We start from the raw sequence: 114,005 nt of genomic DNA, 5'->3' as shown, positions 1-114,005 counted from the left end.
CAGTTCGAGGAACTGGCCGAGCGGGTCGTCGGAGATCCGGTCCCACGGGAACGACGTCGCCTGCGGGCCGATGAGCCGCACCTGGTCCAGGGCGTCCTGCCAGCGTTCGAGGCGGATCAGGACGTACGTGAGGAGGTTGCGCACCTCGGCCGGGTACGGGTCGCCCGGCTCGTACGACGCGGAGAGCCCGATCGCGCGGTCCGCGGCGGCGTCCAGGCGCTCGCGCGGGACGGAGGAGCCGGGGCCGGTGAGGTACGCGAGGGCGGCGCGGGCCGGCAGGGCGTGGATCAGGGAGCCGGGGAGCGCGCCCTCGGCGGCCTGCTCGGCGAACGCGAAGCACTCGCGGTGCGAGCCGTACCAGGCGGCGGAGAGGTACTGCACGGCCGAGGTGTGGCAGCCGTAGTGGTGCGAGGCGCGGCCCGTGGCCTGCAGCCACAGGGCGTCGAAGACGGCCCGGGAGGCATGGGTGCCGCGCGCGTGGTCCAGCGCGAGGCGCCAGGGGACCGGGTCGCGGGGGTGGCCCTCGGCGGCGGCGCTGATCAACGGGGCGGCGTCGCGCAGGAGTTCCGCGTACGCGGGTGACTCCCAGGCGCGGGCGAGGGCCAGCTCGGCCTTGACCAGGAGGGCGTCCGGGTCGTGCGGGCGGTCGTCCAGCCAGGCCTCGAACCAGTCGGGGCGGTGGCGGGCGAACGTGGCGAGGCGGCGCGTGTAGAGGTCGCGGTTCTCCCAGGCGGCCTCCTCGCGCGTGGCCGCGAGCAGCGCGGCCGCCGGGCCGTAGTCGTCACGGCCCGCGGCGACCAGGGCGGGGGACAGGCGGGAGTCGGGGGCGTCGAGCAGCACCTCGTCGTCGCCGGGCAGTCCTTCGGCGAGGTGCTTCGTGTGCTTCAGCATGCGGGCGGTGCTGATGAGGGCGTGGATCAGGGCCATGGTGCGGGGGAAGACTGGTGGGCTCCGCGGATGGTTGCCGCGCTGTTGATAACGGTTTCGTTCGGGTGAGGTGAGGTGAGGTGAGGGTGCAGGTGGCGCGGCGGAGCGGGGCGGGTGGGGCGGCCGCCGCAGGGGCTAGCCCCTGCGCAGCAGCCGTGACGCCCCCGCCGCCACCGTCGTCGCCAGGATCCAGCCCAGGATGATCAAGGTGGCCGCGAGCCACTGCCACAGGCCCGTGATGCGGAAGTAGCCGTCCTGGCCGAGGGCGATGACCGGGAGGATCAGGTCGAGGGTGTAGAGGACCGGGTTGTACTGCGGGCCCTCGCCCGCCTTCATCGTCGACGGTTCGTAGTGCGAGAAGGCCCAGCCGCCCAGCGCCCACAGGACCGCCATCCACAGGGCAGCGCGCCCGGGCCGGTAGCCGTACGCCACCGTCCAGTCCTGGACGTATCCCCAGAGCTTGCCCGCGACCGGCAGTGTCTGGCGGCGGCGGCGCTGCTTGGCGAGCAGCACCTCGCGGGCCTCCGAGTCCTCGCCGGTGTTGCGCAGGACCGAGGCGAGTCGTTCGTACGGCTCCGGGTTGTACTCGGGCGTGGCCGCCTCCACCCAGTCCAGGCGGTCGGGCAGCGGGAACTTGTCGACCGGGATGAGGTTCTCGTACGCGAAACCGTTCATCTCCAGATGCCCCGGACCCGGCCAGCTCTCCGCGCGGTCGCGCAGGCTCGTGACCTTCGCGCCGGAGAGCACCACCTTGCCGCCCTGCGGCCGCGCGCCGAGGAAGCGCAGCTCGGAGGTCTGGACGCGGCGCAGCGACACCTGGTGGTCGTCGCCCATGACCAGCTCGGCGCTGTTGAGGTCGATCGCGTCGGTGAACCGTCCGTCGTCGAGCCGGATCCCGCCGCGGCACTCGAAGTTCTGTACGCGGGTGCCGCGCGCCGGGGTCGCCCCGGCCATGAGCACCGGGTCCGAGATGGCCGCCGGGGTCAGATACAGGCTGCGCTCGACGGTCAGCTGCGGCGCGTTGAACGCGTACTTGCCCGCTTCGTTGAGGAGCCTGCTGCCGCGCAGGCTCAGCGAGACGCCCACCTTCGCGCCGCGCATCCGGAACTCCCCGTACGACTCGATCAGTTCGGCCTGGAGGTCCTGGCCGACCGCGAGCCCGTCCGCGTTGATCGTCCGCCCGCGCCGGTCATGGTGCACCACGGCCTGGCTGAGCAGCAGGTCCGTGCCGATCTGCGCGTCCGAGAGGCGGATGCCGCGGTGGATGTGGCAGCGCGGCAGATGCAGATCGCCCTCGGTGTGCAGACGGGCGGCCTCCACGCGCGGGATCGAGCAGTTGGAGAGCCGCAGGGTGGTGAAGCGGCTCTCGGGGAGCGAGACCTCCTTCTCGAAGCGGCAGTTCTTCATCTCGACGTACGGCGTGACGGTGCCGCCCGCGACGTCGAGATAGCCGGTGATGCGGACGCCCGTGAGCTTGATCGCGGCGACCCGTCCGTAGCGCGCCGGCGGTCCCGCGAGCATCAGCATGCAGACGACCCGGGCCCGCACGCTGCGGTGCTCGCCCCAGTGGTGCACCCCGTGCGGATCGTCGGTCTCCGGATCGCCGGACGACAGGTCGTACCGCGTGCCGTTCTGGAACGCCTGCCACATCCCGACCTCGGCCGGTGTCAGGTCGTCCGGCATCTCCGTCGTCACGTTGGTACGTCCCCTCCCCGTCCTGGTACGGCCGCCGCGCACTCGTACACCTGTGTCACCCGTACCGGTGTGATGCCCGGCCTGTGACCGCCTGAACGCTAGTGGTGAGGGAGATCCGAGGTGATCTGTATCGGCCACGGGGCCGCTGTGGCACGCTGTGCCCCGCGATACGTGAGGGGGACTCGGCGTGGGTGAGGGAATACGGGAGCCGCGGACGGTGAGCGGCGGGCCGTGGACGGTGAGCGGTGGGCCGTGGATCATGGCCAATGAGCTGCTGGCCTTCCTGATCGAACTGGCGGCCCTCGGGGCGCTGTGCTGGTGGGGCTTCGCGACCGGGGACCACCTTGCGGTCCGGCTGCTGCTCGGGCTCGGCACCCCGGCGCTCGCGGTCCTGCTGTGGTCGCAGTTCGCGGCCCCGCGCGCCAAGCGGCGCCCCGGGCTCGCGGGCGTGCTCCTGGTGAAGGCGCTGGTCCTGGGCGGTGGCGCCGCCGCGCTGTACGGGGTGGGGCACCCGGTCGCGGCCGTGGTCGCGGCGGTCGTGGTCGTCGGGAACACGGCGGTGGCGGAGGTGTCCCGCCGAAGCGGCGGTGCTCACGCAAGCTAGCCAGAGCGTTCCCGCCCACGCGCCGGACATCCCGTATCAGCCAGTGGATACGGGCGACGGTGGCGCGGGACGGTCTGAGAGAATTGGCCACGTGATCTCTCGAATCGACCTGCGCGGCGAGGCCCTCCCCGAGGGTGCCGCCCTGCGCTCCCTGCTGCCCCGTGCCGACTTCGACGTCGCGGCCGCCCTGGACAAGGTGCGTCCGATCTGCGAGGACGTGCATCATCGGGGCGACGAGGCGCTGGTCGAGTACGCGGAGAAGTTCGACGGCGTGAAACTGACGAACGTACGGGTTCCGGCCGAAGCCCTGCAGAAGGCGCTCGCCGAGCTCGACCCGCAGGTCAGGGCCGCGCTGGAGGAGTCGATCCGGCGGGCGCGCCTCGTGCACCGCGAGCAGCGCCGCAGCACGCACACCACGCAGGTGGTGCCCGGCGGCAGCGTGACCGAGAAGTGGGTTCCGGTCGAGCGCGTCGGGCTGTACGCGCCGGGCGGCCGGTCCGTGTACCCCTCGTCCGTGATCATGAACGTGGTGCCCGCGCAGGAGGCCGGTGTCGAGTCGATCGCGCTCGCCTCGCCCGCGCAGGCCGAGTTCGACGGCCTTCCGCACCCCACGATCCTCGCGGCCTGTGCGCTGCTCGGCGTCGACGAGGTGTACGCGGCCGGCGGCGCCACCGCCGTGGCGATGTTCGCGTACGGCACCGCGTCCTGCCCGCCCGCGAACATGGTGACCGGACCCGGCAACATCTGGGTCGCGGCCGCCAAGCGCTACTTCACGGGGAAGATCGGGATCGACGCGGAGGCGGGTCCGACGGAGATCGCCGTCCTCGCCGACGACACCGCCGACCCGGCGCACGTCGCCTCCGACCTGATCAGCCAGGCCGAGCACGACCCGCTGGCCGCCGCCGTCCTCGTCACGGACAGCGAGGCGCTCGCCGAGGCCGTGGAGCGCGAGCTGGAGCCGCAGGTCGCCGCCAGCAAGCACATCGAGGACCGCATCGTCCCCGCACTCAAGGGCGAGCAGTCCGCGATCGTGCTCGTGGACAATCTGGAGGACGGCCTGAAGGTCGTCGACGCGTACGGCGCCGAGCACCTGGAGATCCAGACCGCCGACGCCACGGCCTGGGCCGACCGCGTCAAGAACGCCGGCGCGATCTTCGTGGGCCCCTGGGCCCCCGTTTCGCTCGGCGACTACGCGGCCGGGTCCAACCACGTCCTGCCCACCGGCGGCTGCGCCTGCCACTCCTCGGGCCTGAGCGTGCAGTCGTTCCTGCGCGGCATCCACATCGTCGACTACACGCAGGACGCCCTCGCCGATGTCGCCCACCACGTGGTGACGCTCGCGGAGGCCGAGGATCTGCCGGCGCACGGCGCGGCGATCAAGGCGAGGTTCGGCTGGAAGGTGCCCGGCAAGTGAGCACGATCGGTATCGACGATCTCCCCATCCGGGACGAACTGAAGGGCAAGTCCCCTTACGGCGCCCCCCAGTTGGACGTCCCCGTCCGCCTGAACACCAACGAGAACCCGTACCCGCTGCCCGAGCCCCTCGTGCGGCGGATCGCCGAGCGCGTCACCGAAGCGGCCAGGAACCTCAACCGCTACCCCGACCGTGACGCGATCGAGCTGCGCACCGAGCTGGCCCGCTACCTCACCCGCACGACCGGCTACGAGGTCGCCACGGCCGACGTCTGGGCGGCCAACGGGTCCAACGAGGTCATCCAGCAGCTGCTGCAGACCTTCGGCGGCCCCGGCCGCAGCGCCATCGGCTTCGAACCCTCGTACTCGATGCACGGGCTCATCTCCCGCGGCACCGGCACGGCCTGGATCTCCGGGCCGCGCAACGAGGACTTCACCATCGACGTCGAGGCCGCGGTCAAGGCCATCGCCGAGAACGCGCCGGACGTCACCTTCATCACCTCGCCCAACAACCCGACGGGCACGGCGGTCGAGGCCGGCACGGTGCTCGCGCTGTACGAGGCCGCGCAGGCCGCGAAGCCGTCGCTGGTCGTCGTGGACGAGGCGTACATCGAGTTCAGCCACGGCGACTCGCTCCTGAAGCTGATCGAGGGACGGCCGAATCTGGTCGTCTCGCGCACCATGTCCAAGGCCTTCGGCGCCGCGGGCCTGCGCCTGGGCTATCTCGCCGCGCACCCCGCGGTCGTGGACGCGGTGCAGCTCGTCCGCCTTCCGTACCACCTGTCGGCCGTCACCCAGGCCACCGCGCTCGCGGCCCTGGAGCACACCGACACGCTGCTCGCGTACGTGGAGCAGCTGAAGCAGGAGCGCGACCGGCTCGTCACCGAGCTGCTCGCGCTCGGCTACGACGTCACCCCGTCCGACGCGAACTTCGTGCAGTTCGGACGGTTCGAAGGCGAGGGCGGCGCCCACGCCGTGTGGCAGCAGATCCTCGACCGGGGCGTCCTGGTCCGGGACAACGGCGTACCGGGCTGGCTGCGGGTGACCGCGGGCACGCCCGAGGAGAACGACGCGTTCCTCGACGCGGTACGAGACCTCAAGAAGGAGCAGGAGCAGAGCGCATGAGCCGCATCGGGCGTGTTGAGCGCACCACCAAGGAGACCTCCGTCGTCGTCGAGATCGATCTCGACGGCCACGGAAAGGTCGATGTGTCGACCGGGGTCGGTTTCTACGACCACATGCTCGACCAGCTCGGCCGGCACGGCCTGTTCGACCTCACGGTGAAGACCGAGGGCGACCTCCACATCGACTCGCACCACACCATCGAGGACACCGCCCTCGCCCTCGGCGCCGCCTTCAAGCAGGCGCTCGGCGACAAGGTCGGCATCTACCGCTTCGGCAACTGCACCGTCCCGCTGGACGAGTCGCTCGCCCAGGTGACCGTCGACCTGTCGGGCCGCCCCTACCTCGTGCACACCGAGCCCGAGAACATGGCGCCCATGATCGGGGCGTACGACACGACCATGACCCGGCACATCCTGGAGTCCTTCGTCGCCCAGGCGCAGATCGCCCTGCACGTGCACGTCCCGTACGGGCGCAACGCCCACCACATCGTCGAGTGCCAGTTCAAGGCGCTTGCCCGCGCGCTGCGGTACGCCTCCGAGCGTGACCCGCGCGCGGCCGGCATCCTCCCGTCGACCAAGGGCGCACTGTGACCGGCCTGAACACCATCCTGATCTTCGTCGGCCTGTTCCTCGCCGGCGGTGCCTACTCGTTCAGCAAGCAGAAGATGCCCAAGGGCGTCATCGTGCTGCTCGCCCTCGGCTCCGTGATGTGCCTCCTCGCGGGCGTCCTGCGGATTCAGGGGATCTGGGAATGACAGCGAACGGGTCCAAGAAGGTAGTCGTCTTCGACTACGGCTTCGGCAACGTCCGTTCCGCCGAGCGGGCCCTCGCCCGCGTCGGCGCGGACGTCGAGATCACCCGCGACTTCGACAAGGCGATGAACGCGGACGGGCTGCTCGTGCCCGGCGTCGGCGCGTTCGAGGCCTGCATGAAGGGCCTCAGGGAGGCCCGCGGCGACTGGATCGTGGGCCGCCGCCTGTCCGGCGGCCGTCCCGTGATGGGCATCTGCGTCGGCATGCAGATCCTCTTCGAGCGCGGCATCGAGCACGGCGTCGAGACCGAGGGCCTCGACGAGTGGCCCGGCACGGTCGGCCCGCTCAAGGCCGACGTGGTCCCGCACATGGGCTGGAACACGGTGCAGGCCCCGTCCGGGTCCCGGCTGTTCGCCGGTCTGGACGCGGACGCCCGCTACTACTTCGTGCACTCGTACGCGGTCCACGACTGGACCCTCGAAGTCACCAACCCCAGCATCGCCGCCCCGCTCGTCACCTGGTCCACGCACGGCGAGCCGTTCGTGGCCGCCGTCGAGAACAGCGCGCTGTGGGCCACCCAGTTCCACCCCGAGAAGTCCGGCGACGCCGGTGCGCAGCTCCTGACCAACTGGATCGGAACCCTCTGATGACCAGCGCGAACAAGCTCGAACTCCTCCCCGCCGTCGATGTACGCGACGGCCAGGCCGTCCGCCTCGTCCACGGCGAGTCCGGCAGCGAGACCTCGTACGGCTCCCCGCTCGAAGCCGCCCTGGCGTGGCAGCGGGCCGGCGCCGAGTGGCTGCATCTCGTGGACCTGGACGCCGCGTTCGGCACCGGCGACAACCGCGCCCTGATCGCCGAGGTCGCCGGCGCGATGGACATCAAGGTCGAGCTCTCCGGCGGCATCCGCGACGACGCCTCCCTGGAGGCCGCGCTCGCCACCGGCTGCACCCGCGTCAACCTGGGCACCGCGGCCCTGGAGACCCCCGAGTGGGTCGCCAAGGTCATCGCCTCGCACGGCGACAAGATCGCGGTCGGCCTCGACGTCCGCGGCACGACGCTGCGCGGCCGCGGCTGGACCCGCGACGGCGGCGACCTGTACGAGACCCTGGAGCGCCTCAACTCCGAGGGCTGCGCGCGGTACGTCGTCACCGACATCGCGAAGGACGGCACGCTGCAGGGCCCCAACCTGGAGCTCCTTCGCAACGTATGCGCGGCCACGGACCGTCCGGTCGTCGCCTCCGGCGGTGTCTCCTCGCTCGACGACCTGCGGGCCATCGCCACGCTCGTCCCGCTCGGCGTCGAGGGCTCGATCGTCGGCAAGGCGCTCTACGCCAAGCAGTTCACGCTGGAAGAGGCCCTGGAGGCTGTGTCCGTATGACGGGCGTGGAGCGGGTGCAGAGCGGCAGCCCCTGGGAGGACGTCTTCGGCTTCGCGCGTGCCGTGGCCGCCGGTGACCGGGTGGTCGTCGGCGGCACGACCTCGTTCCGCGGCATGGTCCTGCACGGCGAGGGCGATCCGTACGAGCAGGCGCGGGTCGCGATCTCCAACGCCTTGGAGGCGCTCGGGGAGTTCGGGCTCGACGCCTCGCACGTCATCCGCACCCGCATGCTGCTCACCCACGCGCGCGATGCCGAGGACGTGGGCCGGGCGCACAAGGAGTTCTTCGACTCCGTGCGACCGGTCACGACGCTCGCCGTCGTCGCCGGATTCGTCGACCCGCGCATCCTGGTCGAGATCGAACTCGAAGCCTTCCGAGGAGAGACAAGCTCATGACGCTGGCCGTCCGTGTGATCCCCTGCCTGGACGTCGACAACGGCCGGGTCGTCAAGGGTGTCAACTTCCAGAACCTGCGCGACGCGGGCGACCCCGTCGAGATGGCCAAGATCTACGACGCCGAAGGCGCCGACGAGCTGACCTTCCTCGACATCACCGCCTCGTCCGGCAACCGCGAGACCACGTACGACGTGGTGCGCCGCACCGCCGAGCAGGTCTTCATCCCGCTCACGGTCGGCGGCGGCGTCCGCACGGCCGAGGACGTGGACAAACTGCTGCGCGCGGGCGCGGACAAGGTGGGCGTGAACACGGCCGCCATCGCCCGCCCCGAGCTGATCCGTGAGATCGCCGAGCGCTTCGGGCGCCAGGTGCTCGTCCTCTCGGTCGACGCGCGGCGCACGGCGTCGGGTTCGTTCGAGGTCACGACGCACGGCGGCCGCCGCTCCGCCGGCATCGACGCCGTCGAATGGGCCCATCAGGCGGCCGAGTTGGGCGCGGGCGAGATCCTTCTCAACTCGATGGACGCGGACGGGACGAAGGACGGCTACGACCTCACGATGATCGAGGCCGTACGCAAGCACGTCACCGTGCCCGTGATCGCCTCGGGCGGCGCGGGCAAGGTGGAGGACTTCGCCCCGGCGGTGGCGGCGGGCGCGGACGCCGTACTGGCCGCGTCCGTCTTCCACTTCGGGGATCTGCGGATCGGGGACGTGAAGGGCGCCCTTCGGGGGGCCGGGTACCCCGTGCGCTGAGCAGGTGGGGCGGGCTGCGGCTGCTCACGGTCATGTGAGTCGGAAATCGCTTGCCCCACACCTCAATTGGACGAGACCATTTCCGTCCGTGACCTCTGACGCGTCCCGGCAAGTGAAAACGTCCCCGCACTCCGCGCCCACGGCTCCGCCGCCCGGGAAGGCGGCTCATCGCGATCCCAATGTGCTGCGCTGGCTGAGCGCCTACACCGCCTCCATGGTCGGCGACAGCGTGTACTTCCTCGCCCTCGGCTGGGGCGCCGCCCAGGTCGGCGGGCCCACGCAGGTGGGTGTGGTGATGGCCGTCGGGGCCGTGCCCCGGGCCCTGTTGATGCTCGGCGGGGGAGTGATCGCCGACCGCTTCGGGCCGCGGAAGGTGCTCATCGGGTCGGACGCGGTCCGCTGCCTCCTGATCCTCGCCGCCGCGGCCGCGCTCTGGCTGACCGCGCCGGGCCTCTGGCTCCTCATCACGGTCGCGCTGCTCTTCGGCGTCGTGGACGCCCTGTTCATGCCCGCGGTCGGTGCGCTGCCCGCGCGGATCACCGGGCAGGGCGAACTGATGCGGCTGCTCGGCTTCAAGGCCTTCGTGGACCGTGTCGGCAGGCTGGCCGGTCCGCCCGTGGCCGGGTTCGCCCTCGGGGTGGGCGGCCCGGAGGCGGCCTTCGCCGCGGCGGGCGCGTTGTTCGCGTTGTCACTGGTGCTCCTGGTCGCCGTACGGATCGCGCCCCTGCGCCCGGACGACGAAGCCGGCGGCGGTGGCGTTCAACGGGCAAGCGCATGGCGGGAGTTGCGGGACGGTCTCGGCTACGTGCGGCGGCATCCCGTGGTCGGACCGCTCGTGCTGTCCGGGTGCATCAGCCAGGTCGGGATCGGCCCGCCGCTCACCGTGGGCATCGTGGTGCTCGGCGAGCAGAAGGGCTGGAGTCCCGCCGGGGTCGGCTTCGTGCTCGGGGCGATGGCCCTCGGTGCGGGCGTCAGCACCCTGGCGCTCGCCGTCGCCGGACGCTTCCCGCGCGCCGGACTCTGGGCGACCGTGACCCTCCTCGTGGCATCCGCCGCGATCGGTGCCATCGGCCTCATGCCCACCGTCGGCGGCGCCGCGGGCATGGCCTTGGCGGCCGGTCTCGTGAGCGGGATGTGCGGCTCGCTCTCCTCGACCCTGATCCAGGCCAACACCGACCCGGGCTATCTGGGCCGGGTCTCCTCGGTGATGGCGTTCACGGCGGTGGGCGTCACCCCGCTGTTCTTTCCCGTGGTCGGCTGGGCCGCCGGGGTCTGGGGCGCGGGGGCCGTCTTCGTCGTGGGCGGCTCGGTCAGCATGGCCGCTTCGCTGCTGCCGCTGTTCGCCCGTGAGGTGTGGCGGGCGGAGCTGCCCGGGAGCCGGCGCCGTGGCTCCGTATCCGTGTCGGCGGCCGGGGGAGATGCGCAGGAATAATTGCGCAAGATTAGTTGCGCAACTTTTCTTTCCTATCTACCTTGGAGGCATGGCAGAGAAGAAGGCACGGCAGATCACGGACGTCGAGACGCTCAAGGCGCTCGGCCACCCGCTGCGGATGAAGCTCTTCCGCGCGGTGTACGCGGCGCGGACCGCGACCGCCTCGCAGCTCTCGGCGACTGTCGACGAGGCGGTCTCGCTCGTCAGCTACCACCTGCGCAAGCTCGCCGAGCACGGCCTCATCGAGGAGGCCGAACCGCAGAGCGGCGACGGCCGCGAGCGCTGGTGGAAGCCGGCCGCGCAGTCGCTGCGGATCAGCGACGAGGACTTCATCGACGACCCGGGGAAGGCGGCCGCGCACCGGTCGGTCACCCGGCTCTTCCACGATCAGCGGGGCGAGCTGTACGCGCAGTACGTGGAGGCGAAGGCCGCCTGGGGCGCCGAGTGGCGCCAGGCCGCCTTCGACTCCGAGTACCTGCCGCGGCTGACCGCACCCGAACTGCGCGCGTTGAGCGATGAGTTGGACGCCGTGCTGCGCAAGTACGACGGGATCAGCCGCGCCGCCGACGACAGCGGCGAGACCGAGGGCCGCGAGCAGATCGCGGTCCACCTCTACGGCTTCCCCTTCCGCCCGTGAGCGCCATAGCCGCGGGTGCCGACCGCACAGCCGCGGGTGCCGACCGCCCCGCCCACCGCGACCCCAACGTCCTGCGCTGGCTGGGGGCCTACGGGTCCTCGATGATCGGCGACTCCGTCTACTTCATCGCCCTGTCCTGGGCGGCCGCCCGCTCGGGCAGCGCCGCGCAGGCCGGGCTCGTCCTCGCGATCAGCGCCGTCCCGCGCGCCCTGCTCATGCTGTACGGGGGTGTGATCGCCGACCGGCTCGGGCCGCGCCGTGTCGTGATCGCCTCGGACGCCGTGCGCTTCGCGGTGATCCTCGTCGCCGCCGGACTCCTGGTGACGGCACACCCCGGCATCTGGCTGCTCGCCGTGATCGCGCTGGTCTTCGGCGCGGTGGACGCGGTGTTCATGCCCGCGGTCGGCGCCCTGCCGCCCCGTATCACCGGACCGGCCCAACTCGCCCGCGTCCAGGGCCTGCGCGGCCTCGCCGGCCGGATCGCCCTGGTCACCGGCGGCCCGCTCGGCGGGTTCGCGGTGGCGGTGGGCGGCTCGGCCGCCGCGTTCGCCGTCGCGGCCGCGCTGTTCGGTGTGTCGCTGGTGCTGCTGATCGCCGTACGGGTGCGGAAGCTGACGCCGGACGACGGGACCGGCGTGGAGGGGGCGGGGCCGCAGAAGGGGCAGCTGCGGGCCGGGCTGCGCTACATCCGCAGGCACCGCGTGCTGTTCCCCCTGATCATCGCGATGGGGGTCACGGAACTGGGGTTCTCCGGGCCGGCCAACATCGGGCTCGTGCTCCTCGCGGAGGAGCGCGGGTGGGGCGCGTCGGGGATGGGTCTGGCGATCTCCGCGTTCGGAGTCGGCGCCGGTGCGGCGTCCCTGCTGCTCGCGGTGCGCGGGCGGCTGCCGCGGGCCGGGCTGCTGCGTTCGGTGGGGGAGATCTTCGGCGCCGTGGCGCTCGCGGCCATCGCGTTCGCGCCCTCGGCGCCGGTCGCCGCGGTCGCGTGCCTCTTCGTGGGACTGCTCGGCGGCATGTGCGGCGCACTGAGCGGTGCGCTCGTGCAGACCCAGTCCGATCCCGCGTACATCGGCCGCGTCACATCGGTGTACATGTTGCTCGCCCTCGGGATCGCGCCCCTGTGCTACCCGGTGGTCGGTGCCGCCATCGGGGTCTGGGGCACCCGGCCCGTCTTCGTGGCGAGTGCCTGTCTGATCCTGGTCGGATCGGCGATCGGCCTCTCGTCGAAGGCGCTCCGGAAGGCGGAGCTGCCCGACGCGAGCGGCGCACCGGCCGCGGGCTCCTCGCCTGCACCCGGCACCCCCGCGGCGGACGCCGGCGCGAACGCGCAGGCCGAGCCCCGGCAGCCTCTCGTTGCGCCCTGAACACCGGTGATTTCGCCGATGCACCCGGTCCGGTTCCACGGCGACAGTGGCGCCTGTCACTGACCCAGGTGGCGTCGTACGGAAACGGGCACGGCCCGCGGTCAGGGCCGCCGAGCCGCCTGCTCCGTACGGCTCGGCCTTCCACGAGAGGACCCCTCCGTCGTGCAGCAAGTCACCAAGGAGAGCCGCACCGGCCGCACCACGCCCCTCGCCTCCGCCCCCACACCACGTACCGCCCGCCCCCGCGCGCTGCGCGCCGCGGTCGCCGCGCTCCTGGCCGCCGGCGCCCTGCTGACCACGCAGACCGTCACGGCCCACGGCGCCAACAATCCGTACGAGCGCGGCCCGGCCCCCACCGAGTCCAGCATCGAGGCGGCCCGCGGCCCGTACGCCGTCTCGCAGACCTCCGTGTCCTCGCTGAGCGCCTCCGGGTTCGGCGGCGGCACCATCTACTACCCGACCACCACGAGCGACGGCACGTTCGGCGCCGTGGTCATCTCCCCGGGCTTCACCGCGTACGAGTCCTCCATCGCCTGGCTCGGGCCCCGCCTCGCCTCCCAGGGCTTCGTGGTGTTCACCATCGACACCCTCACCACCCTCGACCAGCCCGACAGCCGCGGCCGCCAACTCCTGGCCGCACTCGACCACTTGACCCAGCGCAGCACCGTGCGCAGCCGCGTCGACGCGAGCCGGCTCGGCGTCATGGGGCACTCGATGGGCGGCGGCGGCACCCTGGAGGCCGCCAAGAGCCGGCCCTCGCTCCAGGCGGCGATCCCCCTCACCGGCTGGAACACCGACAAGAGCTGGCCCGAGATCCAGACACCCACACTCGTGATCGGCGCCGACGGCGACACGATCGCCCCGGTGGCCACGCACTCCGAGCCGTTCTACGAGAGCCTGCCCGGCTCGCTCGACAAGGCCTATCTGGAGCTCAACGGCGCGAGCCACTTCACGCCCAACACGTCGAACACCACCATCGCGAAGTACAGCATTTCCTGGCTGAAGCGCTTCATCGACAACGACACCCGCTACGAACAGTTCCTGTGCCCGTTGCCGCGGCCGAGCCTGACCATCGAGGAGTACCGGGGCACCTGCCCCCACTCGGGCTGACCCGGCGTGGACGGCGGGGTTCCGAAGGGGGTTACGCGGCAGTAGCGTGCAGCGGGTGACCCCTGCGGACCGGTCGGAACCCGTGGACCCGCTGTACGGCAGAGGCCGTGAACTGGCCTGGTGTGCACAGGAGTTGGTGCAGCTCCGGGCCGGCCGCGGAGGTGCCCGCGTCCTCACCTCGGAACCCGGGCTCGGGCGTACGGCACTGCTGCGGAACCTCGCCGCGACGTTCACCGGCGGGCGGGCGTACTACGCCCCCGCCGTCCCGCCGCACCGACCCGGCGAGGACCTGTCCGGACTCCTCTACGGCGGGCTCCCGGCCGCCCCTTTGCGCACCGCCTTGCTGCGGGCGGCAGAGGGGCGGCCGCTGCTTGTCTGCGTGGACGACCTGCACCTGTGGCCGCAGGGCCCGCGGCAGGCCCTGTGTGCCCTGGCCGTGTCGCTCGCCGCCGCCCCGGCCCCGCTCGCCCTGATCCTGTCCGTGGCCGCCCACCGCGCAGCCGCCACGGTGCCCGAGGGCCTGCCCGTGCTGCGCCTGCACCCGCTGGACGACGACGCGGCGCACACATACCTGGACCGGCTCACCGCCGGACGGCAGGTGCCGGGACAGGTACGCGCCCGCCTGGTGAGCGCTGCGGACGGAAACCCTCTGGCGCTGCAGGAGCTGGCGGCGGGACTCGCGACGGACGACGGCCGCGATGTCGACGCCTGCGCGCCGCAGACTGCCGACGGCCGGGACGTCGAGACCTGTGCACCCCGGACCGCCGACAGCGCTGCGGCGACGCACGCGACGGACCTCTCGAACCCTCCGGTCCCGCCCATGCGCCCACCGAGCCTCACCCGCGCGGCCCGCGCCCTGCGCCTCGTCGCCGCGGCCGAGCGGGCCCGGCTCGCGGGACGGTCCGCACAAGCGGCCCGGCTGCTCGGGCCCGTACGCCGGCTCGTGCTGCCCGACGAGGTGACCGGGCAGGCCGAACTCGTCCACGGACTCCTGGAGTCGGGCGAAGGCCCGGTGGCCGACGCGCGCGCCTCGCTGCTCCTCGCCGCCCGGCTGCTCGCCCCGTACGACCCGCGGCAGGCCCTGCGCGCCCGGCTCGCCGCGGCCGAGGCCTCCTGGGCGATGGGGGACGCCGTCGCGTACCGGGAGGCGCTGGTCCCGATGGCCGACAGCGCGGGCGGGCCTGGCGGAGACGACCCCTTGGGTACGTATCTGCGCGGTATGGACGCCGTACTGAGTGGGGATGTCCGGGAGTTCGAGGCCGGGCGCGGCACGCTGCGCGACGTCGTCGCGGCCGTCCGGGAGACGGGCGCGGACGCGGGGGACATGGAGGACACCGACCTGCTGCTGTGCGCGGGAGCCGCCGCCCTCGTCGTCGGGGACCTGCAGGCCGCGTGCCGGCTCGGCAGCCGGGCCCTGGCCGTGGCCCGGGCCCGCGGCCGGCTCACCGCGGTGCCGAAGGCCCTGGAGCAGCTCGCCTACGGGGAGTTGCGCGCAGGGCGGCACGCGCGCGCCCGTGCTCACGCCGAGGAAGGCGTGCGCTGCGCCCGCCGCGCCGGACGGCGCAACGACCTGGCGCACCACCACGCGATCCTCGCCCTTGTCGCCTCCCTCGACCAGGACGCCCGTACGGTCGACGGCTACGCGGCAGCTGCCGAGGAGACCGCCGTACGCCACGGCCTCGTCCAGACCGAGACGCTCGCCCAGTGGGCCAGGGCCCGCGCCGACCTGGCCCGCGGCCGCCCGCAGGAGGCGGCGGCCCGGCTGCATCCGCTGCTCGCGCAAGGCCGGGCCCGCGGGCATTTCGCCGTACGGATGCTCGCCGTCCCCTGCTTCGTCGAGGCCTCCGTGCTCGCCGGACGGTCCGCCGAAGTCGACGACGTGGTGGAGGAGTTCGCGCGGTGGGCGGGGTCCGGACACGACCCGCAGGCGCCCGCCCAGCTCCTGCGCTGCCGGGCGCTCCTGCGCGCCGACGGCGATCCGGAGCAGACGGCCGCTCACTACACCGAGGCCCTCGCCCGGCACGACGTCATTGACGGGGCCTTCGAACGGGCCCGTACCGCGCTCCTGTACGGGAAGTGGCTGCGCCGCGCGCGCAGGCCCGCGAAGGCGCGCGACGCGCTGCGGGACGCACTGATCGCCTTCGAGCGGTGCGGCGCCGGTGCCTGGGCCGCCCAGGCCGCCGCCGAACTCCGGGCCACCGGGGAGGCCGCGGCCCCTCACCTGCCCGAAACCCTCGACGGGTTGACCCCGCAACAGCTGAGGATCGCCCGCCTCGTCGCCGAGGGAGCCACCAACCGGGAGGTCGCACGCCACCTGTCGGTCAGTCCGCGCACCGTCGACCATCACCTGCGCAACGTCTTCGCGGCCCTCGGCGTCCGCTCCCGTGTGGAACTCGCACGCGCGGTGGCACGGGCCGACGGCGCGCGGACGGACGCGTGAGCCGGGGGAGCGTCCCAGGGGTGGCGAGGCAAGAAAGTGTCGGCCGACGCGAATCCTTTCCGCACCCGCCCGCCTCTCATCCCCGTACCGGCCGAACGGGCCGGACCGGACCGAAGGAGAGGTACGGAATGACCATGGCCCTCATCGTGATCGGAGCCCTGCTGGTGAGCGCATGCACCTGGCATCTCGTGCGGCGTTACCGGAGCCGGCGGTGAAGCCGCGCTTCCGCTGGCCCGACGAGCGGCTGATCCGGGCCGCCCAGGACGGCGATCTGCCCGCGCTCACCACCGTCGTGCTGGAATCGCAGCCCCACGTCCGCAAGTTCGCCCGCACGCTCTGCGCCTCGCCGCAGGACGCGGAGGACGCCGCGCAGGAGGCGCTGATCATCCTCTACCGGAAGATCGGCACCCTGCGGGCCACGGGCGCGCTCGCCTCGTGGATGTTCCGGATCGTGCGCAACGAGTGCCTGCGGCAGCTGCGTACGCTCACCGCACCGGACCGCGCGCAGCGGCCCGCACCGGAACCCGTACCGGAGTTCTCGGCGGAGGAGGAGGTCCTGCACCGCCTGGAGGCCGAGCGGATCGCGGCCGCGGTGCGCGCGCTGCCGCGCGAGCAGCGGCAGGTCCTCGTCCTGCGGGACGTGCAGGGGCTGCCGGGGAAGACCGTGGCCCAAACGCTCGGACTGAGCACGGCGGCCATGAAATCCCGCCTGCACCGGGCGCGCGCGACCCTCAGACACAGCTTGGAGAACGGAGACGTCCAGCCGTGAACCCGCCCAGCACACTCACCGAGCCCGAGCCCAAGCCCGCACCCCCGCGCGACTACGCGAGCAAGTCCGTCCCGCGCCACCTCGCCCGCGGCGCCGTGGGCCTCGGCCTGATCGTCGGCTCGATCGCGCTGGTGCCGGTGGCCGGACCCGTCGCCCTGCTGGGCGCCCTGCCCGCGCTCGTCGCGTTCCGCGGCTGCCCCACCTGCTGGGCGGTCGGACTCGTGCAGACCGTGTCGCGGGGGCGGCTGCGGCGCCGGTGCGAGGACGGCGTCTGCACGCTCACGCGCTGACGCGTGCCCCGGGCGCTCAGAGCCCCAGCTGCTTGGCGCCCTGCAGCCGCTCGATCGCTTCCTTGTCGCCCTCGACCTCGACCTTCGCCGAGTCCTGCCGCCCGAACACGAACATCGTCAGCTCACCCGGCTCGCCGGTGACCGTGACGACCGGGGTGCCCCGGTGGGCGACGACCGTCTGTCCGTCGGGGCGGCGCAGGACCATGCCGACGGGGGCCTTGCGGCCCAGGACACGGGCCGACTTCTCCAGGCGGGACCAGAGCGTGTTCGCGAAGACCGCGTCGAGCGTGCGCGGCGACCAGTCCTCCTGGGCGCGGCGCACGTCCTCGGCGTGGACGTAGAACTCGACGGCGTTCGCCGCCTCGTCGATCTGCTTGAGGGAGTACGGCGAGAAACGCGGCGGACCCGTACGGATGAGCTGGATCAGCTCCTCGTACGGCTTCGCCGTGAACTCCGCCATGACCTTCTCCAGGCGGTTCTGCAGCGCCTTGATGAGGATGCCGCCCGCCGCGTCCGCGCGCCGCTCGCGCACCACGACGTGGGCGGCGAGATCCCGGGTCTGCCACCCCTCGCACAGGGTGGGCGCCTCGGGGCCCGCGGCCTCCAACAGGTCGGCGAGGAGCAGCCGTTCACGCTTGGCATGGGTCGACATGGTGGCCAGGGTACGTCCGCCCCGGCCCCACTGCCATGGGACGCGGCCCTGCCCGCGGCCCCGTACAGGGCCCCGGGCGGCCCGCGTACGACCGCCGTCCGCGACCCGGACACCGGCCCGGGAGCTCACCCCGATCGCGCACAATGTCCCCATGACCAGCTCGCCCCCGCCCAGCAGCCTCGCCCCCGAGATCGCCGCCCGCCTCAAGCGCAGCCCCGACGGGCTCGTCCCGGCGATCGCCCAGCAGTACGACACCGGTGAGGTGCTGATGCTGGGCTGGATGGACGACGAGGCGCTGCACCGCACGCTGACCACGGGGCGCTGCACCTACTGGTCGCGCAGCCGCCAGGAGTACTGGGTCAAGGGCGACACGTCCGGTCACTTCCAGTACGTGAAGGAGGTCGCGCTCGACTGCGACGCCGACACGCTCCTGGTGAAGGTCGACCAGATCGGCCCCGCCTGCCACACCGGCACCCGCACCTGCTTCGACTCCGGCGCGCTCCCGGTCACGCAGCCCTGATCCCCGTACCGAAGCACGCACCGAAGCACGTACCGCCCGACGTACAGCCGACTGGTTAAGGTCACCGCCCATGGACCTAGAGACGTTCCGCAAGCTCGCCACCGACCGCCGGGTGATCCCGGTCAGCCGCCGCCTCCTCGCGGACGGCGACACCCCGGTCGGGCTCTACCGCAAGCTCGCCGCCGAACGCCCCGGCACCTTCCTCCTGGAGTCCGCCGAGAACGGCCGCTCATGGTCGCGGTACTCCTTCATCGGCGTCCGCAGCGCCGCGACCCTCACCGAGCGCGAAGGCCGTACGCACTGGCTGGGCACCCCGCCCGTCGGCGTGCCCACCGGCGGCGACCCGCTGCAGGCGCTGCGCGCCACCGTCGAGGCGCTGCACACGCCGAACGACATCGCGGGCGCCGAGGGCCTGCCGCATCTGTCCGGCGGCATGGTCGGCTACCTCGGCTACGACATCGTGCGCCGGCTGGAGAAGATCGGGCCCGGTGAGCGCGACGACCTGAAGCTGCCCGAGCTGACGATGATGCTCGCGAGCGATCTCGCGGTCCTCGACCACTGGGACGGCAGCGTCGTCCTCATCGCCAACGCCATCAACCACAACGACCTCGACACGGGCGTCGACGAGGCCTACGCGGACGCCGTCGCCCGCCTCGACGCGATGGAGGCCGACCTCTCGCGCGCGGTCGCCCAGCCGCCCGCCGTCCTGCCGCCCTCCGAACTCCCGCAGTTCGACGCGCCGTTGTGGGGGGGCGAGCAGTACCAGGACGCCGTCGAGGACATCAAGGAGCGGATCCGCGCGGGCGAGGCCTTCCAGGTCGTGCCCTCGCAGCGCTTCCAGACCGCCTGCACGGCCAGTGCGCTGGACGTCTACCGCGTGCTGCGCGCCACCAACCCGTCCCCGTACATGTACCTGTTCCGGTTCTCCGGCGCGGACGGCGAGGGCTTCGACGTCGTGGGCTCCTCCCCGGAGGCCCTCGTCAAGATCGAGGACGGCCGTGCGATGGTCCACCCCATCGCCGGCACGCGGCCGCGCGGCGCAACCCCGCAGGAGGACCAGGCGCTCGCCGACGAACTGCTCGCCGACGCCAAGGAGCGCGCCGAGCACCTCATGCTGGTGGACCTCGGGCGCAACGACCTCGGACGGGTCTGCTCGCCCGGCACCGTCGAGGTCGTGGACTTCATGTCCATCGAGCGCTACTCGCACGTGATGCACATCGTCTCGACGGTCACCGGCGAGGTCGCCGAGGGCCGCAGCGCCTTCGACGTGCTCACCGCCTGCTTCCCCGCGGGCACCCTCTCGGGCGCCCCCAAGCCGCGCGCGATGCAGATCATCGACGAGCTGGAGCCGAGCCGCCGCGGCCTGTACGGCGGCTGCGTCGGCTACCTCGACTTCGCCGGCGACTCGGACACGGCCATCGCCATCCGTACCGCCCTGATCCGCGACGGCGTGGCATACGTGCAGGCCGGCGCCGGTGTCGTCGCGGATTCGGACCCCGTCGCCGAGGACACGGAGTGCCGGAACAAGGCGGCGGCGGTGCTCCGCGCGGTCCACACGGCCAACCGCCTGAACGGTGCGGCGGCCGGTGAGGGATAGTGGAGCTGTGACTGCAGTACCGAAGGCCCGTACCTCACCGGACTCCGAGGCCAGGACGCCCGGCGGCCGCCGAAGCCTGGCCGCCGCCCTGCTGCTCGGCGCGCTCGGCGCGACCGTCGCCCTGATCGCCTCCCGCCAGTCCTGGGCGGAGGGCGAGGCGCAGACCGTCGGCGGCGCGCTGCACCAGAGCGTCAGCGGCAGCGATGTGACCGGGGTCCCCGCGGCCCTCGCCATAGTCGGTCTGGCCGCGCTCGTCGCCGTGTTCGCCGTACGCCGCTCCGGCCGCGTCCTCGTCTCGCTGCTGCTCGCCCTGAGCGGCGCGGGCATCGTGGCGGCCGGGCTGCTCGGCGCCTCGGACACCGCGGCCCTCGACGAGAAGGCCGCCGGCGTCACCGGTGACGCCGGCGCGCAGATCGCCGCCGTCACCCACAGCGCCTGGCCGTACGTGGCCTGCGCGGGCGGAGTGCTGCTGCTGCTCGCGGGCCTGCTCGCGCTGCGCTTCGGCTCCCGCTGGCCCGCGATGGGCGGACGCTACGAGCGGGGCTCAGGGCCCCGCACCCGCAAGCAGACCGTCGACCCGGACCGCCCCGAGGACCTCTGGAAGGCCCTCGACCGCGGCGAGGACCCGACCGGCTAGCGACCGGCCGGCGACCTGCCGCCGACCGTACGACACGCGGCTCGCCGCCGTACGACACCGATCCCGGGCCCGCGCGCAGTGCACGCCCTGCCATGCGCGACAATGGAGCCAAGCGTTCGAGAATCCGCGGACCAACCGGCGGGGCGAAGAAACAAGGAGCACGTCATGGCCCATGACCACGGACACACCCCGGCTGCCTGGGTCGGTTCGATCATCGCGTTCGTCGGCTTCTGCGTGGCCGGCGTCTTCATGGTGGCGAGCAGCCCGGTCGGCTTCTGGGCCGGCATGATCATCATCGCGGCCGGCGGTGTCATCGGCGGTGCCATGCGCGCCGCGGGCATGGGCCAGAAGCCCAAGCGTCAGATCCTCGTCAGCGAGGGCTGAGCCTCTTCTTTGTACGCCGGTGGGGCGGGACCTGTACGACGGGTCCCGCCCCACCGGCGTACCACCGGCCGGGCGGGACGCGTCGTGCCGGGGCAGAATGCGGGAGTGACCGCAGAACGCACCGCGCCGCCGGGCCCGCAGGAGTGGACCCCGCAGGCCCCCGCCCGCCGTCCGGCCTCGCGTGCCCGCCGGATGCTGCTGCCGCTCGGCACGCTCGGCGCCACCGCGGCGGCCGTCGCGTACGTCGGCGCCGTCGACCCGAACGAGGCGGGGCACTACCCCACCTGCCCGCTCCTGGCCGCGACCGGTCTGTACTGCCCCGGCTGCGGCGGCCTGCGCTGCGTCCACGCCCTCGTGCACGGCGACGTGACGGGAGCGCTCGGCGCGAACGTCATGGCCGTCATCGCCTTCGCGATCGCCGCGTCCGTGTTCGTCCTGTGGGTGCGGCGCGCGTGGAACGGCGGACCCACGGGCTTCACGGTCCGCTCGTCGTACGCATGGGCCTTCGGCGCACTGCTCGCCGTGTTCACCGTCGTACGCAACCTGCCGTTCGGGGCGTTTCTGCATCCGTGACACGGCGGCGCGGCCGGGCACGCGGTGTCCAGCCACTGGGACCGGCGTCAACCGGATGCGGAGCCTTCGCTCTCCTGCGGATACCATCGTTGTGAGCCTCGGAACAGTGCACGGACCTGTGCACGGTCGGACCGGGGCATCACCCAGGACTATGGAAGGGGACCACTCGCGTGAGTGTGCTCGACGAGATCATCGAAGGCGTCCGTGAGGACCTTGCCGAACGGCAGGCGCGCGTCAGCCTCGAAGAGCTCAAGGAGCGTGCGGCGAAGGCCCCCCAGGCCAAGGACGGCGTCGCGGCCCTGCGCGGCGACAGCGTCAAGGTGATCTGCGAGGTGAAGCGCTCCAGCCCCTCGAAGGGCGCGCTCGCCGCCATCGCGGACCCGGCCGGGCTCGCCGCCGACTACGAGGCGGGCGGCGCCGCCGTGATCTCCGTGCTCACCGAGGAGCGCCGTTTCGGCGGCTCGCTCGCGGACCTGGAGGCCGTCCGCGCCAAGGTGGACATCCCGGTCCTGCGCAAGGACTTCATCGTCACCTCGTACCAGCTCTGGGAGGCCCGTGCGTACGGCGCCGACCTGGTGCTCCTCATCGTCGCGGCCCTCGACCAGGAGGCCCTCGTCTCGCTGATCGAGCGTGCCGAGTCCATCGGGCTCACGCCGCTCGTCGAGGTGCACGACGAGGACGAGGTGGAGCGCGCGGTCGAGGCCGGCGCGAAGATCATCGGGGTCAATGCGCGCGACCTGAAGACCCTCAAGGTCGACCGCGGCACCTTCTCGCGCGTCGCCCCCGAGATCCCGGGCCACATCGTCACGATCGCCGAGTCCGGTGTCCGCGGTCCGCACGACCTGATCGCGTACGCCAACGACGGCGCCGACGCCGTGCTCGTCGGCGAGTCCCTCGTCACCGGCAAGGACCCGCGGGCCGCCGTCGTCGACCTGGTCGCCGCGGGCGCCCACCCGGCCCTGCGCCACGGACGGGGCTGACCCTCCACCATGCCCATTGCCCGACGCCTCGCACCCGGCTGCCGCCCCCGCGGCTGCCGGGCGCCCGCGCGTCGTGTGCACGGGCGTCGGGTGCGGTACGTGATCGGGGCGGAGCCCGGGCAGATCAACGGGATGCGATGGCGCGGGCGGACTCACCGCCCGTAGCCGACAGCGGGTGCCCTTCGGGGTGGCCGTGCGGTCGGGCGTTCCCCCGTACCCTGACCATCGCAAACCCGACATCAGGGACGCAGCGCGTCCCGACGTAGGAGCATCTCGTCATGCCCAACGACAGCAGTTCAGCTCGCGACCACAGCGAGTTCTTCGTACCGGAGCCGGACGGCCAAGTCCCCACCCCCGAGGGCTATTTCGGGAAGTTCGGCGGCAAGTTCATCCCCGAGGCGCTGGTCGCCGCCGTGGACGAAGTGGCCGTCGAGTTCGAGAAGGCCAAGCAGGACCCCGAGTTCGCCCGCGAGCTCAGTGAACTGCTCGTCAACTACACGGGCCGCCCCAGCGCCCTCACCGAGGTGCCGCGGTTCGCGCGGCACGCGGGCGGCGGGCGGGTCTTCCTCAAGCGCGAGGACCTCAACCACACCGGCTCGCACAAGATCAACAACGTGCTCGGTCAGGCTCTGCTCACCAAGCGCATGGGCAAGCCCAAGGTGATCGCCGAGACGGGCGCGGGCCAGCACGGCGTCGCGACCGCCACCGCGTGCGCCCTGTTCGGCCTCGAATGCACCATCTACATGGGCGAGATCGACACACAGCGCCAGGCGCTGAACGTCGCGCGCATGCGGATGCTCGGCGCCGAGGTCATCGCCGTGAAGTCCGGATCCAGGACTCTGAAGGACGCGGTCAACGAGGCCTTCCGCGCCTGGGTCGCCAACGTCGAGGACACCCACTACCTGTTCGGTACGGCCGCGGGCCCGCACCCCTTCCCGGCGATGGTGCGCGACTTCCAGCGCATCATCGGCGTCGAGGCCCGCCGCCAGATCCTGGAGCGCGCGGGCCGCCTGCCCGACGCGGCCATCGCCTGCGTCGGCGGCGGTTCCAACGCGATCGGTCTCTTCCACGCCTTCCTCGACGACACCGACGTACGCCTCGTCGGCTGCGAGGCCGGCGGGCACGGCGTCGAGAGCGGTGAGCACGCGGCCACGCTGACCGCGGGCGACCCCGGCATCCTGCACGGTTCGCGCAGCTACGTGATCCAGGACGAGGAAGGCCAGATCATCGAGCCCTACTCGATCTCCGCCGGGCTCGACTACCCGGGCGTCGGCGCCGAGCACGCGTACCTCAAGGACAGCGGACGCGCCGACTACATCCCGGTCACCGACGACGAGGCGATGCAGGCGCTGCGCCTCCTCTCGCAGACCGAGGGCATCATCCCGGCCATCGAGAGCGCGCACGCGCTGGCCGGAGCACTCAAGGTCGGCCAGGAACTCGGCGAGGACGGCCTGATGGTCGTCAACCTCTCCGGGCGCGGCGACAAGGACATGGACACGGCGGCCCGCTACTTCGGGTACTACGACGAGACGGCGGGGGACGCGAAGTGAGCGGGAACATCGAACTGCTTGGCACCACCCTCGCCGCGGCGCGCGCCGAGAACCGGTCGGCGCTCATCGCGTACCTGCCGGCGGGCTTCCCGTCCGTCGACGGCGGGATCGACGCCGTGAAGGCCGCCTTCGACGGCGGCGCGGACGTCGTCGAGGTCGGGCTTCCCTACAGCGACCCGGTCCTCGACGGGCCGGTCATCCAGACCGCCGACGACATCGCGCTGAAGGCAGGTCTGAAGATCGCCGACGTGATGCGCACGGTCCGCGAGGCGTACGAGGCCACCGGCAAGCCCGTCCTCGTCATGACCTATTGGAACCCGATCGACCGCTACGGCGTCGAGCGCTTCACCGCCGAGCTCGCCGAGGCGGGCGGCGCGGGCTGCATCCTGCCCGACCTGCCCGTCCAGGAGTCCGCGCTGTGGAGGGAGCACGCCGCCAAGCACGACCTGGCGACGGTCTTCGTGGTCGCGCCAAGCAGCAAGGACGCGCGCCTGAAGGAGATCACCGCGGCGGGCTCCGGCTTCGTGTACGCGGCCTCGCTGATGGGCGTCACCGGCACGCGGGAGTCCGTGGGCGAGGCGGCCGAGGACCTCGTACGCCGTACGAAGGCCACCACCGAGCTGCCCGTCTGCGTCGGCCTGGGTGTCTCCAACGCCGGACAGGCCGCGGAAGTCGCCCAGTTCGCGGACGGTGTCATCGTCGGCTCGGCCTTCGTCAAGCTGATGCTCGACGCGGCGGACGAGGCCGCGGGAGTCGAGGCGGTACGCCGGCTCGCCGGTGAGCTGGCGCAGGGCGTACGCGCGCCGCGGGGCTGACCGCAGAGGGCACTCATCCGAACGGGTGGACCTGGACCGGGGAGGCACGCTCGTGCCTCCCCGGTTCGTTTGCGGACTGTGAGTGAGAAGAACCGTGAGGGAAAGCGTGCCGCCCGCGACCGGCTGGCACAGGAGCGGGAACAGCAGAAGGCCCGCGACAGGCGCCGACGCGCGCTGATCGTCAGCAGTGCCGTGGTAGGAGTCCTCGGCCTGGCCGCCATCGCCGGAGTGATCGCGGCCAACTCCGGGGACGGGGACAAGAAGGACGCGTCGGGCCCCGCCGCCCCGCCCACCGGGGCGACCGGCAAGGACAAGCTGACGATCCCGGTCGGCGAGGACAGCGCCAAGTCCACCCTCACCATCTGGGAGGACTTCCGCTGTCCGGCCTGTGCCTCCTTCGAGACGCAGTACAGCCCGACGATCCACGAGCTCACCGACAAGGGGCAGCTCAAGGTCGAGTACCGCCTGGCGACGATCATCGACGGCAACATGGGCGGCACGGGCTCGGTGAACGCGGCGAACGCCGCGGCCTGCGCCCAGGACGCCGGGAAGTTCGTGGAGTACCACGATGTGCTCTACAAGAACCAGCCGCCGGAAACGGACGACGCTTTCGGCAAGGACAGCCGCCTCCTGGAGCTCGCCGAGGAGGTCGACGGCCTGGACACCGCCGCCTTCAAGAAGTGCGTCGAGGACGGCGAGCACGTGAGCTGGGTGAACAAGTCCAACGACGCCTTCCGCGCCGGGAACTTCACGGGCACGCCGACGGTCCTGCTCGACGGCAAGAACATCTTCGCGGACCAGAACAACCCGCTGACGCCCGAGAAACTGAAGCAGCAGGTCGAGGCGGCGGCGAAGTAGCGGCTCCTGACGGATGTGCGGTGATCGGCCCGGTTGCGGCGGTCTGTTATCAGGCCGTTAGACCGGGCTGATTGCCGTGCGGGGGACCCGGCAGGGTAGCGTCGGTCCCGCCATGGAAATCCTTGCATCGATCCCCAGCCCGTCGAAGGGCGAAATCGACCTCTTCGGCCTTCCTCTGCGCGGTTACGCCTTCGCCATCATCATCGGTGTGTTCGTCGCCGTATGGATCGGCGGCAAGCGCTGGGTCGCCCGCGGCGGCAAGCCCGGCACGGTGGCCGACATCGCCGTGTGGGCCGTGCCCTTCGGCCTCGTCGGCGGCCGCCTCTACCACGTGATCACCGACAACGACCTCTACTTCGGTGAGGGTCGCAACTGGGTGGACGCGTTCAAGATCTGGGAGGGCGGCCTCGGTATCTGGGGCGCCATCGCCCTCGGCGCCCTCGGCGCGTGGATCGGCTGCCGGCGCCGCGGCATCCCGCTGCCCGCGTGGGCCGACGCCGTCGCCCCGGGCATCGCCCTCGCCCAGGCCATCGGCCGCTGGGGCAACTGGTTCAACCAGGAGCTGTACGGGCGTGCCACCGATCTGCCGTGGGCGCTGGAGATCACCCGGTCCGACGGCGGACGGGTGCCGGGCGAATACCACCCGACGTTCCTCTACGAGTCCCTGTGGTGCATCGGCGTCGCGCTCCTCGTCATCTGGGCGGACCGCCGCTTCAAGCTCGGCCACGGGCGGGCGTTCGCGCTGTACGTCGCGGCGTACTGTGTCGGCCGCGCCTGGATCGAGTACATGCGCGTCGACGACGTCCAGTTGAACGATGTGCTGGGTCTGCGGTTCAACGTGTGGACGTCGATCGTGGTCTTCGTCCTCGCCGTCGCCTACATCGTGATCTCCGCCCGGGTGCGTCCGGGGCGTGAGGAAGTGGTGGAGCCGGACCGTGACGGGGGCGCCGCCGAGAGCGACTCCGACTCCGATGCCGATGCCGATGCCGATGCCGATTCCGCTACGGACGCGGACGCGGACAAGGTCGAACTGTCCAAGAAGGACTCCGACGCCGACGGTGCCACCGATGGTGATTCCGACGGTGACTCCGGTGCGGAGGTCAAGGACGAGGCCGGGTCGGCCAAGGGCTGAGTGCCCACAGCTTTGCGAGGGCCCCCGAACCAACCGGTTCGTGGGCCCTCGGCTTTTCAGCCCAGCGTGCGCGCCCGGGCGACGACCTCCGCCGGCGCCTTCGCCACCGAGCCCGTGGTGAACGGCGGCTCGGGGTCGTACTCCGTGTAGAGCTGGATCGCCTGGGCCGTCAGCTCGTCCGTCAGCAGCGCGGAGAGCTGCAGCGCCATGTCGATCCCGGAGGAGACACCGGCCGAAGTGATCACCCGGTCGTGGCGTACGACGCGCTCGGTGCTGTAGACGGCCCCGTACGCCTCGAGATCCGCCACCGCGTCCCAGTGGGTCGTGGCGGGCAGCCCGTCGAGCAGGCCCGCCGCGCCGAGCACCAGGGAGCCCGTGCAGACCGAGGTGGTGAAGCGGGTCGTGGCGTGCATGCGGCGGACCCAGGCGACGAAGTCCGCGTCGTCCACCATCGCGAGGAAGCTGCCGCCGCCCGGGATCAGCAGGACGTCGCACCGCTCCACGTCCGAGTACCGCGTGGCCACGTGCACCGGCAGCGAGCCCAGCACGTCCTGCACCAGGCCCGGTTGCTCGGTCACGAAGCGGACGGTGGCACCCGGCAGGTAGCCGAGCATCTCGTACGGTCCGATGGCGTCGAGGGGCTCGAAACGGTCGAAGAGCGGGATCACTATGTCCATGCGGCGCAGCGTAGCCAGTGCCGCCGGGTCGGCTAGGCGGAGTCCGGGCGCCCCTTCGCAACCAGTTCGACCACCACCTCGTCGTCCTCCTGTGCCCCCGTCGCCGTGAAGCCCAAGGACTCGTACAGGCGGGCCGCCGCGGTGTTCTCGGGGGCGTAGGACAGGCGCGTCGTGTAGTGGCCCGGGAGCGTGGCGAGCCAGGGCAGGAGGGTGCGCATGGTCGTGCGGGCCAGGCCCCTGCCCTGTTCCGTGGCGTCCACGAGCAGACCGCCGATCCAGTGCGAGCCGTCCTCGTCGCGCGCCCACATGACGTGCCCCACCACCGTGTCGTCCGCGCGCACCGCCAGCGAGTGCCAGTCGTCCTCCAGCGTGGACAGCAGGAGGTAGCGGGCCGCGAGGGCGGGCGCCCAGTCGCGCTGGGAGTCGTGGGGTGCGATATCGGCGACGGCCCGCCAGTTCTCGGCGGTCACCCCGTGCAGGGTGACGAGGCGGCCGACGGAGTCCGTGAGGTTCTCGGAGATCATCGGCGCAGCGTAAGGGGAGGGGGCGGGGGCGGAAAGCGAATATGGGTTACGCGGGTGTGCGGTGGGACAGGGCCAGGGTGCGTTCCGCGGCTGCGATCACCGCCGCGTCCACGAACCGGCCGTCCGGGAGGGCCAGGGCGCCGGTGTCGGTGGGGGCTGCCTCGACGATCTGCCGGGCTGCCGTGACTTCGGCCGGTGTGGGGAGGTAGGCCGCCTCGATCACCGGGAGCTGGCGGGGGTGGATGGCCGCGCGGCCCAGGAAGCCGAGGGAGCGGCCGTGGGCGCAGGAGGCCGCGAGGGTGTCCAGGTCGTGGATGTCGGGGTGGACGGACTGCGGCGGCGAGGGCAGGTGCGCGGCGCGGGCCGCGCAGACGACACGGCTGCGGGACCAGTCGAGCGCCGAGTCCAGTGTGACGCCGAGGTCGGCCCGCAGATCCGCCTCGCCCAGGGAGATGCCCCGCAGGCAGGCGTGCGCTGTCGCGATCGAGTAGGCCCGCTCGATGCCCGCCGCGGATTCGAGCAGGGCGAACAGCGGGGGAGCGTCGGCCAGTTCGGCGACCTTGGCGATCTGGTCGGGTGAGGTCACCTTCGGCAGCCGCAGCCCGCTGAGGCCGGGGCGGCCCGCGAGGGCCTCGATGTCGAGGGCGGACAGCGGGCCGTTGAGGGAATTGATCCGTACGTGGACCGGCACGGACAGGCGCTCGGTGAGCAGCTCCGCGGTTGCCGCGCGCGCGTACGCCTTGCGGTCCCGCGCCACCGCGTCCTCCAGGTCCACGATCACCACGTCGGCGCCCGCGCGCAGGGCCTTGGCGACGCGTTCGGGGCGGTCCCCGGGAACGTAGAGCCAGGTCAGCGGGATCTTCGGGCCCGTGGGCTGTGCGCTCATACGGCGCCCTCCGTGCGCAGCGCCTCGATCTCCGGTGCGGACAGGCCGAGTTCGGCGAGCACCTCGTCGGTGTCGGCGCCGTGCGCGCGGCCCGCCCAGCGGATGGCGCCCGGGGTGTCGGAGAGGCGGAAGAGGATGTTCTGCATACGGAGTGGGCCGAGGTCCGGGTCGTCGATGGTCGTGAGCGTGTCGAGGGCCGCGTACTGCGGGTCGGCCATGACGTCCCGTACGTCCTGGATGGGGGCGATGGCGGCCTGCGCCTGCTCGAACGCCGCGATGACCTCGGCGCGGGAACGGGCGGCGATCCAGCCGCCGACCGCCTCGTCGAGGACGTCCGCGTGCGCCGCGCGGCCCGCGCCCGTCGCGAACCACGGCTCGTCGATCAGCTCGGGGCGGCCGACCAGCCGCAGGACCCGCTCCGCGATCGACTGCGCCGAGGTCGACACGGCGACCCAACTGCCGTCCGCCGTCCGGTACGTGTTGCGCGGCGCGTTGTTCGTCGAGCGGTTGCCGGTGCGCGGCTGGACGTGGCCCAGCTGGTCGTACCAGAGGGGCTGCGGGCCGAGGACCGTGAGGATCGGCTCGATGATCGCCATGTCCACGACCTGCCCACGCCCCGTGCGCTGCCGCCCGGCCAGGGCCGTCATCACCGCGTACGCCGTGGCGAGGCCCGCGATCGAGTCCGCGAGGCCGAAGGGCGGGAGCGTCGGCGGGCCGTCGGGCTCTCCCGTGATGGCCGCGAAACCGCTCATCGCCTCCGCGAGCGTCCCGAAGCCGGGCCGGTGCGCGTACGGCCCGAACTGCCCGAATCCCGTGACGCGCGCGAGGACCAGCCGCTCGTTCGCCGCGCTCAACTCCTCGTAACCCAGGCCCCACTTCTCCAGCGTGCCCGGACGGAAGTTCTCGATGACGACGTCCGCGGTGGCGGCGAGCTTGAGGAGCGTCTCGCGGCCGCCCTTCGTGGAGAGGTCGAGCGTGACGGTGCGCTTGCCGCGGCCCAGCAGCTTCCACCACAGCCCGATGCCCTCCTTGGAGGGCCCGTGGCCCCGCGAGGGGTCGGGCTTGCGGGGATGCTCGACCTTGATCACCTCGGCCCCGAAGTCACCGAGCATCGTGGCGGCGAGCGGGCCCGCGAAGAGCGTGGCGAGATCGAGGACACGCAGGCCGGTGAGCGGGGGCGGGGAGGTGGGCGAGGACGAAGGCGGGGAGGTGGGCGAGGACGAAGGCGGGGAGGAGGGCGAAGGTGAGGACGAGGGTGCGGAGGGCATGAACTCCTCTTACGTACGAGGGTGGTTACGGGTGGACGGCGGCGTCGATCTCGGCGCGCGCCGGCATCGAGGCCGAGGCGCCCGGCCGGCCCACGGACAGCGCCGCGGCGGCGGAGGCCCAGGCCAGCGCGTCCGGCATCGCGCGCCTCTCGCCGAGCGCGACCGCCAGCGCGCCCACGAAGGTGTCGCCCGCGGCCGTGGTGTCCACGGCCTTGACCCGCGGTGCGGGCACGGTGAGCCGGGTGCCGGAGCGGTCGGCGTACAGGCTGCCCGCAGCGCCGAGCGTGATCACCAGCTCGGGGACCTGGGCGAGCAGCGCCTCGGCCGCCTCGTACGGGTCGGTGTGCCCGGTGAGGGTCGCGGCCTCGTGCTCGTTGGGCACCAACAGGTCGGTGGCGGCGAGGAGTCCGGGTGGCAGCGGCTGGGCGGGGGCCGGGGTGAGGATCGTCCGTACGCCGTGGGAGCGGGCCGTCTGCGCGCCCGCCAGTACACCGGCGAGGGGGATCTCCAGCTGGAGCAGCAGGGTCTGCGAGGCCTCGATGGCCTCACCGTCACCGGGGGCGAGCGCGGTCACGGTGGCGTTGGCGCCGGGGACGACCACGATCGCGTTGCCGCCCTCGTCGTCCACCACGATGTGCGCGGTGCCGCTCGCGCCCTCCACCGTGCGCAGCCGGCCGGTGTCGACGCCCGATTCGCCGAGCGCGCCCCGCAGCCGTACGCCGAAGTCATCGGCGCCGACGGCCCCGATCATCGTGACGTCCCCGCCCGCGCGGGCCGCGGCGATGGCCTGGTTGGCGCCCTTGCCGCCGGGGACCGTACGGAACTCCCGTCCCGTGACGGTCTCTCCGCGGTCCGGCGCCTTGGCCACGTACGCGACGAGATCCATGTTCGTGGAGCCGAGTACGGCGATACGGGGCGTGGCTCTCATGATCGTTCGGCCTCCCGGAGGGTGAGCTGGGCGAGCGTGTCGAAGCCCGTGCCGTCGAATCCGGCGACGGTGGTGGAGAGATGGTTGCGCAGCGGTGCGGTCCAGTGCGCGGGGATCCGGTCCGGGCGGCCCGCGATCAGGCCCGCGACCGAACCGGCCGTGGCGCCGTTGGAGTCGGTGTCCCAGCCCGCGCTCACGGCGCGCGTGATGGAGTGCGTGAAGTCGCCGTCGGCGTGCGTGAGGGCCGCTGTGATCGCCGCGGTGTTGGGGATGACGTGGACCCAGTGGTGGGCGGCGTGGACGCGGTGGAGTTCGTCGACCACATCGTCGAAGTCGGCTGTGGTCGCGGCGAGCCGGCGGGCGTGGGTGATGGCTCGATGGAGCTGCGCATCCGGGGGTACGGCGGTGAGGCCGGCCTCGATCGACCGGTGGACGTCGGCGCCGGTGGCGGCTTCGGAGAGGACGGCCGCGATGAACTCGGCGCCGTGGATGCCGTTGCCCGTGTGGGTCAGCCGTGCGTCCCTGCGGGCCTGTTCGGCGGCCCTCAGCGGTTGCCCCGGGTTCGTCCAGCCGTGGACGTCGGCGCGGATCAGGGCGCCGATCCACTCGCGGAACGGGTTGCGGTGGCGGGCGGTGTGCGGGGGCTCGATGCCGTCGAGGAGGTTGCGGTAGGCGACGCGTTCGGCGGTGAAGGTGCGGCCGGCGGGGAGTTCGTCCAGCCAGAGCTTGGCCACGTCGGTGGTGGTGAAGCTCTTTCCGTGGCGCTGGAGGAGGCGGAGGTTGAGGAGGGGGTAGTTGAGGTCGTCGTCCTCCGGCATGCCGGTGATGTTTTCGGCGAGGGAGGTCTTTGCGCTGCGTTTGTTCCAGGGGTACGTGTGGAGTAGGTCCTGGGGGACGCCTTGTTCGGTGAACCAGGTTCGGATGGGCCAGTTGTCGGCGGCCCGGGCCAGTTTTCGGATGCCTTCGAGGGGGAGTTTCTCGACCGGCTTGCCGAGGAGGCAGCCGGCGGCTCTGCCGAGCCAGGAGGCGTGGAGGCGGTGCAGGTGGGTGGGTGGGTTCTTGGCCTCCCCCACCCCGCCCCTTCCCGAAACCTGGGGCTGCGCCCCCGGACCCCCGGATCCGAACTTCGTCCGGATGGCCTCACACGCCGGCCGGGCTGAGAGTGGTGGGGGTGTGCGGCTCAACTCTGCGAGTTCCTGCATGAGCTGGATCGCCACGGTGCGCAACTCCGGGGCGGGTGAGTTCGACGCCCCCGCCCGCTCCGGTGCCGGATGCCCCCCCGCCGCCCGCCAGCGCGACTCCACCGCCGAGACGTCGTGCCCCTCCAGCGCCAGCTGCCGCAGCTCGTGGCCGATCAGGTCCTCCGGCTGGACCCAGGTGAGGCGCAACGGGGCGGTGGTCACGCCGGGCCCGTCAGGGATGCGAACGTCGTTTCGTGGGCGCGTCTGCGGGCCACGTCGCGCATGAAGATCTCGCGGGTCACCTCCGTGAGCGCGCGCGCTGGAGTCGACAAGTCGATGCGGCTGGCCTCCGCGACCGTCTTGGACCACTCCGGGGGGATCTCCGCGCCCAGCGCGCCCGCGAGCGCGCCGCTCATCGTGGCGATCGAGTCGCAGTCGCGGCCGTAGTTGACCGAGCCGAGTACCGTGCGGCGGTAGTCGCCCGCGCCGATCAGGAGCATGCCGAGGGCGATGGGGAGCTCCTCGATGGAGTGCAGGCGCGAGGGGCGGCGGGCGCCGAGTGAGGGGGAGCGGTACTCGGGGCCGACCGTGTCGAAGGGCTCGACCGCCGCGCGGAGCGGCGCGAGGGCCGGTTCGAAGGAGTCGTACGAGGCGGCCGCGGTGCAGACCGCCTCGATGGCCGCGCGGGTGCCGTCCTTCGCCAGGGAGAGACAGGTCTCGACGACCGAGGCGGGCGTTGCGCCGGGGGTGCACGCCGCGGCCACCGCCGCCGCGAAGACTCCCGCCGCCTCGCGCCCGTACGAGGACTGGTGCGCGCCCGCGACGTCCAGGGCCTCGGCGTAAGCACCGGCGGGGTGACCGGCGTTGACCAGGCCGACCGGTGCCATGTACATCGCCGCGCCGCAGTTGACGATGTTGCCCGAACCCGCCTCGCGGGGGTCCACATGGCCGTAGTGGACCCGGGTGACAAGCCACTTCTCGGCGAGGAAGACCCGCTGCAGGGGGAGCGCCTCGGCCTCCAGCTCCGGGATCCAGCGCGGTGTGCCGATGAGGTCGGGGACCAGGTGCTCGGCCACGGAGTACGCGTCGAGGTGGTCGCGCACCCTCTCGTACACCCGGATCAGGGCGTGCGTCAGCAAGGTGTCGTCCGTGATGTGGCCGTCGCCCTTGTGGTACGGAGCGAGCGGGCGGGCCGTGCGCCAGTCCTCGAACCAGGGGCCGACGACGCCGTGGATCCGTCCGCCGTGCCGCTCCAGGATCTGCTCGGGGCTGTACCCCTCGACCGGCCCGCCGAGGGCGTCGCCGACCGCGGCGCCGGTCAGGGCGCGGGCGATGCGGTCGTCCAGGAGGACCCCTGCTGTGTCTGTCATGGGTGAATTGTCCACCCGGGGGCGTCAGTTACCGGTCTGGAGCGAGCAGTTCGGCGAGTTGGGCGGCGAGCGCCACCAGATCGGTGCCCGCCAGGCGGGGGAGTGCGCAGCCGGAGAGGGTGCGGCACGCGGAGCGCCACGAGTCGGGGACGCCCGCGGCCCCTTCGTACGCACCGGCTAGCGCGCCGGCGAGGGCCGGTGCCGAGTCCGCGACCCGGGACAGACAGGCCGCGGCCGGTACCGCACCGGCCAGCGAACCGCGGGCCGCGGTGGTCAGGGCGAGGGCCACGGGGACGGTCTCGGCCGCCGCGATCCCGTAGCTGTAGACGTGGTCCACGATCTGGTGCTCCAGGACGGGGATGAGCGAGAAGGCGTCCTCCGCGTCGCGGGCGAGCTTCACCGCGTGCCGGCCGTTGCGGCCGATCTCCGTCTCCTCCGGGAGCTGGTCGAGGGCCGCGTCCACGGCCGCCGCGATGTCCCGGCCGCCGAGCAGCGCGGCGCTCGCCGCCGCCATGGCGCGGGCGCCGTGCACACCGTCGCCGTCCTGCGTGTAGCGGGCGTCGAACTCGGCGAGGTCCGCGGCCCGTTGGGGATCGCCGGGGTGGATCACGGCCAGGACACAGCCCCGTACACAGGCCGCGTCGTCGAAGTAGTGCGGATTGTCGTGGCCGGTCGCGGGCGGGCGCAGACCGCCCGCGAGATTGCCCAGACCGGCCCGTACGGAGATACGCGCCCGCAGCGGCACGACCGCCGACTCGACCTCGGGGGCGCGCAGTTCGGCCTCCGCGATCTGCGCGGCGAGGGTCTGCCAGGAGTGGTCCACCGCGGCCCGCACCCGCAGGGCGGGCTCGCCCGCGGCCGCGGACTTGAGCAGGGACACGGCGGTGAACGCGGCCCACTCGGCGTCGTCGGACGGGCCCAGCTGCAGCGGTTCGGGCGGCTGGTTGAGCGCGATGGGCACGGGGAGCGTGGTCGTCGCGTTCTGCTCGGCGAACGTATCGAGCTCGCGGGTGAGGCGGCGGGTCCACTCGGGCATCCGCGCCGCGCGGTGGCGGGCGGCGGGCCAGCCTGCGGCGTCCCCGGCGGCCAGCCCGAGGAGGAGGCCCTCGATGCGGGAGCGAGTGGGGGCGGGTGCCTCCGTCCGGGAGGAGTGCGGGGTCATCCGGTCACCTCTTTGCCGGTCGGCGACGGTGTGTGCACGTCCACGGGTAAGTCCATGCCCACGTCCATGCCCACGTCCCTGCCCACGTCCCTGTGCACGTCCACGTCCTCGTCGTCCGGGGTCAGCAGATCCGCGACGTCGAGGACGTGGTGGCCCGCCATCGACGGCAGACAGCTGCCGCGGACCGGGCCGATCGCCTCGGCCCAGGGCGCGGGGATGGCCGCCTCGCCCTGGAGCGCACCGGCCAGGGCGCCCGCGAGCGCCGCCGTCGTATCGGCGTCGCGGCCCATGTTCACGGCCATCAGGACGGCGCTGCGGAAGTCGCCGCGGGCCGCCGCGAAGGCGCCGAAGGCGAGGCCGACCGCCTCCGGGGCGAGGTCGGTCCACGGGTAGCCGCCGATGACGACCGCGCTGCGGACCGCGCGTTCGCCCGCGGGGGCCGCGATGACCGCGCGGCGCAGCGAGCGGGCCGTCCAGGAGTCCATGGGGATGACGGAGAGCGCGGCGCCGATGACACCTGCCGGGCCCGCGCCGCCCATCGCGGCCGCGACCCCGGCGGCGACGGCCTGTCCGCCGAAGATGCCCTCGCCGTCGTGGCTGACCGAGCCGTCGATCGCGACGAGCCGCGCGGCCTGTGCCGGGTCGCCCGCCGCGAACACCCCGAACGGCGCCGCGCGCATGGCGAGGCCGTCGCTCCAGGCGTGGCGGTGCTGGGCGGTGACGGGGGCGGCGAGGCCGCGGCGGAGGTTCTCCAGGGTGCCGCGCTCGCTGAAGCCCGCGCCCTTGAACGGACCCTCGTCCAGGTCGGCGATCCACTGGTGCCAGGCGGTCTCGGCGCGGGCCGTGGTGAGACCGCCGCCGAAGCGGGCGAGGAGGAGGCCGGAGAAGATGGCGTACTCGGTGTCGTCGGTGCCGGCGGGGTGGTCGACGACGAAGCCCTCGATCCGGCCCCAGCGGGCGCGGATCTCGGACGGCTTGAGGTTCTCGGCGGGGGCGCCCAGGGCGTCGCCGACGGCGAGTCCCAGGAGGGAGCCCCGGGCCCGGGTGCGCAGGCCTGGGGTGCTGCTCGGTGCCGTGGGTCCCGGCGGAACGTATGCAATCGGCTGCTGCATGGGGGATGGGTTCCACGCCGGTCGGGTGGGTTGCGCATGCGGGGCCCTACGTCACCCCTTCGCCCGCGACGGGGTGCTGCGCGGCGAGGTGAGCAAGGCCTGCCTGACCGGTCCTTAGGCTAGGTAAGTATGGCCTTCCTTGCTGGCAGGAGCCATTTTTCGTGCGTATTTTCGAGGTCGTACGGCGGAGAAAAGGGCCGCCGTACGACAGGCGAAATGGGGGCCCGGCAAGCATGGCGATCATCGAGACCGAAGCGACTCTGCACGAGGCGCACCGCGACAACCACACACACCGCGATGTGAACGGCGGCTGGCTGCGCCCCGCGGTGTTCGGGGCGATGGACGGGCTCGTGTCCAACCTCGCGCTGATGACCGGTGTCGCGGGCGGTGCGGTCTCCCAGCAGACCATCGTGATCACCGGGCTCGCGGGCCTCGCGGCCGGTGCGTTCTCCATGGCCGCCGGTGAGTACACCTCCGTCGCCTCGCAGCGCGAGCTCGTCCAGGCCGAACTGGACGTCGAGCGACGTGAGTTGCGCAAGCACCCCGAGTGCGAGGAGCTGGAGCTCGCCGAGCTGTACGTCTCGCGCGGCGTCGAGCCCGCGCTGGCCCGCGAGGTCGCGCGGCAGCTGTCGCGGGATCCGGAGCAGGCGCTGGAGATCCATGCGCGCGAGGAGCTCGGGATCGACCCGGACGACCTGCCCTCGCCTGCCGTGGCCGCCGTGTCGTCGTTCGGCGCGTTCGCGATCGGCGCGCTGCTCCCCGTCCTGCCGTATCTGCTGGGTGCCACCGCGCTGTGGCCGGCCGTGCTGCTGGCGCTGACCGGCCTCTTCGCGTGCGGCGCGGTGGTCGCCAAGGTGACGGCGCGCGGCTGGATGTTCAGCGGGCTGCGGCAGCTCGCGCTGGGTGGTGCGGCGGCGGGTGTGACGTACGTCCTCGGCACCCTCATCGGTTCGGCCGTAGGATAAGGGCTTGCAGGTCTATGCGGACGCTGGCATAAGTAGTCGTTACCGAGCGGTTTCGATCCCATGACAGCAGGGCATGAGCCGTAAACGCCGTGGGCAATGAGGCCCGGGCGCACCCGTGGGCAACGAAGCCCGCGTGCACCATCCCCGCGCTGACCGCGGTTGTCCGCATGATGGAATGCGCTATCCGATTTTCGAGATACGCCGCATCATGTAGCCTGCACGAAATTTCGCGCAGATATTGAAGCGTGAGGGCCAACGTCGTCCCTCGGCACCTGCACTTTTGCCTCGACGACGACGGGAGAGCCGATGCGTTCCGACGCCTGGTCGCCCATGGACGGTCGCCCCGCCCAGCAGGGGATGTACGACCCCCGTAACGAACACGACGCCTGTGGTGTCGGTTTCGTGGCCACCCTGACCGGTGTTGCCAGCCATGAGCTGGTGGAGCAGGCGCTGACCGTACTGCGCAATCTCGAACACCGCGGCGCCACCGGCTCCGAGCCCGACTCGGGTGACGGCGCCGGCATCCTGTCCCAGGTTCCGGACGCGTTCCTGCGCGAGGTCACCGGCTTCGAGCTGCCCGAGGCGGGTTCGTACGCCGTGGGCATCGCCTTCCTGCCGGTCGACGGCGCCGACGAGACCGCCGCGAAGATCGAGTCCATCGCCGCCGAGGAAGGCCTCACGGTCCTCGGCTGGCGCGAGGTGCCGGTCGCGCCCGAGCTGCTCGGCGCCTCCGCCCGCTCGACGATGCCGGTCTTCCGCCAGATGTTCGTCGCGGACGGTTCCTCCAAGGACATCGAGCTCGACCGCAAGGCCTTCGCGCTGCGCAAGCGCGCCGAGCGCGAGGCCGCGACGTACTTCCCGTCGTTCTCCGCGCGGACCATCGTCTACAAGGGCATGCTGACCACCGGCCAGCTCGAGCCCTTCTTCCCGGACCTGTCCGACCGCCGCTTCGCGTCGGCGCTCGCGCTCGTCCACTCGCGCTTCTCGACGAACACCTTCCCGTCGTGGCCGCTCGCCCACCCGTACCGCTTCGTCGCGCACAACGGTGAGATCAACACCGTCAAGGGCAACCGGAACTGGATGACCGCGCGCGAATCGCAGCTGGCCTCGGACCTCTTCGGCAGCGAGCAGCTGGAGCGGGTCTTCCCGATCTGCACGCCGGACGCCTCCGACTCCGCGTCCTTCGACGAGGTGCTCGAACTCCTGCACCTGGGCGGCCGTTCGCTCCCGCACTCGGTCCTGATGATGATCCCGGAGGCCTGGGAGAACCACGCCTCCATGGACCCGGCACGGCGCGCCTTCTACCAGTACCACTCCACGCTGATGGAGCCCTGGGACGGCCCGGCCTGTGTCACCTTCACCGACGGCACCCAGGTCGGCGCGGTCCTCGACCGCAACGGCCTGCGCCCCGGCCGCTACTGGGTCACCGACGAGGGTCTCGTCGTGCTCGGTTCCGAGGTCGGCGTGCTCGACATCGACCCCGCGAAGGTGGTCCGCAAGGGCCGGCTGCAGCCCGGCAAGATGTTCCTCGTCGACACCGCCGAGCACCGCATCATCGAGGACGACGAGATCAAGTCGGCCCTCGCCGCCGAGCACCCGTACGCGGACTGGCTCGAGGCGGGCGAGATCGAGCTCTCGGACCTGCCCGAGCGCGAGCACATCGTGCACACCCACGCCTCGGTCACCCGCCGCCAGCAGACCTTCGGCTACACCGAGGAAGAGCTGCGCGTCCTGCTCACGCCGATGGCCAAGACCGGTGGCGAGCCCATCGGTTCGATGGGCACGGACACCCCGATCGCCGCGCTGTCCAACCGCCCGCGGCTGATCTTCGACTACTTCACCCAGCTGTTCGCGCAGGTCACCAACCCGCCGCTGGACGCGATCCGCGAGGAGCTCGTCACCTCGCTGCACTCCTCGCTCGGCCCGGGCTCCAACCTGCTCGACCCGCAGGCCGCGTCCTGCCGCTCGGTCACCCTGCCGTTCCCGGTGATCGACAACGATGAGCTGGCCAAGCTCATCCACATCAACGCCGACGGCGACATGCCCGGCATGAAGGCCGTGACGCTGTCCGGTCTCTACCGGGTCTCCGGCGGCGGCGACACCCTCGCCGCACGCATCGAGGAGATCTGCGCCGAGGCCGACGCCGCGATCGAGGACGGCGCCCGCCTGATCGTCCTGTCCGACCGGCACTCCGACGCCGAGCACGCGCCGATCCCGTCGCTGCTGCTCACCGCCGCCGTGCACCACCACCTCATCCGTACGAAGCAGCGCACCCAGGTGGGTCTGCTCGTCGAGGCCGGTGACGTGCGCGAGGTGCACCACGTCGCGCTGCTCATCGGATTCGGCGCCGCCGCTGTCAACCCGTACCTGGCGATGGAGTCCGTCGAGGACCTCGTCCGGGCCGGAACGTTCCTCCCCGGCATCGAGGCCGAGCAGGCCATCCGCAACCTGATCTACGCGCTCGGCAAGGGCGTCCTGAAGGTCATGTCCAAGATGGGCATCTCGACCGTCGCCTCCTACCGCGGCGCGCAGGTCTTCGAGGCCGTCGGTCTCGACGACGCCTTCGTCGAGAAGTACTTCAACGGCACCGCGTCCAAGATCGGCGGTGTCGGTCTCGATGTCGTCGCCGACGAGGTCGCCGCCCGCCACGCCAAGGCCTACCCGGCCTCCGGCATCCCCTCGGCGCACCGCGCCCTGGAGATCGGCGGCGAGTACCAGTGGCGCCGCGAGGGCGAGCCGCACCTGTTCGACCCGGACACGGTCTTCCGTCTGCAGCACGCCTCGCGCAACCGCCGCTACGACATCTTCAAGCAGTACACCTCGCGCGTGGACGAGCAGTCCGAGCGCCTGATGACGCTGCGCGGACTGTTCGGCTTCAAGAGCGGCCGCGAGTCCATCTCGATCGACGAGGTCGAGCCGGTCTCCGCGATCGTCAAGCGCTTCTCCACCGGCGCCATGTCGTACGGCTCCATCTCGCGCGAGGCGCACGAGACCCTCGCCATCGCCATGAACCAGCTGGGCGGCAAGTCCAACACCGGTGAGGGCGGCGAGGACCCGGAGCGTCTGTACGACCCGGCGCGCCGTTCGTCGATCAAGCAGGTCGCCTCCGGCCGTTTCGGTGTGACCTCCGAGTACCTGGTCAACGCCGACGACATCCAGATCAAGATGGCCCAGGGCGCCAAGCCCGGTGAGGGCGGCCAGCTGCCCGGCCCGAAGGTCTACCCGTGGGTGGCCAAGACCCGTCACTCGACGCCGGGTGTCGGCCTGATCTCGCCGCCGCCGCACCACGACATCTACTCCATCGAGGACCTGGCTCAGCTGATCCACGACCTCAAGAACGCCAACCCCGCTGCGCGTATCCACGTGAAGCTGGTGTCGGAGGTCGGTGTCGGCACGGTCGCCGCGGGTGTCTCCAAGGCGCACGCGGACGTCGTCCTGATCTCCGGCCACGACGGCGGTACGGGCGCCTCGCCGCTCACCTCGCTCAAGCACGCGGGCGGTCCCTGGGAGCTCGGCCTCGCCGAGACCCAGCAGACGCTGCTGCTCAACGGCCTGCGCGACCGCATCGTCGTGCAGACCGACGGCCAGCTCAAGACCGGCCGTGACGTGGTCATCGCCGCGCTGCTCGGCGCCGAGGAGTTCGGTTTCGCGACCGCGCCGCTCGTCGTCTCCGGCTGCGTCATGATGCGCGTCTGCCACCTCGACACCTGCCCGGTCGGCATCGCCACGCAGAACCCGGTGCTGCGCGAGCGCTTCACCGGCAAGGCCGAGTACATCGTCAACTTCTTCGAGTTCATCGCCGAAGAGGTCCGCGAGATCCTCGCCGAGCTGGGCTTCCGCACCATCGAGGAGGCGGTCGGCCACGCCGAACTCCTCGACACCGCGCGGGCCGTGGACCACTGGAAGGCGCAGGGCCTGGACCTGGAGCCGCTGTTCCACGTCCCCGAACTGCCCGAGGGCGCCGTCCGCCACCAGCTGATCTCGCAGGACCACGGTCTGGAGAAGGCGCTCGACAACCAGCTGATCAAGCTGGCCGCCGACGCCCTTGCCGCGGGCTCCGCCGAGGACGCGGGCCCGGTCCGCGCCCAGGTCGCGATCCGCAACATCAACCGGACCGTCGGCACCATGCTCGGTCACGAGGTGACGAAGAAGTTCGGCGGCGCGGGTCTGCCGGACGACACCATCGACATCACGTTCACGGGCTCGGCCGGTCAGTCCTTCGGCGCGTTCGTGCCGCGCGGTGTGACGCTGCGCCTCGAAGGCGACGCCAACGACTACGTGGGCAAGGGCCTTTCGGGCGGCCGCGTCATCGTCCGCCCGGACCGCGGCGCCGACCACCTCGCCGAGTACTCGACGATCGCGGGCAACACCATCGCGTACGGCGCGACCGGCGGCGAGATCTACCTGCGCGGCCGTACGGGCGAGCGTTTCTGCGTCCGTAACTCCGGCGCCCTGGTCGTCTCGGAGGGCGTGGGCGACCACGGCTGCGAGTACATGACCGGCGGCCAGGCCGTCGTCCTCGGCGAGACGGGACGCAACTTCGCGGCCGGCATGTCCGGCGGCACGGCGTTCGTCATCGACCTCGACAAGGACAACGTCAACGCGGGCAACCTGGCCGCGGTCGAGGAGCTGTCGGACACCGACAAGCAGTGGCTGCACGGTGTCGTGCGCCGCCACGCGGAGGAGACCGGCTCCACGGTCGCCGAGAAGCTGCTCGTCGACTGGGACGCCTCGGCGGCCCGGTTCAGCAAGATCATCCCCCAGACGTACAAGGCAGTGCTCGCCGCCAAGGACGCCGCCGAGCGAGCCGGACTCTCCGAGTCCGAGATCACCGAGAAGATGATGGAGGCGGCGACCAATGGCTGATCCGAAGGGCTTTCTCAAGCACGGCCGGGAGACCGCCTGCACCCGTCCCGTCGCCGAACGCGTCCAGGACTGGAAGGAGGTCTACGTCCCCGGCTCCCTGCTGCCGATCATCTCGACGCAGGCCTCGCGCTGCATGGACTGCGGCATCCCGTTCTGCCACAACGGCTGCCCGCTCGGGAACCTGATCCCCGAGTGGAACGACTACGCGTACCGCGAGGACTGGTCGGCCGCCTCGGAGCGCCTGCACGCGACCAACAACTTCCCGGAGTTCACCGGCCGCCTCTGCCCGGCTCCCTGTGAGTCGGCGTGTGTCCTCGGCATCTCCCAGCCCGCCGTCACGATCAAGAACGTCGAAGTCTCCATCATCGACAAGGCCTGGGACGCCAACGACGTCAAGCCGCAGGCGCCCGAGCGCCTCTCCGGCAAGACCGTCGCGGTCATCGGTTCGGGCCCGGCGGGTCTGGCCGCCGCCCAGCAGCTGACGCGGGCCGGCCACACGGTCGCCGTCTACGAGCGCGCGGACCGCATCGGCGGCCTGCTCCGGTACGGCATCCCCGAGTTCAAGATGGAGAAGGTGCACATCAACCGCCGCATCGAGCAGATGCGCGCGGAGGGCACCCGCTTCCGTACGGGCATCGAGATCGGCCGCGACCTCAAGGCGACGGACCTGCGCAAGCGGTACGACGCCGTGGTCATCGCCGCCGGTGCCACCACCGCCCGTGACCTCCCCGTCCCCGGACGGGAGCTGAAGGGCATCCACCAGGCGATGGAGTACCTGCCGCTCGCCAACAAGGTGGTCGAGGGCGACTACGTGGCCCCGCCGATCACGGCCGAGGGCAAGCACGTCGTCGTCATCGGCGGCGGTGACACGGGTGCGGACTGCGTGGGCACGGCCCACCGCCAGGGCGCTGCCTCCGTGACCCAGCTGGAGATCATGCCCAAGCCGGGCGAGGACCGCGTGGCCGGCCAGCCCTGGCCGACCTTCCCCATGCTCTACAAGGTCACCTCGGCGCACGAGGAGGGCGGCGAGCGGGTCTACTCCGTCTCGACCACGCACTTCTCGGGCGACGAGGACGGCAACGTGCAGGAACTCCACCTCATCGAGGTCGAGTTCGTGAACGGCAAGCTGGAGCAGAAGCCGGGTACGGAGCGTGTGATCCCGGCCCAGCTGGTCACCCTGGCGATGGGCTTCACAGGCACCGACGTCGAGAACGGCCTGGTCTCCCAGTTCGACCTGGAGCTCGACGCGCGCGGCAATGTCGCTCGCGACGCGGAGTTCCAGACCAACGTTCCCGGTGTCTTCGTCGCCGGTGACGCGGGCCGCGGCCAGTCGCTCATCGTCTGGGCCATCGCGGAGGGCCGCTCGGCCGCCCGCGGCGTGGACAGCTTCCTGACCGGCGCCTCGGACCTCCCGGCCCCGATCAAGCCGACGGACCGGTCGCTCACGGTCTGACCCCCACAGGCTGCTCTCCGGCGGCCCGACAAACGGTCCGTACAACGGCGTACGGAACACTGACGCAACGCCCGCCCCTGTCCCCGACCGGATGGGGTGGGCGTTGCGGCGTTCCGGGGCTGCGGCGTTCCGGGGGCTACGAGGCGAGGTGGCTCATGTCGCCCAGGCTCGCGACCTGCCGGTTGTGGAAGAAGTCGTCCTCGTGGAGCGTGGTGATACTGCCGGAGGGCGCCCGGAAAGCGGCGTACCCGGCCGCCTCGATCGGCATCTTGATCCAGGCCGCCACGACGAAGGTCAGCGAACCGCCGTGCGTCACGATGATCTGGTGCGTACAGGGCCGGGCCAGGATCTCGTCCATGGCCGCGTAGATCCGCCGTACCCATTGAGCTTTGGTCTCGGCACCCTCGACGCCTTCGTCGTGGTCCATCCGCTCCCCGACGGGCGGCGGCGGCACGAACCGCCGGCCGAGCCACTCCTGCGGCATGCCCTCGGCTTTCCCGTACGACTTCTCGCGCAGCCTGCTGTCGAGGACCGGCTGCACACCGCCGAAGACCGCGGCAATCTCCTGGGCGGTACGGAGGGTGCGCCGCAGATCCGAGCAGTACAGGCCGACCTCCGCTCCGTCCGGGATCCGGGCCCTGAGCGATCGGGCGATGGAACCTGCCGCGAGGACACCGGCGGGCGTCAGCGGGGAGTCGTACCAGCCGCCTACGAGGCCGTCGACGTGGTGGGTCGACTCGGGGTGGGTGATGACGTGGAGGGTGCGCATGGGGTCAGGTCTTTCACAGGGTTGTGACCGCAGCGATCCGAAGCGCGGGGGTTGGGGGCATCGGGTCAGGCATGCCGGTACCCATGGGGCGGCTCATGCGGACGGAGAAGCGCGGTGTGGCCCGAGACGTTCCATTCCTGCGGCAGGGTTTCTTCGCAGAATACGCAGACGAAGTCGTCCTCTCGCACGATGTTGAGCTCCCTGCAGGCGGGACAACGGCGGAAGATGACCTTGTGAGTGAAGCCCGGGGGATGGGGGAGCCCCAACCCGTCCAGGGCGGCTGCGACGTCCGGCCAGGAATCGGCGTCCGGGCAGTAGCCGGTCGACTGGTTGCTCGCCTCATCGACCGTCCAATGCTGTGCACCTTCCACGCGGAAGCGCATCTCGCCGGCACTCAGCACAGGCTCCCCGCCGGCACACACCACATGCTCGCTGCGGCGCGGAGCCAGCCGCAGGAAACCCTGGGCATCGATCACGAACGTGAACGGCTCCGCCAGTTCCTGTGCCGTCTGCTGTTCCGCCCATGCGACGAAGTCCACGCGGGAACGCAGGGGTTGGCCCTCGCCGCCCTCGCGGACGAGCGACCTCAGGCCCTCGGGTCCCACGTAGTGGTAGTGCCGTCCCTGCACGCTCATGTCCGGCGCACTCGGTTCTCCCGGGCGAGATGCCCCGCCTCGTCGGCGTCGGCGAGGAACCGATGGACCACCTCGATCCTCCCGATGATGTGGGCGTTGAACTCGTCCAGTTCCTCGGCCGGTACCCATAGTTCGAGGATCGTCCGCCCGCCTGCCTGCTGGACCGGGTACTTGCGCAGGAACTCCGAGTCGACATCGAACCGGGTGACGTAACCGACGCCGTCGTGCTTGACGTTCCAGTCCCGGGCGATCCTGATCGCGTAGTCCTCGTTGAGGACCGGATAGAAGATCGGCTGCTCCGGCAGCCGCGGCGGCCAGGCGCGCCAGTCCGACTCCTCCACCAGGGCGAGTTCCTTGGGGCCGGCGGGGCGCCAGAGTGTGGTCGTCGTGGGCTGGATCGGCATGCGTGACGGTTCCTCTCACTTGGCTGTTCACGGATCAGCGCTGCTCCGCATCGGCCAGGGCGAGGCAGTAAAGGTGTGTCGGCTACAGCTCTTCCGCCAGGGTCGAGGCTGCCATGACGAGGTCGTCAATCCGATGCCACTCGCGCCGTTGCTCCTCGGTGGACGATGTCCAGACGGTGAACGCACCGTTCGGTCGCGGCCTGATCCAAAGCACGTTTTCGGTCTCGGAGCCGTCTGCGCGCCGTAGTCCCAGCGTCCAATGCGAGATGAATGGGAACAGCTCACGCAAGGTGGGTTTCTCGCGAAGCGCTAGCAACAGATCCCGATACCCGGAAAAATTAGGATCGTTGATCAAGATGTCCCACTGGACTTCTTCGGGATTTCCATCTTCATACGCCTGACTCAATCGGTCGGACTGCATGAAAGGGAATTTCTGCCGAAGGCCTCTCAGGTCAAGTCCGCTCTTCCAGCTTTTCATGACTTCGGCGACCGAAGGCAGGTCGTCAGTACTTCCACATGCCCAGACGAATCCTCGCCCTCCGCTACTCAAAGTGATCGAGAATCTACGGGCGTTCGTTCCAAGGTTCACACGCATATCTCCGCGAGGGGAAGCGAACGTCGCAATGCTCCAATTGTTCTCTGGGTTGTGAGCGGAAAGCGTCAAATGGTTGCCGCCTTCACGAGAGAGTGAAGCGAGCGCTTCGCGCACGCCGCCAGCCTCGACGATGTCAGGATAATAATGGATGCGCCAGTTGGATTGATTGTTTTCCGGTGGATTCATCAAAGATCCTTAGAATTCTCGACGTAAGATTAACGTAGGGCTGGCTAATCGGCCCATTCCAGGGTCCATGCCGTATACCACTTTCCGTCATGCCACTTCGGTTCCGGGACGTCGATCGGGCCGTCTCGGTCATAGAAGTTGATTGAGTCCCAAGCTCTCCGCTCGCCAATGACAGATCTTGCGAGCCAGCCCATTTCCTGCATTGTAGCGTGGACGCCCGGGGCGCCGGCGAGGCCCCTAGTCGCCATTCCGTCGAAGTCGTAATCAAACTGATCGGTATAGACGTGTATTGATTTGCTCGGATCGTTTATTGCGTCCAGTGAACTTGTTGTTGTCTGCCCAAGCTGCGGCACCTGATTTTTGGTAGCCGAGGGCGACTTTATTCGGGCATGCGTCTGGGGCGAGCCCGAGATGATCGCTCCAGGTTTGAGGGTTTATTACGTAAGCGACCGGGTTCGAGGCAGGGTCGAGGCCTAGTGGGTCCGGGCTCGTATAGCGGGCAGCTTCAGAGTCGTAGTAGCGAAAATTGTTGTAATGTAGTCCGGTTTCGATGTCGAAGTATTGCCCCGGGAACCGGAGGGGGGTGTACGAGGTGCTGTCTGCCTTCCAGGCTGTAGAACCCCAGATTGTCGTTCGAGTCCGCCATGCGATGGAGCCCTCTTCGGTGAGAAGCTCAGTCGGTGCGCCGATCAGGTCAGTAACGATGGCGAAGAAGCGGCGGGCAGGTGCATCCGCGGTGTCATTCGTCAGGCGCTGCTCTGTCTGAGCGATGGGGCGCAGGCCGTGGTGGTCCCAAGTGAGGGCGATGCGGTCCGACCACTCGGCGGTGGCTGTGACTTGTTCGCAGAGTGACGTGCCGTCCCAGGTGAACTCGGTACGTTCGACGGCAGTTTCACCGTCATCCCCCAAGCGCACCTTCGCCGTGCGGCGACCCAAAGCGTCGTACGTGTAGCGCCAGACCGCCCCGTCCGGTGTGATCGTCGAGATCAGGCGGTCCTCCGCGTCCCACTCGTAGCGCCATGTATCCGGCTTGCGCGACAGGCGGGTTTTCTGACGGAGAGTGATCCGGCCGAGGGCGTCGTGTTCGTAGCGGATGGCGCCGGCGCGGATGATGCGGGTGCCGTCGTAGGTGCGCGGGCCGGTTGCCTCGTGGCCGGGATGGGAGGCGGGCCAGTTGGCCGACGTCTGGTTGCCGGCCTCGTCGTACGCGTACGTCTCGGTCCAGTTGGTCGCGTGGACTGCCGTGACGCGGCCTGCGGCATCCAGGTCGAAGTGGCGGGCGCCGGCGAGCTGATCGTCGACGGCGGTCAGGTTGCCGTCCGCACGGTAGGCGTACGTGCGTCGTTGGACCGTAGTGCCGTCGGCCACGGTGACAGCCTGGTCGAGGAGGCGGCCCAGTGGGTCATAGGCGTTTGTGAAGGAGATGGCTTCGCCGACACTCCGGGAGGTCTCGCGACCCGCCTCGTCGTAGGCGAAGTCGATCGTGCGGCCTGAGGTGCTGAGGCGGGTACGGCGGCCTGCTTCGTCGTAGGTCCAACTGCTGACCGCGCCGGTGGGAGTCGTACGGCTGGTGCGGCGGCCCACATCGTCGTAGGTGTACCGCAGTTCACGGCCGTCGACCGTTTCCGAGACCAGGCGGCCGAAGCGATCGCGGAGCAGCGTCAGCTCGGTGTCCGGGCCGACGGCGTGGGCGAGTTGGTCGGTGAGGTCGTAGGTGAAAGTGGTGACCAAGCCCGCCGCGTCCTTGCGGACGACCTGGCCCAGCGCATTGCGCTCGAAGGTGGTGGTCTGGCCGAGGGCGTTGGAACGGGAGGTCAGCCTTCCGGCCGTGTCGTAGGAGTAGCTGAGATCGCGATCGTCGAAGTCCGTTTCGGATGTGAGGCGACCGGCCGCGTCGTAGGCGTAGTTCCAGGTCAGACCCTGGGGATTGGTGACCTGAGTGAGGCGTAGTTCGTGGTCATGGTCGAACGTGTAGCGGACGCCGTCGGGGCCTGTGCGGGCCATGAGCAGGTCGAAGTGGGTGTACTCGAAGGTCGAGACCGAGCCCAACTGGTCGGTGTGAGAGGTGCAGTTGCCCTCACCGTCGTACGACCAGGATTCGGAGGTGCCGTCGGGCGCGGTGCGCCGGGTGAGTTTGCCTTCGACCGACCACTGGAGGCGGGTCACCGCGCCGAGCGGATCCGTGATGGCGACCGGGCGCCCGAGGGAGTCGCGCCGGAAGTGAGTGGTCGCGCCCAACGGGTCGGTGACGGCGAGAGGAAGGCCCGCTCGGTCGCACTGGATGTGTGTGATGTGACCGAGTGGGTCGGTGATCTCGGTGAGGTGGCCGGCGTCGCTGTAGGTGAAGTGTGTGGTCAGGCCGGCGGGGTTCGTGGCCGATGTGCGGTTGCCGCGCTCGTCGTATGTGTAGTGGCGGACGCTGCGATCGGGAGCCACCACCCTTATCGGCAGGCCGAGTTCGTTGTACTCGGCGGTGCTGGAGCGGCCGTCGGGGCGGGTGACCGTGGTCGGGTTGCCCGCGTCGTCGTAGCCCAGCGTGGTCGTATGGCCCAGAGGGTCGGTGGTGGACAGCAGGCGGTTGTAGCGGTCGCGCTCGTGGCGGGTGATCGCGCCGAGCGGGTCGATCTCCGCCACCACCTGGGCGTCGTCGTTGATGACGAAGCGGCGGGTGTGGCCGTCACCTGTCGTGGTCGTAGTGACCTTGTGCCCGGGCGACGGGTCGGTGCCGTCGTAGTCGAGGCGCAGCGTCATATGGCCGTCGCTGCCGCCCTCGGCTATGCATCGGTCTTTGTCGTCGTATTCATACGTGTACGAGCGGTCGTTGGTGTCCGTCCAGGACGTGACCCTCTTCCGCTCGTCGTAGGTGAAGCGGAGTGGGAGGCCCGAGGAGTTGACTGTCTCGGTGAGGTTGCCCTCGGTGTAGCCGTAGCGGATCAGCTCCAGGTCGGCGCCGTCGGCGTCGGCCCCGGCCAGACTCAGGGCGGTGACGCGGCCCTCGGCCGTTGCGAACTTGAGCTGGTGACCCGCGCTGTGCACCAGGCCGGCCGGTGCGCCCTCCGCGTCGTACTCGAAGGTGATCCAGTTGCCGTGACGGTCGTCGATCTGGACGAGCACGGCGAGCTCGTCGCTTTGGTCGGAGAAATGCCAGACCCGGCCGGTGGACGGATTGGTGATCGTGTAGCCGCCCGTCTCCCGGTCCAAGGGCCACCGCGGACCGTGGCTCGGAAGTACGGGGATGCCGGGAGCCGGGTGTGGATACGCCAGGATGCGGCCGTCCTCGGTGACGAAGAGGACGCCTTCCGCATCGATCTCCAGACGCTGATCGATCGTGCTCGACCACGAGGGTCCGAACCAACGGCCGAGCTGATAGCCCGACTCGACTCGGCGTTGGAACACCAGGGGCAGCACGCCCGGCAGGACGACGTCCGTCTGCGGCAGGAACATCTTGCCGGTGGCCATGTCGACCGGGTCGGAACCCTTGGTCTCCACGGCGTCCTTGTCGCGAGCGACCTGGTTCGGTCCGTCGTCCACTGCGTCACGCGCCGCCCTCTGCGCCCCGCTCTCCAACGACTCCTTCGCCGCGGTCTTGACCCCGGTGGTGAGAGCGCCGCGTGCCAGACCGGCACCTTTCGTGCCGAGGACTTCGGGGATCAGGCGCCCGAGGAACTCGGACGGATCGTTCTTGAAGGCGTCGACGGCTGCGGAGACCGCACGGTCGGGGTGGGCCACCGTGGAGGTCAGGCCCGAGAGCGTCATCGAGACGTTCTGCAGGTACTCGGCCGGGTGCGTCAGGTTGTACGGATCCACCGGGTTGAGGCCGCGGACGAAGTTGACCAGGCCCGCGCCGCCCTTGAGGACGCCGCCGACCACATGGGTCAGTTCGGTGTCGACCGCCTTGAAGCCGTCGGCGATGTTGCCGCCGAGCCGGTCGAGCGGGGGAGGCTCGGCGGGGGCGTGGGTGAGGGCCGCCTTGACCTTGGACTGGGCCTCGGCGCCGGCCGTGTTGCGTTGCTTGCGGGCCTCGGCGAGCTTCTCGTGTGCCTTGGTGATATCGGCCTTGCCGGGGTCTTTGAAGGGCTCGGGGCGCGGGCCGGGGTCCTCGTTCGCCTTGAGCTTGGCGTTGTAGGTGTCGACGCGCTGGTTGTACGCGGTGACCGCGTCGTCGGAGGCCGTTTTGCCCTTCTTGTAGAGCTCGATTGCTTCCTTGGCCTGGCTTTGGGCCCACTTCACTGTGTCCGCATAGGCGTTGAGTGCGCCGGCCGCCTTCTCGCAGGCGTCGGCGGCCTGCGCCCACTTGGTGGGATGCACACCGAACTACTTGCGGAACGCGCCGCCGCCTTCGCCTGCCCAGCCGGAGGAGTCGACTTTCCGCATACCGCTCGCGACCTTGTCGAAGGCGGAGTGGAAATCTTTCAGGTGCTTGGCCGACTCCCGGATCGTCTCCGGTTTGCCGTGCACGAGTTCGTCGGCGTCCTCGGTTTGCCCGAGCTGCTGCTCTCCCGGTGTGGCGCCCAGGTCGGACGCGACGTCGTCGCCCCAGTCCTCGACCGCGTCCGCGCCGGACTCCCAGCCCACGTAGTCAAGGCCCTGGCCGACCTTGTCCGTGGTCCAGTCGACACCTTCACCGAGCGCCTTCTTGCCCGCGTCGATGCCGTCCTCGACCGCGCCGAGTCCGTCGTTGACCCCGTCCTTGATCGCACCGCCGAGGTCGCTCAGACCGTCGCCGACGTCGTCCATGAGTCCCATCAGCCGGCACCCCCGCCCTGCTCGGCAGCTTTCGCGCGCTCCTCGGCCGACGGACCGAAGGTCTCGTCCAGGAACGCCTCGTACTCCGCGTCGCTCATACCCGCGAGATCCTGGGCCCGGGACGTACCGAGGAAGTCGGAGGTGGCCACGTCACGGCCCGCGTCCTTCCAGCCCTGCTCCGCGTTGGCGAACGCCGTGTCGAAGGACTCCTTGCTGTAGTCGACGTCCCCGCCGAAGATGCCGGACGTGGCGACATCACCCCAGTCCTGGCGGGTCACCTCGTCCTCGGTCGCGTACGGGTTGCCGATCAGCGAGTTCGTCGCGACCTTGAGCGAGCCCTCCACGTACTGATCCGTCTCGTAGTACGTGCCGGCGGACAGGCCGGTCTTCTGGGCGAAGCCGTTGCCCTCGTTGATCAGTGAGCGCACACCCCATTCCCAGCGCTCGCAGAACGAGGTGAACTCCCCGGTGAGGCCCTCGTGCCCCAACTCGAGGCCGGACAGGGCGATATCACCGAATCCGCGCCCGGCTCCGGCCGTGCCCACCATGCCCAGCTCCTTGAGCTCGTCCAGGGCCGCGGTCAGCCCTTGCGCAATGAGGCCGAGCCCCTGGGCCTTCAGATCCTTGCCGTCTCCGCTCACGCCACACCCCCGTCGTGTACGCCTGCCTTGGCCTGTTCAATGCCGCTGTCCACAGCTGCCTCGTCAGGCGTGATCCCCCTGACAGGCGGGAACACCACCCCGTCCGGACCGTCCGCGCAATCCAGTGCCACCCCGCATGGCACGCCTGCGGCCGGAACCGCAACGTCCAGCAGCCGGGCGCCCAATATGCGCCGGTATTGCCACTCCCGAGCACCTTCACCCCGCGCCAGGGCGAACCGTGCCAATGCCGCCTCGTTCGAGAAAGCGAAGATCCAGCGAACACCGCCCATGTCGCCGGTCAACAGGCTCTGCACGCCATCCGCTTCGCCCGCGTACGGCACGAGCACCGCCGTGCGCCGGAACTCGCCCAACACCGCCGCGAACTCCCGCAGCCGTCCTGCTACCTCGGTGGATTCCCCGGTCCGCGCGAGCGGCTCCGCGACGGGAGGGGTGACCGTCTCGGTCGATGAGTCGAGATCCGCCAGCCGCGATCGTGGCGGACTGCCCGCCGTACCCCCGTAATCAGACATGCGGGCGATCATCGCAACTGCATACGGTGAGGTGCAAGGCGGTCCTGGTCCAGGTGCGAGGAGGTCCCTGTCGCGCCCTCCAGCACGCCGACGCGGACCCGCCCCCTCGAAAGGGCCGGGCCCGCGTCGGCCTGTGGTGGAGGTCAGCCGCGGACCGAGGGCGACTGGTCGGGGGCGACGGCGGCCGGTTCAGTGTTCGTGTGACACCCGCGCCAGCAGCTCGCGGATCTCCCGCAGGCCGATGCGCGTGCCGGGGTCGGTGTCGCGTTCCTCGATCCGTGCCCAGTGCTGCTCCGCCGCGGCCAGGTCGCCGCGGCGGCGGGCCAGTTCGCCTGCGAGGCGGTTGCCCGTGAGGTGGCCCGGGTAATCGGCGAGCAGGTCCGCGACGACCGGCGCCGCCTCCTCGTCGCGCTCCGCCTCGACGAGCAGCTCGGCCAGTTCGGGACGGGGGTCGGCGCGGCGGTCCAGCGCCCCGCGCGGCGGGTCGAAGTCCCCGGCGCGCTCCACCGCGAGGCGCAGCCACCGCTCGGCCTCCGCGGTACGGTCGAGCCGGCGCAGCGCCCGGCCGAGGTGGTACGCCGCCTCGGGGATGTCGGCCTCCCACGCCTGCTCCAGCCACCGCTCGGACTCGGCGTAGCGGCCCCAGCGCACCATGCTGCGCCCGGCGAGGAACGCGGGCCGCGCCAGACCGCCCTCGGCCGCCTTCATGTACCAGCGCTCCGCGAACTGCGGGTCCCCGCCCCGCTCCTCGGACGTCCAGCCGACGCCCCACGCGGCGCGCGCGTGTCCGAGCTCGGCGGCCTTGAGGGTCCAGATGCCGCGTGCCCGTTCGTCCTTGGCGTCGGCGTGGATCACGGCGATGCTGTACGCCGCCCCCGCGTCCCCGGCCTCGGCGGCGGGCTCGAAGTACGGCACGAGCAGGGTCTCGTCGGCCTGGCAGGACTGCAGCATCCGGCCGAGGTCGAGCAGCGCCCGCGGCGTCCCGGACCTGCGGTACCAGTCGGCCGCCTCGGGCAGCCGGTACACGCGTTCGAGTGCGTCGGCGTACGCGAAGCACTCATCGGGGCCGCCGGACTCCGCGGCCGCCTCCAACTCGGGCAGACGCGCGAGGAGTTCGGGGTCGGGCAGGGTCTCGGTGTCGGCGCGGATCTGCGCGATCTCCTCCAGCTGGGAGACGAACATCTCGGGCCGCGCGCCATCGGGATCCTCCTCGCCCTCGTCGATCCCGGCCGGGCGCACCCACTGCTCGGCCTCGTCGAGCCGACGCTGCAGGATCCCGATGAGGCCGAGGTGGAAGCGTGCGTAGTCGTGGCCGCCGGGCGCCTGCGCGGCCGTCAGCAGCCACTCCTCGGCCGCCCGGTGGTCACCGCGCTCGAACGCCCAGACACCGAGGACGTACGCCGCGCCCGAGTACCCGCGTTCATGCGCCTGTACGGCAAGGGCGCGCGCCTCCTCGAACCGCTCGCGGTCTCGGGCCACCAGGATGGCCTGCTCGACCAGGGCCTTGTCCGAGCCGACGGCCGCGGCCCGCGCGTAGAGCGCCTCCGCCGCACGGATCGTGCTCGGGTAGTACGTGAACATCCCCGCGTTCTCCGGATCGCGCAGCGGGCTCAGCGCCTCGAACGCCGCCTCGGCGTCCCCGTCCGCTTCCGCCCGAGCGAGCGCGTCCCCCCACAACTCCAGGTAGTCGATGATGTCCTCGACGACCTGGCCCGACGACCCCGCCTTGCGGTCGCCCCGCTCGTACGCATCCGCCAACTGCGCCCGTGCCTCGGCGTATTCACCGTCCCGGGCGGCCCTGAGCACCGCGCCGTTGGTGAGGCTCGGAAGGTGGCCGAGCTCGGCGCCCCGTGCGTACCACTCCCGCGCCCCGTCCAGGTCGCCGGCTTCCTTGAGGAGCGTGGCGAGCCCGAAGGCGCAGCCGCCGTCACGGTCGGCCGCACTGCGGTACCAGCGCTCGGCCGCGTCGAACTCCCAGCGGTCCTTGTGACAGATCGCCAGCGTCCGCGCCGCGTCCGCGTCCCCGTCCTCCGCCGCTCTGACCCACCACGGCAGCGCGTCGTCCATCCGCCCATGCTCGGCGAGGAACGAGGCGTACGCGCGGTACGCCCCTTCCCGCCCGGCCACGGCGGCCGACGCCAACTCGGTGTCCCTGTCCCGTACTTCGGCTGCCTCTTCCCCGTGGTTCATACGGAGATCCTTTCAGGCGGGTGAGGACGGAGGGGTACGAGGGTGGGCGGCCGCCGAGGAGGCGTCAGGCGGGCTCGGGCCGCTCCGTCCGCCGCAGGACCGCGGCTGCGAGGACGGCCGTGCCGCCGATGAGGACCGCGCACAGGACGCCCACGGCGTTCAGACCGCTGGTGTACGCGTCGCGCGCCGCCGTCAGGGACGCGCCGCCGAGGCCGCCGAGGTCGCCCGGGAGACCCTGCCCCGTCTCCGCGCGGTACACCGCGGCGCCCAGGCTGCCCATGGCCGCGATACCGAGGGAGACCCCCAACTGCCCGCTCGTCTCGGCCATCGCCGCGGCCGAGCCGCTCTTCTCCGGCGGTGCGGCACCGATCACGAGGTTCTGGCTGAGGGCGCCGATCGGCCCCGTACCGAAGAAGGCCAGGACGAAACCGGCCACCAGGAGCGGCAGTCCGCCCACCGGGTCGACAAGGGCGAGGAGCAGATAGCCCGCGGCGGCGGCCCCGAGCCCGCCGGTGATCACGGCCCGGACCGAGAGCCGCTTCACCAGGACGGGCGCCGACATGGCGGCCGCGATCGAGGCGAGCGCCGACGGCACCATCCACAGGCCCGCCTCGATCGGCGACAGGCCCTGGACCATCTGCAGATGCCCCGTGATGAACAGATAGCTGCCGCCCATGGTCGTCATGGTGAGCATCAGGACGAGCAGGGACGCGGTGAAGGCACGGAAGCGGAACAGCCGCAGATCGAGCAGCGGATGCGCGAGGGTGCGCTGCCGCCGTACGAAGAGAGCGCCTAGCCCGAGGCCCACGGCGAGGGCGACCGGGGAGCCCGGCTGCCAGCCGAGGCGGGCGAACTCCTTGAGTCCGTAGATGAACGGCAGGATCGCGCCGAGCGAGAGCAGCACGCTGGTGAGGTCGAGGCGGCCGCTGTCCGGGGCACGGTACTCGGGCAGCAGGAAGGGTGCGGCGAGCAGCAGGACGGCCATGACGGGCACGCCAAGGAGGAACGCCGATCCCCACCAGAAGTACTCGAGCAGCACGCCGCCGATCACCGGGCCGAGGGCCGTCCCCGCCATGAAGGAGCTGGCCCAGACCGCGATGGCGCGGGCGCGCTCGCCCGGGTCGGGGAACATGTTGCTGATCAGGGCGAGCGTGGAGGGCATGAGGCTCGCGGCGGCGATGCCCAGGAGCGCGCGGGTCACGATGAGCATCTCGGCGCTGGTGGCGTACGCGGCGGCCACCGAGGCGGCGCCGACGGCCGCGGCGCCGATCAGGAGCAGCCGGCGTCGGCCGATGCGGTCGCCGAGTGTGCCCATCGTGACGAGGAACCCGGCCATCAGGAAGCCGTAGATGTCCATGATCCAGAGGGTCTGGCTGCCGGTGGGCCGCAGCGACGCGGCGAGCTCCGGCAGGGCCAGGAAGAGCACGCTCTGGTCGAGCGCGAGCAGGATCGTGGGCAGGGCCAGGACGGCCAGGCCCAGCCACTGCCGGGTGCCCGCCTTAGGGGCGGGTGGCGCGGGTGGGGCGATGGTCGGTGGCATGAATCCGCCTTACAGGTACGGAGGGTGGGGACGGGCGGGGGTGGAGACGGGCGGGGACGGGCGGGCCTTCGTGTCCCGCCGGGAGCGCCTCGGTCAGGCGGTGGCGAAGCCGCGCAGGAGTGCGGCGGCGGTCTCCACCGCGCGGCGGGCCTGGAATTCGACGGCGGCGAGATTCGCCTCCGCGACGTTGCTCGCGTCGTTGCCGGATACGGAACTCGCGCCGTACGGATTGCCGTTGGCCGGGTCGAACTGGACCGGGTCGGCGTAGCCGGGCGGCACGATGATCGAACCCCAGTGGTAGAAGGTGTTGTTGAGTGCGAGGAGCGTGCTCTCCTGGCCGCCGTGCGTCGCCGAGGTCGAGGTGAACGAGGAGACCACCTTGTTCACCAGCCCGCCCGCGGCCCACAGGCCGCCCGTGGTGTCGATGAACTGCTTCAACTGGGCAGCGGGCAGCCCGAACCGGGTCGGGGTGCCGAACAGGATCACATCGGCCCACTCCACGTCCGCGACGCCCGCCTCGGGGATCCCTGCGGTCGCGGCGGCATGCTCGGCCCAGGCCGGGTTCCCCGATATCGCCGCGGCGGGCGCGAGTTCGGCGGCCCTGAGCAGCCGGACCTCGCCGGCACCGGCCTTCTCGGCGGCCCGCGCCGCGGCCTGGGCCATCGTGTGGACATTGCCGGTGGAGGAGTAATAGATCACGGCCACGTTGGTCATTGCGTGCTTCCCCTTCGGGTGGTTGGCGACGTGAACCAGCCTCTCCACCCGTCGGACCTGGAACAACGCCGATCAGCTGAAGTACCGTGCCGTGCGGCTAAACGATCGGAAGGGGCGGGAGAGCGTGGAGCGACAGGAGCTGGAGGCGTTCCTGGCGCTGGCCGAGGAACTGCACTTCGGACGCACCGCCGCCCGGTTGGGTCTCTCGGCGGGGCGGGTCAGCCAGGTCATCCGGACCCTCGAACGGCGCGTCGGCGTCCCGCTCTTCGAGCGCACCAGCCGCCGCGTGATCCTCACCCCGGTCGGCGAACGCCTCCGTGACGATCTGCTGCCCGCGCGCCGCATCATCGACGAGGCGCTCGCCCGTGCCGTCGCCTCGGGGCGCGGCATCACCGGCACGCTGCGCATCGGCTACTCCAGCTCGATGGCCGCCAACCTGCTGCTCAAGGCGGCCGAGACCTTCCGCAGGACGTACCCGGACTGCGACGTGTCGATCCAGGAGATCCACCTCTCGGACCCCTACGGTCCGCTGCGCGCAGAACAGGTCCACTTCCAGCTCACCGAACTCCCCCTGGCCGAACCGGACCTGGTGGCGGGCCCCGTCCTCTACTCCTCCGAACGCTCCCTCCTGGTAGCCGACTCGCACCCCCTCGCGCGCCGCTCGACGGTCTCGCTCGAAGAACTCGCCCACGAAACCCTCCTGACGATCGGCGGCGCGGCCCCGCAGCACTGGCTCGACCACAACTTCCCCCGCCGCACCCCCTCCGGCCGCCCGATCCCACAGGGCCACGCGGCGATCTCCTGGCAGGAGATCCCCTTCCTGGTCGCCGCAGGCGAGGGCGTCTCCCTCGCCTGCACCGACGCCCAGCTTCATTACGCCACCCCGGGCGTCACATGGATCCCCGTCAAGGAGCCCCTGCCCTGCCACTTCGCCCCCATCTGGCCGAAGAACGGCGAGACTTCGCGGGTCCGCACGTTCGTCGAGACACTGCTCCGGACGGCGGGCGCGGGTGGGCGCGGTAGCAGCCGTCCGTAAGCCGGAGCCCCGGGCCCGACGAGAGCCGGACCCGGGGCGCTCCTCGTCCGGGCTCAGCCCTGAACCATCAGCAGCAACCGCGTCTCGGCCACCAGCTTCCGGTTCACGCTCGTCGACTGGATGAAGATGGTGAACTCGTCGTTCTGGTCCGGGCGGAGGCGGACCTCCGTGTCCGGGAGGCCGAGCAGGGCGCGGGCCTGGGGGCCCGTGTAGACCTTGTCCGTCTTCTTCTCCAGGACGGCGATCTGCTTGCGGGCCTGGACCTTCTCCGACTTGCTCAGCTGGTAGTACGCGGCACCCGTCGTGTACGTGTGGCCGCTGTCGACCACCCACGTCCGTATGGACTCCGCGCGGTCGACCGTGAGCAGCCGGTACGTGTCCGCGCTCGCCGGGGTGAGGCCGGCCGCCTTGATCGTGTCCTTGTTGACCGCGTCCGCGCCCGTCGAGAACACCGCGCGCGAGCCGCGGATGCCCTTGGTGCGGCCGATCATGAACTTCTCGGTGGCTTCCTGGATGACCTGGCCGGCCTCTTCGAGGCCCTGGGTGCTGGTGGCGTCCCAGATCGCGATGTTGTCCTTCGGGAAGCCGCACTGCATGGCCTCGCGCTTGCCCATCTGGTCGGGGACGAGGACGGCCAGCGTCCAGTTGTCCTCCTGGGTCTTCGACAAGTCGGCGACCGCCTTGACCAGTTGCTGCGGGGTCATGCCCCGGCCGTCCGGGCTGCGGTGGCTGGTGTTCTCCTGGCCGTCGGTGAGCACAAAGGTGAGGAAGCTGTGGTCCCCGTACAGCTGGGCCGTCTGGGCCAGTTCGCGCTGCGACTTGAGCGTGGCGGCGAGGAGCGCCGTCGAACCGCTCGCCCGGTAGTGCTGCTTCAGGGACGGCATCCGCAGCACGTCCTTGTCGTAGATGACGCACTCCACCTGGTTGGAGAAGACATAGACCGTGACGCGGGTCTCCTGGTCCAACTCCTGGGAACGGCGCGCCAGATAGGCGATCTGCTGGTCGGCGACCTCGACTACCTTGCGGCTCAGATGCGACATGGACGAACTCGCATCCAGAACAAGAGCAACGTGATTGATGTAGTTCTGCGAACCGGACATGCCTGATCCCCCTCGTCCCGGAAGCCCCTGCAGCTCCCGTTCGATGTCTCCATCCTCCCAGGAGCCACTGACAATTGATCTTGGAAACGAGGGGGTGGGCAGCCGGCGCAGCGAGTGGAATCCGCCGTGGGAACAGGCTGGTTCAGCCGTGGAACTTCACATATCCGTTGCCGTCACGGTCGTTGCGCGACTTGGTGTACGAGTGGACATCGGCTCGTGCGCCGGACGGCTTGTAGAGGTAGATCGTGTCACCGGAGTTGTTCCAGATGAAGTTGCAGTTGTTGCGGTAGACGACGTTGCCGCGGTCCGAGTCCGTCCCGTTGCCGCCGCGAAGGCGGATGTAGTCACCGGGCTGCAGGGTGTGGCTCCTGGTGAACGTGAAGGTGTTGCCCGCCGCGTCCTCGACCGAGTAGCCCCGCAGGTTCACCGTCGCCGTGCGCGAGTAGTTCTTGACGGTCAGGTACTCGTTCCGGGTGTTCCCGCCGGAGCAGCGGTTGCTGTCGCGCCCCGGGGCGTCGTACTGCACGCCGTACAGCTTGAGCGCGGACGAATACTCGGCCGCGTGCGAAGGCGCGGCGAGTGCGGTCAGACCTGCGGTGACGAGCACGGCGGTGGCGGCGGATATGGCGGTGCGAGGGCGCGGTGTGCGGCGCATGGAGACTCCTCGGGACGTCCCGTACAAGGGAGTTGAGCAGGAAGCTGAACAGAGGGTTGAGCGATGAACGCGCACACGTTACTCACGGAATCTCCACATACGAGACGGCTTCGCGGAATCTGACCGATGTGCGTCGCAACCGGACGCCATTGGTTGCACCAATTGCAATGGCCCGCGCACATGTTGCATCCCGCGCAATGCTCATTACGGTTCGGCCGCGTCTCCCGAATGGACTAGACCGCCCATGAACCCTGTGCTGAGAATCACCTCACGCAAATGGACCGCCATCCAGAAGGGGGCTCGTCATGAAGCGACGTGTCATCGCGGCAGCAATCGCCTTGACGCTCGGACTGACCGCGACGGCGTGCGGCGATGACTCGGGCGACAGCGGCAAGAAGGACGGGGCGACCGACGGCAAGGGCAAGACCCTGACCGTCTGGATCATGGAGGGGACCAACCCCGACGCCCGTCCGTTCTTCAAGGAGGCCGCGGCGGCCTTCAAGAAGAAGACCGGGGCCGACGTCAAGGTCGAGTACCAGCAGTGGGCGACCGCCAACCGCAAGTTCACCACCGCGATCGCGGGCGGCGCCGACCAGGTGCCGGACGTCGCCGAGGTCGGTACGACCTGGGTGCCGCAGTTCGCCGAGACCAAGGCGCTGGTCGACGTGACCGCCGAGGTCGAGAAGTCCGGGCTCTCCGACGACCTCGTCGAGGGCCTCAAGGACGCCGGCACGCTCGACGGCAAGCAGTACGGCATGCCGTGGTACGCGGGTGTCCGCTCGATCCTGTACCGCAAGGACATCTTCGAGAAGCACAAGATCAAGCCCCCGACCACCTGGAAGGAGCTCCAGGAGGCGGCGAAGACGCTGAAGGAGAAGGAGCCCAAGCTCATCTCCTTCCCGGTCGCCGGCGGTGCCGAGATGTTCGCGGCCCCCTTCATCTGGGGCGCGGGCGGCGAGCTCGCCAAGCAGGAGGGGGACACCTGGAAGTCGGCGATCAACTCGCCCGAGGCGCTCAAGGGCATCGAGTTCTACACGGACCTCGCCACCAAGGACAAGGTCTCCCCGGCCAAGGTCAACACCTGGACGGAGAAGGAGGTCGGCGACGCCTGGAAGAAGGGCCAGATCGCCATGTCCATCTCCGGCAACTGGACCCCGAAGGCCTTCGTCGACGAGAACCCGGAGCTCAAGGACAAGCTCGGCGCCGTGCCGATCCCCGGCCCGGACGGCGGCATGAGCCGTTCCTTCCTCGGCGGCTCCTACCTGTCCACGTTCGACACGGACAAGAAGGACCTGGCCTGGGAGTTCGTGAAGCTCCTGACCACCGGTGAGTTCGCCGCCAAGTGGGCCGAGCAGACCAACTACTTCCCCGGCCAGAACTCCGAGCTGGAGAAGGTCGCCGCGAAGAAGGACCCGCTGGTCGAGCCGTTCGCGCAGCAGATGCTGGAGGCCGGCGCCACGGTCCCGAAGACCGAGTCGTACGGCAAGATCCAGGCCGCGCAGGTCGTGCCCGGCATGATCCAGGCGATCATCACGGGCAAGTCCTCGGTCAAGGAGGCCGCGGACAAGGCCGCCCAGCAGATGGACGAGATCTTCGCCAAGGACAAGTAGGGCGCACCGAACTGTGAAGAACGCGCTCGCAGGCGGCGGGCAGGACACCTCTGCCCGCCGCCCCACCGCCAAGGCGCCCGCGGTCCGCCGCCGGCGCCTGATGAATCTCGGCCGCCCCTGGCTGCTGCTCGCCCCGGCCCTCGTGGTGCTCGCCGGACTGCTGCTCTACCCGATCTTCCAGGTCGGCAAGATCTCCCTGCAGGACTGGGAGGTGACCTTCGGCGGCGGAGTGGGGGAGTACACCGGCTTCGACCACTACAGCGAGCTGCTCTCCAGCGAGCTCCTGTGGAAGACGGTCATGCCCAACACCGTCTTCTTCGCCATCGCCTGCGTCGGCCTCACCGTCGTGCTCGGCACCCTAGTCGCGCTGCTGCTCAACCGGCTCGGCACGGCCTGGCGGGCCATCTGCTCGGTGTCGATCCTGGCCGCCTGGGCGATGCCCGCCGTCACCGGCACGTATGTCTGGATCTGGCTGTTCCAGCCGGAGGAGGGCATGTTCAGCCAGCTCGCGGGGGCACTCGGCCTGATCGACCCGGCGACCACGAACTGGTTCACGGAACGGCTGCCGTTCTACGCCATCGCCACCCTGAACGTGATCCACCACGGCTTCCCGTTCGTGGCGATCACCGTCTTCGCCGGGCTCCTCACCATCCCGAAGGAGCTGTACGAGGCGGGCATGATCGACGGGGCCAACGCCTGGCAGCGGTTCTGGAAGATCACCGTGCCGACCATCCGTCCCGTCTTCCTCGTCGTCACCATCCTGTCGACCATCTGGGACTTCAAGGTCTTCACGCAGATCTTCCTGATGCCGGGCGGCAGCGGCGCCAACGAGGAGGTCTACAACCTCGGCGTCTACTCGTACGTGCAGGCCTTCGGGCAGGACGACTACGGGGCCGGCTCGGCCGCTGCCGTGCTGCTCACGCTGCTGCTCCTGCTGATCACCGTCGTCTACATCCGCACGCTGTTCCGGCAGGGGGAGGAGGACCTGTGAGCACCCGTCGTTCCTCACCGGCCGCGCGGACCGGCCTCGTGGCCGCCGTCTTCGCCCTGCTGGTCTTCACCCTGTTCCCGGTGTACTGGATGGTGTCGACCTCGTTCGACCCCAAGGCCAACACCCGGGGCGCGGACGTCCTGCCGGGCGGTTTCAGCTTCGAGCACTTCGAGCTGGTCTTCGAGCGGGGCAATTTCGGTACGTTCCTGCTCAACTCGGCCCTCGTCGGCCTCGGCACGATCCTCGCGGCCGCGGTGCTCTCGCTGTTCGCGGCCATCGCGGTGGCCCGCTTCAAGTTCCGCTTCCGCACCTCGGTCCTGATCATGGTCCTGATCGTGCAGATGGTGCCGCTGGAAGCGCTGGTCATCCCGCTGTTCCTGCAGATGCGGGACTACGAGCTGCTCAACTCGCTGCTCGGTCTGACCATCGTCTACATCGCCCTCTCGCTCCCCTTCGCCATCTGGACGCTGCGCGGCTTCGTCCAGGCGGTGCCCAAGGAGGTCGAGGAGGCGGCGTACATCGACGGTGCGTCCTGGTTCCGGATGTTCCGCTCGGTGCTGCTGCCCCTGGTGGCGCCCGGGCTCGTGGCCACGTCGATCTTCGCGTTCATCACCGCGTGGAACGAGTTCGTGTTCGCGTACACCTTCATGAAGGACAGCGAGAAGTACACGGCGGCCGTCGGCATCTACCAGTTCTTCGGCGAGAACTCGACGGCCTGGGGTCCGGTCATGGCCAGCTCCACGCTGGTCACGCTGCCCGTGATGATCTTCTTCGTCCTGGTGCACAAGCGGCTCGGGTCCGGCCTCGCGGCCGGAGCCGTCAAGGGCTGACGCGAGTCACTTCCGTACGAAGAGCGGTACGGGGATCCGGATCAGTTCACGCGATACGGGTCCCCGTACACCTTCCACTGCAGCGGTGTCTCGAGCGCCAGGTTCCCCGCCTTCAGGAACACGCGCTGGGCCGTGTCGATCCGCGAGGTGTCGCGGTCGGCGTCCTTGGCCTTCATGACCTCGCGCCGCACGTCGAGGAAGGCCTTGAGGTACGCCTTCTCGTCGCCGCCCTCCGCCTTCGTCTGCGCCCGCTCCATGGCCTCCTCGCGGATCCCGTAGAAGCCGCGCGAGTCGGTGCCGGGGCCGTGCAGGACCATCGCGTCGTAGTACATGAACTGGCCGAGCGTGTTCAGGCCGTCCATCTTCGCCTGCCGTACGGCCGGCTCGAAGTAGTCGTCGTCCCGCAGCCTGTCCTGTGCCTCGCGGAACGCGGCCTTCCCGGCCTCGCGCTCCCAGGCCGCGGGGAGGTCCTCGAGGCCCTCGTGCGAGTCGGTGCCGTCGACCGCGCGCAGGGCGGGCAGATACTTCGCGAGCCCGTTGTCCGGGTGCTCCTTCGTATAGCGCTCGACGAGCTGGAGCATGTCGTGCGTGCCGGAACAGAAGCCGATGATCCCGGCGGTGTAGCCGTTGCCGTCGCCGATGTCCTCGATGTAGCCGTAGTTCGCGCGCCAGTCGAGCGTGGAGTTCTCCGCGCTCGCCACGATCCGCTGGGCCAGCTCCTTCTTGTCCTTGGCCGCGAGCCCCTTGGGCATCTTGCGGATGCGCTCGTCCAGCTCGCGCTGGGTCTCGTCGGCCAGCGCGTCCGAGCCCTGGGAGGCCGAGGACCGGTCGCCGGAGCCGCCCGCGTCCGGTTCGGGACCGAGCAGGTAGACGACGAGCGTCGCCACGGGGGCTATGGCGAGAAAGAGACAACCGGCACGCTTCATGCGCACAGAGTAGGGCTCAGGCCCACGATCCGGGCGGCCAGGGTCAGGAGGCGGCGGGCCGGCCGCCGCGCTCACGCCGTCTGCCCGCCGTCCACCGTGAGCTCCGTGCCCGTCATGTACGAGGACGCCTCCGAGGCCAGGAACACCACCAGCTCCGCGACATCCGCCGGCTGTCCCACCCGCCCCAGCGGCACTGTCGACCAGTCCCGTCCGGCCGTCGCCTCCGCGATCATCGGAGTGTGGATCGCCCCGGGATGTACCGAATTGATCCGGATGCGGTACGGGGCGAGGTCGAGCGCCGAGGAGCGCGTCAGGCCGCGCAGAGCGAACTTCGTCGCGCCGTAGGCCGCGTGCCCGGGCAGGCCCTTGAGTCCCGCCGTCGACGAGATGTTCACGACCGAGCCGCCGCCCGCCTCCTTCATCGCGGGCGCGACCGCCTGGATCCCGAGGAACGCCCCTACCAGGTTCACCTGGAGGAGGCGCTCGAAATTGTCCCGCGTCTCCTCCTCCACGGAGGCGGTGCGCCACAGCGCCGCGTTGTTCACCAGTGCGTCGAGCCGCCCGAAGCGGTCGAGCGCGGCCGCCACGGCCGTGGACCAGCTCGCGGCGTCGGTCACGTCATGCCGTACGAACAGGCCCTGGTCCCCGAGCGACGCGGCGACCTCCCGCCCTTCGTCCGCCAGGAGGTCGCTCACGACGACCCGCGCGCCCGCCTCCGCGCACCGCCGCGCCTCCTCGGCGCCCTGGCCGCGTGCGGCGCCCGTGATGAGCACCGTCCTGCCGTCGAGCGAGATCATCGCGCCTCCTGGGGTACCCCTGCGTATATGACGAATCGTCATACTCGTAGGCTGGTACCGGAACATCAACAGCTTTGCCGCAACTGCACGTACTGAAGGGCCTGTTGGCACCCGAGTGCACGGTGCCTACCATGAAGTACGCATCAAGGGGAGAGGCCGGGGATGAGCAGTCAGGAGCGGATCCGCAGCAATGGCCGGCCGGCGCAGCCGGCCAAGGGGGAGCGCCTCGCCGACTGGGCCGACGGGCGGCTCGGCATCTATGCGATGGCCAAGTCGCAGATGCGCAAGGTGTTTCCCGACCACCCGAGCTTCATGCTGGGTGAAATCTGTCTGTACAGCTTCATCATCCTGATCCTGACGGGCACCTGGCTCACGCTGTTCTTCGAGCCGAGCATGATCGAGGTCGAGTACGAGGGCTCGTACGAACCCCTCAAGGGCGTCCTGATGTCGCGGGCCTTCGAGTCCACCGTCGAGATCAGCATGGACGTGCGCGGCGGACTGCTGATCCGGCAGATCCACCACTGGGCGGCGCTCGTCTTCGTTGCCGGGATGCTCGCGCACATGATGCGCGTGTTCTTCACGGGCGCGTTCCGCAAGCCGCGCGAGGTCAACTGGCTGTTCGGCTGGACCCTGTTGATGCTCGCCCTGATCACCGGTCTGACCGGCTACTCGCTCCCCGACGACCTGCTCTCCGGCACCGGTCTGCGCTTCGCGCAGGGCGCGATCCTGTCGATCCCGGTCGTCGGCACGTATGCCGCGATGTTCCTCTTCGGCGGCGAGTTCCCCGGCGGGGACATCATCTCGCGGCTCTACCCGATCCATATCCTGCTGCTGCCGGGCATCATGCTGGGCCTGGTCGTGGCCCATCTGATCCTGGTCTTCTACCACAAGCACACCCAGTTCGCGGGGCCCGGGCGCTCCGAGAAGAAGGTCATCGGCGCCCCGTTCATGCCGATCTACGTGGCGAAGGCCGGCGGCTTCTTCTTCCTCGTCTTCGGTGTGCTCGCCTTCATGGGCGCGGTCGCGACGATCAACCCGGTATGGCTGTTCGGACCGTACCGGCCGGATCTCGTCACCACCGGCGCTCAACCCGACTGGTATCTGGGCTTCTCCGAGGGCCTGATCCGAGTGATGCCGGGATGGGAGATCAACGCCTTCGGCCATACGCTCGTGCTCGGCGTCTTCATCCCGTTCATGCTCTTCCCGCTCTACATGACGGCGATCGCGGTCTATCCGTTCATCGAGGCCTGGGTCACCGGCGACAAGCGCGAGCACCACATCGCCGACCGGCCGCGCAACGTGCCGACCCGCACCGCGCTCGGTGTCGCCTGGCTCGTCGGCTACGGGGTGCTCCTGATCGGCGGCGGCAACGACATCGTGGCCACCAAGCTCCATCTGTCGATCAACGCGATCACCTGGTTCGTACGGATCGGCTTCTTCCTGCTCCCGGTCCTGGCGTTCTGGATCACGCGCCGGATCTGCCTCGGGCTGCAGCGCCGCGACCGCGACAAGGTGCTGCACGGGCGCGAGAGCGGCATCATCAAGCGGCTCCCGCACGGCGAGTTCGTCGAAATCCACGAACCGCTCACGCAGGGCCAGCGCTTCACCCTCACCGCACACGACCAGACCAAGGCCCTCGACCCCGGCCCGGCCACCGACACCAACGGGGTCCCGAGGCCGACGAAGCGCGGCGAGAAGCTGCGGGTCAGCCTCTCGAAGGCGATGTACGGTCCGGCGGCCCAGGTGGAGAAGCCGACGGCACAGGAGTACCAGGAGATCACCAGCGGGCACGGCGATCACCACTGACCCGCCGGAGCGGTTCTAGGCCAGCACCCGCTTCCGGCAGGCGCTGGGCGTACCCCAAGCCGTCCGCAGGGCCTGCGCCTTGCGGATCCAGAGGGAGAGGTCGAGCTCCTCGGTGTAGCCGATCGCGCCGTGGAGCTGGAGTGCCGTGCGGGATGCGTGGTACGCGGCCTCCGATGCGGTGAGTTTGGCGGCGGCGAGGTCGGTGCGGCTCATCGTGAGGGCCGCGCCGAACAGGAGGGGCTGGGCGAACTCCAGCTTCAGCAAGGTGTCGGCCAGTTGGTGCTTCACGGTCTGGAACGTGCCGATCTCCGTGCCGAACTGCTTGCGCTGCTTGACGTACGCCACCGTGCGGTCGAGCAGCGCCCGGCCCACCCCGAGCGTCTGCGCCGCCGCCGCGAGCGTGCCCCAGGCCTCCGTGGCCGCGAACGCGGCGCGGTCCTGGGTGAGGAGCTCCGTGGGGGCGCCCGGTTCGGTGAGCCGGCGGGCGGGGTCCACGGAGCGGTGGGTCGGGCCGTGGTCCGCGCACAGGTGCAGTCCGCCGTCCGCGAAGGTGACGGTGACGTCGGCGGCCTCGGCGTCCAGGGCGTACGGGCCGCCGGGCGCCTTGACCGTGGCCATCACGGAGCCGTCGGCGAGGCCCGGGAGCAGCGCCTTGGCGTGCGCGGAGTCCTTCGCCGCGGCGAGCAGCCCGGCCACCGCGGCCGTCTCCACGACCGGCCCGGGCACGCCGTGCCGCCCCAACTCGACGTACGCGACGGCCAGTTCCACCGGGAGCGGCCCCACACCCTCGTACTCCTCGGGCACGGCGAGCGCGAACACGCCCGCCTCCGCGAGCCGGGCCCACAGGGCGCGGCCCGCAGTGAAGTCACCGGCACCCCAGGACCGTACGGCCGCGGGCACGTCGGCAGCGGTCAGCATCGCGTCGAGGCTGCGGGCGAACTCGCGCTGCTCGTCGTCGAGGAGGAAGCGTGTTCCCGTCATGTCCGCCGTCCCTTCGGCAGGCCGAGCAGCCGCTCGGCGATGATGTCGCGCTGGATCTCGTTGGTGCCGGCGTAGATGGGGCCCGCGAGCGAGAAGACATAGCCCTCGGCCCAGTCGTACGGGCCGTCACCGTGCTCGGCCAGCTCGCCGTCCGCGCCCAGGAGGTCGAGCGCGGTCTCGTGCAGCGCGATGTCGTACTGGGACCAGAACACCTTGTTCAGGGACGACTCCGCGCCGATCGTCTCGCCGGCGGCGAAGCGGGACGCGTTGGCCGCGGTGAACAGCTGGTAGGCGCGGGCGCCGACCACCGCGTCCGCCACCCGGTCGCGCAGCGCGGTGTCCGCCGGGTTGCCCCGCTCGCGCCACAGGGCGGCCAGGTGCTCCGCCGCCGCCAGGAAGCGGCCGGGGGAGCGCAGCGTCAGGCCGCGCTCGTTGCCCGTGGTCGACATGGCGATACGCCAGCCCTGGCCCGCCTCGCCGATGACGTCCTCGTCGGGCACGAAGACCTCGTCGAGGAAGAGCTCCGCGAAGGCCGGTTTGCCGTCGAGCCGTCCGATGGGGCGGACGGTCACCCCGGGCGCGCGCAGATCGAACATCAGATACGTGAGGCCCCGGTGCGGGCGGTCGGCGTCCGGGTCCGTGCGGAAGATGCCGAACGCCCGGTCCGCGAACGCCGCACGCGAGGACCAGGTCTTCTGTCCGGAGAGCAGCCAGCCGCCCTCGGTCCGTACCGCGCGCGACTTCAGCGAGGCCAGATCGCTGCCCGCCTCCGGCTCCGACCATGCCTGCGCCCAGATCACCTCGCCGCTCGCCATCGAGGGCAGGATCCGGGCCTTCTGCTCGGAGGTGCCGTGGTCGAGGAGCGTGGGCGCGAGCAGATTGATGCCGTTCTGCGAGACACGGCCGGGCCCGCCCGCCGCGTAGTACTCCTCCTCGAAGATCAGCCACCGGAAGATGTCCACGCCCCGGCCGCCGTACTCCTCGGGCCAGGACACCACCGACCAGCGGTCCGCCGCGAGCCGGGCCTCCCAAGCGCGGTGCTGCGCGAAGCCCTCCTCCGTCTCCAGTGAACGCAGGGGCGTCCGCGGGACGTTGGCGCGCAGCCAGTCCCTCGCCTCCTGACGGAACGCCTGCTCCTCGGGTGACTGGTCCAGGTCCACGGGCCGTCCCACTCCCTTGCTCCGAGCTTCCCTAACAAGTGTTTGGTAGGTTAACCTCCTGCCGTGACCGACAACAAGCCGCAGTACGTGAAAGGCCATGGGCTCCTCGACGGGCGTACCGCGGTGATCACCGCGGCCGCCGGGGCGGGGATCGGCGGCGCGACAGCGCGCCGCTTCCTGGAGGAGGGCGCCTCCGTCGTCATCAGCGACGCCCACGCGCGCCGGCTCGCCGAGTCCGAGGCCGGACTGGCCAAGGAGTTCGGGGCCGACCGGGTGGGCTCGCTGCCCTGCGACGTGACGGACGAGGAGCAGGTGCAGGCTCTGTTCTCGTACGCCGTCGAGCGCCATGGCGGCCTCGACCTCGTCGTCAACAACGCGGGTCTGGGCGGCACTTCGGCCCTCGTCGACATGACGGACGAGCAGTGGTCGAAGGTGCTCGACGTGACGCTCAACGGGACCTTCCGCTGCGTCCGCGCGGCGCTGCGGCACTTCAAGGAGTCCGGCTCCGGCGGCGTCATCGTCAACAACGCCTCCGTCATCGGCTGGCGCGCCCAGGCCGGGCAGGCGCACTACGCGGCCGCGAAGGCGGGCGTCATGGCGCTCACGCGGACCGCCGGGATCGAGGGCGCGGAGTACGGGGTACGGGTCAACGCCGTCTCGCCGAGCCTCGCCATGCATCCGCACCTGGTGAAGGTCACGACACCCGAACTGCTCGACGAGCTGACGGCACGCGAGGCCTTCGGGCGGTACGCCGAGCCGTGGGAGGTGGCCAACGTGATCGTGTTCCTGGCCGGGCCCTACTCCTCGTACATGACGGGTGAGGTCGTCTCCGTGAGCAGTCAGCACGCGTAGGGGCGGGACAATGGAAGTGTGCCGAAGCAGAACGACAAGACCGTGACCCCGTCGCCCGCCCGCCGCGGCGAACTCCTCGCGACCGCCGCCGAGGTGTTCGCCGCGCAGGGCTACAACGCCACCACCGTGCGCAAGATCGCCGACGAGGCGGGGATGCTCGCGGGCAGCCTCTACTACCACTTCGATTCGAAGGAGGGGATCCTCGACGAAATCCTCTCCACCTTCCTCGACGAGCTCTGGCAGGGCTACGACGCGGTGCTCGCCGCCGGCCTCGGGCCGCGCGAGACCATCGAGGCCCTGGTCACCGAGTCCTTCCGGGAGATCGACCGGCACCGCGCCGCCGTCGCCATCTACCAGAAGGAGTCCCGCCACCTCGCGCAGCAGGAGCGCTTCTCGTATCTCGTCGAATCGCAGGAGAAGTTCGAGAAGGCCTGGCTCGGCACGCTCGAACGCGGGGTCGCCGCCCAGGTCTTCCGCTCCGACCTGGACATCCGGCTCACGTACCGCTTCGTGCGCGACACCGTGTGGGTCGCCGCGTCCTGGTACCGGCCGGGCGGGCAGCACAGCCCGGAGGAGATCGCCCGGCAGTACCTGTCGATGGTCCTGGACGGAATCGCCGTACGTACGTAACTCATGTTTCCTGTTGAGGGAGTTGTGTCATGGCCGAGGCCTACATAGTCGAAGCGGTCCGTACGCCGGTGGGGCGCCGCAAGGGCGGTCTGTCCGGGGTGCACCCCGCCGACCTGGGCGCGCATGTGCTCAAGGCGCTCGTGGAGCGCTCGGGGGTGGACGCCGCGGCCGTCGAGGACGTGGTCTTCGGCTGCCTCGACACCGTCGGACCGCAGGCCGGTGACATCGCGCGCACCGCGTGGCTGGCGGCCGGGCTGCCGGAGGAGGTGCCCGGTGTGACCATCGACCGGCAGTGCGGCTCCTCGCAGCAGGCCGTGCACTTCGCCGCGCAGGGTGTCCTGTCCGGCACGCAGGACCTGGTGGTCGCCGGCGGTGTCCAGAACATGACCATGATCCCGATCGCCTTCGCCTCGCGTCAGGCGGGCGAGCCGCTCGGTCTGACCGACGGCCCCTTCCACGGGTCGGTGGGCTGGGAGGCGCGCTACGGCAAGCAGCCCGTCAACCAGTTCCACGGCGCCGAACTGATCGCCTCCAAGTGGGGCATCACCCGGCGCGACCAGGAGGAGTTCGCCCTGCGCTCGCACCAGCGGGCGCTGCGGGCCATCGACGAGGGACGCTTCGACCGCGAGACGGTCGCGTACGGGAATGTGACCGTGGACGAGGGGCCGCGCCGCGACACCTCCCTGGAGAAGATGGCCGGTCTGAACCCTGTCGTGGAGGGCGGCACCATCACGGCGGCCTGCTCCTCACAGGTCTCAGACGGCGCGGCGGCGCTGCTGATCGCCTCCGAACAGGCCGTACGGGAACACGGACTGACCCCGCGCGCCCGCATCCACCACCTGTCGGTACGCGGCGAGGACCCCATCCGGATGCTCTCCGCGCCGATCCCGGCGACGGCGTACGCCCTGAAGAAGTCCGGCATGTCCATCTCGGACATCGACCTGGTGGAGATCAACGAGGCCTTCGCCCCGGTGGTCCTCGCCTGGCTCAAGGAGACAGGCGCGGACCCGGAGAAGGTCAACGTCAACGGCGGCGCCATCGCCCTGGGCCACCCACTGGGCGCGACGGGCGTCAAGCTGATGACGACGCTGCTGCACGAACTGGAGCGTACGGGGGGCCGGTTCGGGCTGCAGACGATGTGTGAGGGCGGCGGGCAGGCGAACGTGACGATCATCGAACGCCTCTGACCTGCGCTCGGCGGTCTGCGGGTTAGCTCATTTGTTGCTCGGATCCGGTGTCGCCTTCCCTGGCCAGGGGTATATTCCGGCCACCGGATCCGGGGTGTTCCGCCAGTGATGGGGGTGAGCCGTATGGGGCTGTGGATCGGACTTCTCGCGGCGTTCGTGGTGGCACTCGGCCTGTGCCTGCTCGTCCTGCGCCGCCGCGGCGGCTCGGGCGAGTCCGGCGCGCTGGAACGCGGCGCGGCGGAGCGGGCGGCTGCGGCCGGGCTCGCGGGGAACCACATCAATCAGCAGACGATGGGGCCCGGCGGTATGTAGCCACTGAACGGGACGCAACGCGGGCGCAGACGCACGATGAGGGGCCGCGACGGGGTTCACCCGCCGCGGCCCCGCATGCGTCAGCGGCCGACGAGCAGGTCCAGCTCCCGCCCCAACTCCTCCCGGAGCGGGTCGTGTTGCGGGCCGAGCGCGTGCCGCTCGTCCGTCCACCGCTCACGCGGATACCGCCAGACGGGCCCGGAGGCCAGGTCGGCCGGTTCCCAGCTGTAGCGCGGCCAGACGTGGGCGTGCAGCGGCGGGAGGCTGTTGCCGAGGATCTCCAGGTTGATCCGCCGGAATCCGGTGTCCAGGCGCCCGCACACCCGCTCCACCGCCTCGCCGAGCCGTTCCATGTCGTCGAGGAAGGCGAGACGACGGGGGCGGGGCAGGTCCGTGAGGCGTTCCGCGCCCGGGGTGTCGGTCAGGAGGACCGTGTAGCCCGGCAGGAACTGAGTGTCCCCGATGGCCGCGAAGCCCGCGGTCAGGCGGCGTACGACCGTGGGGTTGGTGCCGGTCAGGGCCGTGCCGGTGCGGTCTGACTGCCAGGGGTTCGTCATGTGGCCTCCCTTGTGTCGCTCCCAAAAGTCTCTTGACGTCGAGATTCTCCAGGTGTGAGACTGCCGCGGTGTCTTGATGTCGAGATAACTCGGGGGCGATGTGCGGCGCGAAGGCGTGGGGCTGGTCGGGCAGTTGCGGCGGCCGCCCGGTGGGCGGGATGCGCGGCTGATGTTGTTCGGGCAGTTCGTCGACCGTACGGGGACGGGGGTGTGGGCGGCCTCCTGCGTGCTGTACTTCACCGTCGTCACCGAGCTGGACGCCGCGCAGATCGGGCTGCTGCTCGGGATCGCCGGGGTCGCGGGGATCGCCGGGTCGCCGGTCGCGGGGTGGCTCGCGATGCGGGTGCCCGTGCGGACGCTGCTGATCGGCTGTCATGTGCTGCGGGTCGGCAGTGTGGGGCTGCTGCTCGTGTTGGAGAGTTTCGCGGCGCTGTTGCCCGTGGTCGCGCTGACGTCCGTCGGTGACAGGGCCGCAAAGACGCTGGAGATGGTGTTCGCGACCGAGGTGGCGGGGGAGCGGCGCGGGACGTATCAGGCGCTGTTCCGTACGGTCGCCAACGCCGGGTACGCGTTGGGTGCCGGTGTCGCGGCGGTGGGGCTCGCCTTCGACGCGTACCGGCTGCTGATCATCGCGAACATGGTCTCCTTCGGTGTGGCGGCCGGTCTCGTACGGGCCACCCGGCTGCGGAAGCCGGCGGGCGGACGGCCGTCCAAGTCCGGTGCCGCGCCCGCGGGTTCGCGGAAGGCGCGAGGGCCGTGGCGTGATCGTGGGTATCTGCGGTTCGCGCTGCTCGATGTGCCGCTGAACCTCGATGACTCGATCCTGATGGTCGGGCTGCCGTTGTGGCTGGTCAGCAGCACGGCCGCGCCGCATCTGCTCGTTCCCGTGTTCCTCGTGGTCAACACCGTGATGGTGGTGCTGCTGCAGCTCCAGTTCTCCACACGGTTCGACGGACCGCAGGGAGCGCTGCGTGCCCTGCGGTACTACGGGGTCTCGGTCGCGGTGGGATGCGTGCTGCTCGCCCTGTCGGCCGGGGCTTCCGCGGCCGTGGCGGGGGCGCTGCTCCTGGCGACGGCCGTCGTCGTGACCGTCGCCGAGCTGCTGCGGTCCGTCAGCTCCTGGGAACTCGCCGTCTCCCTCGCGCCGGTCGCGGAACGGCCCGCCTATCTGGGGGTCGCCGGGATGTCCCAGTCCGTGCAGAAGTCCGCGGGCCCGCCGCTCGTCACCGGAGCGGTGATGGCGACCGGTCCCGTGGGCTGGCTCGCCCTCGGCGGTGTGCTGGCGGGGCTCTCCGCCGTACAGCTGAAGGGCAGTGCACGACGGTTGAAGGCCATGGAGGACACGACGGACGAGCCGGGGACGCGACAGCCGGTGAGCGTGGCCGCGTCCCCGGCCTGCGAGGCGGAGCCGGTCAGTCCACCACCCTCGCCCTGAGCGCCGCGACCGTCCCCCAGTTCAGACCGAGCCCGTCGCGTACGTAGCCGGTGAGCCCGCCGAAGTCCGCCTCCGCCTGGGTGAGTGCGGCCCCGAGGTAGTCGGGCCGCACCTCCTGGACCGGGATGAGGAGGTCGGGGTTCTGCATCAGGCCCAGCGCCTTGATGCCTTCACGGGTGCGGCGGTCGGCCTCGGCGCGGAACGTGTTGGAGGCCAGGAAGTCCTCCCGCGCGGTCGCGCCCGGTACGCCCACCAGACGCAGGAGCAGGTAACTCGTCCAGCCCGTACGGTCCTTGCCGGACGTGCAGTGGTAGAGCACCGGGCCGCGCGCCCGCGCCACATCGCGCAGCGTCGCGGCGAACTGGGCGCGGTTCGTGGCGTCCGTGACGAACGCGCGGTAGATCGACCGCATCAGCTCCGCGCCCCGGTCGCCGCCGAGCGCGGCCTCCTGGCGTACCGGATCGCGGGAGCCGATGATCCCCAGGAGCTGGGCGTACAGACCGAGGTCGCTGATCGGGCGGGCGACCGGGGTCACTCCCGCGGGCAGCCGGTCCGCACCGTTCTGCTGGATCTCGAACGGGACCCGGAAGTCGATCGCCCTCGACAGCTTCAGACCGGCGAGCGTGGTCACGTCCGCGTCCGTCAGCTTGCCGAGTTCGTCGGCGCGGTAGACCCGCCCGTGCCGGACCCGTTCGCCGTCGTAGGTGCGGTAGCCGCCCAGGTCGCGGACGTTGACCGCGCCCTGGAGCGGGATGTGACGTACGGCCGCCGGCTTGTGACGGGCCGTCGCCGGTGCGGCGGTCACCGCCAGGGCGGCCGTCGCGACGGTGGTGCTCAGCAGTGCGCGTCTCGTCAGGGGCATGACGCTCCTCCCGTGTACGGGGAAGGGGGATCACCCTGGTGTCGGCAGGGTGCCTTGCGCTGGTGCCGGTGCGGAGGATGGGGACGGTTGTTCCGGTGCGGAGATTTGAGGGAGTGCGGGCGACGGGTCGTGCAGCCGGTTCAGGACGGCATCCGCCTCGGCCATCACCCGGTCCACCAGCTCCTTGCAGGACGGCAGATCCTCGATGACGCCCGCGACCTGCCCGGACGCCATGATTCCGAGGTCCGTGCGGCCTTCGACCATGGACGCCTTGAGCAGCATCGGGGTGTTGGCGGCGAGCAGCACCTGGCTCCAGGCCAGCTCCTTGCCGTGCTTCATGGCGAGCCCGTCGCGCACCATCTCCCGCCAGCTCAGACCGGACAGCTTGCGGAAGGCCGCCGCGTGCCGGACGGCGCGGGCAAGTGTGCGGGTGCGGCCCGCGTTCTCCAGGGAGGTGACGAGGTCCGTACGGAGCATGCGGTGGGGCAGACCGTCCACGGCCGTCGTGACCGTCACGTCCTTGACGCTCGCCGCCAGATAGCGGGCCTTCACGGCGTCCGGGACGGTCGAGTCCGACGTCAGCAGGAAGCGGGTGCCCATGGCGACCCCCGCCGCCCCGTACGCGAGCGCGGCGACAAGGCCCCGCCCGTCATGGAAGCCGCCGGCCGCCACGACGGGGATGTCCACGGCGTCCACGACCTGCGGCAGCAGCACGGTCGTCGCCACATCGCCCGTGTGCCCGCCGCCCTCGCCGCCCTGCACGATCACCGCGTCCGCGCCCCACGCCGCGACCTTCTCGGCGTGCCGCCGCGCCCCGATCGACGGGACGACGACCACGCCCGCCTCCTTGAGCTCGGCGATCAGTTCCTTCGAGGGCGCGAGCGCGAACGACGCCACCTTCACGCCCTCGTCGATGATGATCCGCACCCGGTCGCCCGCGTCCCCGGCGTCGGCCCGCAGATTCACGCCGAACGGTTCGGACGTACGGGACTTCACCTCCCGTACCGCCGAGCGCAGCTGGTCGACGGTCATCGTCGCGGAGGCCAGGATGCCGAGCGCGCCCGCGTTCGCCGTCGCGGAGACCAGGCGCGGGCCCGCCACCCAGCCCATGCCGGTCTGGACGAGGGGGTGGCGGACGCCGGCCAGGCGCGTGAGAGCCGTCTCCATCACGCGGGCACCTCGCGGTGGCGCAGCCCGCGCGGGTCGATCACGTCGCGGATCAACTCCAGCTCGTGCGCGGTCGGTTCACGTGTCAGGGGGACGTCCTCGGGGACGACGAGCGCGAAGCCGGTCGCCTCGGTCACCTCGTCCACCGTGACCCCGGGGTGCAGGGCCGCGAGGCGCATCGCGTGGTCGGGGGTCTCGAAGTCGAAGACGCCGAGGTTGGTGACCACGCGCGGGAGCCGGTGGTAGCGCGTGGCGCTCGGGCCCGCCTCGGCGGCGCGCTGATAGCCGACCCCGGACACCATGTCCACGTGCTCGACGAAGACCCGCGTCGAATGCTTGGGGATCCAGTAACTCGTCGGATTGTTGAGGGTGTTGACCGGCGCGCCGCGCACTCCGAGCAGCTGGCGCTTCGGGCGCTCCCAGTCGCCGATGCAGGAGATGTTCTGGTTGCCGAAGCGGTCGATCTGGCTCGCGCCCATCATCACGTGCCGCTTGCCGCCCGTGACCATCGCCAGGTGCTGGCGGTACGGCAGCCAGCCCTCCACCGTCCCGTCCAGATCGACGAGCATCGCCTCGCCGTCGGTCAGGAGCAGGTCGGGTGAGAAGGTGCGCTTGGCCAGGCGCGCGCCGAAGCCGGGGATCAGGCCCATCGGGCTCGCGAGCACCTCGCCGTTGTCGCGCCAGGCCTCGGCGCAGGCGATCACGCAGTACTCGGCGCGGGTCACGGTCGTGGTGGCTGCCGGGGTGGTCGTCACTTCTGCTCCTCGTGCCAGGCCTCCACGGCCGACTGGTAGGCGGCCTCGTCGCCGGCGAGGAAACGCTCGGCGAACGCGGCGTACGGCGTGGTGGCGTACAGCTTCTGGAAGGGCTCGTCGCGTCCGTAGTCGGGTGCGCAGGACGTGAAGTGCGCGCCGTTCGGCGTCTCGATCACCCCGGCCACGCTGTGCCGTTTCACCAGGAGCGTCTGCGGTGCGGCCTCCTTGGTGAGCTCCGCCGTCTCCACGATCCGCTCGCAGCTGACGTACGCGGCGTCGGCGGCCTCGCAGAACAGATCGTCGAAGTACGGGTCGGGGCCCAGGTACTGGCCGTTGCCGAGCCGGTCGGCGCGGTTGAGGTGCACGAAGGCCGCGTCCAGGCGCAGGGCGGGCATGGCGACGAAGGTCTCGCCGTCCTCGTACGGCGAAGTGACCGTCTTCAGCGAAGGGTTGACGCGCATGACGTCCGAGCCGATCCCGGCCCGCACGGGCAGGAACGGCAGACGGTTCGCGGCCGCGTGCAGCCCCCACATGAACATCGCCTCGTCGACCTCCGTCACCTCGAAGGCGCCGCTCTCGCGGGCGGCGCGGAAGTGCGGCTCGAGCGGGATCGAGTCGAGCGTGGTGAACGGGGTGACCAGCTTGCGGATCCGGCCGGCCGCCGCGAGAAGTCCCACGTCGGGGCCGCCGTACGAGACCACCGTCAGGTCGGTGACCTCGGACCGCAGCAGGGCGCGGACCAGGGCCATCGGCTTGCGGCGTGAGCCCCAGCCGCCGATGCCCAGCGTCATCCCGCTCTCCACGCGGCCGATCACGGCCTCCACGGTCATCGTCTTGTCGCTCACTTGCCGTCCCCTCCGGTCGTGCCGAACGTGTCCCGTACGCGGTCCGCGACCCCGCTGAGGTTGGCCTCGAAGGTGAAGCCCTGCTCGAAGCGGTAGCTGCGGTGCACGTCCACGGGATCGATGCCGTTGATCGCGGCCTTCGCGAGCCGCAGCAGATAGCCGTCCTTCCGGGCGATCTCGCGCGCCAGGTCCAGTGCCTCGTCGAGGACTTGCTCGCGCGGCACGACCTTCCACACCGAGCCGTGCGCGTGCAGCTCGGCGGCGGTCGCGGTGCGCGAGGTGTAGTACAGCGCGCGCATCAGGTGCTGCGGGACGAGCCGCGACAGGTGCGTGGCGGCGCCGAGCGCGCCGCGGTCCAGCTCGGGCAGCCCGAAGGTCGCGTCCTCGGAAGCCACGATCGCGTCGGCGTTGCCGACGAGCCCGATCCCGCCGCCCAGACAGAACCCGTGCACGGCGGCGATCACCGGGACCTCGCACTCGTACACCGCCGAGAAGGCCGCGTAGCAGCCGCGGTTGGCGCCGATGAGCGCGCCGTGGCCGCTGTCGCGCTGCATCTCCTTGATGTCGACGCCCGCGTTGAAGCCGCGGCCCGCGGAGGTGAGCACGACGACCCGCGTCTGCGGGTCACGGCCCGCGGCGAGCAGCGCGTCCGCCAGGTCGTACCAGCCCTGTACGGGAAGGGCGTTGACGGGCGGGAAGTCGACTGTGACCTGTGCGATGCCCTTGTCCGGGCTCGAGGTGGAGACACCCATGGGAGGATCAGCTACCTTTCCACCAAACATTTGTTAGGTGGGGAAGGTAGCAGCGAATGGAGATGGATGGGAGGGTCGCGGTCGTCACGGGCGGCACCCGTGGCGTCGGCGCCGGGATCGCACGGGCCTTTCTGGAGGCCGGGGCGCAGGTCGTGATCTGTGCGCGCCGGCCGCCGGACGCGCCCGTCGAAGCGGCGGGCAGGACCGCCGAGTTCAAGGCGGTCGACCTGCGGGACGTGGCCGCTGTCGAGGGCTTCTTCGCCGAAGTCGCCGCAGCTCACGGCCGGTTGGACGTGCTGGTCAACAACGCCGGCGGCACGCCCTACCGCACGCTCGCCGAGGGCGGTGCGGCCCGGCACGCGCGGGTGCTGGAACTCAACCTCGTGGTCCCGCTGACCGTCTCGCTCGCCGCGTACCCCCTGCTTCGCGAGAGCCGCGGCTCGGTCGTGATGGTCGGCAGCGTGAGCGGGCAGCGGCCCTCGCCGGGCAGCGCCGCGTACGGGGCGGCCAAGGCGGGTCTCGCGAACCTGGCCACGTCCATGGCGGTGGAGTGGGCGCCCGAAGTGCGCGTGAACACGCTGGTGCTCGGCATGGTGCGGACCGAACTGTCCGAACTGCACTACGGCGACGCGGCCGGAGTGGCGGCTGTCGCGGGAACGGTCCCGCTCGGGCGGCTCGCGGAGCCGTCGGACGTCGGCGCGGCCGCGGTCTACCTCGCGTCACCGCAGGCCGCGTACGTCAGCGGGGCGAGCCTGCTGCTGCACGGAGGCGGGGAACGCCCCGCGTTTCTGGACGCTGCGAATGTCAACAAGGAGAGCTGAGATGCCGGTTGAGGGTCTGTGTGCGGGACGAGTGGTCATCGTGACGGGGGCGGGGCGCGGCCTCGGGCGTGCGCACGCCCTCGCCTTCGCGGCCGAAGGGGCCCGGGTCGTGGTGAACGACCTCGGGGTCGGGCTGGACGGGGCGGCGGCGGACAGTCCGGCGGCGCAGGTGGTGGCCGAGATCGAGGCGGCGGGCGGCTCGGCGGTCGCGCACGGCGGGGACATCGCGACGTCGGAGGGCGCCGCGTCGCTGGTGGCCGCCGCACTGGACGCGTACGGGCGGGTCGACACCCTGGTCAACAACGCCGGGTTCCTGCGGGACCGGATGCTGGTCAACCTCGACGAGGACGACTGGGACGCCGTGATGCGCGTCCACCTCAAGGGCCACTTCCTGCCGTTGAAGCACGCGGCGGCGTGGTGGCGTACGGAGGCGAAGGCGGGGCGCACGGTGGCCGCCCGGGTCATCAACACGTCCTCCGGGGCCGGGCTGCTGGGCTCGGTCGGCCAGGGCAACTACTCGGCGGCGAAGGCCGGGATCCTCGGGCTGACGGCGGTGGCGGCGGCGGAGATGGGGCGGTACGGGGTGCAGGTCAACGCGATCGCGCCGGCCGCGCGGACGCGTATGACGGAGGCGACCTTCGCCTCGACGATGGCCGCGCCGGGGGAAGGGGCCTTCGACGCGATGGCCCCGGAGAACGTCTCGCCGCTGGTGGTGTGGCTCGGGTCCACCGCGTCGGAGGGGGTGACCGGGCGGGTCTTCGAGGTGGAGGCCGGGAAGGTGACCGTCATGGAGGGGTGGCGGCGGGGGCCGTCGGTGGACAAGGGGTCGCGGTTCTCTCCGCGGGAAGTGGGGGAGGTTGCGCGGGAGTTGTTGGGGCGGGCGGAGGTGCCGGGGGCGGTGTACGGGGCGGGGTGAGGGTTTGGTTTGGGGGTGGGTCGGGGTGCGGTTCGTGGGTGGGTGCGGGTGGGTGGCGCCTGCGGCGGGCTTCTTCCCCCCACCCCGCCCCTTCCCGAAACCGGGGGCTGCGCCCCCCCGGGCCCCCGTTTTGGGGCTTCGCCCCTTGCCCCCTGTCGCGCTGAACGCGCTCGTCCTCAAACGCCGGACGGGCTGAGGGTTGCCCTGGACCCCAAGCCCGCGCCGCGCGACGATGCGCCCCGTGGACTTCGTAGGGCGCCAAGCCGCGCTGGGCAAGCTCGCGCACATCAAGGGGCTCGCCGGTACCGGGCAGCCGCAGAAGGTACTCGTGCAGGGGCCCGCGGGGATCGGGAAGACCGCTCTCGTACGGGAGTTCCTCGGCAGCGGAGGAAGCGAGGGGAGCGGAGGCGGTGCGGGTGCCATCCGTGCCCTTCAGGCCGACGGGGACGAGACCGAGGCACGGCTTGCGTTCGGGGTGGTCGAGCGGCTGCTCGGTGGGCGGCCGCGGACGCGCTGGGCCGATCAGCCCGCCGCGGGGGCCGCGCTGCTGGAAGCGCTGGACGAAGCCCAGGGGGACGAGGAGCAGACCGTGGCCCTCGTCGTGGACGATGCCCAGTGGGCCGACCACGCCTCGCTGCAGGCGCTGACCTTCGCCGTACGCCGGTTGCGGGCCGATCGCGTGCTCACTCTCCTTGTGGTGCGCGACGTGCACGACACCCGGCTGCCGGACGGGCTGCGCCGCCTGTTCACCGACGACGGCACGACCCGGATCGATCTGGACGGTCTGGACGCTGCGGAACTGCGGGAGTTGAGCGGCGGAGCCCTCGGCGCACGCGCTGCCGCCCGGCTGCACACCCACACCGGCGGCAACCCCCTGCACGCCCGCGCCCTCCTCGACCAGGAAGGCCCCGCGCTCCTGCGCGCGCTGGAGCGGGACGGTACGGCGCCGCCCGCCCCGAAATCGTTCACCGCGCTCGTACTGGCACGGCTCCGGGCCTGTTCACCGGCGGCCGAGGCGCTGGTGAACGCCGCCGGAGTGCTCGGGATGCAGTGCACGTTGGATGAGGCTGCGGCCGTGGCGGGTGACGGGGGAGCGGGCCCAGCGAGCGCCGGCGACCGGACTGTCGCGCTCGAAGAGGCCGTACGTGGTGGGTTGTTGAGCGAGCGGCCCGGTGACCCGCTCATCCGCTTCCCGCATCCGCTCGTGCACGCGGCGGTCTACCACCACCTCGGCCCCTCCCGCCGCGCCACCCTCCACCTGCGCGCCGCCGCGCACACCACGGACCCGGCGGGCGCCCTGCGCCACCGCGCGGCCGCCGCGTCCGGGCCGGACCCGGTCCTGGCCGCCGACCTCGCGGCGCTCGGCCGGCGCTTCGCGGCCGAGGGTGCCTGGGCGGACGCGGCGGCCCAACTGGGCGCCGCCGCACGGCTGGCGAAGGAACGGTCCGTGTACGAGCGCTGCACGCTGGAGGAGGTCGAGTGCCGCATCCTCGCCGGCGCCGTGCCCGACGTGGCCGAGGCGGCCCGTGAGCTGGGGACCTTCGCCGCGTCGGGCTGGCGCAGCTATCTCCTCGGCCGGCTCAGCCTGTTCGACCTCGACCGGTGCGAACTGCTGCTCCGCGACGCCTGGCGGCGCTGCGACCCGCAGACCGAACCGGTGCTCGCCGCACGCATCGCCGCCCAGTTCGCCGCGCTGTACGGCAGCATGTCGCGCGGCGCGGAGATGGCGGAGTGGGCCGGGCTCGCGCTGCGCACCGCCCCGGACGACACCGCCACCGACATGATCCGCTACCTCGCCCTCATCGGCCGCGCGATGAGCGGTGACGCGGCCGGCGCGCTCGCCGGACTTCCGCTGCTCCCCGACCCGGCGCTCGCCGCACCGGCCGAGCTGGAGCAGATCCTCGCGCGCGGCGCGCTGCGCGAGATGACGGGGGACATCCCGGGCGCGGTGGCCGATCTGACCGCGGTGTTCGCGCACTGCCAGGGCCGGGCGGCCTCGTTCCGTGTCCTGGCCGCGACCTCGCTCGCCTCGGCCGAGTACCGCGCGGGCCGCTGGGACGACGCCCTGGCGCACTGCGACTTCGCGCTCACGCTGGCCGCGGACACCGACCAGCCGCACATCGCCCTGTACTGCCGCACCCTCGCCACCCTGCTGCACAGCGCACGCGGCGCGTTCGCCAAGGCCGCGGCCCACGCCCGGGTGGTACGCGAGTACGCGGCCTTCGGCCATCTCAACCCGTCGGTGTGGGCGGCCCTCGCCGAAGGCCATCTGGCCCGTGCCGAGGGCCGGCACGAGGACGTGGCCCTCGCCCTCGATCCGCTGCTCGCGCTCGGCGGCCGCGGCGACTTCTCCGAACCCGGTTCGCTGCCCTGGGCCGACGCACTAGCCGATGCGTGGACGGCACTCGACGACCACAAGCGCGCCGCATCCGCCCTCGCGCCCTGCGAGTCGGCCGCCGCGCAGCGCGGCCATCACGGCGCCCTGCTGCTCGCCGCGCGCAGCCGCGGGGTCCTGGAGGCGGCGCGCGGCGACCAGAGCGCCGCCGAGCGTGCGTTCCGGCTCGCGCACAAGCATGCCGAGCACGTCGCGATCCCCTTCGACCGCGCGCTGCTGCATCTCTCCCACGGCCGCTTCCTGCGCCGTACGGGGCGGCGCAAGCAGGCCGGCGACCAGCTGACCCGGGCCCGCGACCTCCTCTTACGCCTCGATGCGCGGCCCGATCTGGAGCGCTGCGAACGGGAGCTGGCCGCCTGCGGACTCGAACCCGGGGCGCGCCGGGCCCGGGAGGCCGCGCGCCTGACCCCGCAGGAGCTCGCGGTGGCGCGCCAGGTGGTGGCCGGGCTCACGAACCGGCAGGTGGCCCGGGAGCTCGTGATCAGTGTGAAGACCGTCGAGTACCACCTGGGCCGGATCTTCAACAAGCTGGGTGTGGACTCCCGTACGCGCCTGGCCGCCGCACTCGCCGCGGAGCAGTAGGGACGCGCGACCGCCGCAACCGCGATACCGGAAGAGCGGCAATCCTGGGGATTCCCCCGGGGCGTTCCCCGGGGCGGCGAACCGGCCCGCTCCCTAACGTCGTCGACACCTTCGCGGAACGGCCGCGGAGGAATCCGACGGGGGAGAAGCCGTCATGGCCGAGAACGTCCGGAACACGGACAGCGTGGTGGGCGCGCTGTCGAACGCCAAGCTCAAAGCGGTCACCGACCGTGTCGTGCGGGAGATGCGGCTGGCCGCCGAGAAGGTCGCCTGCCACCACGCGGAACCCGCCAAGTACCCGATGCCGGCCGCCAAGTCGGCGCCGGAGCAGCTGTTCGCCGCGCGGTTCCGCAGCCTGCCCGAGGGACAGCGCAAGAAGGCGGCCGACAAGGTGACCGCCGCACTGAAGAAGCCGGGACGCGCGGCGGGGCTCGGCGATCTCGCCAAGGTCGACCTGCGCTCGCCGGCCTCGGTGGAGGCACAGGTGAAGGCGCTGCCGTTCCCGTCCGGGCTGAAGTTCCCGGCGGACGAACTGCGCCGGATACCCGGGACCTCGGCCGTCACCGACGGCGAACCCGCCGCCGCGGCGCAGGCCGTCACCGCACTGCGGAACCTCGAACTCCGGATCCATCAGGTCAGGTGTCTCGACGAGACGAGCGAGATCGGCAAGGACGAGATCCATCTGGGCGGCACCAGCATCGACGAGAGCGGGGACACGAAGAAGGTCTCCTCGTTCAAGGTGCGCAGCTTCCACACCGGTGACGTGCAGACGTACGCGCCGCCGAAGCGGTTCACGTTCTTCTCGCTCACCGAGACCACGGTGACGTTCCCGAAGTCGTACTTCGTCACTCTGGTACTGGCCGAGGTCGACTGGGGCGGGCTCGCCGACTTCCTCGACGCACTCCTCGACAAGGTCAAGGCGAAGGTCGCCGCGGCGGTCGCGGCCGCCATCGGCGGGGCGCTGGGCTCGCCCGGCGGTCCGGTCGGCATCGCGATCGGGATCGCGGTGGGCTACGCGGTGACGCAGATCTTCGAGTTCCTGAAGAGCCTGTGGGGCGACGAGGTCTTCAAGCCGGTCACCGTCAGCACGGTCATCCCGTCCCTGACCAGCCGCTGGGCCGGCCAGGACAACAGTGCCGAGCGGTCGGTGGAGTACGCGGGGTACGGGGGACGGTACCGGCTCACGTACGACTGGCGGATGTACGCCTGACGGCCCGCACCTCCCCTGCGGGACAGGGGAGGTGCACCGCCTACGGCACCAGGGCGCCGAGGACCCGCCGCAAGTCGCGCGGGGCCGCCGCGAGGCGGACCTCGGCGCCCGCGTCGTCCAGCTCGGCTATCTCCCAGTCGCGCGGGACGAGTTCGGCCTCCGGGCCGCGCGGGCGGCGGACGGTCCGCAGCGCCAGGCGCCCGGCGGGAATCTCCCGGGACGCGAAGCGCCCGGGTCCCGGGGCGACGGCGGGCGGGCCCGCGCCGAGGAGGATGTGGGTGCCGAAGCAGTGCGGGTTGTAGTCGGTGGCGTCGAGGAAGCGGGCCTTGACGAACACCTCGCCCGTGACGGGCTCGGCCGCCGTCCGCGGCTCGGGGTGACGGATCCGGGTCGCCCGCCAGGCCCAGACGAACAGGGCCAGGGATACGGGGGCGCCGACGGTGAGCCACACGAGCGAGGCCGTGGAACGGAACGGGCCGGTCGTCAGCGTATGGACGAACGGCAGCAGCCAGAAACCGGTACCGACGAGTGCCACGCCGAACGGCCAGGCGGACGGCAGCACCTCGTCCGCGGGCCGGCCGCGTCCGCGCCGCCGGATCACGAGCTGCGACGCGGGGAATCCCGCGCCGAGCGCGCACAGCGCGGAGACGACGGCGACCTCACCGCCGGTGGCGAAGTGTTCGGTCCACTCCTGGCCGGCGCCCTCGACCCGGTAGATGCCGCCTTCCCAGAAGGTGAGGGTCACGCGGTCCCCGGCCGTGAAGTCCTGGGCCGCGTCCCGGTCCACGGAGACCCGGTCGACCGGCCGGTCACCCGTGAAGTAGAGGTAGCTCGGCCCCTTGCCGCGCTCGCGGTGCGTGCGCTCGATGACCGCGCGCTCGGTGACCAGGCACGTACGGTCGGGCTCACCCGCCGGGCACGGGACGGCCGCCTTCCACTCCCGCAGATGGTCCGAGGCCGTGGAGACGAAGGATGCGGCGACACCGCTGCACCCGAGCAGCACCCCGCACACCACCAGGGTCGCCTTCCAGGAACGGCCCGCGGTCCGCGAGTTGATCACCACCGGATGATCCGACTCCGGCCGCCCGTACCGCCGGTGCGCCGCACGCAGCGCGGCGAGGTCGGCCTCGAAGGCGCGCTGGTACGCGGACTGGTCACTCGACCCCTGCGGCAACGGAAGCGTCAGCGCCCGCGTTCTCCTCCTGCCGACGACGACCCGATGGACCTCGGTGCTCTTGTAGACCTTCACGAGCTCCTGCACATCCGCGACATCCGCCCACGGAACACGGCGCCGCCGCAGCCAGGTCCGCACATGGATGCCGTACGCGTCGGCCCGCACCGAGATCGTGACCATCCGCAGCATCCACACGCCGAGCAGCACGAAGAGCACCGACCCGATGGCCACGCCGTCGACGGGGTGGAACGGCGCACCGGCCTCCAGGCGCAGCACGCGATACGCGACACAAGGCGTACCGACCGCCAGAGCGAGCGCCCCGAGTGCGAGCAACACGAGCGTGCTCGGATGCCGGGGGTAGCGGATGTCCACCGTGTCTGCGTCGCGCATACGAGGCAGTGTCGCCCAGCGGTGGTGCGGGGCGCGGCGGGGGCCTCCGGCAGCAACGGACCGGCCCGCCTTGCCGGACCCGGGCAGCTCACCGCCCCCGGGCCGCGTCGGCGCTCACTGCCCCCGCGGCGCGTACATGATGACGGCCATCCCGGCCAGGCAGATCAGCGCGCCGATCACGTCGAACCGGTCGGGCCGGTAGCCGTCCGCCACCATGCCCCACGCGAGGGAACCGGCCACGAAGACGCCGCCGTACGCCGCGAGGATGCGGCCGAAGTTGTCGTCGCTCTGGAAGGTCGCGACCACGCCGTACAGGCCGAGCGCGATCACGCCCGCCCCGATCCAGATCCAGCCCTTGTGCTCGCGGATGCCCTGCCAGACGAGCCAGGCACCCCCGATCTCGAAGAGTGCGGCGACGGCGAACAAGGCGACGGAACGGGCGACGATCACCCGGTCATCGTAGGCGCGGTGGAACCGGCCGCGAGGACGCCGCTGCCGTCACCCTCAGGTGCCCACCCGCGGGAACGTCCCCCGCAGCATCGCCCGCGCCCGCTCGTCCGTCACCTCGTCGACCGCCTCGACGGCCGTGGCGTAGGCCGCGCCGGCCGGGTCCTCGTCGGTGAGCAGCCGGGCCAGGGGTTCGACGGCGCGCGGGTCCTGCCGTGCGGCCAGGCCGCGGGCGGCCTCCGCGACCGTGGCCGGGTCGCTGTCCGTGAGGCGCTCGGCGAGGCTCTCGCGGGTCTCGAGGCTGTCGCTCGCGGACCAGGAGAGCGCGGTCACGGCCCGGTTGCGTACGACAGGGTCCGCATCGCCGGTGAGATGCGCGAGCGTCGTGGCGGCCGCCTCCGCGAGAGCGGCGGGGTCCGCATCGTCTCCCGCCCCCTCGCCGTCCGGCGTCAGCCCATGCAGCGCCGCGGCCACCATCGCGCGGACGGACGGGTCCGGATGGGACGCGTACCGCAGGATGTGCGGGGTGGCCGAGGCGTCGCCGGGTTCACCCAACGCCCGTACCAGCGTGCGGGCGAGGACCGGCTCACCCGCGGGACCGGTGGCGTCGGCCGCCTTGACCAGCAAGGGGAGCACCCGGCCCGCATACGAACGGTCCGCGGCCGACAGCCGCCCGAGCACGTCCACGGCGAACGCGCGCCGCAGCGCGTCCGCGTCCCGGGACAGCGCGGCGGCCGCCTGATAGGTCACCTCGTCGCCGCGGCCCGCGAGTTCGCCCGCCGCCTCGCGCCAGTTCTCGTTGGCGGGATCCGCGAAGGGCACGGCGCGGTCCAGGAGTTCACCGAACGGGGCCCGCACTCCGAGCGCGTGCTCCAGGACGGTCGCTATCGCGCCATGGCCCGTCTGCTGCTCGCGCCCGTGGCCCCCGCCGTCGGGCCGCAGCACCTCCACGCTCACCGTGATCCCCGCGTACTCCGGTATCCGCCGCACGAACACCGCGGCCGGATCGGCCCCTTCGGCCACCTCGCGGTGCAGCGCCGCCTCGACCGAGCCGGCCGGCCACCGCCGCGCCTCGGCCAGCGCCTCCCGCGCGGGGCGCGCGCCGTGCGCCAGGAGGGCCCGTACGGTGCCGAACGAGCCGCGCCGTACCGCCGAGACCAGAGGAGTCAGACCGTCGGGACCGGGGCGCCCGGGGTCGGCGCCGGCGGCGAGCAGTGCCTCGGCGGTGTCGGCATGGCCGAGCTGCACCGCCCACGCGAGCGCCGTGAACCCGCCCTCCTCGGCCTGGTCCGGCTCAGCGCCCGCGGCGAGCAGCGCCCGTACGACGTCGTGGTGGCCCGCGCAGGCCGCGCCGCACAGCGGCAGATCGGCGCCGGAGCTGAGCAGAGCCGGGTCGGCGCCCGCGGCGAGCAGAAGGCGGACCAGGCCGGGACGGTTGGTCATCGCGGCCAGGTAGAGGAGCGTGGCGCCGTCCTCGTCGGCCGCGTCGGGGTCGGTGCCCGAGCGCAGCAGGCGCACGGCGGCGTTCTCGTCTCCGGCGAACACTGCGGAGAAGAGCGCCGATTCGGCGGATTGGTCCGGGGCGTGTGGGTTCTGCATGCTTCGACTACCTTCACCCGCGCAGGCGGTCGAACGCAAAGTCTTTGGCTCAGCCCGTGATCCGGGCTGCCGACTGCCGCTGCAGCTCGGTGGTCACGGCGAGGAAGCGCGTCACCGTCTCCAGCTCCTCGGTGGTGAACTCCTTGCAGATCTCCACGAATTGCTTCGCCCAGTCGTCGAAGAACGCGGACAGCTCGGCGATCTTCTCGCGGTTCAGCTCGACCACCACGCGCCGCTTGTCGGTGGCGTGCCGGACGCGGCTCACGTACCCCTTCGCCTCCAGGCGGTCGATCAGACCGGTCACGGACGCCGGCGCAAGACCGGTGTGCGCGGCGAGGTCCTTGGCGGTGAGCGAACCGTGCTTCGCCAACAGGTCGAGGGTCTTCGTCTCCGTGGCGCTCAGGCCCTGCCGGGCCGCGACCGCCGTATGGAACATGACGGTCGCGGCGCTCTGCTCGCGCCCGGTCTCCATCAGGCGCTCCAGCACGGACGTGCGGACTTCGTCGGCCTTGGTCATGGCGGCACCCTAACAAAAATTTCGTTCGGCCGAACGAAATACTTGTGATCATGACGGTCGGCGTGGAACTCTTTCGTTAGTCCGAACGAAATAAATTTCAGGCCTCCAGGAGACGCCATGTCCGCCACGCACACCACCGAACCGGCCGGCCCTTCCGCCGCCACCGCGCACCCGCGGCGCTGGGCGGCCGCGATCGTCATGATGATCGCGGCGCTCATGGACCTGATCGACGTCACGATCGTCAACGTCGCGATCCCGTCCATAGGCCGCGACCTGCACGCCTCCGAGAGCGCCCTGCAGTGGACGGTCTCGGCGTATCTGCTCGGCTTCGCCGCGACGCTGATCGTCTCCGGCCACCTCGGCGACCGGTACGGCCGCAGGACCCTCTTCCTCGCCGGCACCGCGGGCTTCGGCCTGGCGAGCCTGGCCTGCGGCATGGCCCAGACCCCCGGCCAGCTGGTGGCCGCACGCGCCCTGCAGGGCGTGGTCGCCGCCGTCCTCATCCCGCAGGTGATCGGCTCCTTCCGCACCCTGTTCCAGGGCAAGGAGCGCGGCGCGGCCTTCGGCATGTACGGGGCCGTGGCCGGCTTCGCCTCCGCGGTGGGGATGCTGCTCGGCGGGGTGCTGACCGACGCCGATCTGTTCGGCCTCGGCTGGCGCTCGGTGTTCCTTGTCAACGTGCCCGTGGCCCTCGCGACCTTCGTGGCGGGCTTCCGGCTCGTGCCCGGCAGCAAGGAGCGCTCGGCCGGGCGGCCCGACTTCCTGGGCAGCGTGGTCCTGGCCGGAGCGCTGATCGCGATCGTGCTGCCGCTGGTCCAGGGCGAGTCCTACGGCTGGCCCCTGTGGGGCTGGCTCTGTGTGGCCGCCGGTGTGCTGGCCCTGGTCGCCCTCGCCGTCGTCGAGGGCCGCCGTGACCGCGACGGCGTCGTGCCGCTGCTGCCCGCCCGGGCGTTCCGGCTGCCCGCGTTCTCCCTCGGCGTCGTGGTGCAGCTCCTGTTCTCCGTCGGTATGCAGGGCTTCTTCCTGGTCTTCGCGATCTGGCTGCAGGGCAGCGAGGGTTACAGCCCGATGCAGGCCGGCGTTCTGACCGTCGCCTTCTCGGTGGGCGGCTTCCTGACCGCCCCCGCCGCGGACGCGCTCGCCGCGAAGTTCGGCCGCCTGGTGCTGGTGGCCGGGGCGCTGATGATGGCCGGCGGGTTCGCCTGGGTCTGGCAGGCGGTCACCGCATCGAGCGCCGCGCACACCGGGGCGTGGCCGCTCGTGCCCGGCCTCGTGATCGCCGGCGCCGGACTCGGCTTCCTCATCGTCCCGCTGGTGAACGTGGTCCTGTCCGCCGTCCCCGCCGACCTCGCGGGCGGCGCGTCCGGCATCTTCTCCACCGCGCAGCAGTTCGGCGGCGCCCTGGGCGCGGCCCTGATCGGCTCGGTCTTCTTCGGGCACGCGGCCGACGGTCTGACCGACGCGCTGAGCTCGGCGATGCCGTGGGTCGTGGCCGGGTTCGTGCTCAGCGCCCTGCTCTGCCTCGGACTGCCGCGCAAGGCGATTGCGGCCCACGAGTGAGCAGCTGAGCTGCGGAACGCGGCGGCCCGTCCCGTGCGGATACGGGACCGGCCGCCGCGCCCTCACGTATCGCAGTCGAGCACCGACCCGCACAGCGTGCAGCGCGCCCGTACCCGACCGCGGACCGGCACCCTGAGGCGCTGCCGGCAGGTCGGGCACGGGAAGGACACGCGCAGCGGGCTGCCCGTGTCGAAGGTGTACGGGCGGACGGCCGTGGCGTCGGGGCCGTGGTCCTGCGCGTGGCGCCGGTCCTTCGCATAGCGCCGGCGCCCCGCCCAGCCCGCCGCCGTCAGGGGCGGCTGCCGTTCGTCCTCCCGCGCCATCTGCAGCCCTCTCGTATACGCCGTGTACGCCTGCGGGCTGGTGAACCAGATCGCCGGGTCCTCGCCGAACGCGATGGCCCGCTTGGCGAGTACGTAGCCGAACTCCTCGGGCGTCAGATAGCCGAGCTTCTGCGAACTCGTCCCGTCCTCGCGGAACGCGTCGAGCAGCAGCCAGCCCGCGCCGAGATAGGCGGTCGCGGTGTCGGTGAGGATCTCGTTGTCGCGCGTGCCGGGGAAAGCCAGGCCGAGGCGGTGCAGATAGACGTGCATCACCTCGTGGGCGAGCGCGGCGCCGATGTCGCGGCGGTGGGTGCGGAAACGGTCGTTGAGCTCGATGAAGTACTCGGGGCCCGCGGCCAGTTCGACACTGGCCGCATGGTCCATCTCGCGGAACGACACGATCATCCGCGCGTCCGGCAGCCGCAGGTGCTGCACCATGGTGCGGGCCACGCGCTGGGCGCCCAGATGGAGATCGTCGGTGTCGCAGAACGCCACGTCGGCGGGGGCGACGCTGAGGTCGAAGGTGTGCACGGTGTCGTACGAGAGCCGCTTGTACAGCGCGGTGATCGCCGAACGCACCGTCTCCAGATGCGGGTAGCCGTGCTCCACGGGACTGCCGTTCGCCACGCCCGCACCCCCTTGCGTCGTCGGCTTCCACTGTAAGGCGGGGCGGCGCGCGCCACCGGTCCGCCGGTTCGTCCTTCCGGCCGATCCACGCACTCGCGGGAGAGGCCGTTCGGCCGAGGGCCGGCGGGCCCGGGCGGGCGTAGCGTCAGAAGCGGCATCGCAGGGCCGGACCAGCGCCGCTCCGGCCCTGCGGCCTCCTTCACTGTGGCTGACCGCGGCCGAACCGGCGTGGCCGCCTGCGGTTGCGCCCCGCGCACCGCCCCGGTCCCATGGAGGGCACATGCAGGGCAGAGCTCAGGGACCCCGGCGGGCAGGCGGCGGCATATGGCGATCACGGTGGTCATCGCGGACGACCAGGAGATGGTCCGCACCGGCTTCCGCATGATCCTGGAGAGCCAGCCCGACCTCCACGTCGTCGAGGACGTCGTGGACGGCGAGGCCGCGCTCGAAGCCGTGCGCCGTCATGACCCCGATGTCCTCCTGCTCGACATCCGGATGCCCAAGCTCGACGGTCTCGAAGTGACCCGCCGTCTGACCGCGGCCGGCGCCGAACGCCCCCGTATCGTCATCGTCACCACCTTCGACCTCGACGAATACGTGCACTCCGCGCTGCTCGGCGGCGCCAGCGGTTTCCTGCTCAAGGACGCGAGCCCCGCCATGCTGGTCGAGGCGGTCCGTGCCGCGGCCGTCGGGGACTCCCTGGTCTCACCCGCGATCACCGTGCGGCTGCTGCGCGAGATGGCCCCGATCGCCGCGCGCCGCGACGTACGGGCCCCCGCCGAACCGCTCACCGACCGCGAGACCGAGGTCGTGCGCTGTCTGGCCCGCGGCATGACCAACGCCGAGATCGGCTCCGCCCTGTTCGTCTCGCTCTCCACGGTCAAGACCCATCTGGCCAACGTCCAGGCCAAACTCGACGCCCGCAACCGCGTGGAGATCGCCGCATGGGCCTGGGAGAGCGGACTGGCCTCGGGCGAGAAGTGAACGGGCCCGGGCAGGGGCATGAGCGGGCCGGGCGGGCGATGAACGGGCCGGGCGCGAAGTGAACGCGCTGCTCGCCTGGTTCGGGCGCAGCCGCCGGCGGGTCGCGGCGGGGAAGCTGCTCTTCGCCGCCGTCCTGATCGCGCTCGTGGCCTTCGAGGGCTGGGCGCTGGCCCGGCAGCCGACCGTTCCGCACGTCCTCGTCGTGATCTCCGGCGTCTTCGTCTGCCTGTGCGCGGTGCCCTGGTCGGGGGTGTCGCTGCTCGCCCGGGCGTGGCCCGCGACCGGGGTGTCCTGGGCCGTGACACTGATCCTTTTCGCGGGGGACCACCCCCTCAAGGTGTGGGGTCTGGCCGAGGCCGTCGCCCTGCTGCTCCTGCTCAGCGGTGTGCTGCAGCGCGCCCCCACCCGTGTCGCCGCGGTCCTCGGCCCGCTGCTCGGCCTCGCGGCGATGGCCGCTCCCGTACGGGACGAGGACCCCGGCCGCTATACGACGCTGTTCGCCGTCCTGACGGTCGTGGTCGCCGCGTATTCGCTGCTGCTGCGCGCCCAGTCCGAGCAGCGCCGCCGCGATCTGCAGGCCGTACGGTCCGCGGAGCGCATCGAACTCGCCCGGGAACTGCACGACTTGGTGGCCCACCATGTCACCGGCATCGTGGTCCAGGCCGGCGCGGCCCGCTTCACCGCCGTCTCCGCCGAGCAGGCCGCCGTGACGTTCGAGCGGATCGAGAAGGCGGGCGAGGAAGCGCTCGGCGCGATGCGCCGGCTGGTCAAGGTGCTGCGTGAAGGGGCCGCGGAGACCCGGCCCGTGGCGGGTCTCGCCGAGGTGCGCGAGCTGACCGACCGCTTCTCGGAGGTGGGGCCGCCCGCGATCCTGTACGTCGCACCGGGCCTGGCCGAGGACCTGCCCGGCGAGCTCGCCGCGCTCGCCTACCGCGTGGTCCGCGAATGCCTCACCAACATCCGCAAGCACGCCGCCGACGCCTCCGCCGTCCGCGTCGGCATCCGCACGGACGGCCAGGGCCTGGAGATCCGCGTCGCCGACGACGGCACGAAGCCGGCCGCCCATCATGCGGCCGGCGGCGGCTTCGGTCTGGCCGGGCTCACCGAACGCGTCGAGGCGCTGGGCGGCACCCTCACCTCGGGTCCGAATCCGGAGGGAGGGTGGGAGGTCCGGGCGGTGGTGCCGTGCGAGATCCAGGGGTCCGCACGACGGACCGACCCTCACTAGTGCGCGCCGTTTAGTCCAGCACCTGCCCCGCATTTGTCCATGGGCCCACCCGCCCCCCGCGCCCCAAGGTGACCGCATCAGTCCGGTTCGAGGAGGGTGCACAGTGCAGTCGACAGCGCAGTCCGTGCAGAGCACGCCGTCCGCAGCCCAGGGGCCCAGCCGACGGGCGGTCGTCGTCGCCGGGGCCGCCGCCGGGGTGGCGGCAGCCGTCGGGGTGCCGCAGGCCGCGGCGGCCGCGGGCGCGGGGGAAGTGGTGGTCGGATCGCGGGAGTTGGCGGTCACCGTGGACGCGGCGTTCCCGCGGATCGTGCGGTACGAGGACCGGGGGACCGGTGCCGTCCTGCATGGCGCCTCGGACCCCGTCACCGAGGTGCGGATCGACGGGACGGCCCGTACCCCGAAGGTCACGGCCACCCCCGCCGGCGGACGCATCGGCTACACCCTTGCCTTCGACGGCGGCACCGAGATCGACGTACGGATCGCCGTCGACGGATGGCGCGTGGACTGGCGGGTCACCGCCGTGCGGGACACGGACGCGCTGCGCGTGGGCACGCTGGAGTTCCCGGGGATGGCCTTCCTGGCCGTGCGCAGCGATCAGCCGGGCGCCGCGCTGCTGGCCGCGCGGATCCACCTGGACAAGGCAGCGAGCGGGGACACGCTCGTCCGGCCCGCCGCGGACACCCCTGCACAGGCGCCCGTCGGCTGCGCGTACGCCGTCGTCGCGCACGACCGGCTCGGCGGAGCCGTCGAGACCAACACCGTGTACGACAAGCCCGATACGGCGGCCGGTACGACCTGGGAGAACGGGCGGCTGTGGCGCAGCACGGTGCGCAAGGACGGGGCCGACGGGTACACGGAGGCGCGGCTGGCGTGCGGTCAGTGGACCCACCGGGCCGCGACCGCGCCCGTGGACGCCACCGAGCCGCTGCCGTACGCCACCGTGGTGGTGACCCGGGACCGCAACGACGACGGGATCGTGGACTGGCAGGACGCGGCCATCGCCTTCCGGGATGTCATGGTCACGCCACTCGGCGCGGACCGGCAGCATCTGCGGGTGGTGCCGCACATCCCGTTCAACTTCGCCTCGCAGGCCACCAACCCGTTCCTCGCCACCCTCGACCAGGTCAAGCGGATCTCGCTCGCGACGGACGGGCTGCGGCAGTACACGCTGCTCAAGGGGTACCAGTCGGAGGGCCATGACTCGGCGCACCCGGACTACGCGGGCAACCACAACAAGCGCGCGGGCGGCCTCGACGACCTCAACACCCTGGTCAGGGAAGGCCGCAAGTGGGGCAGCGACTTCGGCGTGCACGTGAACGCCACCGAGTCGTACCCGGTCGCGAACGCCTTCTCCGAGACGCTGGTCGACAAGGCCAACGAGCAGTGGGACTGGCTCGACCAGAGCTACCGGATCGACCAACGGCGCGATCTCGTCTCCGGCGACATCATCAAGCGCTTCGCGGACCTGCGGGCCGAGACCGACCCCGCCCTCAACACGCTCTACATCGACGTGTTCCGCGAGTCCGGCTGGACCTCGGACCGGCTGCAGCGCGCCCTCGCCGCCCAGGGCTGGATCGTGACGACCGAGTGGGGCCACGGCCTGGAACGGTCCGCTGTCTGGTCGCACTGGGCCACCGAGACCGACTACGGACCCGACACCTCGCGCGGCATCAACTCCCGCCTGATCCGCTTCATCCGCAACCACCAGAAGGACGTCTTCGCCGACAAGTGGCCGACCCTGCTCGGCATTCCGCGCACCGGGAACTTCGAGGGCTGGGTGGGCAAGACGGACTGGAAGGTCTTCCACGACCTCATCTGGACCGAGTCGCTGCCAGCCAAGTACCTCCAGGCGTACCCGATCAAGACCTGGGGCGAGCACCTCATCACCTTCTTCGGACCGACCGGGACCAGCGTCGGCGACGAGGGCGGCAAGCGGGTCATCACGACGGACGGACGCGTGGTGTACGACGACGGGCGCTATCTGCTCCCGTGGGAACCGCGCGAGGCCACCGACCCGGCGAAGCTCTACCACTACGCGCCCAAGGCCGGATCGAGCACCTGGCGGCTGCCGCGCGGCTGGTCCGGGCTCAGGAAGGTGAGCGTGTACCGCCTCACCGACCAGGGGCGGGTGCACGTCGAGGACGTGCCGGTCCGCGGCGGCAAGGTCACCCTGAAGGCGGCCGCCGGGCAGCCGTACGTCGTCCTGCGCGAACGCGTCCCCGCGCAGGGCGATCCGGACTGGGGCCAGTCCACTCCGCTGCACGACCCCGGCTTCAACTCCGGCTCCCTGAAGGGCTGGACGGTCTCCGGCCCGGCGTCCGTCGAGCTCAGCGCACTCGGCGACTACGAGCTGGTGATCGGCTCGGGCGGTGCGGCGGCCGTGGGACAGCGGGTGCGGCGCCTCGCTCCCGGCACATATGCGGCCTCCGTACAGGTCGAGGTGGGGGAGAAGGCCGGTGACGAGCGCCGGGCCACCCTGGAGGTGCGCACCGCCGACGGCCTCACCGCTGCCAACTGGACCGGCACATCCACCGCCGGGAACTACGTGGCCGCCGACCGCAAGCACGGCACCCGCTTCCAGCGGATGTTCACGTGGTTCACGGTCCCGGAAGGCGGCGGGCCGGTCGATCTGACGCTGCGGGCCGCGGCCGGCAAGGCACGCGTCCGCTTCGACAACCTGCGGATCGTCCGCGGCACCCGGTCCGCGAGCGAAGGGACCCTGGTCTTCGAGGACTTCGAGCACGTACCGCAGGGCTGGGGCCCGTTCGTGAAGGGCGACGCAGGCGGTGCCACCGACCCGCGCACCCATATCGCCCAGCGGCACGCCCCGTTCACCCAGCGCGGCTGGAACGGCAAGGCGATCGACGATGTCGTCGACGGCACCGAATCGCTCAAGTCCCGCGGCGAGAACGACGGCCTGGTGTACCGCACCGTCCCGCACACCGTGCGTTTCGCACCCGGCAGGCGCTACCGGGTGACCTTCCGGTACGAGAACGAGAAGGCCGGCCAGTACGCCTGGATCACCGCCGTGGACAGCCCGCAGCCGCGCGAGCTGACCCGCGCCGAGCTGCCCGTGGCGACGGAACCCACGGTGTTCTCCTACGAGTTCACCGCGCCGGACAGCGGTGAGGCGTGGGTCGGACTGCGCAAGACCGGGAGCGACGGGGTCGCGGAGTTCGTGCTCGACTCGTTCGAGGTGCGCGAGGTGTAAGGCCTGGCGGATGCACGAGGAGGGGGGGGGGGGGGGGGGGGGGGGGGGGGGGGGGGGGGGGGGCGGGGCGGGCCGCGGGGGGGGGGGGGGGGGTGTGGGGGGGGGGGGCGCCCGGGGGGGGGGGGGGCCCCGCCCGGCCCCCCCCCCCTCCTCGTACGGCGCCGCTACCGCAGCCGTACCGCCCGGCCGGCGGCCGCCGCCTCCAGTTCGAGCACCCACACCTCGTTGGCCCCCTCGCGCAGCACGGGACCCGGCACGAACAGTGCGTCCTGCGGTCCGGCCGACCAGTAGCGGCCCAGGTTGAAGCCGTTGACCCAGACGAAACCCCGGGTCCAGCCCGGCAGTTCGAGCCAGGCGTCGCCTGGGGCGGGGACCTCCAAGGAGCCCGCGTACAGTCCGGTCACGCCCTCCGGCGGGCCCAGGCGCAGGCCGTCGAGGCCCGCGTCGAGTGCGTCGAGGCGCAGGCCCTGGGCCGTGATGCCGTGCAGGTACTGGCGCTCGTGGCGCAGGCCCCCGGTGAGGCCCTTCGGCTCACCCACCCGCGGCCCGTAGTTGACCCGCCCCAGGGACTCCACCCACAGGTCCACCACCGCGGGACCCGCCACCGGAGCGTCCAGGACCGGGGAGGCCTCGGTGAGCACCCCGGCCCGTACCCCGTCGACGTACACCACCGCGCGGTCCCGCAGGCCCGAGGCGTTCAGTTCATACGGGCGGCGGGGGCCCGGGACCGTGCAGCGGTAGCGGACCAGACCGCGGTCCACGTCCAGGTCCTCGAAGGTGGGCGGAGCGCCGGTGACCGTCTCCGGGCCGCCGAACGCCGCGAGGACGTCCTCCGGGCTCGCCCACGCGTCGAGCGTCGCCGTCGCCGGGGCGGCCAACTGGGCGGGCGGGGACGGAAGTTCGGGCAGCGGCCCGTCCGCGTACGCGGCGAGCACCTCGCGGAAGGCCCAGAACTTCGGCGTCGGGCGGCCCTGCTCGTCGATCGGCGCGTCGTAGTCGTACGAGGTCACATCCGGCTGCAGCTCCCCCTCGTGCAGATCGCCGCCGCCCCGGTTCGCCCCCGCCCATCCGGCGAAGCTCGTGCCGCCGTGCGCCATGTACAGGTTCACGGACGCGCCGCAGCCGAGGATCTCGCGCAGCGCGGCCGCCGCGTCCTCGGGCGTGCGCACCACGGACTTGCCGCCCCAGTGCGAGAACCAGCCGCACCAGAACTCCATGCACATCAGCGGCCCCGACGGCTGATGGCGGCGGAGGGTCTCGAAGCCCGTCCGCGCGTCCGAACCGAAGTTGACCGTGGCGAGCACCCCCGGCACCGAACCGCCGGTGAGCATGTGGTCCTCGGGGCCGTCCGAGGTGAACAGCGGCACCTCCACACCCAGGTCGCGCAGCACGTCGGCGAGGTGGCGCAGATACTCCGGGTCGCTGCCGTACGACCCGTACTCGTTCTCGACCTGCACCATGAGCACCGGACCGCCGCGATGGATCTGACGCGGGACGATCTCCCGTATGAGCCGGTCGAACCAGCCGTCCACCAGGCGCAGATACTCCGGGTCGCGGGTGCGCGCCCGCGGGCCGAGCGGCCCGGTCACCCAGTGCGGCAGCCCGCCGTTCTCCCACTCGGCGCAGATGTACGGACCCGGCCGCACGATCGCCCACAGACCGGCCCGCGCCGCCGCGTCGAGGAACCGGCCGAGCGCCTCGACGTCGCGGTACGCGCCCGGCAGCGGCTCATGCAGATTCCAGGGGACATACGTCTCCACACAGTTGAGCCCCATCGCCCGCAGCATGCCGAGCCGGTGCGCCCACTGCTCCTCGTGGACGCGGAAGTAGTGCAGCGCGCCGGAGAGCAGCCGCACGGGCCGCCCGTCCAGCTCGAAGTCCTCGTCACCGATCCTGAACTCGCCGGCCCCGGATGTGCTCATGCCCGTCCCTCGCTCGCTCGTGCCACCGGGCCAGATTCACCCCCTGGCGGGTCGCCGGTCCATGGACAAAGATCGGCGGTGCTTGCACTGCAGCGGCGACGACGGATCAGCCGGAAAGGGGGCAAAGGCCCATGTATCACACGTGGATGCGCTACTTCACGCCCAGTCCCGTGCACCACCGGCTCGGCCTTGTCTGCCTCGGTGTGGGCCTGCAGTACGGTGCGCTGCCGCCGGTCGGACCGCGCACGCTCGACCACCACGTGGCGATGGTGATCTGCTCCGGCGGCGGCTGGTACCGGCTGCCCGACGGGCGGCATCTGACGATCACGGCGCCCGCGCTCGTCTGGCTGCTCCCGGGAGTGCCGCACCAGTACGGGCCCGATCCGGACACCGGCTGGGACGAGGCGTTCGTCGACTTCACGGGCCCGGCGACGGCCACGTACACCGAACTCGGCTACATCGAGCCGGACCGCCCGGTCGTCCCGCTCGGCGACAGCGGACCGGCCCGCGCGGTCGTCACCCGCATCGCCCGCGCGGCCCGCGTCGGCAATCCGCTCCTGGAGGTCGAGACGGGCGCGGCCGTCCATGAACTCCTCGTCGCGCTGCGCCGCTCGCGCGCCGACCTCGCGCCCGACGGCGACCCGGTCCTCGAAGCCCTCGCCCGTGACGCGTATCTGCCGCTCTCGGTCGCCGAGCACGCCGCACGCCTGGGCATGACCCCCGCCGAACTGCGCTCCGCCGTCCGCCGGGGCTCGGGCTGCAGCCCCAAGGACTATCTGCTGTCGATCCGGCTCGGCCGGGCCAAGGAACTCCTCGCGGCGACCGAGCTCCCGGTCGCCGCGGTCGCCCGCCGTATCGGCTACGACGACCCCGCCTACTTCTCCCGCCTCTTCACCCGCCGCGTCGGCCTGCCCCCGATCCGCTTCCGCGAACAGCAGGCCCGTACGGTCCCGGGCGGCTGGTCCCAGGAGATGCCGGACCCCGCGGACCCGCCACGGCTCGCACCGTCCGCGCCCTGACGGCGTCGCTGTCCGAGGGGCGGGCGCCCGCCGCGACCGGCCGCTCACGGCACGTAGGCTCGTGGACCATGACCACGCGTGACACCTCCCCGACCGACCCGCAGGTCCTCGCCGAGCTGGCCCGGCTGCGGGACAGCATCGACAACATCGACGCGGCCGTCGTCCATATGCTCGCCGAGCGCTTCAAGTGCACCCAGCAGGTCGGCCACCTCAAGGCCGCGCACCAGCTGCCGCCGGCGGACCCGTCCCGCGAGGCCCAGCAGATCGCCCGGCTGCGCGGCCTCGCGGAGAGCGCGAAGCTCGATCCGGCCTTCGCGGAGAAGCTGCTCAACTTCATCATCAGCGAGGTGATCCGCCACCACGAGCAGATCGCGGGCGCGACGGAGCGCTGACGCCCGCCCAGGCCCCCTCTGTGCCCCGATCCGCACATCAGGCAGCATGTCCCCATGTCCGTACTGACGCGCGACGAAGCGCAGACCCGTGCCCGACTCCTCGACGTGCAGCGATACGAGGTCGATCTCGATCTCACACGTGGGGAGGAGACCTTCGACGCCCGAACCGTGATCCGGTTCACGGCCCGCGAGGCCGGTGACACCTTCGTCGACCTGAAGGCCGCCAAACTGCGCGAGGCCACGCTGGACGGACAGCCGCTCGACCCGGAGACGTACGACGGCGGCCGGCTGCCGCTGCGGCACCTCACCGCCGGCGAGCACGTCCTGAGCGTGGACGCGCAGATGCGCTACTCGCACACCGGCGAGGGCATGCACCGCTTCACCGACCCCGCCGACGGCGAGACCTACCTCTACACCCAGCTCGGCATGGACTACGCCCCGCTGGTCTTCGCCGCCTTCGACCAGCCCGACCTCAAGGCCGTCTTCGCGTTCACCGTCACCGCACCCGAGGGCTGGACCGTCCTCGGCAACGGCATCGCGAAGGACGAGGGCAAGGGCCGCTGGACCGTCGCCGACACCCCGCGGATCTCCTCGTATCTCGCCGCGCTCGCCGCCGGTCCCTACCACTCGGTGCGCAGCGAGCACCGCGGGCTGCCCTTCGGCATCCACTGCCGCCGCTCGCTCGCCCCGTTCATGGATGCCGACGCGGACGAGATCCTCGACGCCACCAAGGCGCTCTTCGACCGCTACCACGAGAAGTTCGACGAGCCCTACCCGTTCGACTCGTACGACCAGGCCTTCGTCCCCGAGTTCAACTGGGGCGCCATGGAGAACCCGGGCCTCGTCACCTTCCGCGACGAGTTCATCTACCGCTCCGCCGTCACCGACACCGAGCGCCAGACCCGCGTCATGGTCATCGCCCACGAGATGGCCCACATGTGGTTCGGCGACCTCGTGACGCTGCGCTGGTGGGACGACATCTGGCTGAACGAGTCCTTCGCCGAGTACATGGGCTACCAGGTCACGTCCGAGGTCACCCGGTTCGCGGACACCTGGACGGACTTCGGGATCGCCCGCAAGACCTGGGGATACGACAGCGACCAGCGGCCCACGACCCACCCGGTCGCCCCCGCACCCGAGCTGGTCCCCGACACCGCCGCCGCGCAGGCCAACTTCGACGGCATCTCGTACGCGAAGGGCGCCTCGGCGCTGCGCCAGCTCGTCGCGTGGCTCGGCGACAAGGACTTCTCCGCGGGCATCAACGCACACTTCGCGCGCCACAAGTTCGACAACGCGACGCTCGCCGACTTCATCGACAACCTCGCCTCGGCCACCGACCGCGACGTCCACGCCTGGGCGCGCGTCTGGCTCGGCACCACGGGCGTCGACACGCTGACCCCGGCGGTCACCGAGAGCGGCAACGCGTGGCAGCTCACCGTGACGCGCGACGGAAGCCGTCCGCACCGGATCGGGGTCGCGGCCTACGACCACGATCTGCACGAGGACCGCGCCCTGGTAGTGCGCGAGCGCTTCGAGCTCGACCTCGCCGACGGGCCCGCGGAGGTGACGCGCGGCGGCCGCAGGCCGGCCCTCGTCGTCCTCAACGACCAGGACCTCACGTACACGAAGGTCCGTTTCGACGAGCAGTCGCAGGAGATCGCTCTGCGCGGCGTCTCCGGCATCCCCGACCCGCTGAACCGGACCGTCGTCTGGAACGCGCTGCGCGACATGGTCCGCGACGGCGAACTGGAGCCGGTCGCCTACCTGGAGACGGCCCGCGCCCACCTCACGGACGAGACCGACCTCGCGATCATCCAGGGCGTCCTCGCCTTCGCGGGCAGCCAGATCGCCGACCGCTACCTGGCACCGGCCGACCGCCCCGCCGCGCTGAGCCTGCTCTCGGACCTGTGCGAGGACATCATCCGGCTCACCGAGGACGGCTCGGCGCCCGGCGCCCGGCTCACCGCCGTACGCCACTTCATCGACCACGCCCAGCGCGCGGACGTCATCCGCGCCTGGTTCGACGAGGGCACCGTCCCCGGCGGCCCCGAGCTCGACCCGGAGCTGCGCTGGCGGCTGCTCACCCGGCTCGCGGTGCTCGGCGCCGTGGACGACGCGGTGATCGAGGCGGAGCTCCTGCACGACCCGAGCGCCACCGGCCAGGAAGGCGCGGCGCGCTGCCGGGCGGCGCTGCCCGACCCGGTGGCGAAGGAGGCCGCGTGGGAGGCGATGTTCGGCGGCGCCGACAGCCTCTCCAACTACCTGTTCGTCGCCACGGCCCAGGGCTTCTGGCAGCCCGAGCAGCTCGACCTCGTCCGCCCCTACGTGACCCGCTTCTTCACCGACGCGATCGCCACGGCGGGCCGCCGCGGCCCGGCCCTCGCCGACGCCATCGGCCGCCACGCCGTCCCCGCGGCCGTCGTCGAGCCGGCGACGCTGGAGCTGGGGGAGCGGTGCCTGGAGGGCGACGACGTCCCGGCCCCGCTGCGCCGCCGCCTGGCCGACCACATGGACGACCTGGCGCGGGCGTTGCGGGTGCGGCAGGTCTGAGGCGTACGGAGAAGGGGCGTCGGTTCACGGACCGGCGCCCCTTTCGTGTGCGGTGAGGCGTGCGAGGTCCGCCCATACCACCCCAACTCCTTTTCCCCGTACGGCAGTACCACTTTCGAGTTGTGCTCGTTTATCCCCGCGGGCGCCACCGCACACCACGCTGCACGCTGGAGTCCCACCGCATCGGTCACTCCCTGATCGCTCCCGCTCCAGCGAAGGACATCCCCATGAGCAGCCCGCCGCCCCTGGCCGGAGGCGTCACCGGCCCCGACGGCCTGCGGCCGCTCCTCGCCGCCGTGCTCGGCGCGCTGGCCGAGGGGGCCGCGGCGCGGGGCGGTCCGCTGCCCGACGGCGGGCCCGAGGCCGTGGAGCTGCGGGTCGGCAAGGCGCTGGGCGCGGTCCTGCCGGAGCAGGGGCACGCGGCGGACGAGGCGCTGCGCACCGTCGTCGCCCTCATGGCGTCCGGTGCGGCCGACCCCGCCGACCCCCTGTGCGCGGCCCATCTGCACGCCCCGCCGCTCGCCCTCGCCGCGGCGGCCGACCTCGCGGCCTCCGCGCTCAACTCCTCCCTGGACTCCTGGGACCAGGCCCCGGCGGCCTCCGTCCTCGAAGGACTGGTGACACGGGCGCTCGCGGCAGAGGTGTACGGCGCCGACACGGAGGCATCCGAAGGGGCACCCGAAGCCGCCACCGCCGAAGCCCCCACTCCCGAAGCCCCCACCCCCGACGCCCTCACCACCACGGGCGGCACCGAGTCCAACCAGCTCGCCCTGCTCCTGGCCCGCGAACTGCTCGGCCCCGTCCAGGTGCTGGCGGGGGCCAACGCCCACCACTCCGTGCACCGCTCCGCCTGGCTGCTCGGTCTCCCCGAGCCCGTGACGGTCCCCGCCCCGGCCGGTCTCCTCGATCCCGCGGCCCTCGACGAGGCTTTCACCGAGCTGCCCGGACCGAAGCTGGTCGTCGCCACCGCGGGCACCACCGACGCGGGGCTCATCGACCCCCTGGACGAGATCGCCGCCCTGTGCGCCCGGCACGGCGCCCGGCTGCACGTCGACGCGGCGTACGGCGGTGGGCTGCTGTTCAGCCGTACGCACCGGGCGAAGCTGGCGGGCATCGAGCGCGCCGACACCGTCACCCTCGACCTGCACAAGCTCGGCTGGCAGCCGGTCGCCGCCGGGTTCTTCGCCGTCCGTACGGCGGACGACCTGCGGCCCCTCGCGTACCGGGCCGACTACCTCAACGCCGAGGACGACACCGAAGCCGGCCTCCCCGACCTCCTCGGCCGCTCCCTGCGCACCACCCGCCGCCCCGACATCCTCAAGACCGCGGTCACCTGGCGCGCCCTCGGCCGCGCGGGCCTCGGCGCGCTGGTCGACCAAGTCTGCGCGCTCGCCCTGGAGTTCGCCGACGTGATCGACGCGCATCCGGGCTTCGAGCTGTACGACCGCCCCGCCCTCAGCACCGTCCTGTTCCGGCCGCACGCCGCAGACGACGAGGCGCTCGCCCACGTACGCCGCACGCTCCTCACCGAAGGCCGCGCCGTCCTCGGCCGGGCCCGTCTCGACGGACGGCTCTGGCTCAAGGCCACCCTGCTCAATCCGCACACCTCACGCGGCGACCTCACCACGCTGCTGCACCTTGTGGAAGGACACACCCCCCGATGAACACCCCCGCCCCCGCCCCCGAAGAGCCCCAGGACCTGGTGGGCATCGGCATCGGGCCGTCCAATCTGTCGCTCGCCGCGCTCGCCCACCCGCTCACCGGGCTGCGCACCGCGTTCTTCGAGCAGCGCCCCGGCTTCACCTGGCACCCCGGGCTCCTCATCGAGGGCGCCACACTCCAAGTGCCCTTCCTCGCCGACCTGGTGACGCTCGCCGACCCCACCAGTACCTGGTCGTTCCTCAACTACCAGCGCGAGCAGTCCCGGCTCTTCCCGTTCTACTTCGCGGAGAAGTTCCACATCCAGCGCGCCGAGTACGACGCGTACTGCCGCTGGGTCGCCGGACAGCTGCCCGGGCTGCACTTCGGCCACCAGGTGGACGCGGTCCGCTGGAACCCCGAACGGGCCCTGTTCGAGGTCGACTTCACCCAGCTCGACACCGACGGCGAGGCGGAGGCCCTCGGCCGGACGTACGCGAAGAACGTTGCCCTCGGCGTCGGCACCGCACCATACGTGCCCGAGTCGCTCAGGCCGCTCGTCGAGGCCCCCGGTGTTCCCGTCCTGCACGCGGCCGACTACCTCGACCACCGCGAGACGCTCCTCGGCGCGGGCCACATCACCGTCATCGGCTCGGGCCAGTCCGGTGCGGAGATCTTCCTCGACCTGCTCAAGTCCCGGCCCCCGGGCGCCGAGCGGATCCACTGGCTGGCGCGCACCGAGGCCTTCGCGCCCATGGAGTACTCGAAGCTCGGCCTTGAGCACTTCACCCCGGACTACACGGGCTACTTCCACGCCCTGCCCGAGGCGGTACGCGACCGGCTCGTCCCCGCGCAGTGGCAGCTGCACAAGGGCATCGACGCCGACACGCTGGCCGCGATCCACGACGAGCTGTACCAGCGCACCCTGAACGGCGGCTGGCCGGACGCCACGCTCACGCCCGGGGTCGCGGTCCGTACCGCGGGGCGCGTCGCCACCACCAAGGTCGAGCTGCACCTCGAACACACCCAGCAGGGCACCCGCTCCCGTCTCACCACGGACGCCGTCGTCCTCGCGACCGGCTACCGGGAGCGGCCGCTCGACCGGCTGCTCGCGGGCCTCGACCCGTATCTGCGGCGCGACAGCAGCGAACGGCCGCGGATCGGCGAGGACCACCGGCTCGTCCTCGACCCGTCCGTCACCGGCTCCGTCTACGTGCAGAACGCCGAACGGCACACGCACGGCGTGGGCGCCCCCGACCTCGGCCTGATGGCGTGGCGCTCGGCCGGGATCCTCAACACCCTGACCGGCCGGGATCCCTACCCGCAGCCGCAGCGGACCGCGTTCACCACGTTCGGGCTCGTGGGCGAAGGGCCGGGCACGGGCGGCCGCGCGCCGGGGCAGCAGGGCACCCTCGTACCCCTGAAGGGCTGAGACGGACGGTGAGGGCCGGTTGACCCCGGCCCTCACCCGCAGTGCCTCAGAACACCGGCGTCCCCTCACGCGTCAGCCGCCAGCTCTCGCTCGCGAACGTCGCCGGGTCGACCGTCCCCTGGGCCTCGACCCACTGGATGATCGTGTTGCGGATTTCCTCCGAGTTCGCCCACAGCTGCTGAGCCTTCGGCACATGCGGGAAGTTGCCGCCACCGCTCGCGCGGTAGTTGTTCACGGCGAGCACGAACTGCGCCGCCGGGTCGACCGGCTTGCCCTCGAAGCTCAGCCCCGTGATGCGCGCACCGGCCGGCTTGGCGATGTCGACCTCGTAGGTGACGCCGTACACCGCGTCGTAGTTGTAGTCCGGGATGTTCTCGGCGTTCGTGAGCTTCGCCGGGTCCACCGGGGCGCCCGCCGCGGTCTGCACGTAATAGCGTGCCGAGAACTCCAGGTAGTCCTTGAGCTGCGCACCCGTGATCGCCCGCGCCTCCAGGGTGTTCTCGAACGGGTACAGGCCCGCCGCATCCTTGATCGTCACCTCGCCCGCCGGGATGCCGGCCGTCCGCGAGAAGCACGACGCCTGCGAGAGCACCGGGAGTGCGGCGTGCGCCCCGCCCGCGAGCGCCGCCTTCACCGTCTCGGCCTGCACATGGCTGATCAGGTCGATCAACGGCACGTCCTTGAACGGGCCTTCGGCCGTGGACATGGCCGTCGTCGACGTGCCGATGACCTGGTTGACGTACGCGACGACCTTCTCGTGCTCGTCCCCGAGCAGCTTCGTGATCTTGCCGTCCTCGGCGACCTCGTTGGAGTTGAGGACCTGCGCGGCGACCTTCTCGACCGTCCAGCGGCCCTTCGACCACACGAGGTCGAAGTCGAAGAGCGTGAGGCGCTGGCCCCACTTCAGCGGCTCCGAGAGGACGACCTCGTGGCCGGTCTCCTTGTTCGCGACCTTGTACTCGGGGATCTCGGTGTGCGCGTGGCCCACCAGGATCGCGTCGATGCCGGGCACCTGCTCGGCCACGAGCGCCGCCGCGTTCTCGACGTACGGCAACTGGTCACCGTACGAAGAGGTGCCCGAGGAACCGCTGTGCGCCGAGACGATCACGACGTCCGCGCCCATCGAGCGCAGCTTCGGCACCCACTTCGCGGCCTGCTCCTCCAGGCCCGGGAAGACCATCTTCCCCTGCACGTTGGCCTTGTCCCAGAGCGCGATGCCGGGGTTGGTCAGTCCGAGGACCGCCACCTTCACATCGCGGCCGTGCGGGGTGCGCAGCCGGTGCATGCTGTACGGCGCGAAAGCGGGCCGCAGGCTCTTCGCGTCGAGCGCGTTCGCCCCGAGCAGCGGGAAGTCGCACTGCTCCTCGAACTTCCGCAGCACCTCGATGCCGTAGTTGAACTCGTGGTTGCCGAGCGCCGCCGCGTCGTAGCCGATCGCGTTCATGGCCTGCGCCATCGGGTGCACCGGGCCGGACCGTGCGGTGATCGGGTCGACCTTGGCGTAGTAGTACGAGAGCTGGGTGCCCTGGATCGTGTCGCCCGCGTCGATCAGCAGGGTGTTGCGGCGGCCCTTGTCCTCGCGGACCCGGTTCACCAGCGTGGAGATCTTGGCGAGGCCGACATCGTTGTGCGCCTTGTCGTCGAACTCCTTGTCCGTGAAGTAGTCCCAGTTGAAGACGTTGCCGTGCAGGTCGGTGGTCCCCATCACCGTGAAGCTGTAGCGCTTGGGGCCACGGCCCTTGCCCGGCCTCGCCGCGGGCGCGGCCGCGGCTGAGGGTGCCACCGCACCCGTCACCAGCGCAGCACCCGTCACAGCCGACGCACCGACAAACGACCTTCTCCTGAGCGGCATTCCGCCCCCTCCATCACCGGGATCTCACTGAGCAACGCGCGTAGCAAAAATGCAACGCGCGTAGATTCTGCACCGGGAGACGGGGTCGGCAACACCCTTCAGCGGTTGCGATCCGATGACTGCCCGGGGTGGCGGACGGATGCGAGAGTGGCCACGAGCCACGTGGCACGCACGGACGGACCGAAGGAGCCCGCCATGGACCATCTCGCCGAACCCGACGGGGCAGCCGTCCCGTACGGCACCCCCGGCGCACCCCGCCTCGCGGTCACCGGCGAGGCGCGGCTCGAAGTCGACCCGGAGATCGCCCGGATCCATGTGACGGTGAACTCGCGCGACCGCGACCGCCGTAAGGCGCTCGACGACCTCACGCGGCGCAATGCCCAGGTGCTCGACCTCGTGAAGTCCTACGCGGAAGCTGTCGAACAGCTTCAGACGGGTTCCCTCTCCCTGCGCCCCCAGTTCGGCTCGAAGGGCCGCGGCGAGAACGTCCGCTCGTACCACGGACATGTCCTGATCACCGCGGTCCTGGGCGATTTCACCGCACTCGGCGAGCTCGTCACCCGCCTCGCCGACCTCGACCTCACCTCGGTCGACGGCCCGTGGTGGGAGCTGCGCCCCGACTCGCCGGTGCATGGCGAGGCGCGCAACCAGGCCGTACGCGAGGCCGTGCAGCGGGCCCGCGCGTACGCGGCCGCGCTCGACACCCGGCTCGCCGCCCTGGTCGAACTCGCGGACATCGGTGCCGAAGAACCCCGCCCGCAGGGCATGCCCGGCCTGATGCGTGCCCGGTCCGCGGCGTACGGCGGTGAGATGGCCGAGGACGCCGCCGCACCGCTCGATCTCGAACCGCGGCGCCAGACCGTCTACGCCAGGGTCAATGCCCGCTTCACCATGCATCCGCCGCAGCTCTGACCGGCCCGTGCGACGAGGACCGGTCAACAACTGAACGCGATGCTGCACAATCGAGCAGTCAAAAGCCTTTATCCGTACGGGAAATGCTCATCGGAGCGCGACGGCGCACAATTCAACACTTGTCAATAACCTTTCACGCAAAGGTTGTTGAGTAGTCATGCCCAGCCAATTCTCTACCCGCCGGTAAGCCCTAGGCTCGAAGCATGCGCCGAGCGAAGATCGTTTGTACCCTGGGGCCCGCCACCGACTCGTACGACCAGATCAAGGCACTGGTCGAAGCCGGAATGGACGTGGCCCGCTTCAACCTCAGCCACGGCACCTACGCCGAACACGAGGAGCGCTACCAGCGCGTGCGGAAGGCCTCCGAGGAGACCGGCCGCAGTGTCGGCGTCCTCGCCGACCTTCAAGGCCCGAAGATCCGCCTCGGCCGCTTCAGCGAAGGCCCCGTCCTGCTGGAACGGGACGACGAGTTCACCATCACCGTCGAGGAGGGCGTCGAGGGCGACCGCCAGACCTGCGGCACCACCTACGGCGGCCTCGCCTCCGACGTCACCGCCGGCGAGCGCATCCTCGTCGACGACGGCAAGGTGAGCCTGGAGGTCGTGGCGGTCGACGGGCCCCGCGTCCGTACCCGCGTCGTCGAGGGCGGCATGGTCTCCGACCACAAGGGGCTCAACCTCCCCGGTGTCGCCGTCTCCGTGCCCGCGCTCTCCGAGAAGGACCAGGAGGACCTGCGCTGGGCGCTGCGCACCGGCGCCGACGTCATCGCGCTGTCCTTCGTGCGCAGCGGCCGCGACATCGAGGACGTGCACCGCATCATGCGCGAGGAGGGCCGCCGCCTCCCCGTGATCGCCAAGGTCGAGAAGCCGCAGGCCGTCGAGAACATCGACGACATCGTCGCGGCCTTCGACGGCATCATGGTCGCCCGCGGCGACCTCGGCGTCGAGATGCCCCTCGAACAGGTGCCGATCGTCCAGAAGCGGGCCATCAAGCTGGCCAAGCGCAATGCGAAGCCGGTCATCGTCGCCACGCAGATGCTGGACTCGATGATCGACAACTCCCGCCCGACGCGCGCGGAGGCGAGCGACGTGGCGAACGCGGTGATCGACGGCACCGACGCGGTGATGCTCTCCGGCGAGACCAGCGTCGGCAAGTACCCGGTCGAGACGGTCCGCACCATGGGCCGCATCGTCGAGGCCGCCGAGGAGGACATCCTCGCCAAGGGCCTGCCGCCGCTGACCGAGCGCAACAAGCCCCGGACGCAGGGTGGTGCGGTGGCCCGCGCCGCCGCCGAGATGGGCGACTTCCTGGGCGCCAAGTACCTGGTCGCCTTCACGCAGTCCGGCGACACGGTCCGCCGCCTCTCGCGCTACCGCTCGCCGATCCCGCTCCTGGCCTTCACGCCGGACGCCGCCACGCGCTCCCAGCTCAACCTGACGTGGGGTGTCGAGACCTTCCTCGGTCCCGAGGTGGACTCCACGGACGCGATGGTGGCCCAGGTCGACGAGCTGCTGCTCAAGTACGGGCACTGCCGCCGCGGCGACGTCGTGGTGATCACGGCGGGCTCCCCGCCCGGGGTCCCCGGTTCGACGAACCTGGTCCGGGTCCACCACATCGGGGAGGACGACACCCCGGCCGGGTGACGCCCCCGCGGGGTGATGCCCAGGCCGGGTAACACGCGGCGTGACCACCATCACACCCCCGTCTAAGCGTTCGCTCAGTCATCCTGGTAGGACGGTGCACACGGCACGTACCGCCGTGAGCGCAGTCCGAACCAGAAGTGGAGCCAGACCCCATGGGCGAGAGCAACAACGTCCCACGCGGCGGAGCCGCAGATGTCCCACGCGGCGGAGCCGCAGATGTCACGTTCCCGCAGGAAGTCGTCGACGAGTACGCGGCGCTCGGCGTGGACCTGCCCGCCCTGTTCTCGGCCGGCGACCTCGGCACCCGGATGGGCGTCGAGATCAAGGAGGCCGCGGCCGACCGCGTCGTGGGCACCATGCCGGTCGAGGGCAACACCCAGCCCTACGGTCTGCTGCACGGCGGCGCCTCGGCCGTGCTCGCCGAGACCCTCGGCTCGGTCGGCTCGATGCTGCACGGCGGGACGCGGAAGATCGCCGTCGGTGTCGACCTGAACTGCACGCACCACCGCGGGGTGCGCTCGGGTCTTGTCACCGGTGTGGCGACGCCGGTCCACCGGGGGCGCTCCACGGCCACGTACGAGATCGTCATCACCGACGAGCAGGACCGCCGTGTGTGCACCGCGCGCCTGACCTGTCTGCTGCGCGACGTGAACCCGAGCGACGAGGCGCGCCTGCAGGGCTGACGGTCAACTCGGGTAAAGGGCACCCCACTTGATGCGGGGTGCCCTTTTGTGTGCGCGCAACTCCCGCTAGCGTCCCGTGACATGAGGCCCGCCGCCCCACGTCGCGCCCTCCTCGCCCTCGCGGCCGCCTGTGCCATCGCGGCGCCCCTGGCGGGGTGTTCGGGCACGGATGACGACCGGTCCGGACCCGGCCCGTCGCCGCGCAAGAGCTCCGATACGGAAATCTGTGTCGCTCTCGTCGGCTACTGGTCGAAAGAGGTCTTTCTCGAACGGCCCACCTCAGGCCGGGACTTCATGCAGAAAGGCCTCTCCAACGGACAGAACGAGATTCTTCTCGCGGCGGTCGAGGCAGCACAGAAAGAGCGCAAAAGGTCCGATACGGATGCGGCCTTGAAGGTCCTCGACGAGCGCGTGGCCGAGGGGTGCGAGAAGCGGTACAAGGGCGGCAAGCCGACCGAGGGGATCTGGCGCGAGCCCTCCCCTTCCCCGTCCGCCAGGCGGTAACCCTGAGTAATCATCGCGGGGATCCCGAATACATTCCGTTCCCATCGGCCGAAGATCCCGGGCTTTTCCGGAATCAGTTATTCGGGCCAAATGATTCCCCGGGCATGTCAGGAGCAAGAGGCCCTCAAGCCCCTTAGCGGAACTGCCACTTCTCACAATGTGGGCAGATCCCGGCAGGTCAGGAAGTCCGATTGGCCCGCCCTGTTCCGCCCGAAATCAAACGCGCATAACAAGAGAGTCACATCTGCTCTTCGGCTGTCCCCAGGCCCGTCACCTGCGCTTAGAGTCACGGCCAGTCACCGCGCCGCCGGGCGCGAACTGAAGAGCACGGCCTTGTACCACCACCAGTACGGCCCGGCGATCAGTACGGCCCCCTCATGTCGAGGACGGGCCGGCGCCAGGGAAAGGACCCATCGTGCGTAACCGCTCCTTGCTCATACTTACTTCGGTTCTCACCACCGGAGCTCTCACCCTCACCGCCTGTGGTTCGCGCGACGAAGGCAAGGGCGGCGGGGACGGCGACAAGACCACGGTCGTCATCGGCGTCGACTCGCCTACTTCGGGTGACCTGTCCGCCCTCGGCCTCGGCATCAAGAACTCCGCCGATCTTGCCGCGAAGACGGCGAACAAGAAGAACTACGTCGAAGGCATCGAGTTCAAGATCGAGGCCAAGGACGACCAGGCGCAGCCGAACATCGGCCAGCAGAACGCCGCCGAATTCATCGGCATGGACGACGTCGTCGGCGTCGTCGGCCCGCTGAACTCCAGCGTCTCGCAGTCGATGCAGAAGCCGTTCAACGACGCCGGCCTCACCCAGGTCTCCCCGGCCAACACCGGTACCGAGCTGACCCAGGGCGACGGCTGGAAGACCGGCAAGAGCGAGCGTCAGTTCAAGACGTTCTTCCGCACCGCGACCACGGACGAGATCCAGGGCGCCTTCGCCGCGAACTACCTGTACAACACGGCGAAGATCAAGAACGTCTACCTGATCGACGACCAGAAGACCTACGGCGCCGGCCTCGCCGCGTCGTTCAAGGACACGTACACCAGCCTCGGCGGCAAGATCGTGGGCAGCGACCACGTCAACCCCGAGGACCGTGACTTCAACGCCGTCGTCACCCAGGTCAAGAAGACCGGCGCCGACGCCGTCTACTACGGCGGTGAGTACCCGGCCGCCGGTCCGCTGAGCCAGCAGCTCAAGGACGCCGGCAACAAGATCCCGCTCATGGGCGGTGACGGCATCTACAGCGCCGACTTCATCAAGCTGAACAAGAAGGCCGAGGGCGACCTCGCGACCTCCGTCGGCAAGCCCGTCGAGCAGCTCGACTCCGCCAAGCAGTTCATCTCGGACTACAAGGCGGCCGGCTACAAGGACGCCTACGAGGCCTACGGCGGCTCCACCTACGACGCCACCTGGGCGATCATCGAGGCCGTCAAGATCGCGGTCGAGGACAACGACGGCAAGCTGCCCGAGGACGCCCGCGCCAAGGTCCTCGAGGCCATGTCCAAGGTCAAGTTCTCCGGCGTCACCGGTGACATCTCGTTCGACGAGTTCGGCGACACCACCAACACGATGATGACCGCCTACCAGGTCGAGGGTGGCAACTGGGCCGCGAAGCACAGCGAGGCCGTCAAGCCGAAGTCCTGATCCGGTACTCCCCATCTCATTGACCCAGACCGCGCGGGGGCGCTACCAGCGCTCCCGCGCGGTGCCATATCCGAACCACTCCACGGAGGCCTTGCGGTGAACGAACTGCCGCAGCAGCTGGCCAATGGACTCATCCTCGGCGCGATGTACGGTCTCATCGCTGTCGGCTACACGATGGTCTACGGCATTGTCCAGCTCATCAACTTCGCCCACGGCGAGATATTCATGATCGGGGGCTTCGGCGCCCTCACGATCCACCTCTGGCTCCCCGACGCCCCGCTGCTCGCGCTCATCCCCCTGATGATCGTCTTCGCGGTGGTCTGCTCGGTGGCCGTCGGCGCCGCCGCCGAACGTTTCGCCTACCGGCCCCTGAGAGGCGCACCACGGCTCGCGCCCCTCATCACCGCAATCGGCCTCTCCCTGGTACTCCAGCAAGCCATCTGGAAGTGGTACCCGGACGCCACGAAGGACCAGCCCTTCCCGCAGTTCGAGGGTGACCCCATCTCCTTCCTCGGCGCCGACATCAAGCTGAACTCCCTGTTCATCCTGATCGCCGCCCCCATCTGCATGATCGGCCTCGGCTACTTCGTGAACCGGACCCGCGCCGGCCGCGGTATGCAGGCCACGGCGCAGGACCCCGACACCGCGAAGCTGATGGGTGTCAACACCGACCGCATCATCGTGATGGCCTTCGCCATCGGTGCCGCGTTCGCCGCTGTCGCCGCCGTCGGCTACGGCCTCCACCAGGGCCAGGTCGGCTACCTCATGGGCCTCATCATGGGCCTCAAGGCGTTCACCGCGGCCGTGCTCGGCGGCATCGGCAACATCTACGGCGCCATGCTCGGCGGCATCGTCCTCGGCCTCGCCGAAGCCCTTGCCACCGGCTACATGGCCGAAGTCCCCGGCATGGAACTCTTCGGCGGCGGCGCCTGGAAGGACGTCTGGGCCTTCGTGCTCCTGATCGTCGTCCTCCTCGTCCGGCCGCAGGGTCTGCTCGGCGAACGCGTCGCGGACAGGGCGTGAGAATCATGGCAACCATCACCAAGAACACCGCGCCCGACGCCGCCACGGCGACCCCGGTCGTCAAGCTCCCCGTCAAGGCCGCGCGGATCGCCACCGTCGCCGGATCGGCGATCGCGCTCGCCGGTACCTTCCTCGCGTGGACCTGGAAGTCCGAGTTCCCCGGTGACCTCACCGTCACCGGCTACCCGGCCGGACTGCAGATCCTCGTCCTCATCAGCGCCGCCCTCACCCTGCTCTTCGCCCTGTCGGGCGCGGGCATCCGGGGTCTTCGCTGGATCACCCCGGGCGGTCCCAACGCGGCCGCCCGGCTCACCGCTCTCGGCACCCTCGGCACCATCGGCTACACGATGGGCGCCATCGCCGCCGAGCTCGGCGGACTCGTCAACCTCGAACCCGGTGCCTGGGTCACCGGCATCGGCGCGCTCATCGCGGCCGTCGGCGCCCTCGCCCTGCCGTTCGACGTGCCCTACCCGGCCGACGAACCCGACACCGGCGCATGGGCGCGGTTCCGGCACAGCCTCACCGCCCCGCCCGCGCCGAAGGCCGGGTCACTGCCCTCCTGGGCCGAGATCCTGATCATCATCGCGGGCTTCGCGCTCGCCCTGATCGTCTTCACCTACGGCATCGGCACCGACGGCGCGGAGCCCTTCATCGGCTTCCTCATCACGGTCGGCTTCGGCTTCACCGCCGCCAACCGCGCCGGGCTCGTCAGCCGCCTCACCGCGCTGACGCACAAGCACCGCAACATCGCGCTGACCGCCGCGTTCGCCGCAGCGTTCTGCTTCCCCTTCACACAGGACAGCGACTACTTCGCGCTCATCGGGACCAACATCCTGATCTTCGCGACCGTCGCCCTCGGCCTCAACGTCGTCGTCGGCCTCGCCGGCCTCCTCGACCTCGGTTACGTGGCCTTCCTCGGCGTCGGCGCCTACACCGCGGCCCTCGTGTCCGGCACCAGCTCCTCCGTGTTCGGCGTGCAGTTCCCCTTCTGGGCCGCCGTCCTCACCGGTGCCGCCGCCTCGCTGGTCTTCGGTGTGGTCATCGGTGCCCCGACGCTGCGTCTGCGCGGCGACTATCTCGCCATCGTCACGCTCGGCTTCGGTGAGATCTTCCGCATCACGGTGAACAACCTCAACGGCAAGGCCGGACCCGACCTGACGAACGGCGCCCAGGGCATCACCCAGATCCCCGACGTGCAGATCTTCGGCTGGGACCTCGGACAGCCCCTGAACCTCTTCGGGTTCGAACTCGGCAGGAACGCCAACTACTTCCTGCTCATGCTGTTCTTCACGGCCATCGTCGTCCTGGTCTTCCGGCGCTCCGGCGAGTCCCGTATCGGACGTGCCTGGGTCGCCATCCGCGAGGACGAGACCGCCGCCACCGCCATGGGCATCAACGGCTTCCGCGTGAAGCTGATCGCCTTCGCCCTCGG

At 71.2% G+C, this 114,005-nt stretch carries 99 protein-coding genes and 2 pseudogenes (2 of these 101 cut by a window edge); 60 read left to right on the top strand and 41 right to left on the bottom strand.

Features of this window, described 5'->3' with window-relative positions; genetic code table 11:
• Both ACIBI4_RS17075 and ACIBI4_RS17070 read right to left on the bottom strand, forming a co-directional pair.
• Positions 1-927 carry the 5' portion of a hypothetical protein gene (locus tag ACIBI4_RS17075; RefSeq protein ID WP_399204687.1) on the bottom strand. It extends 90 nt beyond the left edge of the window, so 927 of the gene's 1,017 nt are visible here — the first part of the coding sequence; it begins with the start codon at positions 925-927; its stop codon lies off the left edge, out of view.
• Between the two features lie 135 nt (positions 928-1,062).
• Positions 1,063-2,610: an oxidoreductase gene (locus tag ACIBI4_RS17070; protein ID WP_399204828.1), complete on the bottom strand. Its 1,548-nt coding sequence runs from the start codon at positions 2,608-2,610 to the stop codon at positions 1,063-1,065.
• A 271-nt stretch (positions 2,611-2,881) separates the two neighbouring features.
• On the opposite strand from ACIBI4_RS17070, the gene ACIBI4_RS17065 reads away from it, so the two are divergent.
• The 16 genes from ACIBI4_RS17065 (at position 2,882) to ACIBI4_RS16990 (ending at position 17,085) form a co-directional block, all read left to right on the top strand.
• Positions 2,882-3,226 carry a YrdB family protein gene (locus ACIBI4_RS17065; RefSeq protein WP_399204827.1) on the top strand — a complete coding sequence of 115 codons (345 nt, stop codon included), beginning with the start codon at positions 2,882-2,884 and terminating at the stop codon, positions 3,224-3,226.
• 91 nt (positions 3,227-3,317) lie between these two features.
• Positions 3,318-4,640: a histidinol dehydrogenase gene (gene hisD, locus ACIBI4_RS17060; protein WP_399204686.1), complete on the top strand. Its 1,323-nt coding sequence runs from the start codon at positions 3,318-3,320 to the stop codon at positions 4,638-4,640.
• Positions 4,637-5,764, top strand: coding sequence for a histidinol-phosphate transaminase (locus ACIBI4_RS17055; protein WP_399204685.1), 1,128 nt, complete (start codon positions 4,637-4,639; stop codon positions 5,762-5,764). Before hisD ends, ACIBI4_RS17055 begins: the two co-directional genes overlap by 4 nt.
• Positions 5,761-6,354 carry an imidazoleglycerol-phosphate dehydratase HisB gene (gene hisB, locus ACIBI4_RS17050; RefSeq protein ID WP_399204684.1) on the top strand — a complete coding sequence of 198 codons (594 nt, stop codon included), beginning with the start codon at positions 5,761-5,763 and terminating at the stop codon, positions 6,352-6,354. Before ACIBI4_RS17055 ends, hisB begins: the two co-directional genes overlap by 4 nt.
• Entirely contained in the window at positions 6,351-6,518 is a 168-nt protein-coding gene (locus ACIBI4_RS17045; protein ID WP_399204683.1) for a hypothetical protein, read from the top strand. Before hisB ends, ACIBI4_RS17045 begins: the two co-directional genes overlap by 4 nt.
• Positions 6,515-7,162 carry an imidazole glycerol phosphate synthase subunit HisH gene (gene hisH / locus ACIBI4_RS17040; RefSeq protein ID WP_399204682.1) on the top strand — a complete coding sequence of 216 codons (648 nt, stop codon included), beginning with the start codon at positions 6,515-6,517 and terminating at the stop codon, positions 7,160-7,162. The genes ACIBI4_RS17045 and hisH overlap by 4 nt, the downstream gene beginning before the upstream one ends.
• On the top strand, positions 7,162-7,896 hold the full coding sequence (priA, locus tag ACIBI4_RS17035; protein WP_399204681.1) for a bifunctional 1-(5-phosphoribosyl)-5-((5-phosphoribosylamino)methylideneamino)imidazole-4-carboxamide isomerase/phosphoribosylanthranilate isomerase PriA: 735 nt from the start codon (positions 7,162-7,164) through the stop codon (positions 7,894-7,896). The genes hisH and priA overlap by 1 nt, the downstream gene beginning before the upstream one ends.
• Entirely contained in the window at positions 7,893-8,291 is a 399-nt protein-coding gene (locus tag ACIBI4_RS17030; protein ID WP_399204680.1) for a RidA family protein, read from the top strand. Before priA ends, ACIBI4_RS17030 begins: the two co-directional genes overlap by 4 nt.
• On the top strand, positions 8,288-9,043 hold the full coding sequence (gene hisF, locus ACIBI4_RS17025; RefSeq protein WP_399204679.1) for an imidazole glycerol phosphate synthase subunit HisF: 756 nt from the start codon (positions 8,288-8,290) through the stop codon (positions 9,041-9,043). The genes ACIBI4_RS17030 and hisF overlap by 4 nt, the downstream gene beginning before the upstream one ends.
• Before the next feature lie 181 nt (positions 9,044-9,224).
• Entirely contained in the window at positions 9,225-10,475 is a 1,251-nt protein-coding gene (locus ACIBI4_RS17020; protein ID WP_399204678.1) for an MFS transporter, read from the top strand.
• Positions 10,476-10,524: 49 nt separating this feature from the next.
• Positions 10,525-11,112 carry an ArsR/SmtB family transcription factor gene (locus ACIBI4_RS17015; protein ID WP_399204677.1) on the top strand — a complete coding sequence of 196 codons (588 nt, stop codon included), beginning with the start codon at positions 10,525-10,527 and terminating at the stop codon, positions 11,110-11,112.
• Complete coding sequence (locus ACIBI4_RS17010) at positions 11,109-12,476, top strand: MFS transporter (protein ID WP_399204676.1); 1,368 nt, start codon at positions 11,109-11,111, stop codon at positions 12,474-12,476. Before ACIBI4_RS17015 ends, ACIBI4_RS17010 begins: the two co-directional genes overlap by 4 nt.
• Before the next feature lie 249 nt (positions 12,477-12,725).
• On the top strand, positions 12,726-13,586 hold the full coding sequence (locus ACIBI4_RS17005; RefSeq protein WP_399204826.1) for an alpha/beta hydrolase family protein: 861 nt from the start codon (positions 12,726-12,728) through the stop codon (positions 13,584-13,586).
• Positions 13,587-13,641: 55 nt separating this feature from the next.
• Complete coding sequence (locus ACIBI4_RS17000) at positions 13,642-16,026, top strand: LuxR C-terminal-related transcriptional regulator (RefSeq protein WP_399204675.1); 2,385 nt, start codon at positions 13,642-13,644, stop codon at positions 16,024-16,026.
• A gap of 211 nt (positions 16,027-16,237) precedes the next feature.
• Complete coding sequence (locus ACIBI4_RS16995; RefSeq protein ID WP_399204674.1) at positions 16,238-16,795, top strand: RNA polymerase sigma factor; 558 nt, start codon at positions 16,238-16,240, stop codon at positions 16,793-16,795.
• Positions 16,792-17,085 (top strand): hypothetical protein, encoded by a 294-nt coding sequence (locus ACIBI4_RS16990; RefSeq protein ID WP_399204673.1) that lies wholly within the window; start codon positions 16,792-16,794, stop codon positions 17,083-17,085. Before ACIBI4_RS16995 ends, ACIBI4_RS16990 begins: the two co-directional genes overlap by 4 nt.
• Positions 17,086-17,101: 16 nt before the next feature.
• On the opposite strand, the gene ACIBI4_RS16985 is transcribed toward ACIBI4_RS16990, so the two are convergent.
• Positions 17,102-17,737 carry a TIGR03085 family metal-binding protein gene (locus tag ACIBI4_RS16985; RefSeq protein ID WP_399204672.1) on the bottom strand — a complete coding sequence of 212 codons (636 nt, stop codon included), beginning with the start codon at positions 17,735-17,737 and terminating at the stop codon, positions 17,102-17,104.
• A 151-nt stretch (positions 17,738-17,888) separates the two neighbouring features.
• Here ACIBI4_RS16985 and hisI point away from each other — a divergent pair, with 151 nt between their 5' ends.
• The 11 genes from hisI (at position 17,889) to lgt (ending at position 26,783) form a co-directional block, all read left to right on the top strand.
• Entirely contained in the window at positions 17,889-18,257 is a 369-nt protein-coding gene (gene hisI, locus ACIBI4_RS16980; protein WP_399204671.1) for a phosphoribosyl-AMP cyclohydrolase, read from the top strand.
• A 70-nt stretch (positions 18,258-18,327) separates the two neighbouring features.
• Positions 18,328-19,854: an anthranilate synthase component I gene (locus ACIBI4_RS16975; protein WP_399204670.1), complete on the top strand. Its 1,527-nt coding sequence runs from the start codon at positions 18,328-18,330 to the stop codon at positions 19,852-19,854.
• Positions 19,855-19,861: 7 nt separating this feature from the next.
• A complete protein-coding gene (locus ACIBI4_RS16970) occupies positions 19,862-20,491 on the top strand; it encodes a TIGR02234 family membrane protein (protein ID WP_399204669.1) in 630 nt (209 codons plus the stop codon).
• Positions 20,492-20,656: 165 nt separating this feature from the next.
• The gene (locus tag ACIBI4_RS16965; RefSeq protein ID WP_399204668.1) at positions 20,657-20,875 is read left to right on the top strand and encodes an HGxxPAAW family protein; all 219 of its coding nucleotides are present in this window, start codon (positions 20,657-20,659) and stop codon (positions 20,873-20,875) included.
• A 105-nt stretch (positions 20,876-20,980) separates the two neighbouring features.
• On the top strand, positions 20,981-21,448 hold the full coding sequence (locus tag ACIBI4_RS16960; RefSeq protein ID WP_399204667.1) for a DUF2752 domain-containing protein: 468 nt from the start codon (positions 20,981-20,983) through the stop codon (positions 21,446-21,448).
• A gap of 170 nt (positions 21,449-21,618) precedes the next feature.
• Positions 21,619-22,428 carry an indole-3-glycerol phosphate synthase TrpC gene (gene trpC, locus ACIBI4_RS16955; protein ID WP_399204666.1) on the top strand — a complete coding sequence of 270 codons (810 nt, stop codon included), beginning with the start codon at positions 21,619-21,621 and terminating at the stop codon, positions 22,426-22,428.
• A 9-nt stretch (positions 22,429-22,437) separates the two neighbouring features.
• Positions 22,438-22,593, top strand: coding sequence for a tryptophan biosynthesis modulator TrpM (gene trpM, locus ACIBI4_RS16950; protein WP_399204665.1), 156 nt, complete (start codon positions 22,438-22,440; stop codon positions 22,591-22,593).
• 113 nt (positions 22,594-22,706) lie between these two features.
• Positions 22,707-23,978: a tryptophan synthase subunit beta gene (trpB, locus tag ACIBI4_RS16945; RefSeq protein ID WP_399204664.1), complete on the top strand. Its 1,272-nt coding sequence runs from the start codon at positions 22,707-22,709 to the stop codon at positions 23,976-23,978.
• Entirely contained in the window at positions 23,975-24,793 is an 819-nt protein-coding gene (gene trpA / locus ACIBI4_RS16940) for a tryptophan synthase subunit alpha (RefSeq protein ID WP_399204663.1), read from the top strand. Before trpB ends, trpA begins: the two co-directional genes overlap by 4 nt.
• A gap of 78 nt (positions 24,794-24,871) precedes the next feature.
• Positions 24,872-25,651: a thioredoxin domain-containing protein gene (locus tag ACIBI4_RS16935; protein WP_399204662.1), complete on the top strand. Its 780-nt coding sequence runs from the start codon at positions 24,872-24,874 to the stop codon at positions 25,649-25,651.
• A gap of 112 nt (positions 25,652-25,763) precedes the next feature.
• Positions 25,764-26,783, top strand: coding sequence for a prolipoprotein diacylglyceryl transferase (gene lgt / locus ACIBI4_RS16930; protein WP_399204661.1), 1,020 nt, complete (start codon positions 25,764-25,766; stop codon positions 26,781-26,783).
• Positions 26,784-26,839: 56 nt separating this feature from the next.
• Here the strand turns inward: lgt and ACIBI4_RS16925 are convergent, their stop codons facing one another.
• The 9 genes and pseudogenes from ACIBI4_RS16925 to ACIBI4_RS16885 all read right to left on the bottom strand — a co-directional run bounded on the left by ACIBI4_RS16925 (position 26,840) and on the right by ACIBI4_RS16885 (position 35,891).
• Complete coding sequence (locus ACIBI4_RS16925) at positions 26,840-27,460, bottom strand: DJ-1/PfpI family protein (protein WP_399204660.1); 621 nt, start codon at positions 27,458-27,460, stop codon at positions 26,840-26,842.
• Between the two features lie 32 nt (positions 27,461-27,492).
• Positions 27,493-27,984 (bottom strand): GNAT family N-acetyltransferase, encoded by a 492-nt coding sequence (locus ACIBI4_RS16920; RefSeq protein ID WP_399204659.1) that lies wholly within the window; start codon positions 27,982-27,984, stop codon positions 27,493-27,495.
• Positions 27,985-28,030: 46 nt separating this feature from the next.
• Positions 28,031-28,870, bottom strand: coding sequence for an HpcH/HpaI aldolase/citrate lyase family protein (locus ACIBI4_RS16915; RefSeq protein ID WP_399204657.1), 840 nt, complete (start codon positions 28,868-28,870; stop codon positions 28,031-28,033).
• The gene (locus tag ACIBI4_RS16910; protein WP_399204656.1) at positions 28,867-30,138 is read right to left on the bottom strand and encodes a CaiB/BaiF CoA transferase family protein; all 1,272 of its coding nucleotides are present in this window, start codon (positions 30,136-30,138) and stop codon (positions 28,867-28,869) included. The genes ACIBI4_RS16915 and ACIBI4_RS16910 overlap by 4 nt, the downstream gene beginning before the upstream one ends.
• A gap of 25 nt (positions 30,139-30,163) precedes the next feature.
• Positions 30,164-31,066, bottom strand: a complete 903-nt coding sequence (rbsK, locus tag ACIBI4_RS16905) for a ribokinase (RefSeq protein ID WP_399204655.1) — start codon at positions 31,064-31,066, stop codon at positions 30,164-30,166.
• Positions 31,063-32,469: an ADP-ribosylglycohydrolase family protein gene (locus ACIBI4_RS16900; RefSeq protein ID WP_399204825.1), complete on the bottom strand. Its 1,407-nt coding sequence runs from the start codon at positions 32,467-32,469 to the stop codon at positions 31,063-31,065. Before ACIBI4_RS16900 ends, rbsK begins: the two co-directional genes overlap by 4 nt.
• A complete protein-coding gene (locus ACIBI4_RS16895) occupies positions 32,466-33,617 on the bottom strand; it encodes an ADP-ribosylglycohydrolase family protein (RefSeq protein ID WP_399204654.1) in 1,152 nt (383 codons plus the stop codon). Before ACIBI4_RS16895 ends, ACIBI4_RS16900 begins: the two co-directional genes overlap by 4 nt.
• Positions 33,565-34,779: pseudogene (locus tag ACIBI4_RS16890) on the bottom strand (ADP-ribosylglycohydrolase family protein); the annotation flags it as partial. The pseudogene ACIBI4_RS16890 and the gene ACIBI4_RS16895, both read right to left, overlap by 53 nt.
• Complete coding sequence (locus ACIBI4_RS16885) at positions 34,776-35,891, bottom strand: ADP-ribosylglycohydrolase family protein (protein WP_399204653.1); 1,116 nt, start codon at positions 35,889-35,891, stop codon at positions 34,776-34,778. The pseudogene ACIBI4_RS16890 and the gene ACIBI4_RS16885, both read right to left, overlap by 4 nt.
• Before the next feature lie 233 nt (positions 35,892-36,124).
• Between ACIBI4_RS16885 and ACIBI4_RS16880 the strand changes: the two genes are divergently transcribed.
• From ACIBI4_RS16880 to ACIBI4_RS16870, 3 genes are all read left to right on the top strand, one after another.
• Entirely contained in the window at positions 36,125-36,856 is a 732-nt protein-coding gene (locus ACIBI4_RS16880; protein ID WP_399204652.1) for a VIT1/CCC1 transporter family protein, read from the top strand.
• A gap of 306 nt (positions 36,857-37,162) precedes the next feature.
• A complete protein-coding gene (gene gltB / locus ACIBI4_RS16875; RefSeq protein ID WP_399204651.1) occupies positions 37,163-41,722 on the top strand; it encodes a glutamate synthase large subunit in 4,560 nt (1,519 codons plus the stop codon).
• Positions 41,715-43,175, top strand: a complete 1,461-nt coding sequence (locus tag ACIBI4_RS16870) for a glutamate synthase subunit beta (protein WP_399204650.1) — start codon at positions 41,715-41,717, stop codon at positions 43,173-43,175. The genes gltB and ACIBI4_RS16870 overlap by 8 nt, the downstream gene beginning before the upstream one ends.
• 136 nt (positions 43,176-43,311) lie before the next feature.
• Here ACIBI4_RS16870 and ACIBI4_RS16865 read toward each other — a convergent pair whose 3' ends face one another.
• From ACIBI4_RS16865 to wrbA, 10 genes and pseudogenes are all read right to left on the bottom strand, one after another.
• Positions 43,312-43,944 carry a histidine phosphatase family protein gene (locus tag ACIBI4_RS16865; protein ID WP_399204649.1) on the bottom strand — a complete coding sequence of 211 codons (633 nt, stop codon included), beginning with the start codon at positions 43,942-43,944 and terminating at the stop codon, positions 43,312-43,314.
• Positions 43,945-44,009: 65 nt separating this feature from the next.
• On the bottom strand, positions 44,010-44,579 hold the full coding sequence (locus tag ACIBI4_RS16860) for a hypothetical protein (protein WP_399204648.1): 570 nt from the start codon (positions 44,577-44,579) through the stop codon (positions 44,010-44,012).
• Positions 44,576-44,983: a hypothetical protein gene (locus ACIBI4_RS16855; protein WP_399204647.1), complete on the bottom strand. Its 408-nt coding sequence runs from the start codon at positions 44,981-44,983 to the stop codon at positions 44,576-44,578. The genes ACIBI4_RS16860 and ACIBI4_RS16855 overlap by 4 nt, the downstream gene beginning before the upstream one ends.
• 82 nt (positions 44,984-45,065) lie before the next feature.
• Positions 45,066-45,764 (bottom strand): DUF6193 family natural product biosynthesis protein, encoded by a 699-nt coding sequence (locus ACIBI4_RS16850; protein WP_399204646.1) that lies wholly within the window; start codon positions 45,762-45,764, stop codon positions 45,066-45,068.
• 44 nt (positions 45,765-45,808) lie between these two features.
• Positions 45,809-50,501: pseudogene (locus tag ACIBI4_RS16845) on the bottom strand (putative T7SS-secreted protein).
• Between the two features lie 8 nt (positions 50,502-50,509).
• Positions 50,510-51,151, bottom strand: a complete 642-nt coding sequence (locus ACIBI4_RS16840; RefSeq protein ID WP_399204645.1) for a hypothetical protein — start codon at positions 51,149-51,151, stop codon at positions 50,510-50,512.
• Positions 51,148-51,693 carry a hypothetical protein gene (locus ACIBI4_RS16835; RefSeq protein WP_399204644.1) on the bottom strand — a complete coding sequence of 182 codons (546 nt, stop codon included), beginning with the start codon at positions 51,691-51,693 and terminating at the stop codon, positions 51,148-51,150. The genes ACIBI4_RS16840 and ACIBI4_RS16835 overlap by 4 nt, the downstream gene beginning before the upstream one ends.
• A 177-nt stretch (positions 51,694-51,870) precedes the next feature.
• Positions 51,871-53,871 (bottom strand): sel1 repeat family protein, encoded by a 2,001-nt coding sequence (locus tag ACIBI4_RS16830; protein ID WP_399204643.1) that lies wholly within the window; start codon positions 53,869-53,871, stop codon positions 51,871-51,873.
• A gap of 64 nt (positions 53,872-53,935) precedes the next feature.
• Positions 53,936-55,411 carry an MFS transporter gene (locus tag ACIBI4_RS16825; protein ID WP_399204642.1) on the bottom strand — a complete coding sequence of 492 codons (1,476 nt, stop codon included), beginning with the start codon at positions 55,409-55,411 and terminating at the stop codon, positions 53,936-53,938.
• Positions 55,412-55,504: 93 nt separating this feature from the next.
• Positions 55,505-56,125: an NAD(P)H:quinone oxidoreductase gene (gene wrbA, locus ACIBI4_RS16820; RefSeq protein WP_399204641.1), complete on the bottom strand. Its 621-nt coding sequence runs from the start codon at positions 56,123-56,125 to the stop codon at positions 55,505-55,507.
• A gap of 124 nt (positions 56,126-56,249) precedes the next feature.
• Between wrbA and ACIBI4_RS16815 the strand changes: the two genes are divergently transcribed.
• Complete coding sequence (locus ACIBI4_RS16815; RefSeq protein WP_399204640.1) at positions 56,250-57,161, top strand: LysR family transcriptional regulator; 912 nt, start codon at positions 56,250-56,252, stop codon at positions 57,159-57,161.
• A gap of 53 nt (positions 57,162-57,214) precedes the next feature.
• On the opposite strand, the gene ACIBI4_RS16810 is transcribed toward ACIBI4_RS16815, so the two are convergent.
• Positions 57,215-58,261 carry a vWA domain-containing protein gene (locus tag ACIBI4_RS16810; RefSeq protein WP_399204639.1) on the bottom strand — a complete coding sequence of 349 codons (1,047 nt, stop codon included), beginning with the start codon at positions 58,259-58,261 and terminating at the stop codon, positions 57,215-57,217.
• A gap of 142 nt (positions 58,262-58,403) precedes the next feature.
• Positions 58,404-58,916, bottom strand: coding sequence for a lamin tail domain-containing protein (locus ACIBI4_RS16805; protein ID WP_399204638.1), 513 nt, complete (start codon positions 58,914-58,916; stop codon positions 58,404-58,406).
• Positions 58,917-59,221: 305 nt separating this feature from the next.
• On the opposite strand from ACIBI4_RS16805, the gene ACIBI4_RS16800 reads away from it, so the two are divergent.
• From ACIBI4_RS16800 to ACIBI4_RS16790, 3 genes are read left to right on the top strand one after another with little or no spacing between them, the layout of a single operon-like run.
• Positions 59,222-60,526 (top strand): sugar ABC transporter substrate-binding protein, encoded by a 1,305-nt coding sequence (locus tag ACIBI4_RS16800; protein WP_399204637.1) that lies wholly within the window; start codon positions 59,222-59,224, stop codon positions 60,524-60,526.
• A 13-nt stretch (positions 60,527-60,539) separates the two neighbouring features.
• Positions 60,540-61,517 carry a carbohydrate ABC transporter permease gene (locus ACIBI4_RS16795; protein WP_399204636.1) on the top strand — a complete coding sequence of 326 codons (978 nt, stop codon included), beginning with the start codon at positions 60,540-60,542 and terminating at the stop codon, positions 61,515-61,517.
• Entirely contained in the window at positions 61,514-62,347 is an 834-nt protein-coding gene (locus ACIBI4_RS16790; protein ID WP_399204635.1) for a carbohydrate ABC transporter permease, read from the top strand. The genes ACIBI4_RS16795 and ACIBI4_RS16790 overlap by 4 nt, the downstream gene beginning before the upstream one ends.
• A gap of 41 nt (positions 62,348-62,388) precedes the next feature.
• On the opposite strand, the gene ACIBI4_RS16785 is transcribed toward ACIBI4_RS16790, so the two are convergent.
• Together ACIBI4_RS16785 and ACIBI4_RS16780 are read right to left on the bottom strand one after the other, a co-directional pair.
• The gene (locus ACIBI4_RS16785) at positions 62,389-63,273 is read right to left on the bottom strand and encodes a chitosanase (protein ID WP_399204634.1); all 885 of its coding nucleotides are present in this window, start codon (positions 63,271-63,273) and stop codon (positions 62,389-62,391) included.
• A 71-nt stretch (positions 63,274-63,344) separates the two neighbouring features.
• Complete coding sequence (locus ACIBI4_RS16780; protein WP_399204633.1) at positions 63,345-64,070, bottom strand: glucose 1-dehydrogenase; 726 nt, start codon at positions 64,068-64,070, stop codon at positions 63,345-63,347.
• A gap of 162 nt (positions 64,071-64,232) precedes the next feature.
• Here ACIBI4_RS16780 and ACIBI4_RS16775 point away from each other — a divergent pair, with 162 nt between their 5' ends.
• Positions 64,233-65,876 carry a cytochrome bc complex cytochrome b subunit gene (locus ACIBI4_RS16775; protein ID WP_399204632.1) on the top strand — a complete coding sequence of 548 codons (1,644 nt, stop codon included), beginning with the start codon at positions 64,233-64,235 and terminating at the stop codon, positions 65,874-65,876.
• A 15-nt stretch (positions 65,877-65,891) separates the two neighbouring features.
• Here ACIBI4_RS16775 and ACIBI4_RS16770 read toward each other — a convergent pair whose 3' ends face one another.
• Complete coding sequence (locus tag ACIBI4_RS16770) at positions 65,892-66,857, bottom strand: acyl-CoA dehydrogenase family protein (protein ID WP_399204631.1); 966 nt, start codon at positions 66,855-66,857, stop codon at positions 65,892-65,894.
• The gene (locus ACIBI4_RS16765) at positions 66,854-68,017 is read right to left on the bottom strand and encodes an acyl-CoA dehydrogenase family protein (RefSeq protein ID WP_399204630.1); all 1,164 of its coding nucleotides are present in this window, start codon (positions 68,015-68,017) and stop codon (positions 66,854-66,856) included. Before ACIBI4_RS16765 ends, ACIBI4_RS16770 begins: the two co-directional genes overlap by 4 nt.
• Before the next feature lie 63 nt (positions 68,018-68,080).
• On the opposite strand from ACIBI4_RS16765, the gene ACIBI4_RS16760 reads away from it, so the two are divergent.
• The 4 genes from ACIBI4_RS16760 (at position 68,081) to ACIBI4_RS16745 (ending at position 70,998) form a co-directional block, all read left to right on the top strand.
• On the top strand, positions 68,081-68,869 hold the full coding sequence (locus ACIBI4_RS16760; protein ID WP_399204629.1) for an SDR family oxidoreductase: 789 nt from the start codon (positions 68,081-68,083) through the stop codon (positions 68,867-68,869).
• Positions 68,870-68,911: 42 nt separating this feature from the next.
• Entirely contained in the window at positions 68,912-69,499 is a 588-nt protein-coding gene (locus ACIBI4_RS16755) for a TetR/AcrR family transcriptional regulator (protein ID WP_399204824.1), read from the top strand.
• A gap of 29 nt (positions 69,500-69,528) precedes the next feature.
• Positions 69,529-70,686 (top strand): acetyl-CoA C-acetyltransferase, encoded by a 1,158-nt coding sequence (locus tag ACIBI4_RS16750; protein WP_399204628.1) that lies wholly within the window; start codon positions 69,529-69,531, stop codon positions 70,684-70,686.
• Between the two features lie 123 nt (positions 70,687-70,809).
• Complete coding sequence (locus tag ACIBI4_RS16745; RefSeq protein WP_399204627.1) at positions 70,810-70,998, top strand: hypothetical protein; 189 nt, start codon at positions 70,810-70,812, stop codon at positions 70,996-70,998.
• Between the two features lie 80 nt (positions 70,999-71,078).
• On the opposite strand, the gene ACIBI4_RS16740 is transcribed toward ACIBI4_RS16745, so the two are convergent.
• Complete coding sequence (locus tag ACIBI4_RS16740) at positions 71,079-71,555, bottom strand: diadenosine tetraphosphate hydrolase (RefSeq protein ID WP_399204626.1); 477 nt, start codon at positions 71,553-71,555, stop codon at positions 71,079-71,081.
• Between the two features lie 169 nt (positions 71,556-71,724).
• Between ACIBI4_RS16740 and ACIBI4_RS16735 the strand changes: the two genes are divergently transcribed.
• On the top strand, positions 71,725-72,990 hold the full coding sequence (locus ACIBI4_RS16735) for an MFS transporter (RefSeq protein WP_399204625.1): 1,266 nt from the start codon (positions 71,725-71,727) through the stop codon (positions 72,988-72,990).
• Here ACIBI4_RS16735 and ACIBI4_RS16730 read toward each other — a convergent pair.
• The 5 genes from ACIBI4_RS16730 to ACIBI4_RS16710 are packed head-to-tail and all read right to left on the bottom strand — an operon-like array spanning position 72,968 to position 77,371.
• Complete coding sequence (locus tag ACIBI4_RS16730; protein WP_399204624.1) at positions 72,968-73,852, bottom strand: tyrosine-protein phosphatase; 885 nt, start codon at positions 73,850-73,852, stop codon at positions 72,968-72,970. The two genes, ACIBI4_RS16735 and ACIBI4_RS16730, sit on opposite strands and share 23 nt — an antisense overlap.
• A 30-nt stretch (positions 73,853-73,882) precedes the next feature.
• Positions 73,883-75,019: an NAD(P)H-dependent flavin oxidoreductase gene (locus ACIBI4_RS16725; protein WP_399204623.1), complete on the bottom strand. Its 1,137-nt coding sequence runs from the start codon at positions 75,017-75,019 to the stop codon at positions 73,883-73,885.
• Positions 75,019-75,774, bottom strand: a complete 756-nt coding sequence (locus ACIBI4_RS16720; protein ID WP_399204621.1) for a CoA-transferase subunit beta — start codon at positions 75,772-75,774, stop codon at positions 75,019-75,021. Before ACIBI4_RS16720 ends, ACIBI4_RS16725 begins: the two co-directional genes overlap by 1 nt.
• Entirely contained in the window at positions 75,771-76,619 is an 849-nt protein-coding gene (locus tag ACIBI4_RS16715; RefSeq protein WP_399204620.1) for a CoA transferase subunit A, read from the bottom strand. Before ACIBI4_RS16715 ends, ACIBI4_RS16720 begins: the two co-directional genes overlap by 4 nt.
• Positions 76,616-77,371: an enoyl-CoA hydratase family protein gene (locus ACIBI4_RS16710; protein ID WP_399204619.1), complete on the bottom strand. Its 756-nt coding sequence runs from the start codon at positions 77,369-77,371 to the stop codon at positions 76,616-76,618. Before ACIBI4_RS16710 ends, ACIBI4_RS16715 begins: the two co-directional genes overlap by 4 nt.
• A 56-nt stretch (positions 77,372-77,427) precedes the next feature.
• Between ACIBI4_RS16710 and ACIBI4_RS16705 the strand changes: the two genes are divergently transcribed.
• The 4 genes from ACIBI4_RS16705 (at position 77,428) to ACIBI4_RS16690 (ending at position 83,295) form a co-directional block, all read left to right on the top strand.
• Positions 77,428-78,192, top strand: a complete 765-nt coding sequence (locus ACIBI4_RS16705) for an SDR family oxidoreductase (RefSeq protein ID WP_399204618.1) — start codon at positions 77,428-77,430, stop codon at positions 78,190-78,192.
• Between the two features lies 1 nt (position 78,193).
• A complete protein-coding gene (locus ACIBI4_RS16700; RefSeq protein WP_399204617.1) occupies positions 78,194-79,108 on the top strand; it encodes an SDR family oxidoreductase in 915 nt (304 codons plus the stop codon).
• A 241-nt stretch (positions 79,109-79,349) separates the two neighbouring features.
• The gene (locus ACIBI4_RS16695) at positions 79,350-82,085 is read left to right on the top strand and encodes an AAA family ATPase (protein ID WP_399204616.1); all 2,736 of its coding nucleotides are present in this window, start codon (positions 79,350-79,352) and stop codon (positions 82,083-82,085) included.
• Positions 82,086-82,239: 154 nt separating this feature from the next.
• Positions 82,240-83,295: a hypothetical protein gene (locus tag ACIBI4_RS16690; protein ID WP_399204615.1), complete on the top strand. Its 1,056-nt coding sequence runs from the start codon at positions 82,240-82,242 to the stop codon at positions 83,293-83,295.
• A 40-nt stretch (positions 83,296-83,335) separates the two neighbouring features.
• Here ACIBI4_RS16690 and ACIBI4_RS16685 read toward each other — a convergent pair whose 3' ends face one another.
• The 4 genes from ACIBI4_RS16685 to ACIBI4_RS16670 all read right to left on the bottom strand — a co-directional run bounded on the left by ACIBI4_RS16685 (position 83,336) and on the right by ACIBI4_RS16670 (position 87,422).
• Positions 83,336-84,859, bottom strand: coding sequence for a PH domain-containing protein (locus ACIBI4_RS16685; protein WP_399204614.1), 1,524 nt, complete (start codon positions 84,857-84,859; stop codon positions 83,336-83,338).
• Between the two features lie 114 nt (positions 84,860-84,973).
• Positions 84,974-85,309, bottom strand: coding sequence for a YnfA family protein (locus ACIBI4_RS16680; protein WP_399204613.1), 336 nt, complete (start codon positions 85,307-85,309; stop codon positions 84,974-84,976).
• Positions 85,310-85,363: 54 nt separating this feature from the next.
• Complete coding sequence (locus tag ACIBI4_RS16675; RefSeq protein WP_399204612.1) at positions 85,364-86,905, bottom strand: ankyrin repeat domain-containing protein; 1,542 nt, start codon at positions 86,903-86,905, stop codon at positions 85,364-85,366.
• A 49-nt stretch (positions 86,906-86,954) separates the two neighbouring features.
• The gene (locus tag ACIBI4_RS16670; RefSeq protein ID WP_399204611.1) at positions 86,955-87,422 is read right to left on the bottom strand and encodes a MarR family winged helix-turn-helix transcriptional regulator; all 468 of its coding nucleotides are present in this window, start codon (positions 87,420-87,422) and stop codon (positions 86,955-86,957) included.
• A 117-nt stretch (positions 87,423-87,539) separates the two neighbouring features.
• Here ACIBI4_RS16670 and ACIBI4_RS16665 point away from each other — a divergent pair, with 117 nt between their 5' ends.
• A complete protein-coding gene (locus ACIBI4_RS16665) occupies positions 87,540-88,982 on the top strand; it encodes an MFS transporter (protein WP_399204610.1) in 1,443 nt (480 codons plus the stop codon).
• Positions 88,983-89,044: 62 nt separating this feature from the next.
• Here ACIBI4_RS16665 and ACIBI4_RS16660 read toward each other — a convergent pair whose 3' ends face one another.
• On the bottom strand, positions 89,045-89,932 hold the full coding sequence (locus tag ACIBI4_RS16660; protein WP_399204609.1) for a hypothetical protein: 888 nt from the start codon (positions 89,930-89,932) through the stop codon (positions 89,045-89,047).
• A gap of 324 nt (positions 89,933-90,256) precedes the next feature.
• Between ACIBI4_RS16660 and ACIBI4_RS16655 the strand changes: the two genes are divergently transcribed.
• The 3 genes from ACIBI4_RS16655 to ACIBI4_RS16645 all read left to right on the top strand — a co-directional run bounded on the left by ACIBI4_RS16655 (position 90,257) and on the right by ACIBI4_RS16645 (position 95,355).
• Positions 90,257-90,916, top strand: a complete 660-nt coding sequence (locus ACIBI4_RS16655) for a response regulator (protein ID WP_399204608.1) — start codon at positions 90,257-90,259, stop codon at positions 90,914-90,916.
• Between the two features lie 58 nt (positions 90,917-90,974).
• Complete coding sequence (locus ACIBI4_RS16650) at positions 90,975-92,144, top strand: sensor histidine kinase (protein WP_399204607.1); 1,170 nt, start codon at positions 90,975-90,977, stop codon at positions 92,142-92,144.
• Between the two features lie 103 nt (positions 92,145-92,247).
• On the top strand, positions 92,248-95,355 hold the full coding sequence (locus ACIBI4_RS16645; RefSeq protein WP_399204606.1) for an endo-alpha-N-acetylgalactosaminidase family protein: 3,108 nt from the start codon (positions 92,248-92,250) through the stop codon (positions 95,353-95,355).
• A 164-nt stretch (positions 95,356-95,519) separates the two neighbouring features.
• On the opposite strand, the gene ACIBI4_RS16640 is transcribed toward ACIBI4_RS16645, so the two are convergent.
• Positions 95,520-97,277 carry a beta-galactosidase family protein gene (locus ACIBI4_RS16640; RefSeq protein WP_399204605.1) on the bottom strand — a complete coding sequence of 586 codons (1,758 nt, stop codon included), beginning with the start codon at positions 97,275-97,277 and terminating at the stop codon, positions 95,520-95,522.
• A gap of 131 nt (positions 97,278-97,408) precedes the next feature.
• Here ACIBI4_RS16640 and ACIBI4_RS16635 point away from each other — a divergent pair, with 131 nt between their 5' ends.
• The 5 genes from ACIBI4_RS16635 (at position 97,409) to ACIBI4_RS16615 (ending at position 104,308) form a co-directional block, all read left to right on the top strand.
• Positions 97,409-98,296 carry a helix-turn-helix domain-containing protein gene (locus ACIBI4_RS16635; protein WP_399204604.1) on the top strand — a complete coding sequence of 296 codons (888 nt, stop codon included), beginning with the start codon at positions 97,409-97,411 and terminating at the stop codon, positions 98,294-98,296.
• Between the two features lie 68 nt (positions 98,297-98,364).
• Positions 98,365-98,688: a chorismate mutase gene (locus tag ACIBI4_RS16630; protein WP_399204603.1), complete on the top strand. Its 324-nt coding sequence runs from the start codon at positions 98,365-98,367 to the stop codon at positions 98,686-98,688.
• Positions 98,689-98,742: 54 nt separating this feature from the next.
• Positions 98,743-101,238, top strand: coding sequence for an aminopeptidase N (pepN, locus tag ACIBI4_RS16625; protein WP_399204602.1), 2,496 nt, complete (start codon positions 98,743-98,745; stop codon positions 101,236-101,238).
• A gap of 227 nt (positions 101,239-101,465) precedes the next feature.
• Complete coding sequence (locus tag ACIBI4_RS16620) at positions 101,466-102,902, top strand: pyridoxal phosphate-dependent decarboxylase family protein (protein ID WP_399204601.1); 1,437 nt, start codon at positions 101,466-101,468, stop codon at positions 102,900-102,902.
• On the top strand, positions 102,899-104,308 hold the full coding sequence (locus tag ACIBI4_RS16615) for a lysine N(6)-hydroxylase/L-ornithine N(5)-oxygenase family protein (protein ID WP_399204600.1): 1,410 nt from the start codon (positions 102,899-102,901) through the stop codon (positions 104,306-104,308). Before ACIBI4_RS16620 ends, ACIBI4_RS16615 begins: the two co-directional genes overlap by 4 nt.
• Positions 104,309-104,354: 46 nt before the next feature.
• On the opposite strand, the gene ACIBI4_RS16610 is transcribed toward ACIBI4_RS16615, so the two are convergent.
• Entirely contained in the window at positions 104,355-106,160 is a 1,806-nt protein-coding gene (locus ACIBI4_RS16610; RefSeq protein ID WP_399204599.1) for a bifunctional metallophosphatase/5'-nucleotidase, read from the bottom strand.
• 195 nt (positions 106,161-106,355) lie between these two features.
• Here ACIBI4_RS16610 and ACIBI4_RS16605 point away from each other — a divergent pair, with 195 nt between their 5' ends.
• The 7 genes from ACIBI4_RS16605 to ACIBI4_RS16575 form a co-directional block, all read left to right on the top strand.
• On the top strand, positions 106,356-107,072 hold the full coding sequence (locus ACIBI4_RS16605) for an SIMPL domain-containing protein (protein ID WP_399204598.1): 717 nt from the start codon (positions 106,356-106,358) through the stop codon (positions 107,070-107,072).
• 203 nt (positions 107,073-107,275) lie between these two features.
• On the top strand, positions 107,276-108,715 hold the full coding sequence (pyk, locus tag ACIBI4_RS16600; protein ID WP_399204597.1) for a pyruvate kinase: 1,440 nt from the start codon (positions 107,276-107,278) through the stop codon (positions 108,713-108,715).
• 152 nt (positions 108,716-108,867) lie between these two features.
• On the top strand, positions 108,868-109,398 hold the full coding sequence (locus ACIBI4_RS16595) for a PaaI family thioesterase (protein WP_399204596.1): 531 nt from the start codon (positions 108,868-108,870) through the stop codon (positions 109,396-109,398).
• Positions 109,399-109,479: 81 nt separating this feature from the next.
• Positions 109,480-109,902, top strand: a complete 423-nt coding sequence (locus ACIBI4_RS16590) for a hypothetical protein (protein ID WP_399204595.1) — start codon at positions 109,480-109,482, stop codon at positions 109,900-109,902.
• A 430-nt stretch (positions 109,903-110,332) separates the two neighbouring features.
• Positions 110,333-111,550: a branched-chain amino acid ABC transporter substrate-binding protein gene (locus tag ACIBI4_RS16585; protein ID WP_399204594.1), complete on the top strand. Its 1,218-nt coding sequence runs from the start codon at positions 110,333-110,335 to the stop codon at positions 111,548-111,550.
• 96 nt (positions 111,551-111,646) lie between these two features.
• On the top strand, positions 111,647-112,573 hold the full coding sequence (locus tag ACIBI4_RS16580) for a branched-chain amino acid ABC transporter permease (protein ID WP_399204593.1): 927 nt from the start codon (positions 111,647-111,649) through the stop codon (positions 112,571-112,573).
• A 5-nt stretch (positions 112,574-112,578) separates the two neighbouring features.
• Positions 112,579-114,005, top strand: partial view of a branched-chain amino acid ABC transporter permease gene (locus ACIBI4_RS16575; RefSeq protein ID WP_399204592.1) — the 5' portion only. 382 nt of this gene lie beyond the right edge of the window; the window shows 1,427 of its 1,809 coding nt (coding positions 1-1,427); its start codon is at positions 112,579-112,581; the stop codon falls past the right edge of the window.

The organism is Streptomyces sp. NPDC050418 (assembly GCF_044458745.1).
Taxonomy (GTDB): Bacteria; Actinomycetota; Actinomycetes; order Streptomycetales; family Streptomycetaceae; genus Streptomyces.
The sequence above is the reverse complement of the archived record's forward strand: the minus strand, read 5'-3'. Positions and strand labels throughout refer to the sequence as shown.

Coding starts and splice junctions, on each gene's coding strand:
- ACIBI4_RS16895 (WP_399204654.1), bottom strand. CDS start 33,617: ATGACAGACACAGCAGGGGTCCTCCTGGACGACCGCATCGCCCGCGCC.
- ACIBI4_RS16925 (WP_399204660.1), bottom strand. CDS start 27,460: ATGGACATAGTGATCCCGCTCTTCGACCGTTTCGAGCCCCTCGACGCC.
- ACIBI4_RS16775 (WP_399204632.1), top strand. CDS start 64,233: ATGAGCAGTCAGGAGCGGATCCGCAGCAATGGCCGGCCGGCGCAGCCG.
- ACIBI4_RS16750 (WP_399204628.1), top strand. CDS start 69,529: ATGGCCGAGGCCTACATAGTCGAAGCGGTCCGTACGCCGGTGGGGCGC.
- ACIBI4_RS16730 (WP_399204624.1), bottom strand. CDS start 73,852: ATGCCCCTGACGAGACGCGCACTGCTGAGCACCACCGTCGCGACGGCC.
- hisH (WP_399204682.1), top strand. CDS start 6,515: ATGACAGCGAACGGGTCCAAGAAGGTAGTCGTCTTCGACTACGGCTTC.
- ACIBI4_RS16965 (WP_399204668.1), top strand. CDS start 20,657: ATGGCCCATGACCACGGACACACCCCGGCTGCCTGGGTCGGTTCGATC.
- wrbA (WP_399204641.1), bottom strand. CDS start 56,125: ATGACCAACGTGGCCGTGATCTATTACTCCTCCACCGGCAATGTCCAC.
- ACIBI4_RS17070 (WP_399204828.1), bottom strand. CDS start 2,610: ATGCCGGACGACCTGACACCGGCCGAGGTCGGGATGTGGCAGGCGTTC.
- gltB (WP_399204651.1), top strand. CDS start 37,163: ATGCGTTCCGACGCCTGGTCGCCCATGGACGGTCGCCCCGCCCAGCAG.
- ACIBI4_RS16915 (WP_399204657.1), bottom strand. CDS start 28,870: ATGAGCGCACAGCCCACGGGCCCGAAGATCCCGCTGACCTGGCTCTAC.
- ACIBI4_RS16670 (WP_399204611.1), bottom strand. CDS start 87,422: ATGACCAAGGCCGACGAAGTCCGCACGTCCGTGCTGGAGCGCCTGATG.
- ACIBI4_RS16615 (WP_399204600.1), top strand. CDS start 102,899: ATGAACACCCCCGCCCCCGCCCCCGAAGAGCCCCAGGACCTGGTGGGC.
- ACIBI4_RS17015 (WP_399204677.1), top strand. CDS start 10,525: ATGGCAGAGAAGAAGGCACGGCAGATCACGGACGTCGAGACGCTCAAG.
- ACIBI4_RS16655 (WP_399204608.1), top strand. CDS start 90,257: ATGGCGATCACGGTGGTCATCGCGGACGACCAGGAGATGGTCCGCACC.
- ACIBI4_RS16780 (WP_399204633.1), bottom strand. CDS start 64,070: ATGATCTCGCTCGACGGCAGGACGGTGCTCATCACGGGCGCCGCACGC.
- ACIBI4_RS16855 (WP_399204647.1), bottom strand. CDS start 44,983: ATGCCGATCCAGCCCACGACGACCACACTCTGGCGCCCCGCCGGCCCC.
- ACIBI4_RS16835 (WP_399204644.1), bottom strand. CDS start 51,693: ATGATCGCCCGCATGTCTGATTACGGGGGTACGGCGGGCAGTCCGCCA.
- ACIBI4_RS16975 (WP_399204670.1), top strand. CDS start 18,328: ATGGACCTAGAGACGTTCCGCAAGCTCGCCACCGACCGCCGGGTGATC.
- ACIBI4_RS16725 (WP_399204623.1), bottom strand. CDS start 75,019: ATGGAGACGGCTCTCACGCGCCTGGCCGGCGTCCGCCACCCCCTCGTC.
- ACIBI4_RS16885 (WP_399204653.1), bottom strand. CDS start 35,891: ATGCAGCAGCCGATTGCATACGTTCCGCCGGGACCCACGGCACCGAGC.
- ACIBI4_RS16735 (WP_399204625.1), top strand. CDS start 71,725: ATGTTGTTCGGGCAGTTCGTCGACCGTACGGGGACGGGGGTGTGGGCG.
- rbsK (WP_399204655.1), bottom strand. CDS start 31,066: ATGAGAGCCACGCCCCGTATCGCCGTACTCGGCTCCACGAACATGGAT.
- ACIBI4_RS16805 (WP_399204638.1), bottom strand. CDS start 58,916: ATGCGCCGCACACCGCGCCCTCGCACCGCCATATCCGCCGCCACCGCC.
- ACIBI4_RS16830 (WP_399204643.1), bottom strand. CDS start 53,871: ATGAACCACGGGGAAGAGGCAGCCGAAGTACGGGACAGGGACACCGAG.
- hisB (WP_399204684.1), top strand. CDS start 5,761: ATGAGCCGCATCGGGCGTGTTGAGCGCACCACCAAGGAGACCTCCGTC.
- trpB (WP_399204664.1), top strand. CDS start 22,707: ATGCCCAACGACAGCAGTTCAGCTCGCGACCACAGCGAGTTCTTCGTA.
- ACIBI4_RS16785 (WP_399204634.1), bottom strand. CDS start 63,273: ATGAAGCGTGCCGGTTGTCTCTTTCTCGCCATAGCCCCCGTGGCGACG.
- ACIBI4_RS16870 (WP_399204650.1), top strand. CDS start 41,715: ATGGCTGATCCGAAGGGCTTTCTCAAGCACGGCCGGGAGACCGCCTGC.
- ACIBI4_RS16595 (WP_399204596.1), top strand. CDS start 108,868: ATGGGCGAGAGCAACAACGTCCCACGCGGCGGAGCCGCAGATGTCCCA.
- ACIBI4_RS16700 (WP_399204617.1), top strand. CDS start 78,194: ATGCCGGTTGAGGGTCTGTGTGCGGGACGAGTGGTCATCGTGACGGGG.
- ACIBI4_RS16710 (WP_399204619.1), bottom strand. CDS start 77,371: ATGGGTGTCTCCACCTCGAGCCCGGACAAGGGCATCGCACAGGTCACA.
- ACIBI4_RS16630 (WP_399204603.1), top strand. CDS start 98,365: ATGACCACGCGTGACACCTCCCCGACCGACCCGCAGGTCCTCGCCGAG.
- pepN (WP_399204602.1), top strand. CDS start 98,743: ATGTCCGTACTGACGCGCGACGAAGCGCAGACCCGTGCCCGACTCCTC.
- ACIBI4_RS16665 (WP_399204610.1), top strand. CDS start 87,540: ATGTCCGCCACGCACACCACCGAACCGGCCGGCCCTTCCGCCGCCACC.
- ACIBI4_RS16800 (WP_399204637.1), top strand. CDS start 59,222: ATGAAGCGACGTGTCATCGCGGCAGCAATCGCCTTGACGCTCGGACTG.
- hisF (WP_399204679.1), top strand. CDS start 8,288: ATGACGCTGGCCGTCCGTGTGATCCCCTGCCTGGACGTCGACAACGGC.
- ACIBI4_RS16985 (WP_399204672.1), bottom strand. CDS start 17,737: ATGTCGACCCATGCCAAGCGTGAACGGCTGCTCCTCGCCGACCTGTTG.
- hisI (WP_399204671.1), top strand. CDS start 17,889: ATGACCAGCTCGCCCCCGCCCAGCAGCCTCGCCCCCGAGATCGCCGCC.
- ACIBI4_RS16810 (WP_399204639.1), bottom strand. CDS start 58,261: ATGTCCGGTTCGCAGAACTACATCAATCACGTTGCTCTTGTTCTGGAT.
- ACIBI4_RS16610 (WP_399204599.1), bottom strand. CDS start 106,160: ATGCCGCTCAGGAGAAGGTCGTTTGTCGGTGCGTCGGCTGTGACGGGT.
- ACIBI4_RS16920 (WP_399204659.1), bottom strand. CDS start 27,984: ATGATCTCCGAGAACCTCACGGACTCCGTCGGCCGCCTCGTCACCCTG.
- ACIBI4_RS16880 (WP_399204652.1), top strand. CDS start 36,125: ATGGCGATCATCGAGACCGAAGCGACTCTGCACGAGGCGCACCGCGAC.
- ACIBI4_RS16865 (WP_399204649.1), bottom strand. CDS start 43,944: ATGCGCACCCTCCACGTCATCACCCACCCCGAGTCGACCCACCACGTC.
- ACIBI4_RS16740 (WP_399204626.1), bottom strand. CDS start 71,555: ATGACGAACCCCTGGCAGTCAGACCGCACCGGCACGGCCCTGACCGGC.
- ACIBI4_RS16745 (WP_399204627.1), top strand. CDS start 70,810: ATGGGGCTGTGGATCGGACTTCTCGCGGCGTTCGTGGTGGCACTCGGC.
- ACIBI4_RS16705 (WP_399204618.1), top strand. CDS start 77,428: ATGGAGATGGATGGGAGGGTCGCGGTCGTCACGGGCGGCACCCGTGGC.
- ACIBI4_RS16675 (WP_399204612.1), bottom strand. CDS start 86,905: ATGCAGAACCCACACGCCCCGGACCAATCCGCCGAATCGGCGCTCTTC.
- ACIBI4_RS16640 (WP_399204605.1), bottom strand. CDS start 97,277: ATGAGCACATCCGGGGCCGGCGAGTTCAGGATCGGTGACGAGGACTTC.
- ACIBI4_RS16620 (WP_399204601.1), top strand. CDS start 101,466: ATGAGCAGCCCGCCGCCCCTGGCCGGAGGCGTCACCGGCCCCGACGGC.
- priA (WP_399204681.1), top strand. CDS start 7,162: ATGACCAGCGCGAACAAGCTCGAACTCCTCCCCGCCGTCGATGTACGC.
- lgt (WP_399204661.1), top strand. CDS start 25,764: ATGGAAATCCTTGCATCGATCCCCAGCCCGTCGAAGGGCGAAATCGAC.
- pyk (WP_399204597.1), top strand. CDS start 107,276: ATGCGCCGAGCGAAGATCGTTTGTACCCTGGGGCCCGCCACCGACTCG.
- ACIBI4_RS17030 (WP_399204680.1), top strand. CDS start 7,893: ATGACGGGCGTGGAGCGGGTGCAGAGCGGCAGCCCCTGGGAGGACGTC.
- ACIBI4_RS16685 (WP_399204614.1), bottom strand. CDS start 84,859: ATGCGCGACGCAGACACGGTGGACATCCGCTACCCCCGGCATCCGAGC.
- ACIBI4_RS16590 (WP_399204595.1), top strand. CDS start 109,480: ATGAGGCCCGCCGCCCCACGTCGCGCCCTCCTCGCCCTCGCGGCCGCC.
- ACIBI4_RS16910 (WP_399204656.1), bottom strand. CDS start 30,138: ATGCCCTCCGCACCCTCGTCCTCACCTTCGCCCTCCTCCCCGCCTTCG.
- ACIBI4_RS16605 (WP_399204598.1), top strand. CDS start 106,356: ATGGACCATCTCGCCGAACCCGACGGGGCAGCCGTCCCGTACGGCACC.
- ACIBI4_RS16850 (WP_399204646.1), bottom strand. CDS start 45,764: ATGAATCCACCGGAAAACAATCAATCCAACTGGCGCATCCATTATTAT.
- ACIBI4_RS16860 (WP_399204648.1), bottom strand. CDS start 44,579: ATGAGCGTGCAGGGACGGCACTACCACTACGTGGGACCCGAGGGCCTG.
- trpM (WP_399204665.1), top strand. CDS start 22,438: ATGCCCATTGCCCGACGCCTCGCACCCGGCTGCCGCCCCCGCGGCTGC.
- ACIBI4_RS16690 (WP_399204615.1), top strand. CDS start 82,240: ATGGCCGAGAACGTCCGGAACACGGACAGCGTGGTGGGCGCGCTGTCG.
- ACIBI4_RS16825 (WP_399204642.1), bottom strand. CDS start 55,411: ATGCCACCGACCATCGCCCCACCCGCGCCACCCGCCCCTAAGGCGGGC.
- ACIBI4_RS17065 (WP_399204827.1), top strand. CDS start 2,882: ATGGCCAATGAGCTGCTGGCCTTCCTGATCGAACTGGCGGCCCTCGGG.
- ACIBI4_RS16770 (WP_399204631.1), bottom strand. CDS start 66,857: ATGACGGGAACACGCTTCCTCCTCGACGACGAGCAGCGCGAGTTCGCC.
- ACIBI4_RS16635 (WP_399204604.1), top strand. CDS start 97,409: ATGTATCACACGTGGATGCGCTACTTCACGCCCAGTCCCGTGCACCAC.